90 protein-coding genes, 5 pseudogenes and 1 riboswitch (2 of these 96 cut by a window edge) are annotated in these 114,887 nt (G+C 65.1%); of the genes and pseudogenes, 56 read left to right on the top strand and 39 right to left on the bottom strand.

Annotated elements, in window-relative coordinates:
• Positions 1-11 carry the end of an XVIPCD domain-containing protein gene (locus XcodCFBP4690_RS00215; RefSeq protein WP_104539077.1) on the top strand. The gene continues 1,402 nt to the left of window position 1, outside the view, so only the last 11 of its 1,413 coding nucleotides appear in the window; its start codon lies off the left edge, out of view; it ends in the stop codon at positions 9-11.
• Positions 12-276: 265 nt separating this feature from the next.
• On the opposite strand, the gene XcodCFBP4690_RS00220 is transcribed toward XcodCFBP4690_RS00215, so the two are convergent.
• The 4 genes from XcodCFBP4690_RS00220 to XcodCFBP4690_RS00235 form a co-directional block, all read right to left on the bottom strand.
• Positions 277-789: a hypothetical protein gene (locus tag XcodCFBP4690_RS00220; RefSeq protein WP_104539078.1), complete on the bottom strand. Its 513-nt coding sequence runs from the start codon at positions 787-789 to the stop codon at positions 277-279.
• The gene (locus XcodCFBP4690_RS00225; RefSeq protein ID WP_104539079.1) at positions 786-3,698 is read right to left on the bottom strand and encodes a UvrD-helicase domain-containing protein; all 2,913 of its coding nucleotides are present in this window, start codon (positions 3,696-3,698) and stop codon (positions 786-788) included. Before XcodCFBP4690_RS00225 ends, XcodCFBP4690_RS00220 begins: the two co-directional genes overlap by 4 nt.
• 54 nt (positions 3,699-3,752) lie before the next feature.
• A complete protein-coding gene (locus XcodCFBP4690_RS00230) occupies positions 3,753-4,124 on the bottom strand; it encodes an HNH endonuclease (RefSeq protein WP_104539080.1) in 372 nt (123 codons plus the stop codon).
• A gap of 181 nt (positions 4,125-4,305) precedes the next feature.
• Positions 4,306-4,632 carry a hypothetical protein gene (locus XcodCFBP4690_RS00235; protein WP_104539081.1) on the bottom strand — a complete coding sequence of 109 codons (327 nt, stop codon included), beginning with the start codon at positions 4,630-4,632 and terminating at the stop codon, positions 4,306-4,308.
• 265 nt (positions 4,633-4,897) lie between these two features.
• Between XcodCFBP4690_RS00235 and XcodCFBP4690_RS00240 the strand changes: the two genes are divergently transcribed.
• Positions 4,898-6,490, top strand: a complete 1,593-nt coding sequence (locus XcodCFBP4690_RS00240) for a MobA/MobL family protein (protein ID WP_104539082.1) — start codon at positions 4,898-4,900, stop codon at positions 6,488-6,490.
• A gap of 52 nt (positions 6,491-6,542) precedes the next feature.
• On the opposite strand, the gene XcodCFBP4690_RS00245 is transcribed toward XcodCFBP4690_RS00240, so the two are convergent.
• Positions 6,543-6,884, bottom strand: a complete 342-nt coding sequence (locus XcodCFBP4690_RS00245) for a hypothetical protein (protein WP_104539083.1) — start codon at positions 6,882-6,884, stop codon at positions 6,543-6,545.
• A 601-nt stretch (positions 6,885-7,485) separates the two neighbouring features.
• Between XcodCFBP4690_RS00245 and XcodCFBP4690_RS00250 the strand changes: the two genes are divergently transcribed.
• The 4 genes from XcodCFBP4690_RS00250 to XcodCFBP4690_RS00265 all read left to right on the top strand — a co-directional run bounded on the left by XcodCFBP4690_RS00250 (position 7,486) and on the right by XcodCFBP4690_RS00265 (position 9,913).
• A complete protein-coding gene (locus XcodCFBP4690_RS00250) occupies positions 7,486-7,836 on the top strand; it encodes a hypothetical protein (protein ID WP_146091791.1) in 351 nt (116 codons plus the stop codon).
• A 272-nt stretch (positions 7,837-8,108) separates the two neighbouring features.
• The gene (locus XcodCFBP4690_RS00255; RefSeq protein WP_104539085.1) at positions 8,109-8,651 is read left to right on the top strand and encodes a hypothetical protein; all 543 of its coding nucleotides are present in this window, start codon (positions 8,109-8,111) and stop codon (positions 8,649-8,651) included.
• A gap of 388 nt (positions 8,652-9,039) precedes the next feature.
• A complete protein-coding gene (locus tag XcodCFBP4690_RS00260; RefSeq protein ID WP_104539086.1) occupies positions 9,040-9,432 on the top strand; it encodes a hypothetical protein in 393 nt (130 codons plus the stop codon).
• Positions 9,433-9,520: 88 nt separating this feature from the next.
• Positions 9,521-9,913, top strand: coding sequence for an H-NS histone family protein (locus XcodCFBP4690_RS00265; RefSeq protein WP_064511049.1), 393 nt, complete (start codon positions 9,521-9,523; stop codon positions 9,911-9,913).
• A 502-nt stretch (positions 9,914-10,415) separates the two neighbouring features.
• On the opposite strand, the gene glgX is transcribed toward XcodCFBP4690_RS00265, so the two are convergent.
• Positions 10,416-12,548, bottom strand: coding sequence for a glycogen debranching protein GlgX (glgX, locus tag XcodCFBP4690_RS00270; protein WP_104539087.1), 2,133 nt, complete (start codon positions 12,546-12,548; stop codon positions 10,416-10,418).
• Between the two features lie 486 nt (positions 12,549-13,034).
• Between glgX and rimK the strand changes: the two genes are divergently transcribed.
• The 4 genes from rimK to XcodCFBP4690_RS00290 all read left to right on the top strand — a co-directional run bounded on the left by rimK (position 13,035) and on the right by XcodCFBP4690_RS00290 (position 16,621).
• The gene (rimK, locus tag XcodCFBP4690_RS00275) at positions 13,035-13,922 is read left to right on the top strand and encodes a 30S ribosomal protein S6--L-glutamate ligase (RefSeq protein WP_104539088.1); all 888 of its coding nucleotides are present in this window, start codon (positions 13,035-13,037) and stop codon (positions 13,920-13,922) included.
• 208 nt (positions 13,923-14,130) lie between these two features.
• The gene (locus tag XcodCFBP4690_RS00280) at positions 14,131-14,598 is read left to right on the top strand and encodes a hypothetical protein (RefSeq protein WP_104539268.1); all 468 of its coding nucleotides are present in this window, start codon (positions 14,131-14,133) and stop codon (positions 14,596-14,598) included.
• Between the two features lie 18 nt (positions 14,599-14,616).
• Positions 14,617-15,294 (top strand): response regulator transcription factor, encoded by a 678-nt coding sequence (locus XcodCFBP4690_RS00285; RefSeq protein ID WP_003490678.1) that lies wholly within the window; start codon positions 14,617-14,619, stop codon positions 15,292-15,294.
• The gene (locus tag XcodCFBP4690_RS00290) at positions 15,287-16,621 is read left to right on the top strand and encodes a sensor histidine kinase (protein WP_167394402.1); all 1,335 of its coding nucleotides are present in this window, start codon (positions 15,287-15,289) and stop codon (positions 16,619-16,621) included. The genes XcodCFBP4690_RS00285 and XcodCFBP4690_RS00290 overlap by 8 nt, the downstream gene beginning before the upstream one ends.
• A 144-nt stretch (positions 16,622-16,765) precedes the next feature.
• On the opposite strand, the gene XcodCFBP4690_RS00295 is transcribed toward XcodCFBP4690_RS00290, so the two are convergent.
• From XcodCFBP4690_RS00295 to XcodCFBP4690_RS00315, 4 genes are all read right to left on the bottom strand, one after another.
• On the bottom strand, positions 16,766-17,257 hold the full coding sequence (locus tag XcodCFBP4690_RS00295; protein WP_104539089.1) for a GNAT family N-acetyltransferase: 492 nt from the start codon (positions 17,255-17,257) through the stop codon (positions 16,766-16,768).
• Positions 17,254-17,544, bottom strand: a complete 291-nt coding sequence (locus XcodCFBP4690_RS00300) for a type II toxin-antitoxin system TacA family antitoxin (RefSeq protein WP_104539090.1) — start codon at positions 17,542-17,544, stop codon at positions 17,254-17,256. The genes XcodCFBP4690_RS00295 and XcodCFBP4690_RS00300 overlap by 4 nt, the downstream gene beginning before the upstream one ends.
• Positions 17,545-17,573: 29 nt before the next feature.
• Positions 17,574-18,020 (bottom strand): SymE family type I addiction module toxin, encoded by a 447-nt coding sequence (locus tag XcodCFBP4690_RS00305; RefSeq protein ID WP_104539091.1) that lies wholly within the window; start codon positions 18,018-18,020, stop codon positions 17,574-17,576.
• A gap of 916 nt (positions 18,021-18,936) precedes the next feature.
• A complete protein-coding gene (locus XcodCFBP4690_RS00315) occupies positions 18,937-23,445 on the bottom strand; it encodes an RHS repeat-associated core domain-containing protein (RefSeq protein ID WP_244183542.1) in 4,509 nt (1,502 codons plus the stop codon).
• Positions 23,446-23,695: 250 nt separating this feature from the next.
• Here XcodCFBP4690_RS00315 and XcodCFBP4690_RS00320 point away from each other — a divergent pair.
• Positions 23,696-24,144: pseudogene (locus tag XcodCFBP4690_RS00320) on the top strand (transposase); the annotation flags it as partial.
• A gap of 34 nt (positions 24,145-24,178) precedes the next feature.
• On the opposite strand, the gene coaE reads toward XcodCFBP4690_RS00320, so the two are convergent.
• From coaE to XcodCFBP4690_RS00345, 5 genes are all read right to left on the bottom strand, one after another.
• The gene (gene coaE, locus XcodCFBP4690_RS00325) at positions 24,179-24,805 is read right to left on the bottom strand and encodes a dephospho-CoA kinase (RefSeq protein ID WP_104539092.1); all 627 of its coding nucleotides are present in this window, start codon (positions 24,803-24,805) and stop codon (positions 24,179-24,181) included.
• Positions 24,806-24,818: 13 nt separating this feature from the next.
• Positions 24,819-25,682, bottom strand: coding sequence for a prepilin peptidase (locus XcodCFBP4690_RS00330; protein ID WP_104539093.1), 864 nt, complete (start codon positions 25,680-25,682; stop codon positions 24,819-24,821).
• Between the two features lie 6 nt (positions 25,683-25,688).
• Positions 25,689-26,951, bottom strand: a complete 1,263-nt coding sequence (locus XcodCFBP4690_RS00335; protein WP_104539271.1) for a type II secretion system F family protein — start codon at positions 26,949-26,951, stop codon at positions 25,689-25,691.
• A 110-nt stretch (positions 26,952-27,061) separates the two neighbouring features.
• Complete coding sequence (locus XcodCFBP4690_RS00340) at positions 27,062-29,029, bottom strand: hypothetical protein (protein ID WP_208622659.1); 1,968 nt, start codon at positions 29,027-29,029, stop codon at positions 27,062-27,064.
• 61 nt (positions 29,030-29,090) lie between these two features.
• Positions 29,091-29,507, bottom strand: coding sequence for a pilin (locus XcodCFBP4690_RS00345; RefSeq protein ID WP_208622660.1), 417 nt, complete (start codon positions 29,505-29,507; stop codon positions 29,091-29,093).
• 344 nt (positions 29,508-29,851) lie between these two features.
• Between XcodCFBP4690_RS00345 and XcodCFBP4690_RS00350 the strand changes: the two genes are divergently transcribed.
• The 8 genes from XcodCFBP4690_RS00350 to XcodCFBP4690_RS00380 all read left to right on the top strand — a co-directional run bounded on the left by XcodCFBP4690_RS00350 (position 29,852) and on the right by XcodCFBP4690_RS00380 (position 34,928).
• A complete protein-coding gene (locus tag XcodCFBP4690_RS00350; RefSeq protein ID WP_104539095.1) occupies positions 29,852-30,232 on the top strand; it encodes an SMR family transporter in 381 nt (126 codons plus the stop codon).
• A 4-nt stretch (positions 30,233-30,236) separates the two neighbouring features.
• A complete protein-coding gene (locus XcodCFBP4690_RS00355; RefSeq protein WP_104539096.1) occupies positions 30,237-31,031 on the top strand; it encodes a glycosyltransferase in 795 nt (264 codons plus the stop codon).
• Positions 31,028-32,074 (top strand): glycosyltransferase family 2 protein, encoded by a 1,047-nt coding sequence (locus XcodCFBP4690_RS00360; RefSeq protein ID WP_104539097.1) that lies wholly within the window; start codon positions 31,028-31,030, stop codon positions 32,072-32,074. The genes XcodCFBP4690_RS00355 and XcodCFBP4690_RS00360 overlap by 4 nt, the downstream gene beginning before the upstream one ends.
• Positions 32,067-32,390 carry a class I SAM-dependent methyltransferase gene (locus tag XcodCFBP4690_RS00365; RefSeq protein WP_104539098.1) on the top strand — a complete coding sequence of 108 codons (324 nt, stop codon included), beginning with the start codon at positions 32,067-32,069 and terminating at the stop codon, positions 32,388-32,390. The genes XcodCFBP4690_RS00360 and XcodCFBP4690_RS00365 overlap by 8 nt, the downstream gene beginning before the upstream one ends.
• On the top strand, positions 32,359-32,664 hold the full coding sequence (locus XcodCFBP4690_RS22280) for a hypothetical protein (RefSeq protein ID WP_146091794.1): 306 nt from the start codon (positions 32,359-32,361) through the stop codon (positions 32,662-32,664). The genes XcodCFBP4690_RS00365 and XcodCFBP4690_RS22280 overlap by 32 nt, the downstream gene beginning before the upstream one ends.
• 157 nt (positions 32,665-32,821) lie before the next feature.
• Complete coding sequence (pilB, locus tag XcodCFBP4690_RS00370) at positions 32,822-34,558, top strand: type IV-A pilus assembly ATPase PilB (RefSeq protein ID WP_104539099.1); 1,737 nt, start codon at positions 32,822-32,824, stop codon at positions 34,556-34,558.
• A gap of 65 nt (positions 34,559-34,623) precedes the next feature.
• Positions 34,624-34,743, top strand: a complete 120-nt coding sequence (locus tag XcodCFBP4690_RS00375) for a hypothetical protein (RefSeq protein ID WP_029220459.1) — start codon at positions 34,624-34,626, stop codon at positions 34,741-34,743.
• Between the two features lie 65 nt (positions 34,744-34,808).
• Positions 34,809-34,928, top strand: coding sequence for a pilus assembly protein (locus tag XcodCFBP4690_RS00380; RefSeq protein ID WP_104539100.1), 120 nt, complete (start codon positions 34,809-34,811; stop codon positions 34,926-34,928).
• 408 nt (positions 34,929-35,336) lie between these two features.
• On the opposite strand, the gene XcodCFBP4690_RS00385 is transcribed toward XcodCFBP4690_RS00380, so the two are convergent.
• Complete coding sequence (locus XcodCFBP4690_RS00385; RefSeq protein WP_146091795.1) at positions 35,337-36,731, bottom strand: sigma-54-dependent transcriptional regulator; 1,395 nt, start codon at positions 36,729-36,731, stop codon at positions 35,337-35,339.
• 324 nt (positions 36,732-37,055) lie between these two features.
• Positions 37,056-38,669, bottom strand: a complete 1,614-nt coding sequence (locus XcodCFBP4690_RS00390; protein WP_104539273.1) for a sensor histidine kinase — start codon at positions 38,667-38,669, stop codon at positions 37,056-37,058.
• Between the two features lie 231 nt (positions 38,670-38,900).
• Here XcodCFBP4690_RS00390 and sucC point away from each other — a divergent pair, with 231 nt between their 5' ends.
• From sucC to XcodCFBP4690_RS00410, 4 genes are all read left to right on the top strand, one after another.
• Complete coding sequence (sucC, locus tag XcodCFBP4690_RS00395) at positions 38,901-40,070, top strand: ADP-forming succinate--CoA ligase subunit beta (RefSeq protein ID WP_104539102.1); 1,170 nt, start codon at positions 38,901-38,903, stop codon at positions 40,068-40,070.
• Between the two features lie 24 nt (positions 40,071-40,094).
• A complete protein-coding gene (gene sucD / locus XcodCFBP4690_RS00400; protein WP_104539103.1) occupies positions 40,095-40,970 on the top strand; it encodes a succinate--CoA ligase subunit alpha in 876 nt (291 codons plus the stop codon).
• A gap of 419 nt (positions 40,971-41,389) precedes the next feature.
• Positions 41,390-41,782 carry an endonuclease domain-containing protein gene (locus tag XcodCFBP4690_RS00405; RefSeq protein ID WP_167394419.1) on the top strand — a complete coding sequence of 131 codons (393 nt, stop codon included), beginning with the start codon at positions 41,390-41,392 and terminating at the stop codon, positions 41,780-41,782.
• Position 41,783: 1 nt separating this feature from the next.
• Positions 41,784-43,424 carry an NAD+ synthase gene (locus XcodCFBP4690_RS00410; protein ID WP_104539105.1) on the top strand — a complete coding sequence of 547 codons (1,641 nt, stop codon included), beginning with the start codon at positions 41,784-41,786 and terminating at the stop codon, positions 43,422-43,424.
• A gap of 18 nt (positions 43,425-43,442) precedes the next feature.
• On the opposite strand, the pseudogene XcodCFBP4690_RS00415 reads toward XcodCFBP4690_RS00410, so the two are convergent.
• Positions 43,443-44,413 (bottom strand): annotated as a pseudogene (locus XcodCFBP4690_RS00415) (hypothetical protein).
• 323 nt (positions 44,414-44,736) lie between these two features.
• Complete coding sequence (locus tag XcodCFBP4690_RS00420; protein ID WP_064511063.1) at positions 44,737-45,618, bottom strand: outer membrane protein assembly factor BamD; 882 nt, start codon at positions 45,616-45,618, stop codon at positions 44,737-44,739.
• A gap of 120 nt (positions 45,619-45,738) precedes the next feature.
• On the opposite strand from XcodCFBP4690_RS00420, the gene rluD reads away from it, so the two are divergent.
• From rluD to XcodCFBP4690_RS00440, 4 genes are read left to right on the top strand one after another with little or no spacing between them, the layout of a single operon-like run.
• On the top strand, positions 45,739-46,734 hold the full coding sequence (rluD, locus tag XcodCFBP4690_RS00425; protein ID WP_104539106.1) for a 23S rRNA pseudouridine(1911/1915/1917) synthase RluD: 996 nt from the start codon (positions 45,739-45,741) through the stop codon (positions 46,732-46,734).
• A 1-nt stretch (position 46,735) separates the two neighbouring features.
• Entirely contained in the window at positions 46,736-47,554 is an 819-nt protein-coding gene (gene pgeF / locus XcodCFBP4690_RS00430; protein WP_104539107.1) for a peptidoglycan editing factor PgeF, read from the top strand.
• Positions 47,539-48,081 (top strand): DUF4166 domain-containing protein, encoded by a 543-nt coding sequence (locus tag XcodCFBP4690_RS00435; protein WP_167394403.1) that lies wholly within the window; start codon positions 47,539-47,541, stop codon positions 48,079-48,081. Before pgeF ends, XcodCFBP4690_RS00435 begins: the two co-directional genes overlap by 16 nt.
• Complete coding sequence (locus XcodCFBP4690_RS00440) at positions 48,068-48,502, top strand: thiol-disulfide oxidoreductase DCC family protein (protein ID WP_430523606.1); 435 nt, start codon at positions 48,068-48,070, stop codon at positions 48,500-48,502. Before XcodCFBP4690_RS00435 ends, XcodCFBP4690_RS00440 begins: the two co-directional genes overlap by 14 nt.
• 360 nt (positions 48,503-48,862) lie before the next feature.
• Here XcodCFBP4690_RS00440 and XcodCFBP4690_RS00445 read toward each other — a convergent pair whose 3' ends face one another.
• The 6 genes from XcodCFBP4690_RS00445 to XcodCFBP4690_RS00470 all read right to left on the bottom strand — a co-directional run bounded on the left by XcodCFBP4690_RS00445 (position 48,863) and on the right by XcodCFBP4690_RS00470 (position 60,807).
• Positions 48,863-50,725, bottom strand: coding sequence for a methyl-accepting chemotaxis protein (locus tag XcodCFBP4690_RS00445; protein WP_104539109.1), 1,863 nt, complete (start codon positions 50,723-50,725; stop codon positions 48,863-48,865).
• Between the two features lie 517 nt (positions 50,726-51,242).
• On the bottom strand, positions 51,243-53,678 hold the full coding sequence (locus XcodCFBP4690_RS00450) for a membrane-bound PQQ-dependent dehydrogenase, glucose/quinate/shikimate family (RefSeq protein ID WP_208622661.1): 2,436 nt from the start codon (positions 53,676-53,678) through the stop codon (positions 51,243-51,245).
• Positions 53,679-54,216: 538 nt separating this feature from the next.
• On the bottom strand, positions 54,217-55,584 hold the full coding sequence (otsA, locus tag XcodCFBP4690_RS00455) for an alpha,alpha-trehalose-phosphate synthase (UDP-forming) (RefSeq protein WP_104539111.1): 1,368 nt from the start codon (positions 55,582-55,584) through the stop codon (positions 54,217-54,219).
• A complete protein-coding gene (locus tag XcodCFBP4690_RS00460; protein WP_104539112.1) occupies positions 55,581-57,359 on the bottom strand; it encodes a glycoside hydrolase family 15 protein in 1,779 nt (592 codons plus the stop codon). Before XcodCFBP4690_RS00460 ends, otsA begins: the two co-directional genes overlap by 4 nt.
• A gap of 47 nt (positions 57,360-57,406) precedes the next feature.
• Positions 57,407-58,165 carry a trehalose-phosphatase gene (gene otsB, locus XcodCFBP4690_RS00465; RefSeq protein WP_104539113.1) on the bottom strand — a complete coding sequence of 253 codons (759 nt, stop codon included), beginning with the start codon at positions 58,163-58,165 and terminating at the stop codon, positions 57,407-57,409.
• Positions 58,166-58,371: 206 nt separating this feature from the next.
• The gene (locus XcodCFBP4690_RS00470) at positions 58,372-60,807 is read right to left on the bottom strand and encodes a TonB-dependent receptor plug domain-containing protein (protein ID WP_104539114.1); all 2,436 of its coding nucleotides are present in this window, start codon (positions 60,805-60,807) and stop codon (positions 58,372-58,374) included.
• Between the two features lie 210 nt (positions 60,808-61,017).
• Between XcodCFBP4690_RS00470 and XcodCFBP4690_RS00475 the strand changes: the two genes are divergently transcribed.
• The 5 genes from XcodCFBP4690_RS00475 (at position 61,018) to XcodCFBP4690_RS00495 (ending at position 66,366) form a co-directional block, all read left to right on the top strand.
• Positions 61,018-61,491, top strand: coding sequence for a DUF3574 domain-containing protein (locus XcodCFBP4690_RS00475; RefSeq protein ID WP_167394404.1), 474 nt, complete (start codon positions 61,018-61,020; stop codon positions 61,489-61,491).
• A gap of 68 nt (positions 61,492-61,559) precedes the next feature.
• On the top strand, positions 61,560-62,387 hold the full coding sequence (locus tag XcodCFBP4690_RS00480; RefSeq protein WP_104539115.1) for an XAC2610-related protein: 828 nt from the start codon (positions 61,560-61,562) through the stop codon (positions 62,385-62,387).
• Between the two features lie 135 nt (positions 62,388-62,522).
• Positions 62,523-64,124 carry a hypothetical protein gene (locus XcodCFBP4690_RS00485; protein ID WP_104539116.1) on the top strand — a complete coding sequence of 534 codons (1,602 nt, stop codon included), beginning with the start codon at positions 62,523-62,525 and terminating at the stop codon, positions 64,122-64,124.
• Positions 64,121-65,290, top strand: a complete 1,170-nt coding sequence (locus tag XcodCFBP4690_RS00490) for a lysozyme inhibitor LprI family protein (RefSeq protein WP_104539117.1) — start codon at positions 64,121-64,123, stop codon at positions 65,288-65,290. The genes XcodCFBP4690_RS00485 and XcodCFBP4690_RS00490 overlap by 4 nt, the downstream gene beginning before the upstream one ends.
• A gap of 260 nt (positions 65,291-65,550) precedes the next feature.
• Positions 65,551-66,366 (top strand): DUF3014 domain-containing protein, encoded by an 816-nt coding sequence (locus tag XcodCFBP4690_RS00495; RefSeq protein WP_104539276.1) that lies wholly within the window; start codon positions 65,551-65,553, stop codon positions 66,364-66,366.
• Positions 66,367-66,583: 217 nt separating this feature from the next.
• Here the strand turns inward: XcodCFBP4690_RS00495 and XcodCFBP4690_RS00500 are convergent.
• Together XcodCFBP4690_RS00500 and XcodCFBP4690_RS00505 are read right to left on the bottom strand one after the other, a co-directional pair.
• Positions 66,584-67,292, bottom strand: a pseudogene (locus XcodCFBP4690_RS00500) (glutathione S-transferase).
• Between the two features lie 46 nt (positions 67,293-67,338).
• The gene (locus tag XcodCFBP4690_RS00505) at positions 67,339-67,647 is read right to left on the bottom strand and encodes a GIY-YIG nuclease family protein (protein WP_104539118.1); all 309 of its coding nucleotides are present in this window, start codon (positions 67,645-67,647) and stop codon (positions 67,339-67,341) included.
• A gap of 257 nt (positions 67,648-67,904) precedes the next feature.
• On the opposite strand from XcodCFBP4690_RS00505, the gene XcodCFBP4690_RS00510 reads away from it, so the two are divergent.
• From XcodCFBP4690_RS00510 to clpB, 7 genes are all read left to right on the top strand, one after another.
• A complete protein-coding gene (locus XcodCFBP4690_RS00510) occupies positions 67,905-70,160 on the top strand; it encodes a TonB-dependent receptor (RefSeq protein WP_244183544.1) in 2,256 nt (751 codons plus the stop codon).
• Between the two features lie 67 nt (positions 70,161-70,227).
• Positions 70,228-71,556 carry an LLM class flavin-dependent oxidoreductase gene (locus tag XcodCFBP4690_RS00515; protein WP_104539119.1) on the top strand — a complete coding sequence of 443 codons (1,329 nt, stop codon included), beginning with the start codon at positions 70,228-70,230 and terminating at the stop codon, positions 71,554-71,556.
• Positions 71,557-71,572: 16 nt separating this feature from the next.
• A complete protein-coding gene (gene mgrA, locus XcodCFBP4690_RS00520) occupies positions 71,573-72,613 on the top strand; it encodes an L-glyceraldehyde 3-phosphate reductase (RefSeq protein ID WP_104539120.1) in 1,041 nt (346 codons plus the stop codon).
• A gap of 46 nt (positions 72,614-72,659) precedes the next feature.
• The gene (locus XcodCFBP4690_RS00525; protein WP_410049744.1) at positions 72,660-73,712 is read left to right on the top strand and encodes an aliphatic sulfonate ABC transporter substrate-binding protein; all 1,053 of its coding nucleotides are present in this window, start codon (positions 72,660-72,662) and stop codon (positions 73,710-73,712) included.
• Positions 73,713-73,758: 46 nt separating this feature from the next.
• Positions 73,759-74,553, top strand: coding sequence for an aliphatic sulfonate ABC transporter permease SsuC (ssuC, locus tag XcodCFBP4690_RS00530; protein ID WP_104539279.1), 795 nt, complete (start codon positions 73,759-73,761; stop codon positions 74,551-74,553).
• Positions 74,550-75,383, top strand: a complete 834-nt coding sequence (locus tag XcodCFBP4690_RS00535) for an ATP-binding cassette domain-containing protein (RefSeq protein WP_104539121.1) — start codon at positions 74,550-74,552, stop codon at positions 75,381-75,383. Before ssuC ends, XcodCFBP4690_RS00535 begins: the two co-directional genes overlap by 4 nt.
• A 191-nt stretch (positions 75,384-75,574) precedes the next feature.
• Positions 75,575-78,160 carry an ATP-dependent chaperone ClpB gene (gene clpB / locus XcodCFBP4690_RS00540; RefSeq protein ID WP_104539122.1) on the top strand — a complete coding sequence of 862 codons (2,586 nt, stop codon included), beginning with the start codon at positions 75,575-75,577 and terminating at the stop codon, positions 78,158-78,160.
• Positions 78,161-78,384: 224 nt separating this feature from the next.
• On the opposite strand, the gene XcodCFBP4690_RS00545 is transcribed toward clpB, so the two are convergent.
• Positions 78,385-79,179: a hypothetical protein gene (locus XcodCFBP4690_RS00545; RefSeq protein ID WP_104539123.1), complete on the bottom strand. Its 795-nt coding sequence runs from the start codon at positions 79,177-79,179 to the stop codon at positions 78,385-78,387.
• 180 nt (positions 79,180-79,359) lie between these two features.
• On the opposite strand from XcodCFBP4690_RS00545, the gene XcodCFBP4690_RS00550 reads away from it, so the two are divergent.
• From XcodCFBP4690_RS00550 to XcodCFBP4690_RS00610, 13 genes and pseudogenes are all read left to right on the top strand, one after another.
• A complete protein-coding gene (locus tag XcodCFBP4690_RS00550) occupies positions 79,360-80,646 on the top strand; it encodes an O-acetylhomoserine aminocarboxypropyltransferase/cysteine synthase family protein (RefSeq protein WP_104539124.1) in 1,287 nt (428 codons plus the stop codon).
• A gap of 166 nt (positions 80,647-80,812) precedes the next feature.
• Positions 80,813-81,036: riboswitch (cobalamin riboswitch) on the top strand.
• Positions 81,037-81,152: 116 nt separating this feature from the next.
• Entirely contained in the window at positions 81,153-83,030 is a 1,878-nt protein-coding gene (btuB, locus tag XcodCFBP4690_RS00555) for a TonB-dependent vitamin B12 receptor (RefSeq protein WP_104539125.1), read from the top strand.
• Positions 83,031-83,116: 86 nt separating this feature from the next.
• Positions 83,117-83,710, top strand: coding sequence for a hypothetical protein (locus tag XcodCFBP4690_RS00560; protein ID WP_104539126.1), 594 nt, complete (start codon positions 83,117-83,119; stop codon positions 83,708-83,710).
• Positions 83,707-84,318 carry a hypothetical protein gene (locus XcodCFBP4690_RS00565; RefSeq protein WP_104539127.1) on the top strand — a complete coding sequence of 204 codons (612 nt, stop codon included), beginning with the start codon at positions 83,707-83,709 and terminating at the stop codon, positions 84,316-84,318. The genes XcodCFBP4690_RS00560 and XcodCFBP4690_RS00565 overlap by 4 nt, the downstream gene beginning before the upstream one ends.
• Positions 84,315-84,926, top strand: a complete 612-nt coding sequence (gene cobO, locus XcodCFBP4690_RS00570; protein ID WP_104539128.1) for a cob(I)yrinic acid a,c-diamide adenosyltransferase — start codon at positions 84,315-84,317, stop codon at positions 84,924-84,926. The genes XcodCFBP4690_RS00565 and cobO overlap by 4 nt, the downstream gene beginning before the upstream one ends.
• Positions 84,927-84,990: 64 nt before the next feature.
• Complete coding sequence (gene cbiB / locus XcodCFBP4690_RS00575; RefSeq protein ID WP_104539129.1) at positions 84,991-85,905, top strand: adenosylcobinamide-phosphate synthase CbiB; 915 nt, start codon at positions 84,991-84,993, stop codon at positions 85,903-85,905.
• A 102-nt stretch (positions 85,906-86,007) separates the two neighbouring features.
• Entirely contained in the window at positions 86,008-86,991 is a 984-nt protein-coding gene (gene cobD / locus XcodCFBP4690_RS00580) for a threonine-phosphate decarboxylase CobD (protein WP_104539280.1), read from the top strand.
• Positions 86,988-88,463, top strand: coding sequence for a cobyric acid synthase (locus XcodCFBP4690_RS00585; protein WP_104539130.1), 1,476 nt, complete (start codon positions 86,988-86,990; stop codon positions 88,461-88,463). The genes cobD and XcodCFBP4690_RS00585 overlap by 4 nt, the downstream gene beginning before the upstream one ends.
• Positions 88,451-88,986: pseudogene (gene cobU / locus XcodCFBP4690_RS00590) on the top strand (bifunctional adenosylcobinamide kinase/adenosylcobinamide-phosphate guanylyltransferase). Before XcodCFBP4690_RS00585 ends, cobU begins: the two are co-directional and overlap by 13 nt.
• The gene (gene cobT / locus XcodCFBP4690_RS00595; RefSeq protein WP_104539131.1) at positions 88,983-90,029 is read left to right on the top strand and encodes a nicotinate-nucleotide--dimethylbenzimidazole phosphoribosyltransferase; all 1,047 of its coding nucleotides are present in this window, start codon (positions 88,983-88,985) and stop codon (positions 90,027-90,029) included. Before cobU ends, cobT begins: the two are co-directional and overlap by 4 nt.
• Positions 90,026-90,640, top strand: coding sequence for a histidine phosphatase family protein (locus XcodCFBP4690_RS00600; RefSeq protein ID WP_104539132.1), 615 nt, complete (start codon positions 90,026-90,028; stop codon positions 90,638-90,640). The genes cobT and XcodCFBP4690_RS00600 overlap by 4 nt, the downstream gene beginning before the upstream one ends.
• On the top strand, positions 90,637-91,407 hold the full coding sequence (locus XcodCFBP4690_RS00605) for an adenosylcobinamide-GDP ribazoletransferase (RefSeq protein ID WP_104539133.1): 771 nt from the start codon (positions 90,637-90,639) through the stop codon (positions 91,405-91,407). Before XcodCFBP4690_RS00600 ends, XcodCFBP4690_RS00605 begins: the two co-directional genes overlap by 4 nt.
• A gap of 433 nt (positions 91,408-91,840) precedes the next feature.
• Positions 91,841-92,974, top strand: a complete 1,134-nt coding sequence (locus XcodCFBP4690_RS00610) for a hypothetical protein (RefSeq protein WP_104539281.1) — start codon at positions 91,841-91,843, stop codon at positions 92,972-92,974.
• 9 nt (positions 92,975-92,983) lie between these two features.
• Here XcodCFBP4690_RS00610 and XcodCFBP4690_RS00615 read toward each other — a convergent pair whose 3' ends face one another.
• The 8 genes from XcodCFBP4690_RS00615 to XcodCFBP4690_RS00650 all read right to left on the bottom strand — a co-directional run bounded on the left by XcodCFBP4690_RS00615 (position 92,984) and on the right by XcodCFBP4690_RS00650 (position 104,464).
• Positions 92,984-93,550: a hypothetical protein gene (locus XcodCFBP4690_RS00615; protein ID WP_104539134.1), complete on the bottom strand. Its 567-nt coding sequence runs from the start codon at positions 93,548-93,550 to the stop codon at positions 92,984-92,986.
• 502 nt (positions 93,551-94,052) lie between these two features.
• Positions 94,053-95,249, bottom strand: coding sequence for a type III PLP-dependent enzyme (locus tag XcodCFBP4690_RS00620; RefSeq protein WP_104539135.1), 1,197 nt, complete (start codon positions 95,247-95,249; stop codon positions 94,053-94,055).
• Positions 95,246-97,015: an IucA/IucC family protein gene (locus XcodCFBP4690_RS00625; protein ID WP_104539136.1), complete on the bottom strand. Its 1,770-nt coding sequence runs from the start codon at positions 97,013-97,015 to the stop codon at positions 95,246-95,248. Before XcodCFBP4690_RS00625 ends, XcodCFBP4690_RS00620 begins: the two co-directional genes overlap by 4 nt.
• A complete protein-coding gene (locus tag XcodCFBP4690_RS00630; RefSeq protein ID WP_104539137.1) occupies positions 96,993-98,177 on the bottom strand; it encodes an MFS transporter in 1,185 nt (394 codons plus the stop codon). Before XcodCFBP4690_RS00630 ends, XcodCFBP4690_RS00625 begins: the two co-directional genes overlap by 23 nt.
• On the bottom strand, positions 98,174-99,976 hold the full coding sequence (locus tag XcodCFBP4690_RS00635) for an IucA/IucC family protein (protein ID WP_104539138.1): 1,803 nt from the start codon (positions 99,974-99,976) through the stop codon (positions 98,174-98,176). The genes XcodCFBP4690_RS00630 and XcodCFBP4690_RS00635 overlap by 4 nt, the downstream gene beginning before the upstream one ends.
• Positions 99,973-101,199, bottom strand: coding sequence for an ATP-grasp domain-containing protein (locus tag XcodCFBP4690_RS00640; RefSeq protein ID WP_104539139.1), 1,227 nt, complete (start codon positions 101,197-101,199; stop codon positions 99,973-99,975). Before XcodCFBP4690_RS00640 ends, XcodCFBP4690_RS00635 begins: the two co-directional genes overlap by 4 nt.
• A 370-nt stretch (positions 101,200-101,569) precedes the next feature.
• Positions 101,570-103,702: a TonB-dependent receptor family protein gene (locus XcodCFBP4690_RS00645; protein ID WP_104539140.1), complete on the bottom strand. Its 2,133-nt coding sequence runs from the start codon at positions 103,700-103,702 to the stop codon at positions 101,570-101,572.
• Positions 103,703-104,464: an HpcH/HpaI aldolase family protein gene (locus XcodCFBP4690_RS00650; RefSeq protein WP_104539141.1), complete on the bottom strand. Its 762-nt coding sequence runs from the start codon at positions 104,462-104,464 to the stop codon at positions 103,703-103,705.
• A 309-nt stretch (positions 104,465-104,773) separates the two neighbouring features.
• Here XcodCFBP4690_RS00650 and XcodCFBP4690_RS00655 point away from each other — a divergent pair, with 309 nt between their 5' ends.
• From XcodCFBP4690_RS00655 to XcodCFBP4690_RS00665, 3 genes and pseudogenes are all read left to right on the top strand, one after another.
• Positions 104,774-105,352: a hypothetical protein gene (locus XcodCFBP4690_RS00655; RefSeq protein WP_104539142.1), complete on the top strand. Its 579-nt coding sequence runs from the start codon at positions 104,774-104,776 to the stop codon at positions 105,350-105,352.
• A pseudogene (locus tag XcodCFBP4690_RS00660) lies at positions 105,349-106,675 on the top strand (DUF6792 domain-containing protein). Before XcodCFBP4690_RS00655 ends, XcodCFBP4690_RS00660 begins: the two are co-directional and overlap by 4 nt.
• A gap of 30 nt (positions 106,676-106,705) precedes the next feature.
• Positions 106,706-107,275, top strand: coding sequence for a relaxation protein (locus XcodCFBP4690_RS00665; protein ID WP_104539143.1), 570 nt, complete (start codon positions 106,706-106,708; stop codon positions 107,273-107,275).
• 136 nt (positions 107,276-107,411) lie between these two features.
• Here the strand turns inward: XcodCFBP4690_RS00665 and ybaL are convergent, their stop codons facing one another.
• Complete coding sequence (ybaL, locus tag XcodCFBP4690_RS00670; protein ID WP_104539144.1) at positions 107,412-109,109, bottom strand: YbaL family putative K(+) efflux transporter; 1,698 nt, start codon at positions 109,107-109,109, stop codon at positions 107,412-107,414.
• 741 nt (positions 109,110-109,850) lie between these two features.
• Here ybaL and XcodCFBP4690_RS00675 point away from each other — a divergent pair.
• Positions 109,851-111,044, top strand: coding sequence for a cytochrome P450 (locus XcodCFBP4690_RS00675; RefSeq protein WP_104539145.1), 1,194 nt, complete (start codon positions 109,851-109,853; stop codon positions 111,042-111,044).
• A gap of 150 nt (positions 111,045-111,194) precedes the next feature.
• On the opposite strand, the gene XcodCFBP4690_RS00680 is transcribed toward XcodCFBP4690_RS00675, so the two are convergent.
• Positions 111,195-113,594 carry a TonB-dependent receptor plug domain-containing protein gene (locus tag XcodCFBP4690_RS00680; RefSeq protein ID WP_104539146.1) on the bottom strand — a complete coding sequence of 800 codons (2,400 nt, stop codon included), beginning with the start codon at positions 113,592-113,594 and terminating at the stop codon, positions 111,195-111,197.
• 332 nt (positions 113,595-113,926) lie between these two features.
• Positions 113,927-114,887, bottom strand: partial view of a TonB-dependent receptor plug domain-containing protein gene (locus XcodCFBP4690_RS00685; RefSeq protein WP_104539147.1) — the end only. Its footprint extends 1,427 nt past the window's final position; only the last 961 of its 2,388 coding nucleotides appear in the window; the start codon falls outside the window, past its right edge; its stop codon occupies positions 113,927-113,929.

Consider the following 114,887-nt stretch of genomic DNA (forward strand, 5'->3'; position numbering starts at 1 on the left):
TGACGATGTAGCCGTTGCTAGCTTCAACCTTCTTAAACAGTCAGTCCGAATGGGACTTGGTCGCTTCGCCAGTCCTTGAGCGTTAGTCGTGAATACGGCTAACTCTGTCCAGGGTGAGCAGTTCCAGGTCGTCGCGGGCATTGATCGAGGGATCGTCGTGAAACCGCGCAAGGTGCCGGGCGTCCACTTAGCGGAGGCACGCCCCAGTCAGGCGATCGCGCTAGTCGCCCGCCAACATTTCATCCCCACCGTGCTTCGCCTATGGTCGGGCATCGACTACGCCTTTCGTTTCAAGGTGCTGTTGGGATCCAGTGTCGCCCAGTAGTGCTCTCCATTCAGCCCACAAAGGGCGTCCTCAAAGGAGGCCAGAAGCAGTGGGTCGCTTGCCAGCTGAGCATGGGCCTTCGAAAAAAAGGCGTCGCGCTCTTTCCGTAGTTCGTCCACCTTCGTTGCAATAGCCAGTTGGATATCAGGGTCAGCGTGACTGCCTATGCTCTCGAAGTTCGGCAGCGGGGGACGCTCCATTGGTGTCCTGTCCGCCGTTGATGGGTCGGAGAGGATGGCCTGGGACTGGGCATACGATTTTTCATACTGTGCTCGATAAACCGGTTCCTTGGTTGCGAGCTCCTTCTCGAAGTCCACGGCTTGCCGAGCATCCTGGAGCGCCGCTTCTATCACCGCTTTTTCCGTGTAGACATGCCGAGATAGGTCGAGCGCTGCCGAATGCAACGCGTGTGTCCTGTCGATTTTCTGCGAGAGCACTTCCAGTCCATCGTTAATTTTGTTCAAGGACGACCTCGGGGACGTTTGGGCTTTTGCCGGTTTGAAGCAAGGCGTGGAGGGGTTGCCAGATGGGGTCCGGATGGCGCTGTTGAACGTGAGCCGTTCCGGGGCCGCGCCGGCATGGATGTAGTGGCGTGCTGTTTAGCGATAGTAGGCACTTCCTCCCTGCGCCACTTTGGTTTGTATTTGCATGCAGGGAAGTTGGAGCACGAGCGGAACTCTCCATATGGACCCGGGCGCAGCACCAGAACGCCTTGTTTACAAGCTGGGCAGGGCGCTTCCTTGATGGCCTGGCCGTCGGTGTCTGTAATGACCACCGCCCGGTCATCTTCCAGTTCACGGAGGAAGGTTGAGCATTGGCCCCGGGCGGTGAACATCGCCACGGTGCGCCGAGCACGGGTCAGGGCCACGTAGAACAGTCGGCGCTCTTCGCCCAGCGGGAACGTGTCTCCCTCGGGCATCGCCAGGGCCAGCACCGAATCATCGGTCCGGGTGTTGGGGAAGCTTCGCCGACGTGGGGCGCTGATCATTTCCGGAAGGATGACGTAGTCCGCTTCGCTGCCCTTGGAGCGATGTATGGTCAGGAAGGAGATGTCCACCCAGCGGTTAAACCGGTTTTGCCTTATGGGCATATACTGCCGATCGGTGTTGTAGCGGCCCAGGATGTAAATCGACAACTTGCCGTTGCGGCCCGGAGGGATCGTGCCATCGCGCACCCCCTCGGCCAATGTCACTACGAAGCGGTCGATTGCATCGGCCAACTGGTCCTTGCTCTCCACCTGGAACGCTTGCAGGACCGGCCCTTGGGCCGGGGTCGCCGAATGCACGCGCTTGGCGATCTGCCCCGGGTTCTTGGAGACAAACGCGCTGGAGACGTCGCACAGCGCCTGCGGGCAACGGAACGTTTGCTCAAGCTTGAGCACCTGTCCATGGCCAAACCACTGGCGAAAGCCGGTCATCACCGACACGTCCGCGCCGGCAAAGCGGTTGATCGACTGCCAGTCGTCGCCCACGGCGAAGAAGAAGCGTCCCTTGTCCTGGACCAATGCGCGGCACAATCGGGCCCGGGCGCGCGAGGCATCCTGGAACTCGTCGGCCATCACCAGGTCGTAGGGCGATGCCACGCGGCCGCTTTCCAGGTGGGCGGCGGCGAGGTTGAGCATGTCCTCAAAGTCGATCCCATCCTCAGCCGCCAAGGCTTGGTCCCATGCCGTCATCACCGGAACGGCGATGTCCAGGAACATCTGATGGCGCAGCTTGAAGGTGTCGGCGGGCATCGCGTCCAAACGCCTTTGCAGATCCAAAGCGCTCAAGCCGTTGCTCTTGGCGTGGCTCATGAACGTGCGAACCAGCCCAATGAGCTCGACCGATTCCATAGGCTTTTGGCCCTCCTTGGGAATCTCCCGGTCCGGGTTGGGATCGAGCACCAACCCACGGGAGGTTAGTTCACGGCGCAGGCGGTCCAAATCGTCGCCGTGGCGCAACCCGTGGCTGGTGGTCTCAAACAACGCGGTGCCTTTGTTCGCGTGGAGCTGGCGTTTCCAAATCACCCCGTCCAAGTAACCCTCGAAGTGCATTGGCGGCACGCCGTCGGCGTCGAGCGCGAAATGTTCGTGGAACAGGTCCAGGTCGGGATAGTAGAAATCGGGCTTGTATTGCCGGTGCGTTTCGTCAGCGGTGCGATGGGGATAGGGGGCCTCGTAGCGATAATCGACCCCGTTCAAGAAGAGCAGGTTGGCAATCATCACCTCTTCCATGCTCTTTACCCGCTCGCCTCGACTGGTCACCAGCGAGCCCTTGCCCAGGGCGTCCCACACCTCCGCCGCTTCCGGTGCACCAAACGACGGTAGGTCTTTGCCAAAGACAAAGCGGAATAGGTCCCATTGGTGGCGGAATGTGGGCGAACGATCCTTTAAGTCGTCCACTATCTCGGTGAGCTTTCGCACCCCACCGGCCGCGTCCGTCGCCCAATCGGGAATGTCGGGCTTTTCGCCTGTGGCCTTGCCGATAAGGCGCAATCCCAGCGCGTGGAAGGTGGAAGCCTCCACGGTCACCTCCGCCATGCCCAAGCGGTCAAACGCCAAGGCCGCGCGTTCCTTGAGCTCTTCAGCGGCCTGCTTGTTGAACGCTAGCAGGACGATTCGCTTGGGGTCCACGAATCCGCGGTGGATGGCGTAGGCGGCCTTGGCCACCATCGTAGAGGTCTTTCCCGATCCGGCCGAAGCCACCACCTGCACGCGGTTGTCGAAGCACACCACGGCCCGTGCCTGTTCCGGGGTGAGCGGTTTGCTCTCCACCCGGTCCAGCAAGTCCTTGCTGACTACCAACTCGCGTTCCACATGGGCGGCGTTGAGCGCGGCCCAGGCTGGGCGGTGGTCGTCTTCCCACGCAGCCAACGAGCGCTCGATTGCCTGGGCCGCCGGTCCCAGCCGGGCCGCCACGCCCGGCTTCTTCAAACGGGCCCGAAGGGCGCCAGGATCAACCTGAGCGCGGGCCGCCAGGACGTCGGCTTGCTGCTCGTGGGTGAACCAGCGACGTTGTTCCAGACAAGCCCGTTCTTGTTCTGCCTTACGGTCCAGCCACGTGTCGATCGTGCATAGCTCGCCCTTGAGGAACGCCACGTCCTCGCGCAGGCGCTTCTCCGTCAACGCAACGCTCAACGCCTGGACCAAGGCAGCGCCTTGGGCGTTGGGCAATCCATCGGCCTTCACTTCCCGGTTTTGCCCCGGGTGGAACGTGATGTCGGTCCAGAAGGTGCCGACGTTGACGCGGTAAGAGGCCTCGTCCTCGACCTTGACCCGGTGGGTGCGGCCCTCCGACGCCAAGGCGAGTTCCAAGCCTTCCAAGCGCAAGCGCCAATCCGATGATCCGGTTACGCGTTGGCCCACCCACGATGGGGCCCATTCCTTTGCCATTCTTTGTCCTACAAGCCCCCTGGAAACGCCAACGGAGACGGGTCACCGCGCTGGCTACCCAATGGTAATCCCCCGAGACGCCTTGGTCATTGCAACCCTTAGGCCAGGAGAATGCCACTTCCCCTTTGCGACCCTATGCTGAACCTGCACCCGGTAAACCTCCGGCGAGGGAGCCGGGGTGGGGCGCTGGTGGCGCCGCAGGTTACAGAGGCAGCAGGCAGCAACGACATTTTCAGGGATATCCAAGCCGCCGTCTTGTTGTGCTACCAGATGCTCAGCCGTGCACTGGTAAGAACGTGCAGAGCGGGGGCGCAAGCCCAGCTCGCCGGGTGAGGATAGCCACATCGGCCGGTCGCAGTAGTAGCAGCGGCCAGACTGTGCGTTGAAGGCATTGGTGCGAAGAGATTTGAGGCGCTTGTTGCTCATAGAAGGGCTCCGGAATCAAAGAAGATTCCCGTGCCTCCTAGAGGAGAACCTCGGGCACCCGGAGCCTAGAGGCTATGCGGGCACAACACCGGGGGGATGCCCCCACTGGCAAACACGTTTTAACCGACCATCGGTGCGGCTGCAACTGTTCGGCGTGCGATGGCAGAGCGGGCGCGCAGGCTCAATGCGTGCTGTGACCTTCTTCAGCGTTCGAGATTTCCATTCGCAACGCGCCGAGGGAGCGCGCTTGGTTACGGATTGCCGCGTCGCTCCGATTTCCCACGTGAGCCAAAAGCGCACCCACCAACTCGACATCCTCCAGGGATTCTGCTCCCGCAAGGAACACGAGCTCTGCCACCCGCATGCGTCGCTTGGCTTCTTCGCGGCGTCGCGTTTCCTTGTCCTTCACCGCTTGGCGCTGTTGCGCTAAAAGCTCGCGCGCTTGATGCTGAGCTAAGCGTTCCGTGGCGCGTTGGATTTGGTCTCGGTAGTGATTCGTTGCGGTCATGCGTTTCTCCTGCCTGGTGGAAATGAGTCAACCAGGAAAACGGCTTGCGTCAAGCGTTGGGCTGGTCTCGAATTTCGTCCGCCCCGAGAATCGAAAAGGCTGAAAACAGAGCTTAGAAGAAAGAAGTAAGAGCGCACCTAGGTGTCACTGCGTGACACGTGCGCAAAGGGCCCCGCCCCTTGAACCCCAAGCGCCGAGGGCGCTTGCGAAAATCCAAAGCCGAGGCATAAACCAAGCAACCCCACTGCTTCGGAGTCTCCGCCTCATGGCCATCTACCACGCCAACGTCAAGACGTTTAGTCGCGCCAAAGGACATTCGTCCATCGCTGCGGCCGCTTACCGTGCCGGCCTGCTGCTCGAGGACGCGCTCACCGGCATGCGCCACGACTACCGCCGTCGCGATGGCGTGGTCGAAACGCGCTGCATCGCCCCCGAGGACGCGCCCGACTGGGCCCTAGTCCCCGCTGAGCTCTGGCCGGCGGCAGAGGCGGCAGAGCGTCGCAAAGATTCGACGGTCGCGCGGGAATTCGAGTTTGCGTTGCCGCACGAACTCGATGACCTCCAGCGGTCCGACCTGGCCGTGGAGGTCACCCGTGCGCTCGTCGGTCGCTACGGGTTCGCGGCCCAAGCCAGCATCCACAGCCCAGGCAGCAAGGACGGCCTGAACTGGCACGTCCACGTCCTGGCGACGACCCGGCGCATGGGTCCGGACGGTCTCACGGACAAAACCAAGGAACTGGATGGCGGGCCCTCGGGACGTGTCGAAGTGCAATGGGTGCGCGAACTCATCGCCTCCACCATCAACGCGCACCTTGAGAGGGCGGCGCTTGAGATTCGGGTGGACCACCGCAGTTTGGAAGCACAGGCAAGTGACGCTCTGGCGCGTGGCGACCTGGCCGCCGCTGCCGTCTTGTCCCGCGAGCCCACCAAACACGTCGGCAAAAACGGCACGGCGCTGGCCCGGCGGGGCCAGCCGTCGGAGCGTTCGGACGAGAACCGTCGAATCGAGGAGACCAACGAGGAGACCTTCCAAAAGCTCATCGCCGTGTTTGAGCAGGAAGGGCGCGCCATGCCGGTGCCCGACGGTCACAGCCAGGCCCAGGCCGAGCGCGAAGCTCGCCGACCTTCTGATGGGCTGTCCTTGTCGCTCGGGCGCGGGGCAGGGCACATCGAGGTGTCCCGCAGCATGGCGACCCTTGCCCGTGGGTTGGGACTGATGGAGGCGGAGGCCAAGCCGTCGCGCGCGCCACGTTCGGTCTCCGAGCTCGCGGAGGAGGCCAGCGACGAATGGGGAGTGGCTGTTCAAGCGGATCCCCGCTTGGCTCAGACGCTCCAAGCAACCCTGTCCTTGATGCAGTGGATCAAGGAACGCGTGACTGCCTTCGCCGAGGAGGCCCGGCTGCGCCCGGACCTCAACGAGTTGCTCCGTCGGCTGCGGCGCTTCAAGGCAGCCGCCATGAAATTTGCCCGGCGGCTATTGGCGGTGCGCCGAGCCGAGAAGCTGCACCACATCGCCGAGAACGCGTGGCACGACTTTTCGGCGAACAATCCTGAGCCGGGGACCTCGTGGACGCAGGGAGACTGGAAGCAGCGGCGGGGGCGTCGGTTGAGCACCCTCGAAGCCCGAGCCGCAGAGCTGGCCGATGCAAGGGCTCGGGTGATCCCGGAGGAACAGGTCCTCTGCGAGAAAGAGGCGTCGGCCAGCGCGGCGCACCTGGAGGTGTGGAGCCGGGACATGCTCCAGCGCTACCCTTTGGAACTCGACATCGCGATTGAACCCGAACAGGCCCGTCCAAGCCCTGTCGTCTCCGCCCCTCCGGCGCCTGTCTACGTTCCTAGGCCGCCGCGCTTCCACTGAAACCAAAAAGCCCCGCGATGCGGGGCTCAACGTTTGCGGGCTCCTGGCCGGCTTAGTGAAGCGTTGGGCGCTTCTTGTTGCGCACTGGGTCCAGCTGAGAGTCTTTGGGCTTTCGGCCGGCTCGCCACTCCTCCACTGAAGGGAGCTCCCGAACGATGACGGCCTCCCGGGTTCGCACGGCTTGGGAGGGCTGGGGAGGGGCGTGGTCCAACGATTGAGCGGCGGCGCTCCCACCTGGTGGCTTCTTCTGGCTGTAGACGATCAGCTCGCCAGCAGAGGCCCAGGCGTTGCAGACATTGCGTTGGCGCACCAGCGGTTCGTCCGATAGGGTCTGGCTCATCAGCCCGGCGAGCAAGTAACCAGCGATCTCAAGTTGTTGGGGGTTGGTGGTCATGAAAACTCCTGCGTGTGGGGAAGTCCTCATCCAACCAACAATTCTCAGCTAAGCAAGAGCTCGCTTCTGGCCTCACTTCACAAATTTGAATACGAGGAAAAATTTCAGTTCTGGTATGCCCAATTTGATAGGTGGAGTCCCAGCGCTCTCCTGGTCAACCGGAAAATAGTGCGCTCTGCGTCGCTGGAGGAGAGGCGCCTACCTGACTGGGGGGACCGGACGGCTACCAGCCCTCCGAGCCTATCCGGTGCCCAAGCAGTCCAGGTTCGCGGGCACAGGGCCTTGATGCGCTGCCGCTCGCTTGGCTATGATCGGGTATCACGCGGGGTATCATTTTGGATCACCCCGCTCCGGGATAAGCTAGGGAAATCAATTGGTTGGCGTGGGAGGATTCTGTTCCCATCGCCCGCTCCAATGCCGCAATGGCTTTGGACTACCAAGCGCTTTGGCAACCAGCATCGGGCAGTAAGTGGGGTAGTTGGGCTGGCCGCTGCGCGCATGCGGCGCAAAAGATTGGCGTGGGAGCTAGACAGCGTCATCAAACGCGAACCTACGGGTAATTTCCGAGTAGCTGGCTCGGGTTTGCCAAGAGTCATCGGGAATGTTTGCGACTTCAAGTGATGTGATAGCGGGTCGATTGGCAGTCGTCATATGGTTTGTCGCTCTCTCTATCGGGTTGCTTGCATTGGGTGGATATTCGGCAGCGCCGGAATCAAGATTAGTCAAGAGGTGCGCGGTAGGGAGCCTGATAATCGGGCTGGTGTTCTCGTTCCTGTTGCCGCCTGCTGTCTATGTTCCCAAGTTTGTGGTGATGCTCGTCGTTTCCCTCGGAATAGTCGGTTTGGGTGTGTTGAACGGTAAGTACAGATACACGGTGTTTGGTTTGTTAGCGGCAGCTTTGGCTTACGTTGCTGTCGGGCTCCAGTACACGTTTATGAAAATGGCCAGATAGTGATGATCTTTGAAGGATCTCATTTCCCCAGCGTCGCATGTCTTTCGTTGCGTCTGAGTCGGGCTGACTTGGAGTGCTGTCTGGTGCGCGCTCCTCCCTGGACGGATGGCTTCAGGCATGGATACCCGACCACGGATGCCCTGCTTGGTTGCTGATTGCTTGAGCAGATTCGATGGTGCACAGATGTCACTGCGGCATTGATTCCGTTACCGTTCGGACTTGTCGCTCTAGCGTTTGCAGTGCACGGATGTCCGTGTGTTCCGGAGGCTGTCATGGCTGTCGCTCGCAATCGTCTGCCGTCGATCATTGTTGCCCTGGGTGCGGCCATGTTCGCCGGTCCCGTCCTTGCTGCGTGCCAGCCCGGCCCATTTGCGTTCTCGCTACCGGCGCAGCCGCTCCAGGAGCGCTTGCAGGAGCTGGCGCACGTGACAGGATGCGCGGTGGAGGTGGACCCCTCGTTGCTGGACGGTAAACGCGCGCATGCCCTGGCTGGAGACCTGAGCACCGATCAGGCGTTCATTGCGTCGGTGCGCGGCAGCGGCCTGGAGGCGGGGCTTGCGGACGATCAATGGCGCGTCAATCGGGCGCAGCAACTGTATTTTGCCGAGCGCGTCGAGACCCTGCAGGGCGCTATTGCGGATGCGCGCAAGAGCGGCGCGATTGCACCCGCCAGGGCGAAAAAGCTGACTGCGCATCTTGCGGCGGTGGCCACTGAAGTTCCCAGGCTGGTGCGCCAGCAGGGCTTCCTCAGTGCAGCCGAACGTGCGTCATATGAGCGCACCTTGAAAGAGGCGGAGCAGTCGTTGGGTCGCTGATGGTGGTTGCAGCCATACGCGCTGCTGCGGTTCCAGATGTGCGGATCTGCGGCGTTGAGCTGTCGATCAGTGGACTTCGCCCATGAGCGCAGGACAGGCCGCAGACATCGTGGTTGCAGCCGTGTCGGTGGGGAGCGCAGTTATCCGCTGCGCGTCGCAACAGGCTGCATTCGACCAGTGCATCTGAGCCCACGCGGTTTTTCCTGAGCCCGGATCGCGCGTAGGCCAGCATGCGCCAGTACGGAATGCCAATGACATCGATTGCAGTGGACTTATGTCGCGAAAATACGTGGCAAAGCTTCGTCATTTCCTTTCAGGTGGTCAGGAACCTCCTGATTGAGCCTGGCCTGGATGAGCGCCATAGTTTCCGCATCATCGAGCGGGCACCATGACGACTACTCATTCACAGCTGGTTGGTGCGCTGATCAAGGGGATGCGTCGCGCTGAGTCGGCACGTGCCGCCTCGATCGCGCACCGTGCCGGGTCCGCCGAGCAGGCCAGCATCTGCGGCACGCCGGACGATGCGGGCAAGGTGCTGGAAATGTTCAAGCTGGACGCCGAGCAGATCCGCCAGATCGGGCTGATTGGGGTGGAGGAGCTGGGCGAGGCGGTGTGCCATGCCTGGTCGATCAATGCCGGTCAGCTGGATCGGGTAGTGCAATGGTTCACCGCCCCCCGGGTGGAGTTCGTGGGCAAGCATTGCAGCGAACTGATCCGGGCCGGGCGCATCGGTCCGGTGCTGACCATGGCCCGCGAACATGCCCTGTTGCGCCATCGCTGAGCGCCAGCAGAGCCGAATCTGCCCGGGCGCTTTACGCTGGACGGCGTAGCGGCAATACTCGTTGACCCGCCCAACCTTAGTTTCGTCAATGCGCCAGGTTCCGCCAGCGTCACCCTCTGCCGCCGCCAAGGCCCAACTGCTGGAAGAGCTGCGCAAGCTCGAGCAGGAAGAAGCGCAGCTCAAATACGCCCAGACCCTGGAAGCGTTCGACCAGATCGTCGAAGCGCTCACCCAGTTCGGTAGCCGATTCAATGCGAAGCAGAAGTCCCAGATCGCCTCGCTTGCCATGACCGGCAAGACCAAGGGGCCACTGTCGTCCACCGGCGAGGTGGTTGCCAAGTACTGGCTTCCCCATTCCGGCGAGACCTGGTCCGGGCGTGGCCGCACGCCGCGAGCATTCAAGGCCTGGGAAGGCACCAGCTCCTACAAGGAATGGAAGTCCAAGCATCCGGACAAGCGTTTCCCGCTGTATCCCGGGTGAGGTCGCGTATCTGGCTGGTGTTCTGGCAGCAGATGTAGCCAGGAACGCGTGGTAGGGCGCGTCGCGCCCACGTCACGAATGCGGGCGTCGATCGGTTGCAATGAATCGCATCAAAGAGTGGGTGACTGCGGCGACGACGCGCGTTCGCGCCAGCCCTTTGATCGATAGATGTCTGTCTTCGTCGGATTGTTTCGGACAAGTTATCGGGGGCGGTTTGGTGGCGCGCTGAACTGCCGATTCGCTTGGGTGGCGACCGCTACGCACAATCGGAACTCGCTCGACCTAATCTCGCCTCGCGGACCGCCCCAACAGCGATACATACAGCGATACAGACTGACGCTGCCTCCGTCATAACCAAGCCACTGCCTGTTTTGCATCATGCGGATCGCTGCATCCCGCTTGGCAATTCCTCGTCACTACCTTTGCACCAATGGCGCGACCTGGGCGCCAAGAACACCGCCCGCCATTGAGGCGGGCGATGATAGGCAGGTCCGACAACCCGCTACTGATCGCTCTTGCACTCGAAGACCGACACGCTGCGCGGCGGTGCCAGGAATTCGCTGGCGCCGGCGGGCATCATGTCCACTTCCAAGGCTTCGTCGGTGGACAACACCAGCTTCCAGTGCACTGGCTCGTCGGTGGAGGGCAGGGTGAAGCTCACGCCCTCGTGGTAGGCATTGATGACGATCAGCAAAGTGTCATCGTTGGCCAATTCCTTGACACCTGACGTCTGCGCCTTGCCTTCCAGCAACAGCCCCACCGAGCGCGCACCCGCATCGGTCCAATGCGCATCCTCCATCTCGCTGCCACCCGGGTTGAGCCAGGTGAGGTCACGCACGCCGGCTTCCTCGTTGTACTGCCCATTGAGGAAGCGGCCGCGCGAGAGGATCGGGTAACGCTTGCGCAGCGCAGTCAGCGCCTTGACGAAGTCGGTGAGGCGGCCGTCGGTGGGATCGTTTTCCCAATCGAGCCAGGTGATCTCGTTGTCCTGGCAATAGGTATTGTTGTTGCCGCCCTGGGTCTGCGCGCGCTCGTCGCCGCTCAACAGCATCGGCGTGCCTTGCGAGAGCAGCAGCGTGGCAAGCAGGTTCTTCATCTGCCGCTCGCGGATCTGCAGGATGTCGGCGTTATCGGTCTCGCCTTCTTCGCCGTAATTGCACGAGCCATCGTTGGACGAACCGTCGCGATTGTCTTCGCCGTTGTCGATGTTGTGCTTCTCGTTGTAGCTCACCAGGTCGCGCAGGGTGAAGCCATCGTGCGCGGTGATGAAGTTGACCGAAGCCCACGGCCGACGGCCGCGGCGGTCGAACAGATCCGCAGAACCGGTGAAGCGCGTGGCGAATTCGGCCAGCTTGCCGTCCTCGCCCTTCCAGAATTCGCGCGCGTTGTCGCGGAACTTGTCGTTCCACTCCGACCAGCCCGGCGGGAAATGGCCCACCTGGTAGCCGCCCGGGCCACAATCCCAGGGTTCGGCAATCAGCTTGACTTCCGACAGCAACGGATCCTGATTGCAGGCGTCGAGGAAGCCGCCACGCTGGTCGAAGCCGCTGGGCTCGCGGCCGAGGATGGTCGCCAGGTCGAAGCGGAATCCATCGACATGCATTTCGCCAGCCCAGTAGCGCAGCGAGTCGTTGACGAACTGGATCACCCGCGAGTTGCTCAGGTTGAGCGTATTACCGGTGCCGGTGTCGTTGATGTAATAGCGCTTGTCTTCGGCCAGGCGGTAGTAGCTGGCATTGTCGATCCCCTTGAACGAAAGCGTCGGTCCCAGTTCGCTGCCTTCGGCGGTGTGGTTGTAGACCACGTCCAGGATCACTTCCAGCCCCTGCTTGTGCATGGCCTTGACCATGTCGCGGAATTCGTCGCGGTGGCCGCTGGAGAGGTAGCGCGACTTCAGCGCACAGAAGCCGATGGTGTTGTAGCCCCAGTAATTGCGCAGCCCCTTGTCGAGCAGGTGCTGGTCGTCCAGGTAGGCATGCACCGGCAGCAGTTCCACCGCGGTGATTCCCAGGTCCTTGATGTACTGCAGCACCTGCGGCTGCGCCAGGCCGGCGAAGGTGCCGCGTACGGCTTCCGGCACCTGCGGGTTGCGCATGGTGTAGCCACGCACGTGGGTTTCGTAGATGACGGTTTCGTTCCATGGCTTGAGCAGGCGCACATCGTCGCCCCAGTCGTAGGTGTCTTCGACCACCACGCACTTGGGCATGAACGGCGCACTGTCGCGCTCATCGAAACTCAGATCGCCGTCCGGATGGCCGACGGTGTAGCCGTACAGCTCGTCCGCCCAGATCAGATCGCCCTCCAGTTCGCGTGCATAAGGGTCCAGCAACAGCTTGTTGTGATTGAAGCGGTGGCCTTCGGTCGGCGCGTAGGGGCCATGCACGCGATAGCCATAGCGTTGCCCCGGCCCGACGTCGGGTAGGTAGCCATGCCAGATCTCATTGGTGTATTCGGGAAGATCGATGCGGATTTCGTTGCCCTGTTCGTCGAACAGGCACAACTCCACGCGCGTGGCATGCGCGGAAAACAGGGCAAAATTGGTGCCCTTGCCATCGAAGACGGCCCCGCGCGGGAACGGGAGTCCCTGGCGGATGCGGGAGGGGTTGGCATAGGCCGCGCTTGCTGGACGTCGCATGGAGAGTCTCGGGTGCGCCGGCATGCCGGCATTGAGGAGGCGCAAGCATCGCGGTTTCATCTGTGCAAAACGCGTTACGGCCATACCGGTGCGGCGTGAGGGTGACGAGCCGCGACGCAGCGTTGGCGCTGGCAGCTGCGCTCGCTTGTACTGGCGCGGCGGGGCAGGATGGGCATTGCATCGAAGCAGGCGCTGGCCAGCTGCGTGCCTGCTCTGACCTGGCGGACTTGAAGGACCCTTGTGTCTTGAGCGCCGCGCGGGCGCCCTGCTAGCATCGATGGTGTTGAGGCTGCGTCGCGTGTGCGCTGCGGCAATACGGGTTGACGCACTATCGCGTCTTCATCCTCGGGGCCGTCGCACACCGGTTCGATCGTCGCGCACGGGCTTGGCAGCCGCTGGCGCTCCGGCCGCCGGCAGACCTACGGACTTGGCTAACTTCGTCATCAGACTCCGACCATGTCCAGGCCGCGCCGTGTCCCTGCTGCGATGAAAATCGCCATCCTTTCCCGCAACAGCAAGCTGTATTCGACACGCAGACTGATCGAGGCCGGGCGCAAGCGCGGGCACACGGTACGCATCCTCGACCCGCTTCGCTGTTACATGCGCATCGCCGCCGACGGCTTCAGCCTGCACTACAAGGGCAAGCCGATCACCGGTTTCGATGCAGTGATTCCGCGCATCGGCGCATCGGTGACCCGCTATGCCAGCGCGGTGCTGCGCCAACTCGAATTCATGGGCACCTACACGCCCAATCCCTCCGACGCCATCCTGCGCTCGCGCGACAAGTTGCGTGCGCACCAGCTGCTGGCCGCGCAAGGCATCGACATGCCGGTCACCGTGTTCGGCGACAACCCCGACGACACCCAGGACCTGCTGTCCATGCTCGGCCCGCCGCCGCATGTGGTGAAGTTGAACGAAGGGGCGCAGGGGGCCGGAGTGATCCTGACCGAGAAGGCCAGCGCCTCGCGTGGCGTGGTCGAAGCGCTGCGCGGGCTGTACGCCAACTTCATCGTGCAGGAGTTCATCGGCGAAGCCGAGGGCGCCGACCTGCGGTGCTTCGTGGTGGGTGACCGGGTCGTGGCTGCCATGCGCCGGCAGGCCGCCGAGGGCGATTTCCGTTCCAATCTGCATCTGGGGGGGAGCGCCGCGGTGGCCGAGGCGACCAGCCAGGAGCAAGAGGTCGCGGTGCGCTCGGCACGTGCGCTGGGTCTGGCAGTGGCCGGCGTGGACCTCATTCGCTCAAGGCGCGGGCCGCTGGTGCTGGAGGTCAATTCCACACCGGGCCTGGAGGGCGTCGAAGGGGTCTGCGGTGTGGATGTGGCAGGTCACATCATCCTGCACCTGGAGCAGGCCGCCCGTCGATCGGATGGCTGAATGCTTTAGCGGAAAATTAACGAAAAAATAATCTCTGGCTCGCTAGCCTCTGCCGACCGTAGCTCCGCTCTCGGCAGTGACGGTGATCGGGATGAACGTTTGGCCCGGATGCTTCGCGGCATCCGGGCCTTTTTGTGGCGGCTTGTTGGTTACCGTGTTCAGGTCTACATTTCAGCAATCGTCGGGTATGGAAAGGAAAGGCATCATCATGAAAGGACCTCTATTGCTGCTGCTGTGCGCTGCGTTTCCCGCCCTCGCAGCCAGTAAGGCGCCCGTGGATCTGAAGGCACCGCGGCCATTTGCCGAGCAGGCCGAACAAGTACGCCGTGATCTCAGTGACGGCGACACCTATGCGGAGATCGGCGCCGACAACCGCGCCAAGGTGCTGGCTGCCTTGCAGCGCATGCAGACCGCGCTCCAGGCCAGTTCCGACCCGGCGCAACTCACGCCGGAGTCAAGCGCCGCAGTGTTCAATGACCAGGAATTGGTCAACGCCCTGTTGACCAAGGCAGGCGAAGAAAGCCGGATGGTCTGTCAACGCGTACGCGCGGTGGGGTCGCATCTTTCCACCACGCAATGCATGACGGTTGCCGAAAGGCGTCGGCTGCGAGACGGCAACAAAGACGAATTAACGCGGCTGCAGCGCCAAAACGTGGCGACGCAGCCGGGTATGTGACCCAACAACGAGGTTCCAGTGCGAATTCTAGTAATCGAAGACAACAGCGACATCGCCGCCAATCTGGGCGACTACCTCGAAGACCGCGGCCATACCGTGGATTTCGCCGCCGATGGCGTGACCGGCCTGCACCTGGCGGTGGTGCACGAGTTCGACGCCATCGTCCTGGACCTCAATCTGCCCGGCATGGACGGCATCGAAGTCTGCCGCAAGCTGCGCAACGAAGCGCGCAAGCAGACCCCGGTGCTGATGCTGACCGCACGCGACTCGCTGGACAACAAGCTGGCCGGCTTCGACTCTGGCGCTGACGACTACCTGATCAAGCCATTCGCTTTGCAGGAAGTGGAAGTGCGCCTCAACGCACTGTCGCGTCGCGGCAAGGGCGTGCACACCCGCGTGCTGGAGACCGGCGACCTGGAATACAACCTGGACACGCTGGAAGTGCGCCGCCGCGGCAAGCTGCTGCAGCTCAACCCCACCGCGCTGAAGATCCTGCAGGCGCTGATGGAAGCCTCGCCCGCCGTGGTGACGCGCCAGGAGCTGGAAACCCGCGTCTGGGGCGAAGAACTTCCGGATTCGGACTCGCTGCGCGTGCATATCCACGGCCTGCGTGCGGTGGTGGACAAGCCCTTCGACGTGCCGATGATCCAGACCCGCCACGGCATCGGCTACCGCATCGCCTCGCCCGATGCCTGAGAGTGCCGGCGGACTGCGGCCCGCCCGCAGGCGTGGCCGCTACCGGCGGCGTCTGCGTAGCCGCATCATCCTCTCGTTCGTGTTGCTGGGCTTCTGCCTGACGACATTGTTCGCCTTTGCCACCAACTGGGCGCGCTCACGCGTGGAGAACCAGCTGGTCGAAGACGTGATGAATCGCAACATCGACGCCTTCGCGCAGCGGTTCTATTCCGACCCGCTGCGCAATCCCGACCTGCCGGTGCAGCAGATGCGCGGGCGCGTGGTCAAGCGCGACAAGTTCGAAGCACTGCGCCTCGAACAACCGGAGTGGTACCAGTTCCCCGACGGCATCCACACCATCACCGGCGTGGACGAAAGCGGCAATGCCTATTCGTACAAGCTGGCGGTGCGCAAGACGCCCAGCGAGTGGTTCTTCCTCGCCTACGACATGACCCAGACGCTCAAGGGCGAGATCCAGCTCAAGCGCACGCTGATGCTGTCGGTGTTGGTCTTCAGCGGGTTTTCGCTGTTGATCGGCTGGTGGTCCGCTTCCAAGGTGATGCGCCCCGTGTCGGACCTGGCCGCGCGTCTGCGTGCCTACCGCGGCGGCACCAGCGAGCCCAAGCCGCTGGCCGCGCACTTTCCGGACGACGAGGTGGGCCAGCTGGCCGAAGCGCTGGACGATTACTCCGCACGCCTCACCGAAGTGGTACAGCGCGACCGCGAGTTCAACGCCGATGTCAGCCACGAACTGCGCACCCCGCTGGCGGTGATCCGCGGCGCCACCGAGCTGCTGCTGACCAAGCCCAATCTGGACGAGAAGATGCTGCAACGCCTGCAGCGTATCCAGCGTGCCGAACAGCAATGCAGCGACCTGATCGGCTCGCTGCTGTTGCTCTCGCGCAACGAGCGCGGGCAGGGCAGCAGCAACGTGGCCAAGGTGGCCGAACAACTGATCGACGCGCATCGTGCCCAACTCGGCGGCAAACCGCTGGAGCTGCTGCTGGAGGGCGAACGCGACCTGGTCATCGACGCGCCCGAGTCCGCCCTGTCGGTGGCGCTGGGCAACCTGATCGGCAACGCGGTCAAGTACACCCAGGACGGCCAGGTACGTGTCCGCGTGCTGGACGATGCGGTGGAAGTGATCGACTCCGGCCCCGGCCTGAGCGAGGAAGACGCCGCCAAGCTGTTCCAGCGCGGCTACCGCGGCACCCACGCCGGCCACTCGCAAGGCGGCGGCATCGGCCTGTCGATCGTTAGCCGGCTATGCGATCTATATGGGTGGCGCGTCAGCGTCAGGCCGGGGCAGGAGCGCGGGGTGATTGCGACGTTGGCGTTTCGTCGCTGAGCAATCACCCGCGCTCGCCTAGAAGCGCATGGGCGCGAGGGCTCTACCGGCGAGGCTTCACCCGCCGATTTGTAGAAGCTCTGGAATCATGCTCCCCAGCCTTCCAGGATCGTCTTCCATCTTCTACCGCGTCCCCTGACCCGATCACAGACTGGCTTTCAGGTCTTCCAGCGTAACGACCAGCAACATGGGATCCAGCGGGGACGGTTCAAAGCCGATGCGCTCGTAGAACACCTTGGCGTCTGCCGAGAGCGCATGCACCAGGAGCCCACGAATGCCGATGGTGTCGGCCGCATGCAGGATGCGCTTGCCGGCATCCCGCACCAGGGCGCGGCCAAACCCTCTGCCGTGCAGGGATTGGTCGACAGCAAGCCTGCCAAGCACCACGACGGGAATCGGATCCGGCATATTGCGGCGGAAGCGGCCAGGCGTGGCATCAACGGCGACCGCACTCGACGCCAGCGCGTAATAGGCCACCACCCGGTCGTAAGCGCAGGCAACGAAGGTCCGGGACGCGCCGGTTGCCTGGTTTTTCAGGGCGCGGCGCTTGAGCCAGTGATCCAGGCTTTCCACGCCCGATGCGAATGGTTCGAGCCGGTGATGAGTCATCAGTGGCTCCGGCGCCGATACCGTCATGCCTTCTCCCAGGGCGCGGGCGTCTGCATCGTTTTGCGTAGGCGCGCATTCGGCTGCGGGGGCATGTCCAGCCGCGCCAAAAAGGCCGCGTAGGCATCCGGGCTGGCCGCGATAAGGGTCTGGTCCAGCAAGGCTTCCTCGGCAGCCAGGCGTGCCGCGTCCAGCATGAAATCGGTACGGTTCTTCCCGCGTGCCTTGGCGGCCCGGTCGATCAGGCTGCGTTCTTCTGGCTTGATGCGGATATTCAAGGTTTCGCGCTTGCCGGGCGTCGTGTTGGGCGTGGTCATGGAGTTGGCCTCCTGCAGGTCGGTGTAGTCTAGCGCTTCCGTAATGTCGATGTCATTACCATGGTGCCAGTTCCTGGCGGGTGAACTGGCACTACTTTCACCACCAACTCGCCAGCGCGCGCGGTGATCTGCAGCTTGCAGCCAACCGTAAACCCCAGCTGCTCCAGCCACAGCCCGCGCAGGCGCACGCTGGGAATCCGCTGGCTGTATGGCCGGCCGGGTTCTGCATCGTAGAACGCATAGCCCACCGTGCAACGGGTGGGCGTGCGGGACTTACGAGGCGGCCTTGGCGGAATGTCGTCTGGGCGTCGGGCTGGCCGGTGGTCGAAATCCAGGTTTTCCACGTCGAAGGTGGGTGACGGCACCAGCCGCATGGGCTGCGTGTCCTTTACCGGCGTGGCTGCTCGCTTGGCGGAAGCGGTGCGCTTGGTATTTGATTTGGGCCGCTTGGCGGTTGGAGACTGCGCCCGGCTCATCGCCTCACCTCCGCCAGCACCACGGGGCGACGACGCCCACCAACCTGCAATATCGATGCATCTGTCATGACAACGCCTCCTTCGAAGAACAGGCACCGTCGCCGGCCGGCGACGGGATGTCGGGAGGTTAGAAACCGTGCATAGTCGGCGGGCGTATTCCTCCCGAAGGAGTGTTGTATTAGCCGCCCTCCCGACGCAGGCATCGCGTCGGCTTGCACCTGTGAACAGGCGCAAAAAACCCACCGGTTTGACGGAGGTGGGTACCGCTATGCACGGAGTTTCTACGCTCCTTGAGGTGGAGATTGCTACTGGTTGTTTGGGATGTCAACTGCGCAAAATGAGTGGAGTAGGATCAGATGAAAAGTAAGCTTTATCGTACCAGCGGTCAGGGCAAATATCCTGATCGTGCGATCCGTTGCGATGTTTATCCGCAAAAGAGCTCCTGAAGGTTCTCAAGTTCAGCTCGCTGCGCGCAACCGCGAACAGTGTGGCCGACTACGGATATGGATATGGATATGGATTTTTCTGTTCTCCGTACTATCCTTTATTTTATTTTGACTGGGTGTCGCAGCTGCTGAAATCAGCTTTAGGCCTTTCGCTCCAGTTGTGTCCAGTTACAGTGCTAAAACAGAGGTGGTAGCAACCTCCGCCTACCTTATGTCCATCCGGACTGGATTGGCAGGTGATCAGACAATCGGCAGAAGGGGTGCACTCTTTTTTGAGTAAGTTGATTTCACACTTCTCAATGTCGGAGAGTTGTCTTCTGGCAATGGCCTGGCAATTATGAAATTTTCCAAGATCGCCATAATCGCTGCCCACGCTAATTTGCGTGGGCGGTTCGATGTCACCTCGCCCACACGCTGTTGTTAGCATGGATATGCTGCCCGTAAAAAGGATAAGTAGGTACTTGAAAATGTTATTCAAAGGCAGATCCGCAGCCAAAGCATTTTTGCTGCAAGTATCTAGCGGCGCCCTCGTAGTTTTGCTGAAGGCTAAGCGAAAGTGGGCTGCCAAGTACCAAGTGCACAGCTTCATGGGCGATGACTGAGGCCATTGAGCAGCATCCTGCTCCTGAGAAGATAGCATTGCCGATGCCGATAGCATTTGGGTCCAAATTTGGATTTGCATAACCGCATGTTCCGACAGAGTTATCACGATAGATGGTGGCGAACATCACTTTGGAGATCACCTCCGCCTTCTGCGACTCGGTTATTTTGTAAGGGTTGCCCGGATCGCAATCTTCTACATTGCATCTTTGCAGCTTTGCAATCGCCTCGGCCCGGGCAAGCTCCTTGTGATTTTCGAATCTATAGCCAGGTCCTGGGGTTCCCAGCAAGCCGTTCCGATCCAGAGAGTTGATCGGATTGGCTGCTACGTAGTTATATGTGCTTGTCCCGCCTTTCAATCCAATGAGATCACTCTGCCCATACCGCCCGGTAGTAGGGTCATAGTCCCGGAAGTAGTTCTGATTCAATCCGCTAGCCGCATCAAACCGCTGCCCCGGGAAGCGCATATCCAGCACCAGCGCGGCCCCATCTCCATCAGGATCCTGATTCGGCGCGGTGTTGCCGAAGGCTTCGCCCTTCAAGCTCCATGTCCACACCGCCACATCGCGGCTTGGGTCGATCACCACGCGTGGGCTGCCCAGGTGGTCGGGTTCGATGTAGTGCAGTTTGTTGGCGTTGGCCAGCAGGCCGACCGGTAGATCGTCCAGCCAGATCGCCTGTTGTTTGGGCGCGCCGTTGCTGTCGTAGTCGCCCAGCCAATGGCCGGCTTCATCGTAGAGCGTGTAGGTGTTGGTGGTGCCGAGGAAGCGGCGCACCTGTTCGCCACGGCCGTTGTAGCGGTAGTTCATGGTCACCGCGCCGGCGCGGCGGGCCTGGGTCATGCGGCCGGTGGTGTCGTAGGTGTACTGGCGGGCGGTGCCGCCGATGGCGGTGGTGTTGCCGGTGGCATCGTATGTACGTGCCACGCCGGCCACTGCGCTCAGGCGATGGCTGTCGGTTGGGTAGGTGTAACTCTGCGTGGCGGTGCCGACCTTGGCGCTGAGTCGGTTGCCGGTAGCGTCGTAGCTGTAGCCATCGATCAGGGTGCCGGTGCGGCCGTCCTTGAGGCCGGTCAGGCGGCCCAACGGGTCGTAGCCCAAGCCGATCTCCGGCGTGGAATTACCAGCGGGCGTCAGTGCGGTGAGGTTGCCAACCGGGTCGAAGCCGAAGCCCACTTCCAGCCCGCCCGGACGGGTGTCCTGGATCGCCTGCGGGCGGTAGTCCAGATCGTAGCGGCGGGCGAGGGTGCGGCCATTGCCGTAGGTCCAGCCGGCAGCCGGGCCGAACGGGTAGTAGCTGGCATTGCCCAGCAGCACCTGCCGGCTGCCGCCGACCGGGGTCACGCCCACTTCGGTGGTCTGGCCTTGCGCGTTGCGTACGTAATCGACCACTGCACCGTCGGGATAGGTCATGCGGCGCAACTGGCCGCCGACGGTGTAGTCGTAGCGCAGCACCAGCGCCTTGCCGTTGCTGGTCTGCACCTTGCGCACCAGATCGCCGAAGCGGTTGTAGCAGTACTGGGTGATGGCGCCACCGTCCTGCATGCGGGTCAGCCGGCCGATGGAGAAGGTCTCCCCGCTGGCACAGGCGGTTTGCGTCACGTCATAGGTATAGGTGACGTTGAGGCTGGAGGTGGGGTAGGTGACCTTGGTCAGGCGATTGAGCGCGTCGTAGCCGTAAGCAGTGGTATTGCGGCGCGCATCGGTCTGGGTGGCGCGGTTGCCGGCGCTGTCGTAGGTGTAGCTGGTGACGCCGGTGTCCGGGCTGGTGAGCTTCACCAGATCGCCGAAGCCGTTGTACTCGTACTTGGTGTCCAGGCCCTTGGGGTCGGTAACCTTGATCAGGTTGTCGAGCGCGTCGTAGTCGAAGGTGGTGTTGGCCTTGATGCCGGCCACGTCCTGCAGCGTGCGCGACAGGCGATTGAGCGGGTCGTACTCGCTCTGCGTCGCAGTCGCCAGCGCATCGGTCACCTTGGTGGCGTTGCCGTTGGCGTCGTACTCGAAGTCAGTCGGATCGCCCACGGCGGTGGCCTGCGTCTTGAGCTGGCCGAGCTGGTTGTAGACGCGCGAGAGCGTGCGCTTCAACGTGCCCGAGGCATCCTTGGTGTCTTCCTTGACGCGGTTGCCGGCATTGTCCAGCGTGTAGTGGACGGTATTACCCGCGTTATCGGTGATATCGGTCAGCCGATGCGCCGCATCGTAGGTGAAGGCCGTGAACGCGCCATCGGGCTGGATGACCTGCTTGACCAGGCCGGTGGGCCAATAGTCGATGCGGGTGATGCGGTCGTCAGCCTCGCTGGACGCATCGGCACCCCGCACCTTGGTGGCGGTCAGCCAACCACGCGGGTGATAGGTGTAATCGGTGACAATGCCGTTGGCGTCCTTGATGGACAGCGGACGGCCGGCGCCGTCGTAGGCGAGGTATTCGGTGACGCGGCCGAGGGCGTTGGTGATTTTTTGCAAGTCGCCCTTGCGGTGCGGGCAGGTGCCAGCCGATGCCATGCAAGTGGCTTCATCCGCAAGGTAGTAGATGTAGCTGGTGCTATCTACGATATCCATGCGTGCGCCATCGCTGGCCAACAGCAGGCCGGACAAGGGGCAACTGCCTGCGGCGACATCGCTGTCTTCGCAGAAGCGATGGGTGGTGACGCGGGTGGGACCAGCGCTTGGATCGACCTGCGACACAGTCAGTGCCTGACCCCTGGTATTGTAGGTCCAGGTCGTCCTCGCTACCAGCACACCATTGGCATCGTAGGTGCGTCGCTCGGCGGGAACACGGAAGCTGGTATGCCAGTCTGTCTGCAGCGTGCGGCGTTTTGACAAGATGTTGTTGGCATCTTCGATCGTTTGGATTAGCAGGCCACGTGTGTCATAGGTGGTTCTTACGGATGCGCCGGAGAAATCAATGGTTTCTTTGGGGTAACCTGCCTCATCATAAGAACGTTGTTGATAATCGCCGTCAATGCATGCAGGGCATTTCGCCTGAGCCCCAATCAGCTTTGCGCGTCCGAACTGGACTTGATAGTTGTATTCTACAGTCGCGCCCGATGGACTGTGGACGACGGCCTTATTGCTGGTGCGCCTGACCGAGAACAGGTTGATGTTGCCATCACCGTGATGGCTGCTGACCGCCTGGCCTTTCTCATCATAGGACCAAGTGGCATATCGGCTGCCACTTTCGTCGATTATTCCGGTAAGTGCATTCTGGCTCAAGGCATCTTCATATCTGTATCCGATACTGCTAATCTGGTTATCGGATGCATCAATCTGGGTGACTTTTGTGAGTCGTCCGTCGCTATAACTGTATTGAGCTTTTGTTCCGTCTGCAAAGTCGGTCTCTTCCAAGCGGAGGCCGTTGACATGAAAGTTCAAGGAACGGCCCCGGCGGTCGATGGCTTTTTCAAGTGCGCCAGTGTCGTCATAGCTCAGCTGGACAACGTCTCCATCCGGGAACTCAATGCTCTCCAACCATCCAGCGGGACTATAGTTTTCCCTGCGATCCCGTGTGTCCACTAAGGCCCAGCCGATGAAGATGCCATCCTGCATACGTTCGAAGAGTTTTTCCTTTACATCGGCATCGGCCACCCAGCGCGTGCCGGACTTGCGGAAGATGTATTGATTTCCTGATGGTCGGCTTGCCCCGATTACAATTCCGTCGTCAGTGGATTCAATGAGGAGGTTGCGTTGATAAGAATGCCTCCAGTTCGGACCCATCATTATTGTTGGATTGGATGGAATATCCGTGCTGCTATAAGATCTGGAGAAATCGAGATGGCCCGATGGGTCGCGATAGTCATAGGCAATCTCATATTTGCTGCCAGTGAACATATTGATCGGGTTGCCAACCATGACCGGCCCAGTGACTTGGCACGAACTATCGCAAGAATTATTTTTGGCAGGATCAGTCGGTGGGCATGCGTCTCCAGTGCAAGGGGTGGTTGGCGAGTATCCGCGACTGAACTGTCTGTAATAGTTGCCGTCGCAGATCGGATTCGGTCCGCTATGTGTGATGTAGGCGCTCAGCACGATATGCGACGGTGAGGAAAAATAAGGTGACTTCCAGCAGATTATGCGCCGGTTACGATCTGGTAGGCTGGACCAGGCGGTGTTCACCAGTTGCTGTAGCGCAAGCTGTGCGTCTCCTTTTGTAGGGCACGTTATCCCTATATCCCACGCCCTGTAGCATTCGTCGATTGGGTTTGAAGCTGCAATTGCAGGTCGTATAAAAACGAACAACGAGAAAATCACCAGGGCGGCCGTCGCCATGCCAAAAATTTTTTCAGTGAGTTGCATTTTTTGACGATTACCGTAGGAATTTTTTGTGTTTCCAGCTTTCAGGCTGGCAAGGGCGATGCGGATGTTGATGATCGCTAGCTGCATCCATATCGTCCAGCCAGACCGCTTAGCTCAACTGTGGCAGGGCGCGTCGCGTTGTCGGATATTACTCGGGAATGCTGCGAGTAACGAAAACATAAGGCATCAGAATGGCCACAGCAGCTCCAACCATGTGGCATACCCTGCATCGCGTCCACCTCCATGGAGAATGTCTGCAGGGCGCCATTCTTTTGCCTGCGTGGGCAGCTTATCTTAAAAGCATGGCCGCTGTCGGCGAGCGTTGCCCTGTTGTGCGAATGGCCGAACGCTACAGTCCACATGCGAAAGCGGACCACTGCTGGCTACAACGGCTACAAGCGCAAGTAGGGCAGCAAGGTGCACATGCCGGTGGATACGCTCGGCCACCTGCCAGCAGTGCAGGTCACCCCAGCCAACGCGCAGGAACGCGCTCAGATGCGATCGCTGGCGCAGGAAGTTCAGCATGTCACGGGCGAAACGGTGACACTGGCATTCGTCGATCAAGGCTACACAGGCCAAGGGCCGGCCGAAGCCGCGCAGGAGGAAGGCATCGAACTGCACGTGGTAAAACTGCCGGAGGCCAAGAAAGGGTTTGTATTGCTGTCGCGCCGCTGGGTCGTGGAGCGCAGTTTCGGTTGGGTCAATCGGTTCCGACGCTTGGCCCGTGATTACGAACGCCTGCCAGAAACCCTGGCAGGACTCCACTTCGTTCTCTTCTCCATCCTATGCCACGTCTCTACTTCAAAATTCATAATACGCTCTAGCGATGCGCGGTGGCTGAGGTGTTGGCCCGGGCACGATAGTCCGCGTCCAATCTGCGCGCCGCATGCGTCAGCTGCTCCAGCATGCCCTCATTGCAGACGACATCATCGGCGATCGCCAGCCGCTGCTCGCGCGTTGCTTGCGCGGCAATCATGCGATTCGCCAGCTCGGCAGTTGTTCTGTCGCGCTGCATCAGTCGTTCGTGTTGCAAGTTGGCCGGCACGTCGACGACTAAGATTCGGTCAAGCCATGGATAGATCGCACGCCCGCCAGCATCGGCGAGCAGCGGTATTGCGACAACGGCATACGGCCACTGAGCGGCTTGCGCTGCCCGTTGAAGTTCAGTTCGGATGGCGGGGTGTGTAATGACTTCGAGCGCCCGCCGTTGCGTAGCGTCAGCGAAAATGATCTGGCGCAGCGCTTGGCGGTCCAGTGTCCCATCTGGTAACAGAATCTCGTGGCCGAACTGCTCGGTGATGGCGTCAAGTATGGGGCCAGGCGCCACCACCTGCCTTGCAACTACATCGGCATCGATGACCGGCACACCCAGTTTCTCGAACTCGGCAGCCAGGGCACTCTTACCGGAGGCAACGCCGCCGGTAAGGCCGACGATGAAGTCGCTCATCGCCGTGCCCCGATCAACGCAGTCCTGCGAAGCGCAGGTAGCCGTCCACCAGGTCGTTGCCCCAAAAGAACACTACCCAGCCAGCGATGGCTAGATACGGGCCGAACGGAATGGGGGTGGCGCGGTCACGCCCCTTGGCGACCAGCCAGATGGAACCGAGGATGGCGCCGACCAGCGAGGAGATCAGGATGATGGGCAGGATGCCTTTCAGACCGCACCAGGCGCCGAGCGCGGCCAGCAGCTTGAAATCGCCATGGCCCATGCCTTCCTTGCCGGTGAGTTGCTTGAACAACCACCACACGGTCCACAGCGAGACGTAGCCGACCGCCGCGCCCAGCAGGGCAGGCTTGGCCGGCATGTACAGGTTGTCCATCGAGCCGACCAGGCCCAGCCACATCAGCGGTAGGGTCAACTGGTCAGGCAGCAGCTTGTGGCGCAGGTCGATGCCCGACATTGCCACAAGGAAGCAGCTCAGTACGATCGCGCCGAAGCCCTGCCAGCCGAAACCGAACCGCCAAACGCTAGCCACGCACAAAAAGGCCGTGAGCAGCTCCACCAATGGATACTGGATCGAGATCGGCTTGCCGCTGTAGCGCGACTTGCCGCGCAGCATTACCCAACTCAGAACCGGGATGTTCTCCCACCACCTGAGCTTGTCGCCGGTGACCGGGTCGTGCGAGGGCTCCACCACGATTCCCGGCGGCGGCGGCTCGTAGATGTCCGGCAGCTCCAGGATCTCGCGGGCATCGCGTCGCCACTGCCACTCCATGCGCTTGGGCAAGCGCAGGATTACCACATTCAGGAAGCTGCCGATCAGCAGTCCCAGTCCGGCCGCGGCAGGGAAGCCGAGACCGGGATGCTGGTCGAGAAATGCCATTACGTCTTATCCAACCACTGCGCCGAGTTTGAAGATCGGAAGATACATGCCGATGACCATGCCGCCGACGATGGTACCGATGAAGATCATGATCATCGGCTCGAGCAAACTGCTCAATGCGTCGACCGCATTGTTGACTTCCTGTTCAAAGTACTCTGCGACCTTGAACAGCATGGCGTCGAGCGCACCGGCTTCTTCGCCGATCGCGGTCATCTGGATCACCATATGCGGAAACAGGTTGACCTGTTTCATCGAGAGGTTCACGGGGTAGCCAACGGAAACATCATCGCGCATCCGCAGCACGGCTTCCTCGTACACCTTGTTTCCGGTTGCGCCTGCAACGATACCGAGCGCTTCTACGAGGGGAACACCTGCCTTGAAGGTGACCGCAGTCGTGCGGGCAAACCGTGCAATCGAACTGTCGTGCATGATCTTGCCGATGACAGGCACCTTCAAGATCAGACGATCAAACAGGTGCTGCATCTTGGGAGAGCGCTTATAGGCCATGACTAGCCCCACAGCTGACCCAATGATGAACAGAAGAATCGGCAGCCACCAAGACACCATGAATCGAGAAAGATTCACGATCATTTGGGTAAATGCAGGTAGCTCTGCCCCAAAGCTGGAGAATACCGTTTCGAATTGTGGTACCACCCAAATCAGCAATATGGAACTGACGATCAACGCCACTGCCATCACCATTGCGGGATAAAACAGGGCCTTCTTGATCTTGCCCTTCAGTGCTTCGATATTTTCCTTGTACGTCGCCACAGTATCCAGCACCGTGTCCAGCACGCCGGCGCTTTCGCCTGCGCGCACCAGATTGCGATACAGCTCGTCAAACTGTACTGGATGTCTGCTGATCGCTTCATTGAGCGACGACCCGCCTTCAATGTCGGTACGGATTTCGCCAACCATCTTTCGCATGCGGGGGTTCTTGGAGCCCTCGCCGATGATTTCCAGGGTGCCGACCATGGGAACGCCTGACTTCATCATAGTCGCAATCTGGCGACTGAAAAATGCGATGTCCTTCGGTTTGATCGGCTTGCCGGCCGCGCCAAACAGCGGCTTGGGCTTTGTCTTAACGACAGTGGGATTGATTCCCCGGCGGCGGAGTTCGGCGCGCAGCATGTTCGCGTTGCGAGCCAACTCATCTCCCTTCATTTTTACGCCACGCTTGTCTGTTCCCTCCCAGACGAACGACGTCATCGCGTTAACGCGATTGGCCGGTTTAGTCCCCTTCTTCACAGTGCTACCCAGTGCTGACATTGCCAAGTCTCCCCACCGGCACCCCATGCCGGTACAGTGATGATGATAGCGGTTCATGCACCGGCTGGCACGGGCAAGGACGCGGCTCGAACAGCCGTTCCCTTGCCCAGTCAGTTCAATCCCTGTTGACCGTGCTCCGCCGCATAGCGATTGATTTCCTTCAACATTGCATGCAGGGCGACGCCACGCGTGGCGCCTTCCAACTCGCTCACCTTGGTATAACGTGCGCGCCGCATGACATCCCAGAATGCGCTTTTGGCGCCGTCCAGGTCGCCTGCACGGAGAAGAAGTTTTACATGAAACAACGCAATCGTCGGGTCTGGACTGTTGGGCCAGGCGATCTTGGTCTGCCGCAAGGCGTCGCGCCAGTCCCCTGCCTGTTCATGAGCTAGCGCCGCGTTGTAGCGGAGTGACCATTTTGCCTGCGAGGACTCGCGTTGACCGGTCGCCCGGGCAAGGATGTCTTCGATCGTCGCGGCGATCACTGCCGGGGTGACGCGGCCGCAGCCGTTGCGTGCGTGGACCTCCATCAAGTTCGAGATCGCATACGGCAGCACCGGATTGATGAAGGTCGTCGATTGGCGACCCGCTTGCCGGAGGAGCCCTGGATCGCTATCGTTTTTCAGATGGCAGTTCAGCACAGTGATTTCTACCTTGCCAATCGCCGCCAGGGCGGGGTCGGGGTTAGCGGCCAGCTGCTCGAAGACGCGATACGTGTCGCCGACGAGCCCTGCCTGCATGGCGGCAAAGCCAAAGGCAACGTGCGCTCTGGCCGAGTTGGGATGGGTTTCGATCGCTGCCAGGCTGATCCCCAGCGAGGTCTGCCAAACCATGACCCTGGACCAGGTCTGGATGCCGAGCACTGCGACAAATCCCACCGCCAGGGTCCAGCCTAGCATGCGGACCTTCATCCCCGACTTACCGAGGTGACGCAGCGCAGCTGCGACCAGATCGATGAGCATGAGCCACAGACCAAATTGCGGCAGGTAGTTGCGATGCTCGTAGTAGAGCTCAATCGGTACGATGCTGGCCTCGACCGAGTGCGCAGCCAGAAACCAGAACCAGCCGACGAAGGTCGCCGGCAGGCGTTTGCGTACGCACCAGGCAAACACGCTGACCAAAACCAGCCCCGCGATCGACAGCAGAGTAGATGCGGGCGTGAGCAGGCCGCTGGAGATGACTATGTCGTCGTTATAAATGCCCATCGCCGGCGAATAGGGAGCGACCAGCATACGTAGGTACTGCCAGAGCACCCGCGGTTCGGTCAGCAGCCGCTCGGTAGGCGTCATGCCCCACTCGAGCATGGCTGCTTCGAGCGGTGGCCAGTAGAAATACAGGGCGAGCGGCAGTGCCAGTAGCGGTACTGCGATGAAGGCAAGATAGAAACTCTTCAGCACCCAGGGCCAGTGGTGTGGTTCCTGGAACCAGCCGAGTTCGATCACAAGGCACAATCCGACAAGCACCACGGCGCTCTGCTTGCCCTGGATGCCGAGCAGGGTGAGCAGGGGGATGCCGACGAATAGCAGTGTAAGGGCCTTTGTCGCCGACATCTGCCCTGCCAGCATGCGCTCGCGGACGAAGGCATACAGCGCCACTCCCAGCAGGGGAAGGATGGCAGCGATTTCGCTCATACGCTGCACGACGTACAGCACGGTGCTGACATTGATAGGGTGTAGCAGCCACAAGGCGCAGATCAGCGCGGCGACTAGGTCGGCCCGGCCAGAGAGGTTACGGTCGCGGGCAAGAAGCCGGCGAAACAACGCATAGGCGATCCAGGCGCAAAACACATGGCCCAGCAGGTTGCCGACTTTGAGGGAGGTGCTGGAGTCGCCGCCGATGGCGACATTCAAGGCTAGGCTGGCCATGGCGAGCGAGCGATGGAACAGCCAGTTGCCGTTGCCGGCGGCCATGTCCCAGAGGCCTATCTGTCCCTGGTGCCAAGATTGCACCAGCATGAGATGCTGCTGGTCGTCCATCAGGAAGGGGCCATCCAATCCTGGCCAATACAGGGCAGCGGTCAACAGTGACGCGCCGAGCAGGAGGAAGATTGGATTCAGGGATCGCTGGTCCATTTGCATTGTTCTCGTCCAATAAAAAAAAGAACCCCGGTTGCCCGGGGTTCTTCGTTACGCGTACCAATTACTGCTTGGTGCCCTGGCAGGAACCCGGACGGTACTTGGGCTGCACGTCGCCGCCGCAGGTCCAGTCAACCTGGAAGGTCGAGGGGTTTACGGTGCCGGTCAGGATGATGTTGCCGGTCGCGCCGCTAACGCGGCTGGTGGCAGTGATCACGCAGCCGCTGTTGCTGACGGCGCTCACGTAGGTCGACGACTGGGTCTCAAGCACGCTGGTGGTGGGACAGTTGCCGTTGTTGGCAGCGACATACTCAGAGATGGTGGTACGGCCCGACGAAGCAGCCAGAACGACTTCCGAGACCTTGGCCTTCTTGGTGTAGTCGGAGTAGGCCGGCAGCGCGATGGCGGCCAGGATGGCGATGATGGCGATCACGATCATCAGTTCGATCAGGGTGAAGCCCTGCTGCATATTCTTTTTCATTGGTTCGGCCTTGACTTGGAATGGATTGGGACTGGATGAGAGCACTTCGGTGACCCTTGCCCTGAGTTGGCAGGGATCGGGCCGTGGCTGTGCGTGACCACCACGGATTGATCAAAGCAAAGGACGTGCCAACTTCGGCAACTTGCCGTTTAACAAGCGCTCAGGCGGGCTCTTCCGGAACTGCAGCTCTGGGCGGCGACCAAATGGGTCAGAGGGTGACCAAATTTGTCACTCTTTCTGGCCCGTTTGCGCAAGTGGTGCGGTGGGTTCGCAGCACTTATGCTGTTTGACGACACGCAAGCGCGCGATGCACGGTAAGGCCACCTCCCGACAACGGCAATGTGATGATACGTGAATTACCTCTAATCTTTTTTGTGACGTGTTCGACCATTGGGAGTCAGCTGCTGGTAAAGCATGGATTGACCCAAATCGCTGCGCGGACGCCAGCGCCTACGGGACGCGACTGGTTATTGGCTGCGGTGCTGTCGCCCAGTGTGATCACTGCGGTGGCGGTGCAGGGCATCGGGTTTCTGGTCTGGATGCTGGTGGTTCGCCACGTCAAGCTGGGTGTTGCGTTTGCGATTTCCGGCGCCTTCTTTTATCTACTTTTAGCCCTGCTTAGCTGGTTGCTCTACGGGGAGCGATTGACGCCGTGGCAATGGGTTGGGTTGGTGTTGATCTCCACCGGGGTTGCGCTGGTCTCACTCACCGCACAGGCAGGCTGAGGGGATGCTCGTCACTGTCGACCACGCGTTCGTAGTGCCCGCATACGGCGATTCGCCTTATCTGGACGCGTGTCTGCGCTCGCTGGCAGCGCAGTCTTCACCATCGCCAATCTGGATCAGCACGTCCACTCCCAGCCCGCAAATTGCGGGACTGGCGGCGCGCTACGGCGCCAGGTTGGTGGTGCATACCGATGCGCCGCGGGGCATCGGTCACGACTGGAATCTGGCGCTGGGGACGGCGTCTGCGCGCTGGGTCACGTTGGCGCATCAGGACGATGTCTATCTGCCCGACTTCGCAGGTCAAACCAAGGCGGCCATCGCGCAAGAGCCTGGCGCCGTGTTGGTCATGACCGGTTACGGCGAACTGGCGGGCGAGCAGCGGCGCGTAATGACGCCCATGTTGGCGGTCAAGTGGGTCTTGCAGGAGATGGGTTTTCTGGGGGCATCCGCAATTCGCTCAAGGGCTTCGAAGCGGCGGCTGTTGATGTTCGGGTGCGCGGTGCCATGCCCGTCGGTGACCGTTCGCAAGGACGCCGGCTGGGGCCTTTTCCGGGAAGATCTTAGGTTGAACCTGGATTGGGACGCGTGGACGCGCGCAGCCGATCAGCAAGGGGCGTTCGTGCGTGTGCGCAAGGTATCCATGCTGCATCGTGTGCATGCCGCAAGTACCACCAGCGACGGGGTGCTGTCGGGCATGCGAGCCACGGAGGATCTGATGATGTTCCAGCGCTTTTGGCCGCGTGTGGTTGCCGCGTTGTTGGCGCGCGTCTATCGTCTCTCCTACAGCGCCGGGGGATGACGATGCAGGCTGCAGTGCAGTACGCCACGAATGCGTGGCCAAGGACCGACGAGGCCAGGTTCGAGGTGCGCCTGGCGGTTGTGATTCCCTGCTACCGGGTAAGGAGCAAGGTGCTTGATGTGCTGGCTTCCATTCCCGCGCAGGTCGAACGCATCTACGTGGTCGACGATCATTGCCCCGACGCCAGCGGCACCTGTGTGGAGGAGCGCTGCGCGGATCCACGGGTGGTGGTGTGTCGCAATCCCTCCAACCTGGGCGTCGGGGGGGCCACGATCGCTGGCTATCGGTCCGCGGTTGCCGATGGCATGGAGATCATCGTAAAGATGGATGGCGATGGTCAGATGGATCCGGATGCGTTACCGGAGCTGATCGGGCCGATCGTCCGAGGCGAAGCCGATTACACCAAAGGCAACCGCTTCTATGACCTGGCGCAGATCGGCCGGATGCCCAAGATGCGGATTATTGGGAATGCCGCATTGTCGTTTCTGACCAAGCTGTCTTCCGGATACTGGGACATCTTCGATCCGACCAATGGCTACACAGCCGTTCACGCGAGCGTGGTGGCACGCATGCCGCTGGACAAGATCAGCCGCCGGTACTTTTTTGAAAGCGACATGCTGTTTCGCTTGAATACCATACGGGCGGTGGTGGTCGATGTGCCGATGGACGCACGGTATGGCGACGAAGTCAGCAACCTGAGTGTGCGCAAGATCGTCTTGGATTTCGCCATCCAACATCTACGCAACTTTGGAAAGCGGATCTTCTACAACTATTTCCTGCGCGACCTGTCCCTGGCATCGTTGGAGCTGGTTGCAGGTGTGCTGTTCCTGTTCTCCGGTGCGACGACCGGCGTGTTCTTCTGGCTGCAATCGGCGCAAACCGGGTATTTCAGTTCTGCAGGTAGCGTGATGCTTGCAGCGCTGCAGGTGATCGTGGGGATTCAGCTCATCCTGGGTTTCCTCGCCTACGATATCGCTGCCGTGCCCGCTCGGACTCTTCACCTGTTGGTCAATAGAAAACCGGGTGAAGGTTGGCGTGGCTGACTTCGATGAGCGCTACACCAGCTATCAGACAGATCGCGCACCGCTGAGGAAGCTGGCGCGCAAGTTCTATCTGCGCAGTGCGCAATCGTTGTTGCGCGGCCCGACGTTGGATTTCGGCTGCGGCGTGGGGGAGTTACTTGGACGGTTGCCCGAGGGGTCCAGGGGGCTTGAGTACAACGTTTCCACTGTTGCTTACTGTCGTAGCCTGGGGCTCGCGGTAGATCACTACGACGGATTCGCCGACGACTGGCAGCTGAGCGTGATCCCTGATTCGATTCGGTTCGATGGTGGTCAGTCATGTCCTCGAGCATCTTGAGGCACCGGCAGCGATTTTCAGCAAATTGGCTCGGGCCGCTCGTCGCTTGGGCGTACAACGACTGCTTGTGATCGTGCCGGGTAAGGCGGGTTTTCGCAGCGATCCCACACATCTTACCTTCATTGACGCCGAGTTCCTTTCGCGCTCAGAGTTGTTGGCCGAAACAGGTTTCAGACTGGAAAGATCACGCTATTTTCCACTCGATCAACGCTGGCTGGGCGATTGGTTCACGCATCATGAAATGCAGGCACTCTATCTAGTAAGTGGCCTTTGAAGCGCGGCCGCTTCGCTGCAGAGTTGATCCAACATGCTAGTCATGAAGTCATGAAGTCATGAAGTGCCGGAATGCAAGCGACCAGGCTGGTCAGGCAGGCATGCGCCGCTGCTACTGCCGCGATACCATAAGTGCTAAGAAATCGGGGTAGGGATCTATGAATAGCGTCGTCACGGCTAACTTGGTTGGTATCACCGGAATTGCCCGGCGTCTTGTGCAGGATGGCGCCCTAGAGGAAGCCACTGCGCGGACGGCGATGGAACAGGCGGCTGCTGCCAAGGTGCCGCTGCCGCAGTGGTTTGCCGAGAAGAGGCTGGTGTCGGCGTCTCAGTTGGCGGCAGCCAACGCCGTGGAATTCGGTATGCCGCTGATGGATGTGTCGGCGTTCGACGCTAGCCAGAATGCGGTCAAGCTAGTCAGTGAAGAGTTGCTCCAGAAGTACCAGGTGCTGCCGCTGTTCAAGCGCGGCAACCGGTTGTTCGTGGGGGTGAGCAACCCGACCCAGACGCGGGCGCTGGATGACATCAAATTTCATACCAACCTGGTGGTTGAGCCGATCCTGGTCGACGAGGACCAAATCCGGCGTACCCTGGAACAATGGCAGGCCAGTAACGCCTCGCTAGGCGCGTCGCTCGGTAACGACGACGAGGATGTGGGGGATCTGGATGTATCGGCCGGGGACGAGGACATGGGCGCCGGCGGGGATTCCGGGGTCGATGCCAAGGGTGACGACACGCCGGTGGTGAAGTTCGTCAACAAGGTGCTGGTGGATGCGATCAGGCGGGGAGCCTCCGACATCCACTTCGAGCCATATGAAGACGACTACCGGGTGCGCTTGCGCATCGATGGACTGCTGAAGAACGTGGCGAAGGCGCCGGTGAAGCTGAACCAGCGCATCGCGGCACGTCTGAAGGTGATGTCGCAGCTGGATATCGCCGAGAAGCGGGTGCCGCAGGACGGACGCATCAAGCTCAACCTGTCCAAGACCAAGCAGATCGACTTCCGTGTCAGTACCTTGCCGACGCTGTTCGGCGAGAAGGTGGTGCTGCGTATTCTGGATGGCAGTGCTGCCAAGCTGGGTATCGACAAGCTTGGCTATGAGGCGGACCAGCAGAAGTTGTTTCTGGAGGCGATCCACAAGCCCTACGGGATGGTGCTGGTGACCGGGCCGACTGGCTCGGGCAAGACGGTGTCGCTATACACGGCGCTGGGTATCCTCAACGACGAGACGCGCAATATCTCCACGGCTGAGGATCCAGTCGAAATCCGCTTACCCGGCGTCAACCAGGTGCAGCAGAACAACAAGCGCGGCATGACCTTCGCTGCGGCCTTGCGTTCGTTTCTGCGCCAGGACCCGGACATCATCATGGTCGGCGAAATCCGCGACCTGGAGACCGCTGAGATCGCGATCAAGGCGGCGCAGACCGGCCACATGGTGTTGTCGACACTGCACACCAATGACGCCCCGCAAACCATCGCGCGTTTGATGAACATGGGCATTGCGCCTTACAACATCACTTCGTCGGTGACCCTGGTCATCGCGCAGCGTCTGGCGCGGCGGTTGTGTAACCACTGCAAGCGCAAGTCGACGCTGCCTGAAAATGCGTTGCTGGCCGAGGGTTTTACGCCTGAGCAGATCGCCGCGGGAATCGAGCTGTACGAGGCGGTGGGTTGCGACGAGTGCACCGAAGGCTACAAGGGGCGTACCGGTATCTATCAGGTAATGCCGATGACCGACGAGATCGGTGCGATCGTGCTGGAAGGCGGCAATGCGATGCAGATCGCGGAAGCGGCGCAGAAGATCGGCATCCGCGATTTGCGTCAGTCGGCGTTGATGAAGGCTGCGCATGGGGTGACCAGTCTGGCGGAGATCAATCGGGTGACCAAAGACTAGGCGCCCTCATCCGCCCTTCGGGCACCTTCTCCCGCAGGCGGGAGAAGGACGAAGGCGGCAACGCGATGCAGATCGCCGAGGCGGCGCAGAAGATCGGCATCCGCGATTTGCGTCAATCGGCGTTGATGAAGGCTGCGCATGGGGTGACCAGTCTGGCCGAGATCAATCGGGTGACCAAGGACTAGGCGCCCTCATCCGCCCTTCGGGCACCTTCTCCCGCAGGCGCGAGAAGGACGAAGGCGGCAACGCGATGCAGATCGCCGAGGCGGCGCAGAAGATCGGCATCCGCGATTTGCGGCAGTTGGCGTTGATGAAGGCTGCGCATGGGGTGACCAGCCTGGCGGAGATCAATCGGGTGACCAAGGACTAGGCGCCCTCATCCGCCCTTCGGGCACCTTCTCCCGCAGGCGGGAGAAGGGAGTTTGTCGAGGTTGTCTTGCGGGTCGGTAATGCGTCGATACGCGCTCGGGTGCGGTTGGCGCGGGTGCGGCAGGACTTGGGGCGACGAACAAGAGGATTGCACAGCGGACGGGCGAACGCGGTCTGTGCTTGGTTCATCATCGCCCTATGATCCATAGGCTATAAATTCTGCATCCTCTGCGGACAAACGTCGGACGCCTCGGCTCTCACCCGAAAGACTTCAAAACGAGCACCTCCAGACGACAGGCACAGGTCCCGTGGAGGTTTCGGAGCATCTCAAGACGACAGGCACAGGTCCCGTGGGGATTTCGGGCCAAAGACGGCAGGCGTAGGTCATGTGCAGGTGCCCAGCAGCCCGCTACTCCATCCCCAGCTTCTTGAGCTTGTAGCGCAGCGCGCGGAACGTGATGCCCAATTGGGCGGCAGTCTTGGTCTTGTTCCAGCGGTTTTCCTCCAGCGCTTTCTGGATCGCGGCACGCTCCAGTTGTTCGATGTAGGAGGGTAGGGCGGCCGAGGCAGGGTCGATATCGACCACGGCTTCGCGTGGCTCGACTGCGGCGGCGCCGGGGCTGGCTGCCAGGCGGTGGCCGCCGTGGGCGGGCAGGCGCAGGTCGCTGGCGCTGATCTGGTCGTCCTCGGCCAGGGCCAGGGCGCGTTCGAGGATGTTTTCCAGCTCGCGGACGTTGCCGGGGAAGCCGTACTGGTCCAGCGCATCGAGTGCGGAGGGCGTGAGCAGGGGGATCGTGCGGCCGTGGCTATGCGCCAGCCGCGCGATGATGGCGGCGGCCAGCTGCGGCAGGTCGCCGCCGCGTTCGCGTAGCGGCGGCACGCGCAGTTCGATCACGTTGATGCGGTAGTACAGATCGTGCCGAAAGCGCCCATCGGAAACTAGGTCGCCCAGGTCCTTGTGGGTGGCCGACAGGATGCGCACGTCCACCAGGGTTTCGCCGGAGGCGCCGACCGGGCGCACCGATTTTTCCTGGATCGCACGCAGCAGCTTGACCTGCATCTGCAGCGGCAGTTCGGCCACTTCGTCCAGGAACAAGGTGCCGCCATGCGCGGCCTGGAATAGGCCGGGCTTGTCGGCATGGGCGCCGGTGAAGCTGCCCTTCTTGTGGCCGAAGAACTCGCTTTCCATCAGTTCGGCAGGAATCGCGCCGCAGTTGACCGGCACGAAAGGGCCGGCGGCACGTGCGCCCTGTTCGTGGATGGTACGCGCGACCAGCTCCTTGCCCACGCCCGATTCGCCGACGATGTAGACCGGTGCCTGGCTGCGCGCCACCTTGCCGATGGTGGCGCGCAGGCCTTCCATCGCCGTCGAATCGCCGAGCAGGCGGCTGGCCTGCTCCGGCGGCGGCGCTGGCGGCGCGGGGCGGTCGCGGTTGTTCAATTCCAGCGCATGCTTGACCAGGCCACGCAGCACGCCGATGTCCACCGGTTTGCTGACGAAGTCGAAGGCGCCGGCCTTCAGGGCTTCCACTGCCAGGTCCATGCTGCCGAAGGCGGTGATCATCGCCACCGGTGTCTGCGGGTACTGCTTGGCGATCTCGGTGACCAGTTCGATGCCGTTGCCATCGGGCAGGCGCATGTCGGTCAGGCAGAGATCGTAGGGATTGCTGGCCAGCAGCTCGCGCGCTTCGGCCAGGTTGGCGGCGGTGCTGATGCGCAGGCCCATGCGGCCCAGGGTGAGAACAAGCAACTCGCGGATATCACGCTCGTCATCGACAACCAGGGCGCTTTTGGGTTCGTTCATGCTGCGCACGATAGCCCAGCGTGATGACTGTCGACAATTGCTGCCTGGGTTGGAGGCCAACCGTTCACCCACAGCGCGCGTGCATCGATACGGCGTTTCACCTGGCAGCAAGGGCGGGTGGCGGCTGGCGAAAAGGCGATGCCGAGCTGCTGCGCGCCGGAGCGCATCCGCCTGCGCCAGCCTTGCATGTTCGAACCGGGCGCGATGGGCAAGCTGCGTGTTCTGCGGCGTCTGCGAGTTCGGCTACCGCGACCTGCTGCGTTCGATCGGCGCGTGCGGTCGATCTGATTGGCCACCTGCCAGACCCCGCCAGCGGCCACGCACCTACTTGCCAAGCAAGCCGTTTGGCCCCTGCAGCGAGATCCGGAAACACGCGCCGCCGCCGGGAACCGACACGTACTCCAGTTGTGCCTGGTTGGCGCGGCAGAGCTCCTGGGCGATGTACAGGCCGAGCCCGGTGCCGTGCTCGGAGGTGGTGTAGAAGGGGCGGAACAGCTGCGCGGCAACCGTGTCCGGGATGCCGGGGCCGCGGTCGATCACATCGATGACGGCCATGCGGTCCTGCCGCTTGACCCGCAGCTTCACCCGCGCCGGCTCGTCCATCACCCGGCCGTACTTCAGCGCATTGTGGACCAGTGCGGTAAGGATCTGGTGCAGGTGTTTTGGGTCGACCAGGGCATTGACGGCGCTGCCCTGGATGCTAGCCTCCAGGATGTCGGTCTCCATCGACAGGGTTTGCCGATACTCGACCACGAAGCGGCGTACAAAGGCGGCCAGGTCCAGGTTTTCGGGATTGGCGCGCTCGCGGCGGGCCAGCCCGAGCACGCTTTCGACGATGCCGTTGGTGCGCTGGCACTGCTGGTTGATGATCTGCAGCAGGCGGCGGTCGGCATCGCCGATGTCCGGCGATTCTTCCAGCAACTGCGAGGCGTAGCTGATCGCGGCCAGCGGGTTGCGGATTTCATGCGCCAGGCTGGCCGAGAAACGGCCCATGGCCGACAAGGTCAGCGATTCGGCGCGGCGCGACACCACCGTGGCGTCGTCCAGGAACACTAGTACCAGGTCGCTGTCGGCCAGCAGGCGCACGAAACGGGGCTGCACCTCCGGGCGGTCGGCGCCCAGTTGCAGCGGGACTTCTTCCTGGCGCCAGCCGCTGCGCCAGCGCTGCAGCCGGCGCGCCAGCTCCGGGGTGAGCGCCACCAGCGACAGGTCCACCGGCGTATTGCGCTGGTCGCCATCGCCCAGCAGGGCCACGGCCGCCTCGTTGGCCAGCGAGATGCGGTTGTGGGCATCCACCACCAGCACGCCGGTACGCATGCGCCGGATGATCAGCTCGTTGATCTCGTAGAGGTTGGCGACCTGCGCGCCGCGCTCTTCGGCCAGGACCTGGTTGCGCCGCGCGCGCGCGGCGATCTGTTCGCAGATGAAGGCCACCGCGACGTAGCTGGTGACGAACATCGCCAGCTCCGCCACCGGCCGATTGGCGCCGCCGCCTTCCAGCAGGGTCCACAGGTACTCCAGCACGATGGCGGCGCTGGCCAGTAGCGCGATGCTCATGCCGTAGCGCAGCCGCAACAGGGTTGCGGCGGCGGCCACGTTGAACAGCAGCATCATCGCGATGCCGGCGCTGGCGCCAGGCAGGGCGTGCGTGGCCAGGGTTGCGGCCAGGATGTCGGCGACCACGGCGCATAGCACGGTGGCGGTGAGCCGGCGCTCGCTGCGCCCCCAGAACAGCAAGGGGATGGCCATGCACAGGTAGCCGATCGCCACTGCCGCCGCCAGGCGCGGGTAGCGTGGCTCGGGAATGGCATCGGACAAGGGGCTGAACACCAGGGCGGCGATCAGGCCCGCCACCAGCACCCGGTACAGCGAAAAGAAGTACAGCTCGCGCTGCGGCGCGGACTGGACCCGGGCGATGAGCGATGCGATGGATGTCAAGCCGATTTCCCGCCGGGACAAGCCGCGAGTATAGGCAGGTGCGGGGGATGGGCAGTGCGTGGGCACATCGTCCGGCGATGCGCAAGCGTGGCGATGGGGTGACCCATTCCGGCCAATTTTGCGCCGCAGGGCGTGGTCGGCCACAATAGGCGGCCCGTTCGCGTCCTGAGACGTGCCGCCCCGGCGGTCTGCGTTGCACGCAGCGGTCGTTTCCTTTTCCCACGGTGACGCATGAATTTCCACGAATACCAGTCAAAACAGCTGCTTGCCGAGTACGGCATCCCCGTTCCGGCCGGCAAGGTCGCGGCGACCCCGGACGAAGCGGTTGAAGTCGCCAATTCTCTGGGCCAGGGCCCCTGGATGGTGAAAGCGCAGATCCACGCGGGCGGCCGCGGCAAGGCTGGCGGCGTCAAGTTCTGCAAGACCACCGACGACGTGAAGGCCGCAGCGGCCAAGATGCTCGGCACCAAGATGTCGACCTACCAGACCGCCGGCGTCGAGCTGCCGGTCAACCTGGTGCTGGTGACCACCGCCGGCGAGATCGTCAAGGAGCTGTACCTGTCGATCCTGGTCGACCGCGGCACCAAGACCATCACCTACATCGCTTCGTCCGAAGGCGGCGTGGAGATCGAGCAGGTCGCGGCCGAAACGCCGGAGCTGATCCACTCGCTCAACGTCGATTTCGTCGAAGGCGTGCAGGGCTACCACGGCCGCGATTTCGGCTTCAAGCTGGGCCTCAATGCCAAGCAGGCCGGCCAGTTCGCCAGCATCATGGTGAACCTGTACCGCCTGTTCAACGAAAAGGACCTGGCGCTGGTTGAAATCAACCCGCTGGCGATCCTGGACGACGGCAACCTGTATGCGCTGGACGGCAAGTTCGACAGCGACGACAACGCCGCGTTCCGGCAGAAGCAGCTGGTCGCCATGCGCGACAAGACACAGGAAGACGAGACCGAAGTGACCGCCTCGGAGCTGGACATCAACTACGTCACCATGGACGGCAACATCGGCTGCATGGTCAACGGCGCCGGCCTGGCCATGGCCACCATGGACGTGATCAAGCTCAATGGCGGCGAGCCGGCGAACTTCCTGGACGTGGGCGGCGGTGCGAACAAGCAGCGCGTCATCGAGGCGTTCAAGCTGATCCTGTCCTCGGACAAGGTCGAAGGCATCTTCGTCAACATCTTCGGCGGCATCGTCCGCTGCGACATGATTGCCGAAGGCATCATTGCCGCGGTCAAGGAAGTGGGCGTCAAGGTTCCGGTCGTGGTGCGCCTGGAAGGCACCAATGTGGAAGAAGGCAAGCAGCTGCTGCGCGATAGCGGCATGGCCATCATCCCGGCCGACAACATCAACGACGGTGCCAAGAAGGTCGTCGAAGCTGTCAAGAACGCCGCCTGATTCACGACACCGAAGGAACTATCCATGTCCGTTTTGATTAACAAGAACACCAAGGTGATCGTGCAGGGCTTCACCGGCCAGCAGGGCACCTTCCACGCCACCCAGATGGTCGAATACGGCACCCAGGTCGTCGGCGGCGTGACCCCCGGCAAGGGCGGCACCACCCATATCGACCTGCCGGTGTTCAACACCGTGGCCGACGCCGTGAAGGCCACCGGCGCCGATGCGTCGGTGATCTACGTGCCGCCGCCGTACGCGGCCGACGCGATCCTGGAAGCGGCTGCGGCCGGCATCAAGGTCATCGTCTGCATCACCGAAGGCATCCCGGTGCTGGACATGCTGCGCGTCAAGAACGTGCTGACCCGTTCGCATCCGGACACCGTGCTGATCGGGCCGAACTGCCCCGGCGTGATCACCCCGGGCGAGTGCAAGATCGGCATCATGCCGGGCCACATCCACAAGCCGGGCAAGATCGGCATCGTGTCGCGTTCGGGCACGCTGACCTATGAAGCGGTCAAGCAGACCACCGAAGTGGGCCTGGGCCAGAGCACCTGCATCGGCATCGGTGGCGACCCGATCAATGGCCTGAACTTCGTCGACTGCCTCAAGCTGTTCAACGAAGACCCGCAGACCGAAGGCATCATCATGGTCGGCGAGATCGGCGGCGACGCCGAGGAAGCCGGTGCCGAGTACATCAAGAACCACGTCAAGAAGCCGGTCGTGGGCTTCATCGCCGGTGCCTCGGCTCCGGCCGGCAAGCGCATGGGCCACGCCGGTGCGATCGCATCGGGCGGCAAGGGCACCGCCGAAGGCAAGTTCGCGGCGATGGAAGCGGCCGGCGTCAAGACTGTCCGTTCGCCGGGCGATCTGGGTGCGGCGATTGCTGCGCTGGTGAAGTAAGTACGCCGCACGTGCAAGCGTGTGGGTTTCAGAGGCCGCCTTCGGGCGGCCTTTTTTGTGGGCGTTTGAGAGCATTCCCTCATCCGCCCTTCGGGCACCTTCTCCCGCAGGCGGGAGAAGGGAGCAACGGCAATATCGAGAGCAATAGCAGCAACGGCAGGAGCAACTGCTGAGATCCTGTTTCCTAGGAATGCCAGGTTGGTCATGGCCTGCTTGATCGAGCGATTGCGCCACGTTCGTGCAACTACCGCTGCCCAAGCCCTCGCCGGCTGCGACATCTCCTCTCCCGCGTGCGGGAGAGGGGTAGGGGTGAGGGCGCCTTCCACACGGCGAACTCCGACGTCAAAGCGCCATCAACCCCGATAGTGCCACCCGGGCGGTACGAGCCAACCTTGACCATCCTCCTGCCGGGAATGTCCATGCGCCCTGCCGCCAAGACCGGATTCGCCAAGCATCTGCGTAGCGAGATGACCGCAGCCGAGCGCGCGCTCTGGTGCCGGTTGCGAGATCGACGCCTGCTCGGCTTCAAGTTCCGGCGTCAGTTTCCCATCGGGCCTTATATCGTCGATTTCGTCTGCCTCGCCCGGGCGTTGATCGTCGAAATCGACGGTAGCCAGCACCTGCTGCCCGACGCGGACGCCACGCGCAATGCCTTCCTGCACGGCGAGGGCTTCCAGGTGCTGCGCTTCTGGAATAATGCGGTTCTGGCCAGCGGCGAGGACGTCTGCGAGATGATCGCGCGAGGTCTGCTTGCGGCTCGTTCCTCCCTTCCCGCTTCCGTGCTTCGGAAAACACACGCACAAGGCCGCTGACATGTCCCAGACCCTCCGCATCGCCATGGCCCAGTTCGACTTCCCAGTCGGCGCGGTGGCCCAGAACACTGATCGCATCATCGACTTCATCGCAGCCGCACGCGACGAGTTCGATGCGGACATCGTGCTGTTTCCCGAGCTGGCGATCAGCGGCTATCCGCCGGAAGACCTGTTGCTGCGCCCGGGTTTTCTGGCCCATTGCGAGCAGGCGCTGGCGCGGATCGCGAGCGCCACGCGCGGCATCGTCGCCGTGGTCGGTTGGCCGCAGAGCGCCGGCAGCGTGGTGTACAACGCCGCCAGCGTGCTGCGCGATGGCCGGATCGAGGCGACCTATCGCAAGCGCGAGCTGCCCAACTACGCCGTATTCGACGAACGCCGCTATTTCGACGTGGATCCGGATGGCGACGACTGCGTGGTCACGGTCAAGGGCGTGCAGGTAGGGGTGGTGATCTGCGAGGACCTGTGGTTTGCCGAGCCGCTGGCGAAAACCGTGCAGGCCGGTGCCGAGCTGGTGCTGGTGCCCAACGCCTCGCCGTACGAGCGCGGCAAGCACGCGCAGCGCGATGCGCTGCTGGCCGAGCGCACCCGCGAGAGTGGGGCGGCGATTGCCTATCTCAATGTGGTCGGTGGCCAGGACGCGCTGGTGTTCGATGGCGCCTCGGTGGTGGCCGACGGCAACGGCACCGTGCACCCGGCCGCTGCCGCGTTCGTGGACCAGTGGCTGGTGGTGGACTATGCCGCCGACGAGCGCAGTTTCACCCCGGTGGTCTGGGTGGACGATGGCGACGAAAGCATGGATGCGCTGGCCTGGCGCGCGGTGGTGCGGGGCCTGCAGGACTATTGCCGCAAGAATGGTTTCGGCAAGGTTTGGCTGGGCTTGTCCGGCGGTATCGATTCGGCATTGGTGTTGGCGATGGCCGTGGATGCATTGGGCGCCGACAACGTTACCGCGGTGCGGCTGCCCTCGCGCTACACCGCGAACCTGTCCAATGATCTGGCCGATGAGCAGTGCCGCGCGCTGGGCGTGAAGCTGGAAACCGTTGCGATCGCGCCGGTGTTCGAGGGGCTGCTCGCCGCACTGGGGCCGATGTTCGAAGGCACCCAGCCGGACATCACCGAAGAGAACCTGCAGTCGCGCAGCCGCGGGGTGATCCTGATGGCGCTGTCCAATAAGTTCGGCGGGCTGTTGCTGACCACCGGCAACAAGAGCGAATACGCGGTGGGCTACGCGACCATCTATGGCGACATGTGCGGTGGCTATGCGCCGCTCAAGGATCTGTACAAGACCGAAGTGTTCGGCCTGGCCAAATGGCGCAACACGGTGGGTGGCGCGCCGGTGATCCCGCCGGCGGTGATCTCGCGGCCGCCGTCGGCAGAGCTGCGCGACAACCAGACCGACCAGGATTCGCTGCCGCCCTACGATGTGCTCGACGGCATCCTGTACCGCTACGTCGATCAGGAGCAGTCGCGCGACGACATCGTGGCTGCCGGGTATGCGGCCGACACGGTGGAGCATGTGTTGCGGCTGGTGCGCATCAACGAATGGAAGCGCCACCAGGCCGCGCCGGGGCCGAAGGTGTCGCGGCGTGCGTTCGGGCGTGAACGTCGCTATCCGATCACCAACGGCTATTTCGGGCAGTAGCCGGATCGGCGATTCCGCTCAGTCCTCCGGCGCATCGGCTGCCGCTGCGGCGGCAGGTGGCTGGGCGAAGCGGGTGAGCAGGTCCAGCGTCGGCTTGGGCCGTGTCAGGTCGTACATCAGGCCGAAGTGGCCTTCGACACCAGCGATGGTGGTCTGGTCCAGCAGCTCGTAGACGTTCACCTCGGCCACCACGTCGGTATAGCGGTCGCGCACGGTGCGTAACAGCTGGGCCAGGCTGTCGTAACAGCCGCGGTCGCCTTCTGCGCCGCCGCTGACATTGCCGGTGTAGACCTCGGCGCAGTTGAGCTCGTTGAAGACACCGGCGTGTTGTAGGTCTGCGCGGCTGCGCGCAGCTGGCCTAGATACAGCTCTGTCCAGTAGCCGGCGTCGTGATGGAAGGCGTAGTAATGGAAGCTGATGTGGTCGAAGGCAAAGCCGGCCGCCCTGGCCTTGGCCAGGAACCAGAGTGAGCCGTTGCGATTGCCGGGGCAGCGCGCGGTTGCGCTGTGATCGTCGCTGTTGCAGGCGGTGATGTTGATGGTGAAGCGCAACCCGGCACCCAGCTCGTTGGATGCCTGCCGCATGCCCTGGTACATCGTGGTCATCGCCGCAATCCTGGCATCGGCCTCGGCACGCACCAGATCCTGCTCGTTGCCGATCTCCCAGACCTTGATGTCGGCGGCATAGCGGCGCGCCAACCGATGGCCGATCTCGCGCGACATCGGGTAGACCATCGGGCGCAAGGTGATGCCATACCTGCGTGCGAGCGGAACCAGTGCATCGAGGGTGGCGTAGTCGCGCGGATCCACGTCGAAGCGGTAACTGCGCAGGTTGCGCGCGGCCAGCAGCTTGAAGCGGGCCTCTGCCTGCGTCATGGCATAAGCGGGCCGGTTGTCGTGGGCATTGACGCCGTAGACGATGGGGGCGGCATGGGTGGTCGCCGCCGATAGCAGCAGGCTGAGCGCAAACAGGATCCGGTGAGCAGACATGCAGCCTCCTTGGCGCGAGCCGGCAGGATGTCGAAGCGTCTTCGAGTCAGCAGTATAGGAAGCCTTGCCACGCCGTTCGGTGACCTGGTACCGGGTCCGGGACATGCGCCATGGAGCCGGCGCGGGATGCGATGCCCGCCTGAACCACGCCGCGCGACCGCGCGCACCCGGTGCGCGTACATGCCTCATCAGCCCAGAGCACATGGCGCCTGCCACGCGGAGCGGTCCTATCGATCAGGTGCCTGCATTGCACCGCCTGCCGGCACTGCAGCAATAAAAAAGGGGCCTTGCGGCCCCTTTTGGTGACATCGACGGCCGATGGCTCAATCGCGATTCATCTGTGCGTTGCGCTGCCCGGTGGCGGCGGACTTTTCGCCGGCAAACGGGTTGAGCTTACGGATGGCCCAGGGGTACTTCGGCCAGTTGCCGCTCAGCCACGGGTGCTGGGGGCTGTTGAGTTCGAGCACGCGGCGCGCGTCGGCGGCCAGGGTCTTGTTTCCCAGATGCGTGTAGGCCTCGGCCAGCACCGCCACCGCGTCGTACTGGTAGGCGCTCTGCGGATAGGTTTCCAGCAAGTAGTTGGCGCGGCCGGCCGCCGACACCCAGGCATTGCGGCGCAGGTAGTACAGCGCGTTGTCCAGCTCGTGCTGGGCAAAGATGTCGCGCAGCTCGATCATCCGCTTGCGCGCATCGGCGGCGTAGCGGCTGTTCGGGTAGCGGTCGGTGACGGTGTTGAAGTCGTTGTAGGCCTGCTGCGGCGACGACAGGTCGCGGCGGCTCGGGTCCAGCGACCACACCCGGCGCAGGAACACCGTGTCGCGGTTGCTGTTGGCCAGCCCGCGCAGGTAGTACAGGTAGGCGATGTTGCGATGGGTCGGGTAGGTGCGGATGAAGCGGTCGACGCTGGACACGGTGTCGTCGTGCTTGCCGGCCTTGTACTGCGCGTAGGCGCTTTCGATCATCGCCTGTTCGGTGTACGGGCCGTACGGGTACTGGGCCTGCAGGCGCTTGAAGCTGGCTTCGGCGCCGGCCCAGTTGCCTTTCTCCATCAGCTCATGGGCCTTGCCGTAGAGTTGCTCGACCGGCATGCCCTCGTCGGGATTCTTGTCCTTGGCGCCGCGGTGGCAGCCGGTGACGACGAACGCCATGACCAGCATGAGGGCAATCAGGCGCGCAGGCGCGGAAAACGTGGACCGTCGGATCATGGGTCTGGGCAGGACGCATCAGGAAAACGAAAGGGCGATGATAGCCTAGTGGCCTGTCCGGCGACTGACTCCTGCCGCCCGGACCCTCAAATTCCCGTTTTTGCCCGAGTACCCGTGTCCATGTCCGACCCTTCTGCCGACCCCGCCGACCCGTCCATCCGTCAGGCCATCGTGCCCGACAGCGCCGCGGGGCGGCGTTTCGACGCGGTGCTGGCCGAACTGTTCCCCGAATTCTCGCGCTCGCGGCTGGCCGAATGGATCAAGTCCGGCGACGCGCTGCTGGACGGCGACATGGCGCGTCCGCGCGACACGGTGCGCGGCGGCGAGAGCGTACAGCTGCAGGTGGTGCTGGAAACCCAGACCCATGCCGCGCCGCAGGACATCCCGCTGAACGTGTTGTACGAAGACGAGCAGGTGCTGGTGATCGACAAGCCGGCCGGCCTGGTGGTGCACCCAGGCGCTGGCAATCCAGACGGCACCCTGGTCAACGCGCTGCTGTTCCGCGACCCGGCGCTGTCGGCAGTGCCGCGCGCCGGCGTGGTGCATCGCCTGGACAAGGACACCAGCGGCGTGATGGTGGTGGCGCGCACCGTGCAGGCGCAGACCGCGCTGGTGGAGCAACTGTCCGCGCGCGACGTGCATCGCCAGTATCTGGCGGTGGTGGTCGGGGCGCTGGTGTCCGGCGGCACCGCCAATGCGCCGATCGATCGCCACCCGCGCGATCGCCTGAAGATGGCGGTGCGCGACGATGGCCGCGATGCGGTCACCCATTACCGCCTGCGCGAGCGTTTCCGCGCGCATACCGCGCTGGAATGCCGGCTGGAAACCGGGCGCACCCACCAGATCCGCGTGCACATGGCGCACCTGAAATCGCCCATCGTCGGCGACCCGCTGTATGGCGGCGCACTCAAGTTGCCCAAGGGCGCCACCGACACGCTGGTGCATGAGCTGCGCACCTTCAAGCGCCAGGCGCTGCACGCCGAGACGCTGGAATTCCTGCATCCGGTCAGTGGCGAGCCGGTGCGTGCCAGCGCGCCGGTGCCGGCCGATCTGCAGCGGCTGATGACCGCGCTGCGCGAGGACAGCGCACGCGCGGCCGAACTGGCGCGCCGCTGAGGTGAGTGTGGCCGCTCCATTCATCCTGCTGGCGGACTGGCCGGCGCCGCCGCGGATCCGGGCGCTGACCACGCTGCGGCATGGCCTGGGCGTGTCGCAGGCACCGTTCGACACACTCAATCTCGGTAACCGCAGCAGCCCGGAGGGCGATACGCCGGAACGGGTGGAGCGTAACCGCGCGTTGCTGGTGCAGGCGCTGGACTTGCCCGGCCCGCCGCAGTGGTTGCGGCAGGTGCATGGGGTGGATGTCGTGCGGCTGGAGGCGCTGTCGGCAGGCGCCGGCGCACGGGTGGACGCTGCGGGCGATGGTTTACCGGGCTCCTCGTATGAGCCCACCGCCGACGCCGCCGTGACCGACGTGCCGGGGCGGGTGCTGGCCATCCTCACCGCCGATTGCCTGCCGGTCGTGCTCGCTGCGGTCGATGGCAGCGAGATCGCGGCCGCACATGCCGGTTGGCGCGGTCTGGCCGATGGCGTGCTGGAGCGCAGCGTGGCGGCGATGCAGACACCGGCGCCGCAGCTGATGGCCTGGCTGGGCCCGGCCGCAGGGCCGCAGGCCTATGAGATCGGCCAGGACGTCTTCGACGCCTTCGTCGACGAGGACGCACAGGCGCAGCACGCATTCGTCGCCACGCGAGCGGGGCATTGGCGCGTGGATCTGTACGCATTGGCGCGGCTGCGCCTGCAGCGTGCCGGTCTGCGGCCCGATGCGATCCACGGTGGCGGCCTGTGCACCATTTCCGACCCGGCGCGCTTTTTCTCGCATCGCCGCGACCGCCGTAGCGGACGCATGGCCACGCTGGCATGGATCGCGCCCTGAGCACGCCGTTGTTCGCGCAGGTGCTGGGGCAACAGGCATTCGCGCAATTGCCGGCGCCGGTGCGCGCGCTGCATTCGGTACAGCAGCGGCAGACCTTTGCCGGGCAGGCGCAGATCCGGCGCGGTCGACATATGCTGGTGCCCCTGCTGGCGCTGCTGAGCCGATTGCCGCGCAGCGGCGCTGTGTCGGTAGAAGTGGAGTTCCTGGTCGATGCGCAGGGCGAGCGCTGGCACCGGCGCTTTGCCGGTCTGCCGATGTATTCGCGGCTGTGGCGCGAGGGAGCGGCCTTGCGCGAACACCTGGGCGCGGTACGGTTCGAGTTTGCGTTGCGTGCCGATGCCCAGTCCCTCTATTGGCAGGCCACTCGCGTGTGGGCGTTCGGCTGGATTCCACTGCCCGCGCGCTGGTTCGAACAGGTGCGTTGCCGCGAGCATGCCGATGCCGGCCGCTACGGGTTTCTGGTCGACGTGCACTTGCCGCTGGTGGGGCCGTTCATTCGCTACGAGGGATGGCTTGAGCCACGCTGACATGTCCACTGCGCAGATGCGCACCGCGCCGGCCACCATCGTGTTCGATGGGGTGTGCCTGCTGTGCAATGGCTGGGTCCAGTTCCTGCTGCGCCACGATCGACGCGGGCGTTACCGCTTTGCCGCGATGCAGGGCCAGGCCGGGCGCGCGCTGTTGCAGCAGCATGGGCTGGACCCGGACGATCCGTTGTCGTTCCTGCTGGTGGACCACAGCGGCGCATGGACCGACAGCGATGCCATCGTGCGTGTACTGGCGCGCCTGGGCGGCCTGTGGCGGCTGGCGACAGTGTTGCGCGTGATACCGCGTGGTTTGCGCGATATCGGGTATCGCCTGATCGCACGCAATCGCTATCGCTGGTTCGGCCGCAGCGACCACTGCATGCTGCCCACACCCGAGCAACACGCGCGGTTTCTGGACTGACGTACGGCGGCGTGGATGGGGGCAGTTTCTGTCCTGATGCCAGGACGGCGCGATCGGGCACGCCGATACGCTGTTCGCAGGTGCGCGCCCAAGCGCGATGCGTGTTACCGGGAAAGCCTAATCGCGCCCGTGGGCGCTCCCGACGCGGGCGCGGGTATTGCGACGGCTGCGTAGGTGTCGCTGGAGCATGTAGCGAATCCGACACGCATTGACCACGTCGTGGGTTGCCGGCCGCGCAAGGCGGCAATTGCCCAGCGCGATCGGGCGCACCGATGCGCTGTTCGCAGGAGCGCGCCTGGCATTACCGGGAAAGCCAGTCGCGCCCCGGTGCGCCCCTACAAATCGCGCGATTTCCCGGGCCTACGCTGCGTTGTGGAAGCTGGCGCGCACGACAGTGGAGGGGCGGGCGTCGGATTGCAGGCGGAAGATCGACACCGCATCGGCCAGTTCCACCGCCTGTTCTTCCAGGCTGCGTGCGGCGGCGGTGGCTTCTTCCACCAGCGCGGCATTGCGCTGGGTGACTTCGTCCAACTGCGCCACGGTGCGGTTGACCTGTTCGATGCCGCTGGATTGCTCGGCGCTGGCGGAGGTGATCTCGCTCATGATGTCGGTGACATGCTTCACCGAGCCGACGATCTCGCGCATGGTCGCGCCGGCGCGGTGCACCAGGCCTGAGCCCAGTTCCACCTTGTCGGTGGAGTCGGCGATCAGCGTCTTGATCTCCTTGGCCGCATCGGCCGAACGACGCGCCAGTGCGCGCACTTCCGAGGCCACCACCGCAAAGCCGCGGCCCTGTTCGCCGGCGCGCGCCGCTTCCACTGCGGCGTTGAGCGCCAGGATGTTGGTCTGGAACGCGATGCCGTCGATGACGCCGATGATCTCGCCGATCTTGCGCGAGGAGGTGCTGATCTGGCCCATGGTGGCAACCACATCGTCCATCACCTGGCCGCCGTTCTGGGCGACTTCGCCGGTGCCGACCACCAGGCGGTTGGCCTGCAGCGCGCTTTCTGCGTTCTGTTTCACGGTGGAGGTGAGTTCCTCCATGGAGCTGGCGGTTTCTTCGAGGTTGGCCGCCTGTTGTTCGGTGCGCTCGGACAGGTCGGTGTTGCCGGCGGCGATTTCCACCGCGGCCTGGCGAATGGTGTCCGATGCGGCCTGGATGCCGCCGATGATTTCGGTGAGGCGGGCCACGGTCTGGTTGGTGTCCTCGCGCAGTCGCGCGAAGATGCCGTGCGCATCGCCGTCCACGCGCTGGGTGAGGTCGCCTTCGGCCAGCGCGCCGATCACCCGCGCCAGTGCGGCCAGATGGGTTTCCACCGAGTCGTAGATGCGGTTGATGCCCTGCGCCAGCGACAGCAGCACGCCGTCCATGCCTTCGAGCTGCATGCGGCGGCTGAAATCGCCGGCCGAGGCGGCGTCGATGATCTGGATCAGCGCCTGCTCGGCGTTGACCTGGGCGGTGACATCCACCCACTGTGCAATGGTGCCCAGCTTGGTGCCGTCGGCGGCGATGATCGGGCTGTAGACGAAGTCGATCTGGCGGCCGAAGAACGGCGCGCGCACCGCCTTGGAAGCGTTCAAGGCGCGCATGCGGTCGATCGCGGCCTGGCTGTCGGGATAGATGTCGCCGATGCTGCCGCCGACGAAGCCTTCGGCGTGGAAGCCGGGGCGGAAGCTCTGCACGTCCGGCTCGATCAGCTTGAGCATCGCCAGCAGCTTGCGGTTGGCGAACAGCACCTGGCCGTCGTCGTCGGCGATGCGGATCATGGTGTCCAGATCGTCGAGCGCCTTGATCACGAACTGGCCGTGGCGCAGGCCCTGTTCCATCACATCGAGGCGGATGGCGAGCTTGTCCTGGGTGTCCTGCAACGCGTGCAGCAGCGGTGCGAGTTCGCCGGCCGCGGTGCGCAGGTCCAGGCGCTGGAAGCGGCCTTGGCCGATCGCGGTGACCGCAGACAGCGCCTGCTGCAGCTGTGCGCTGCTGCGCCGACGCGTCCACCAGCAGAGGCCGGCGCTGGCTGCGCCCAGCACCAGCAGCGCGGGAAATAAGCTGGCCAAGGCGCCGGCGACACCGCCGGGCATCCGCGTGGCGGCATAGACCGCCAGCAAAGCCAGCAGCCCGATCTGTGCGGCGGCGGGCAGCCACGCCGTCCAGGCGCTACGCGCAACGTTTGCGCCCGGCGATGGGCGGGAAACGGGGGCGGCATCGTGTGAAGGCGACATAGGCTGAGTCCAACTGGTGTTCTGGAAGGGAGATCGGCGAGCGGCAGGAGGTGGGCTGCAATGGGGTATCGGCGGCCGAGGCCGAATCATGATGGTGTGAATGCACCGTTTGTCGGAACGTGACGGAGACGCAGGTAAAAAAGCGATGTAGTTGATTTGGAAGCGGTTTCAGTAGGCGCCGTGAGGTGTCGGCCGCGCCTGCAGTCATCCAACAGCCGCAGTCGAATGTGAATTCCATGTGATGAAAGGCGGCGCATGGCCGCCATGCAGATCAAGCCGCAGAGCATCGATCTGCTCCTGGCAGCGGGCGGCATGGTCATCCAGGCAGCGGCCATGACGGTGCTCGGGCCTGCTTGCGCCAGCAGCGCGTTGCGCGGGGTGCGGCTCGCTGGGCGTTGGTGGCGGTGCTGCCGGTCTGCCATGCCTCGCTCAGCAATCCCCTGTGCTGCAGGCACAAAAAAACCGGCCGTCTCGCGACGACCGGTTTGATCGATCACTCTACAGCCAGGCGGCTGGATTATTTCGCCGGCGTCGCCTGTGCATCGTCCGGCAACGTCCATGCGATCACGCTGTCGCCCGACTTGGTTTCCATGCGGTCGTGTCCACCCACCGCGGCCACGATGTATTGCTTGCCGTCGATGGTGTAGCTCATCGGTGCGGCCTGCGGACCGGCCGGCACGCGGGTTTCCCAGACCTGCTTGCCGGTGCGGGTGTCGAAGCCGCGCATGAAGTCGTCCAGGGTCGCGCCGATGAAGGTCACGCCGCCGGCGGTGGCCAGCGAGCCGCTGTTATTGGGCGTACCGATCTCGAACTTGGTCTTGGACGGGATGCCCATCGGGCCCTGGTCGTAGCCGGTCCCCAGCGGACGGCGCCACAGCACCTGCTGGGTGCGCAGATCCACGCCGGCGATATAGCCCCACGGCGGGGCCACGCACGGGGTGTTGAGCGGCGACATCCACGGCTCCTTGCGGGCGCCGTAGGCCAGACCCTTCTGCGCCATGTAGCCAGGGGTCTTGCTCTTGCCGTCGAACACCGACACCACGCCCAGCTCGTTCATCTTTTCGCGGGTATAGACCTGCAAGGTGTACGGCAGGCGATTGCTGTTCATCACCATGATGCCGCGCTGCAGATCCACCGAGACGCCGCCCCAGTTGACGCCGCCATGGTTGCCGGTGAACGCCAGCGAGCCCTGCAGGGTGGGGGGAGTGAACATGCCTTCGTAACGCAACTGCTTGAACTGGATACGGCAGGCCAGTTGGTCGAACGGGGTCATGCCCCAGGCATCGGATTCGACGATGGTTTCGACGTCGTGGCTGGGCGCGCCCACGGTGTTGGGCATGCCCGGCGAGACCGGCTGGGTGGCGGCGGTCCAGTCGCCATGATCGGTGCCCTGCGGCACCGGGATCTGCTTGACCGGCATCAGCGGCGCGCCGGTGGCACGGTCGAGCACGAACACCTGGCCGGACTTGGTGGCCTGGATCACGGCAGGACGGGTACCGCCGCCGGCCACCGGCCAATCGACCAGGTTCGGCTGCGGGCCGATGTCGTAGTCCCACAGATCGTGGTTGACGGTGCGGAAGTGCCAGCGTTCCTTGCCGGTGGCCGCGTCCACGGCCACCAGCGAGGCGGTGTACTCCTCGTCCTGCGGGGTGCGGCCCTTGCCGAAGAAGTCGCCGGAGGCATTGCCGGTGGGCAGGTAGACCAGGCCCAGCTCATCGTCGGCGGCCATCAGCGACCACACGTTCGGGGTGGAGCGGGTATAGGTCTGCCCGGCCGGGGGTTCGGCGGTGATCGCCGGGTTGCCCAGGTCCCAGGCCCAGCGCAGCTGGCCGGTGAGGGCATCGAAGCCACGCACCACGCCGGACGGCGCATCGCCTTCCTGGCCGTCGCGCACCTGGCCGGTGGGCTGGATCACCACGCCGCGCATCACCACCGGCGGCGAGGTCGGGCCGACGAAGCCCGGCTTGGTGTTGCCGGTGCCGGCATTGAGGTCCACGTAGCCGTTGTTGCCGAAGCTGGTGCACAGCTTGCCGGTCTGCGCATCCAGCGCGCCCAGGCGGCCATCGACCATTGGCCAGAAGATCCGCGTCGGGCACTCGGCGGTGCCTTGCGGTGCCTGGTAGTACGACACGCCACGGCAGGTGGTGGCGGCCACGCCGGCCACTGCCTTGGGGTTGGTCTGCGGGTCGAAGCGCCAGCGCTCCTTGCCGTTGGCCGCTTCCACCGCGATCACCTTCTGGGTGGGCGTGCAGATGTACAGCAGGTCGCCGACCTTGAGCGGGGTGTTCTGGAAGGCGTAGCCCAGCTTGGAGCCGGCCGGCTTCAGGTCGCCGGTGTGGAATTCCCAGGCGATCTTCAGGTTCTTCACGTTGTCCGGGGTGATCTGCGCGCCCGGAGTGTAGTGATTGGACAGGTTGGAGCCGGCATAGGCGGTCCAGTTGCTGGCGTCGTGGTTGGCGGCCACGTTGCCGTCCGGGCTGGGCACGGTGGCGCGGCTGAAGGCGGCGGGGTTGTCAGCCTGCCTGGACGCATCGGCCAGTTCGACATTGCGTGGCACGAACAACGGCCACAGGATCAGTGCTGCGCCCAGCACCGGCAGCACGCCGGTGACCACCACATAGCCTGCGCCGGACAGCGGCTGCATGCGCCGACGCGCCACGCCCCAGAAGGGCAGCAGGACCAGACCCAGCACCGAGATCCAGGCCAGACGCGGGACCAGGCCCCAGCCATCCAGGCCCACTTCCCACAGTGCCCAGGCAATGGTGGCGGCCAGCGTGGCGCCGAACAGCCACAGGCCCGCGCGCTTGCCCGCCGCCAGCAGCACGCCCGCCAGCAGCAGCGCGATACCTGCCAGCAGGTAGTACCAGGAACCACCGACGGCCACCAGGCGCCCGCCTTCGTAGGCGAGCACCGCACCGAGCACGGCGATCACCACTGCATAGGCCACCAGCAACCAGGCGCCTAGCCCACGTTTTGAGGATTGATCAGTCATTTTGAGATGTCAGGAAGGACTTGGGCCGCAGCGGGCGACAAGTCGTGGAGGGAGAAAGGTCGCTCGGTGGCAAAGACTGCCGGCAACCTGGACATGAACGCGCAGCCCCTCCCAGGGTCCTTCAGCGCTAATCATCACGACATTTTAGACCCTTGCTCCTGTCGCGTCCGTGATGGAGTGGGAACCAGCGTTCCAACCTGTGAGCATGGAACGTTGAAATTGCTCAAATTCACAGGAAATGTGAGTCTGCGGTGGATGCCCGTGGGTTCGGGCGACATTCGCATGTGGCGGCGAATGCATGATTCTGGGGTAGCTCTATTTCGCTATTGACTCAAACGATGAAGCGGGAATTTTGGGATTTGAAAATTGGGATCTGTAGACGCTGAGATCTTTCATGCTTACGTGCACACGTACCCTCATCCGCCCTTCGGGCACCTTCTCCCGGCGGGAGAAGGATGCATTGCCCGATCGCGGTGCGTCTGGGCGCGCCGAGCCTGGCTCAGACCTCGGCCAGTGCCTGCAGGTAGCGTTGGCGCCAGTGACCGATGTTGTTCTTGCGCAAGTGGTCCATCATCCCGTGCCAGCGCTCGATGCGGCTTGCCAGCGGCATGCTCGCCGCGGTTGCGATCGCATCGGCCACGCCGTCCAGATCGTGCGGGTTGACCAGCAGCGCTTCCTTCATTTCGTCGGCCGCGCCGGCCAGCAGCGACAACACCAGAACGCCCGGATTTTCCGGGTCCTGCGCAGCGACGAATTCCTTGGCCACCAGGTTCATGCCATCGCGCAGCGGCGTCACCAGGCCCACCGATGCGGCGCGGTAGAAGCCGGTCAACGTGGCGTGGCTGAAGTTCTGGTTGACGTAGCGCAGCGGCGTCCAGTCCGGCTCGGCATGCCCGCCGTTGATATGGCCGGCGATCTGCTCCAGCTGACCGCGCAACTGGCGGTATTCGGTGACATCGCCGCGCGAGACCGGCGCGATCTGCAGATACGTGAGGCTGCCGGATTGATCCGGATAGCGCTCCAGGTAGCGCTCGAAACCCAGGAAGCGTTCTGGCAGGCCCTTGGAGTAATCCAGCCGATCCACACCGATGGCGAGCTGGCGCCCGCGCAGGCTCTCGCGCAGGTCGCGTACCGATTGCTTGCCGACCGAGGCCTTGGCCTGGTTGGCGATCAGGTCGGTATCGATGCCGATGGGAAACGCCGCCGCAGTGAAGCGACGCCCGCCCGGGCCTTCGACCAGATCGCCGTCCAGCACGCGCCCGCCGCCGAACAGGCGCACGTAGGCCTTGAAGCGCTCGGCATCGCGCTGGGTCTGGAAGCCGACCAGGTCGTAGGCATAGAAGGTGCTGAACAGGCGCGCGTGATCTGGCATCGCCTGCACCAGATCCGCCGATGGCATCGGAACATGCAGGAAAAAGCCCATCTTGCAGCCCACACCCAGCTCGCGCAGCATCGCCCCGAGCGGGATCATGTGGTAGTCGTGGATCCACAAGGTGTCGCTGTCTTTCAGAAGCGGTGCGAGCTTTTCGGCGAACAGCCGGTTGACGCGCATGTAGCCTTCGCGGGTGGCGCGGTCGTAATCGACCAGGTCCAGCCGGAAGTGCAGCAGCGGCCACAGCGTGCGGTTGGCGAAGCCGTTGTAGTACGAATCGATGTCGCGCTTGTTGAGGTCCATGGTGACGAAGGTGATGTCGCCTTCGCTCTGCTCGTGCATGCCGCCGCTGTCGCCGCGCACGGTCTTGCCGCTCCAGCCGAACCACATGCCGCCACGCTCCTTGAGCGCGGCCAGCAACCCCACCGCCAGGCCGCCGGCCCGGGTTTCGCCCGGGACCGCGACGCGATTGGATACCACCACCAAACGACTCATGACGCCTCCTGCCAGCTCCGCGACAAGCGCATCGCTGCGATGATCAAACCGACGTGCGAATAGGTCTGCGGGAAATTTCCCCAGGCTTCGCCGTCTTCGAACGATAGGTCTTCGGACAGCAAGCCCAGGTGATTGCGGCGCGAGAGAATACGCTCGAACAATTCACGCGCCTCGTCCTTGCGGCCGATCGCCGCCAGCGCATCGATGTACCAGAACGTGCAGATGGTGAAGCTGGTTTCCGGCTCGCCGAAGTCGTCCGGTGCGATGTAGCGGTAGAGCGCATCGCCATGCTTGAGCACGCGGCCCACCGCTTCGACCGTGCGCACGAAGCGGCTGTCGTCGTTGGCGACGATGCCGATATCGGCCAGCAACAACAGTGAGGCATCCAGGCGATGGCCGCCGAGCGTGTCGGTGAAATGGCCGTGCTCTTCGCTCCAGGCCTCGCCCAGGACGCGCTCGCGGATGCTGTCGGCGCGCTGGCGCCAGTACGCGCTGCGTTCGGGCAAGACCAGGCGGTCGGCGATCTTGCACAAGCGGTCGCAGGCCGCCCAGCACATCGCCGCGGTGTAGGTATGCACCTCGGCGCGGCCGCGGAACTCCCACAGGCCGGCATCGGGCACGTTGTGCAGCGCGTAGGCGCGCTCGCCCAGCGGCTCCAGGCGGCGGAAGGTATCCGCATCGCCCTGATCCTTCAGGCGCAGGTCGAAGAACAGCTGCGTGGAGGCCAGTACCACGCTGCCGTAGACATCGTGCTGCTGCTGGATCCAGGCCAGGTTGCCGCGGCGTACCGGGCCCATGCCGCGATACCCGGCCATGGTGTCGACTTCGTGTTCTTCCAGTTGCGATTCGAAGCCGATGCCGTACAGCGGCTGCATGGTGCCGTCGGTGGTGGCGATGTTGAAGATGTAGCCGATGAACTGCTCCATCGTGCGGGTGGCGCCCAGGCGATTGAGCGCGCGTACCACGAAGGCGGCATCGCGCAGCCAGCAATAGCGGTAATCCCAGTTGCGCGGGGTGTTGGGCGCTTCCGGAATCGAGGTGGTCATTGCGGCGATGATGGCGCCGCTGTCTTCGTACTGGCATAGCTTGAGCGTGATCGCGCTGCGGATCACCGCCTCCTGCCAGTCCAGCGGAATGGACAGATAGCGCACCCATTCGCGCCAGTATTCTTCGGTGCGTTCCTGCGCTTCCTGCACATAGCCGGTGAGCGAGCGGGTCAGCGATTCATCCACGCCCAGCACCAGGCTGACCGGGTGGCTGAGCACGAACGGCAATCCGTCGCGCACGAAGCGCACCGGCACGTCGGTGGTCAGGCGCAGGGTGAATTCCGGCAGCACCCAGCGGATATGGTTGCTGCCCCAGGTGGTCTCGGGCGTGCGGCCACCCCAGTCGGCCAGCGGGCGCGCGCGCACGATGATGCGCGGGTTGCCGGCCAGGGGGCGGATCTGGCGGATGATGCTCACCGGCCGATAGAAGCGGCCGTTATTGCGCCAGCGCGGTGCGAAATCGATCACCTCGATTTCGCCACCCTTGCTGTCGCGCAGCACCGTGCGCAGCACCGCGGTATTGGGCAGATAGTGCTGCTCGCTGCTTTCGAAATCCTCCAGTTCCACGGCGAAATCGCCGCCCTCGGTCTTGGGCGACAGCAGCGTGCAGAAGGCCGGGTCGCCGTCGAAGGCGGGCAGGCAACTCCACACCACGCGTGCCTGCCGATCCACCAATGCGCCGAAGCTGCAATTGCCGATGACGCCCAGGTCCAGGTTTGGCTCGGTCATGAAGTCCCAACACTCCTAATGCAATGACAAGGGAAAAAGGCGGACGCTCAGGCGCCGTGCGCGTTCTGCTGCAGCCACGCGTGGACGGCGGCGGTGCCCGGCACGCGATAGCGCGCACTGGTCTGGGCACGGTCGCCGACCAGCACGCTCCAGCCGCCGAGCCGGTTGGCCGCCTCGAAGCCGAATTCGTCGGTGAGGTCGTCGCCCACGAACACCGGTGTGCGACCGGCGAAGGCGCCTTGCTGCATCAGTTGTTCCACCGCCAGGCCCTTGTTGCTGCCTTCGGGCACGAACTCCACGACATGATCGCCCGGCTGCAGGCGATAACCGGGGAGCTGGGCGATCTCATCCTGCGCGAAGGCGAGCACGTCGGGCCCGGCCAGCGGCTGCGCGCGCCAGTGCAGTGCCACGCTGACGCCCTTGTCTTCGACCAGCACGCCGGGATGCCGGTGGGTGAGCGCAGCGGCGCGTCGATGCAGGCCGTGCAGCCACTCGGACGTGTCCTGCGGCATCGCCGCGCGCGCCGCGGTGTCGCTGCGCAGCTCGTGGCCGTGCAGGCCGGCGGCGGGGAGGATCAGGGGATGGAACAGGGCATCGAGCTGCGCCAGCGGCCGCCCGCTGACCAGGGCGATGGCGCCATCCAGGCGCACGCTGAGGCGGCCGATGGCCGTACGCACCTCAGGCAGGAGCCGCACCGCTTCAGGGCTGTCGGCAAAATCGATCAGGGTGCCGTCCACGTCCAGGAACAATGCGCAGGCATCGTCCAGCAATGGCGGCGACGGGAGGGGGGGATGCACGTCTGCCATCGCGGCAGTGTGCGCAAGGCGGTGTGAGATTCAGGTTATGGAACGGCGGGGATTACCCTTCTCCTTTCGGGAGAAGGTGCCCCGCAGGGGCGGATGAGGGTACGGGCGAAGCCTGTTGGAGTTTGGCTGCACGAGGGCTTCGCCCCGTACCCTCACCCCAACCCCTCTCCCTGAGGGAGAGGGGCTTTAAACCATTTCGCTCTAGCTCAAAACGTATACCGCACCCGCCCATACCAGTACGCGCCGTTGCTGCCGATCGGCGACAGCACGTCGTACGGCAGGTTGCCGAAGTAGGCGATGTCGTCGATGGAGCGGTCAGAATAATTGTCCAGGATGTTTTGCCCGCCGATGGCCAGCGTCCACTGCGTGCCCAGGTGGTATTCGGCTTCCAGGTCCAGCTGCCATTCGGCGCCGTAGGTCTGGCGCGGTACGAAGCCGCCGCCGAAGTCGAACACGCGGGTGGCGCTGCCGTAGCGGTTCACGCGGGTCTGCAGGTTCCAGCGTTGGTTGCTCCAGTTGGCGGCAAGCGCGGCGCGGGTGCGCGGCGCGGCATCGGTGAGCGTATTGCTTTCTTCCACGCCGAACAGCACATAGTCCGGGTTCAACGCCAGCAGCTGCGCCGGGGTGGCGATGATGTTTTCCAGCTCGGTCTTGGCGTAGCTGTAGGTGCCGGTCAGCAGCAGGTCGCCGCCGAAGGCGTACTGGCGCCAGTTGGCCACCAGCTCGGCGCCGCGCGTGCGGGTGTCGGCGGCGTTGAGGAAGTAGCTGGCGCTCTGCACGCCGGTCACGCCGAAGTTCTGCTGCACGAAGCTGGTCAATGCATCGCCGGTGATGTCTTCGGACAGCGCGATGCGGTCGTCGATGTCGATCTGGAAGAAATCCAGCGACAGGTCGAAGTGGTCGCCCAGCTGGCTGGTGAAGCCCAGGCTGTAATTGAGCGATTTTTCCGGCTTCAGGTCGGTGGCGCCCAGCGCACGGGCGATCGGGTTGTTGACCGACAGCAGGCGGCCCTGGGTCAGCCGGCCGGCGGCGTCGTAGCCGGTGGAGGTGGCTTCGTAACCGATCTGGCTGAGCGAGGGCGCACGCACGTTGTTGGAGATGGCGCCACGCAGCGCGAACGCCGGGGCGAACGCGTAGCGCGCGGCCAGCTTGCCGGTCCACTGGCTGCCGAAGTCCTGGTAATGCTCGTAGCGGCCGGCCAGGTCGGTGGAGAGCTTGTCGCCGAACTGGCTGGAGACATTGGCATAGGCGCTGGCCACGTTGCGCGACAGGTCGGCCTCGTCCTGCGGGGTGAGGCCGCCGCCGGCCTGCGAGCCGGTGGGGCGGTCGGTGAACGGGCCAGCCGCGTAGCTGGCCGGATCGCCGGCGTGGGTGCGGTACTGCTCGCGGCGGAATTCGGCACCGGTGCCGAAGGTGTGGGTGGCGCCGGCCGCATCGAACACGCGGGTCAGGTCGACATTGCCCACGGTCTGCGCGAAGGCGAAATCGCCGGTCTTGAAGCGCGTGGTGCTGGTCGGCCCCAGCGAGGCGTTGAGCGAATTGCGCAGCCGGTAGGTGAAGTCGTTGCGACCGTAGTTGATGCTGGCATCGTAATCCCAGCTACCCCATTGCCCGCGCGCGCCGGCCACCGCCTGCAGATCGCGGTTCTCGCCTTCGGAAATCGGCCGGTAGCCGTTGGGATAGAGCTCGCGCCAGTTGGCGCTGCTGTCCGGGTAACGGAAGTAGTTGGCGCCCTCGGTGTCGCGCTGGTTGTAGGTGGCGAAGGCGTAGAACTCGCCGCTGTCGCTGAAGGGCACCTTGGTGTTGAGCCAGGCGTTCAATCCCTTGGTGGCGCCATCGCCGAGCACGTAATTGCGCCGGCCGGCCAGCGCCAGATTGGCCGGGGTCTGCTCCTCGAACGGCGGAATTTGGTCCAAGCCGGCACGATTGGTGGCCTCGCGATTCTTCAGCTCCAGGCCCACCTTGAAGAAGCCGCCGTCATCGCCCAGCAGCGAGCCAACCTTGGCGCTGGCGTAGCTGGTCTGGCCATCGGTGACGCGGCGGCCGATCGGTTCAACATCGGTGTGGTAGGCGCCGAAGCTGGCTTCCAGTTCGCCGCGCTCGGGGTTGTCGTCCAGGATCAAGTTGATGACGCCGGCGATCGCATCCGAACCGTATTGCGCGCCGGCACCGTCGCGCAGCACTTCGATGCGCTTGATGGCGTTGATCGGGATGGAGTTGAAATCCACCGGCGTGGTGCCCTTGCCGATCTTGCTGTCGGTATTGACCAGCGCCGAGGTGTGGCGGCGCTTGCCGTTGACCAGCACCAGCACCTGGTCGGGCGAGAGCCCGCGTAGCTGGGCGGCGCGGATATGGTCGGCGCCGCCAGAGTTGGACTGGCGCGGGAAGTTGAACGAGGGCAGCAGGGCCTGCAGCGCGCTGCCCAGCTCGCCATTGACCACGCCGGCCTTGCGGATGTCTTCGGCGGTGAGCACGTCCACCGGCACGGTCGATTCCAGCACGGTGCGATCGCTGGCACGGGTGCCGGTGACGATCACGGTGTCCAGGGTGGTGGCGCCGGTATCGGCTTGCTGGGCCTGCGCGCTGGCGCTCAACACCGTGGCCACGGCCAGGCCGATCACCGAAAGGGTGGGGCGGGTCATGCTGTTTCTCCTGCACTGCGACTGCGAGGCGCCACTCGCTCGGCATCCGGCCGGGCTGGGCGCTGGGGGGCGGATTGTCCACATTCATCCGGATGGAGAGATATTATCGCGTTGTTCAGGCCTGTGCGAGATGCCACAGTGCGCGCATGGCGGCATCAGCTGATGCCCGGGCCGCATGAGCCTGCCCCCCAAACTGTTGTGGAGAAGTCGATGAAGTCGTTGCCGTCCTGCCTGTTTGCCGCCGTGCTGGCCCTGAGCGCCTGCGCGACCACGCCCGCCGGCGCCCCGGCCTCGACCACCGCCAGCCTGCAGGGCGATGCGGCGCGGCCGGCCGCGGCGCACGGCTGGGTGCGCAGCGAGCTGTACTTCGGCGTAGGCGAGGAAACCGGCCCGGCCGACCGCCCGCAGACCCGCACCATCGGCGAGGCGCAGTGGCGCGCATTCCTGGACAAGGAAGTGACCCCGCGCTTCCCGGACGGGCTGACCGTGTTCGATGCCTACGGCCAGTGGCTGTTCCGCGGCGCCAAGGAGCCGAACCGGCTGGGCACCAAGGTGCTGGTGATCCTGCACGAGGACACCCCGCAGCGGCGCAACGACATCGAGGCGATCCGGCTGGCCTGGAAACAGGCCACCGGGCACCAGTCGGTGCTGTGGTCGCGGCAGCCGGTGGAGGTGTCGTTCTGAGCCTGTCGATACGTGTGCGAACTTTGCACTGGCTGGATGTGCCGAGGTGTCTTGGCGCTGCGCTGCCCATGACCTTGGGTGCGGCGCTCGGCATGCAGGGGAATGCCGCGGCGGCGGCAGACGGCCCCGTGCACGTGGCGATCGACGCGAACACGCACGCAATCGCCAACCTGGTCGGCGCGCGCCTGCATGTGGTGCTTTCGCCCGGTGGCAGCGAGCAATGGCTGGACGCGGATGTGGACGATGGTGAGGGCGGGGGACGTGTCCGCAGTGACGATTACAACTTCGATGGGCATCGCGATCTGGCGGTGACCGCGATGCTGGGCCAGGTCAATGAAGCGACGCTCGTGTTCCTGTTCGACCCGACGCAACGGCGCTTCCAGCCATTGACCGCGCCTGCGCGCCCGGCAGTGCAATGCGAGGGCTTCTGGAATCTGACCCCGGAGCTGCAACAGCGCAGCCTGAGCAGTTCCTGTCGCAGCGGCCCGATGTGGTACGCCGATGTCTATCGCTACGGCCCCGATGGGCGCTTGTATGTGTACACGACCCAGCAGCGCATCGAGTCGCCCGCCATCCAGGAGCTGCTGGGCCCGGGTAGCGAGGATGGCATGCCGTTCTCCGTGTGGCCGCGCTTCGATGCGCACGGTGCGGTGATCGACACGGCCATCGGGCAGAGCCTGGACGCGCCCAGGCCGGCCACGTTCCAGGTGCAGGTGCCGCGGCTACCGTTGTATGCCACGGCCACGGCGGCCACCACGCGGCGTTATGTAATCGAGGGCGATCGCCTGCAGGCGCTGGACGTGAGCGCGGACCAGTCGCGGGTGCGGGTGCGTTATCGCAGTGCCAGCCACGCGGTGATCGAGGGCTGGATCCGCGCCGACGAGGCGATGCGGTAAGGCAACGCTGGCCGGTCGCTGCGGCAGGCGCCCGGCGCCAGCGTGGCCGCGGCGGCATGCCCCGATTCACCGCGGCGCTGTCGCGGCCGGGAGGCAGCGGCTACCATCGGCCGACCCCCACGCTCCCTGGCTCTCATGTCGGTTCCCTCTTCGCGTCCTGCGGCAGCGCCGCGCTGGTTCGTCGCCGGCGACCTCAATGGCTTCTTCGGCCTGGTGGTCGACAATCTCTCCATCCTGGGCTTCATTGCGATGGCACTGGTGGGCATCTTCCAGTTTCCCGTCGAGGTGGTGTTCGGGCGCATGTTCCCCGGTACCGCGTTCGGGGTGCTGGTGGGCAACCTGCTCTACACCTTGATGGCGCGGCGGCTGGCCGCACGCACAGGGCGCGATGACGTCACCGCCATGCCGCTGGGGCTGGATGCGCCCACCAGCATCGGCATGGCGCTGCTGGTGCTGGGCCCGGCGTTTGCCGGCTTCAAGGCACAGGGGCTGGACCCGCAGGCGGCGGCGATCGCCACCTGGAAGCTCGGCATGGCCGCACTGGTGGTGATGGGCCTGCTCAAGCTGGTGCTCTCGTTCGTGGGCGAGGCGGTGACCCGCGCGCTGCCGCGTGCGGCGCTGCTCGGCTCGATCGCCGGCATCGCGCTGGTGCTGATGGGCCTGTTGCCGTTGCTGGAAACGCTGCGCTCGCCGGTGGCGGGCTTCGTCACGTTGGGCCTGCTGCTGTACGTGCTGCTGGCCAAGGGCCGCTTGCCGACCAAGCTGCCGGGCGTGTTGGTGGCCTTCGTGATCGGCACCGCGCTGTATTACGGGCTTGGCCTGGCCGGGCTGGGCGCGCCGGGCTTCACCGTGCCGGCGTGGACGGCGCCGCAGATCGTCCTGCCGCTGCCGAACCTGGGCTTCATCGATGGATTGCCGGCCACGGTGGCCTATCTGCCGTTGCTGCTGCCGTTCGGCCTGTTGATGGTGGTGGGCGGCATCAACGTCAGCGAAAGCGCGCGCGCGGCCGGCGACGATTACCGCACCCGCGACATCCTGCTGGTGGAAGCCTTCGCCACATTGGTGGCCGGGGTCTGCGGCGGCGTGGCACAGACCACGCCCTACATCGGACAGCCCGCGTACAAGCACATGGGCGCGCGCTCGGGCTACACATTGCTGACGGGGCTGTTCGTCGGCATCGGCGGCATGCTGGGCATCATCAGCGGGCTGGTGCAGTGGCTGCCGCTGGCGGTGCTGGCGCCGATCATCGTCTACGTGTCCATCGACATCACCACCCAGGCGTTCCAGGCAACGCCCCGGCAGCATGCCGGTGCGATGGTGCTGGGGTTCCTGCCATCGGTGGCGTACCTGCTGACCATCAAAGCGCCGGGCTGGATGGCGCAGGATCAACTGGTGGCGCTGACCACGCAGGTGGACGGCCATGGCCTGCCGGAACTGGCGGTGATCTTCGCGCTGGGCAACGGCTTCATCATCACCGCGATGCTGTGGATCGCCACGGTGGCGGCAATGATCGATGGCCGCCTGCGAAGCGGCGCGGTATTCCTGCTGGTCGCCGCCGGGTTGACCCTGTTCGGGCTGATCCACTCGGTGGACCCGCGCGGCGGCATCTATCTGCCCTGGTCGCTGCAGGGGCTGGCGCGGGTGATCAGCTGGCAGTTCGTCGGCGCCTACATCGCGCTGGCAGTGACCTTGTTGCTGCTGTCGCTGCTGCCGGCACGCAAGCAGGCTGTGCAATGACGCGCCAATCATGCGCGCTGCAATGGTTGCTTGGCGCTGCGTTGGCACTGGGTGCCAGCGGCGCGTGGGCAGCGTCGTTCGACTGCAAACGGGCGAGCGCACCGGTGGAAAAACGCCTGTGTGCGGTGCCGGCGCTCGGCCTGCTGGACGAGCAGCTGGACGAGCGTTACCAGGAGCTGGTGCAGACCACGCCGCGCATCGCAGTGGCCGGCGTGCGCGAGCAGCAACGCGCCTGGCTGCGGCAGCGCAATGCCTGTGCGCAGGACGCCAAGTCGGACGCCTGCCTGCAGCGCAGCCTCACCACCAGGACCGATGTGCTGACCAAGGCCCTCGCTGCCCAGCAACAGGCGCTGGGCCGCATCATTGCGCGCATTCCCGCCGAGCCTGCCGACGCGGCGCGCCAACTGCAGGCGTACGACGCTCCACTGGCCTCGGCGTGGCTGGCATATCTGCATCGGTTCGTGCCGGCCGCCGGCGTGGATGCCACGCTGGCGACCGCGCGCTTCGAGAGCGCGCGCAAGGCCTTGCGCAAGGCCGACGATTTTGCCGCTTCGGTTTTGGACGATACCGGGTCAGGCCCTGATGCGCAGGATCCGGAGAAGGTGCTCACGCTGTTGCGCATGTGGATCGAGCGCGATGGCAGTGGCAACCGGCCCTACGTGCATTGCTTCGTCTTCGCGGCGGTGGGTGAGCCGGCGTACGTGGCATTCGGGCCGTTGTACGGCTCCACGCGCGACTCGTTCGCCCCGGTCTGCGAGGCGCCGGGCGGGTTGTTTGCGTTGCCCAGCTGGAAGCAGCTGGACGATGGCTTCGATTCCCTGATCGAAGCCCTGAGCAAGGACGCCGGCACCATCCGCTATGCCAGCTACGCCGAGTGGAGCGTGATTGCGTTGCGCGCATCGGTGTCGCCGCTGCTGTATCTGCAACCGGCCTTGCGCAAGCGCTACGGAGATGACCCGGACAAGGCGATTGCCGCCTGGAGTGGCGAAGACAGCGAGTGGCCGGCCGCAGATCGCAAGGCGGTGCGCGCGCTGTTGCCGAAGGTGCGTGCAGATACCGCCGCCTGGCTGGTGCGCGAGAAGCGCTTGCCGGAAAAACAGGCCCAGCAGGCGGCGGCTGCCATCGTGGCGGCATGGGTGAATGCGCGGCTGAATTTCGCCGGTTGAAGGTACGGCGCATGGCGCGTAGTGCTTCGCAACGTACGCCATTGCTTCGGATTGAGCGGTAGAACGTGTGTTGAAGGCTTGCCCTAGGGCGCGCGCGTTCGGAGGGAGCGCCCCTGCGGAATTGGCGAGACGTTTTCGGCGCTCGTGCGCATCGCGTCGCCATGCACGCGTCGATGAATGCGCTGCGGCGGCAGATCGATGGAACCCTTGCAACATCTGATGGTCATACCCTGGATGTTGTCGATGCAAGGAGTTCCATGATGCAAACCAAGCCGTCGCGCTGGCCGTGGCTATTGGCCGTACCATTGATTGCCGGCGCCGCCTGGTGGTTGTTCAGCGGGCCACGCCAGACATCGGGTGCGCTGCCTGCACCCATCAGCCAGACCGCCAGCGCGGTCGCCGCTGCGGTCACTCCATCGCCTGCCACTCCCGCCGCGCCGCGGCATCCGGTGCAGGCGCCATCGGCCGATGCCGCCGATGCGGCAATTCCCGCACTGGCGCAGAGCGATGACGCCGCATGGCAGGCGCTGCTGGATCTGGTGCCCGACGATGCGGCGCTGTCGCTCGTGTTGCGGCCACACATGATCGAACGTGTGGTGGTGATGATCGACAACCTCACCCAGCCCAGCATCAGCCGCCGCGCCTCGGTGCTGCAGCCGGTCTCGGGCGAACTGCTGGTGACCACCGCTTCCGATCGCATGGTCATCGATCACGCCAATGCCAGCCGCTACACGCCGTACGTCGCCGCATTCGCCGGCGTGGATGCGCAGGCACTGGTGCGCAGCTATGTGCGCTTCTATCCGTTGTTTCAGCAGGCCTACGCCAACCTGGGCGCACCGGACCGTTATTTCAACGACCGCGTGGTCGACGTGATCGACCACCTGTTGCGCACACCGGACCCGGCGCAGCCGGTTGCGGTGGTGCGCGACGAGCGTGGCCGCTATCGCTTCGTGGACCCGGCGCTGGAAGGATTGTCGGTCGGGCAGAAGGCCATCGTACGATTGGGTCCGGAGCAAGCGCGTGCGGTGAAAGCGCAACTGCAGCGCATTCGTGCGGCCTTGTTGCAGACGCGTTGATCCCATGTCCGGGCGTGGACCGGACCTGCGCAACCGTGGTCATGCAGTCGCGTCGGTGGTGGTGCGTGGCATCGGCCGTTGCGTCTGTTGGCACGCACAGCCCGCCGGATCATCCAGGGCCATGCGATTGGCGTGAGCGCCAGTTACTAGGCTTCGCACCGTCAGCCATTCCGGCAGGCGGTGCACCGGCCAACATTGCCGAGTGCAGTTCCAAGACCTACGCAGCATCAAGCTCCGGATAGTGGCGGAAGATGCCGTTGGTGTTGAACGCCACGCGCCGTTCGGAGGCGAGGTAGGCGGCAATGCGTGGGCGCGTTGCTACGCGCTGCTGCACGGTGCGCAGACCCGGGATGTCCTTCGCCAAGGTCGCCATCCGCTGCGGGAACATGTAGTCCAGCCCGCTGAGCAGTTGAAACAGCGACAGATCCACGTACGAGTGCACGCCCAATGCGGATGTCCCGCCGGCCCGCTGTACCACCTGTTCGAAATAGCCGAGGAACTTGGGCAGGCGATTGTCGCGCAGATCCCCGGCACGCTTGGCGGCTTCGGCCTTCTGGTCTTCGTAATACAGGCCGGTGGCGATCGGATGATGGGTGTCGTGTACCTCGGCCACCAGGTCGGCGATGGTCATCTGCAATTGAAGCGCCTGCAGGCGCTGCGCGTCGTCGTCGGGGACCAGCTGCAGCGCCGGACCCAGAAAATGCAGGATCGCTGCCACTTGCGCCACGACGACATCGCCTGCCCGCAGAAAGGGCGGGGCGAACGGCTGCGCGCCCGGCTGCTTGCCTTCCAAGAAGGGGGGGCATGACCTCGTCGCCCTCCACGCGCGCCACGTCGGTATAGGCGGCGCCGGCATCTTCCAAAGCCAGGCGGACGAATTCGCCGCGGCCCTGCAGGCCGGTCCAGTAATAGAGCTGGTAATGCATGCGCTGCTCCGCGGTTGCATGGCATTGCAGCGTAGGAAAGGCGTGGCTAGCCGGGCGTGATCGAGGTGTCAGCAGGCTGTGACCCGGCGATGCCCTGCGGCTGCGTCAACAGCCAATCCAGCTTGCGTGCGCGTGGCTGCCGCTTGAGCGCGCACTCGGCACGCGAGGCGCTGGCACGATCCGGATACCGGTGGCTGGCCAGCAATTGCAACGGCGGATTGGCGCGCGTGTAACGCGCACCGGTGCCACGCACATGCGCCTGGAAGCGCCGCTCCAGGTCGTTGGTGATCCCGGCGTAATAGCTGCCATTGCGACACAGCAGCAGATAGAGATACCAGGGCTTGGGTGCATCCATCGGCGCATTATCGCCGGTCGGTGGCAGACGCGCAGCGATCGCGGCAGTGCTGGCCCGGCGGCACCTGCAATCCACCCCGCACTGCCTGGGGAATAAGCACCCAAACATTGGTTATTTGACGCTCGCAGCGCTGGCAAACAGCATGCCGGAGCGCCATGCATGGTCGAGATGGCTTCGCCGCAGCGGGCCATGCCCGGATGCTGCAGCAGCGTGCGCTCGAGCATCCAACCCCCATCGCCGCAAGACAGAGGACCTACATGCCCGTGCACCACCGGCTCCCTGCAAGGAGCGCTTCTGCATCGAGGTTGTTCGCAAGGCCGCAGTTGCTGGCGTGGAGCCTGGCCCTGGCATGTACACCGGCTCTTGCGGACGACGTGGGCGAAGCCGCTGCCGCGCCGGAGGGTGCAGCACAGACCCTGGGTGCAGTGAAGGTGACCGCCACACGCCGCGAAACCACCTTGCAGCAGGTACCGGTAGCGGTCTCGGTGGTCCAGGGCCAGACCCTGGAGCGCGAGAACCGCAACAGCGTGGCCGACCTGCCGGCCCTGGTGCCCAGCCTGACGTTCCGCACCGGTGCTTCCAACAAGGACACCTCGCTGTTCCTGCGTGGCGTGGGCACCATCTCCACCTCGCCGGGCGTGGAGCCCAGCGTGGCCACGGTGATCGATGGCGTGGTGCTGGGCCGCCCCGGCCAGGCCACCCTGGATCTGCTGGATGTCGAACGCATCGAAGTCCTGCGCGGGCCGCAGGGCACCCTGTTCGGCAAGAACGCATCGGCCGGCGTGCTCAGTATCGTCAGCAAACCGGCGCCGGAGGCATTGGGTGGCTACGTCGATTACGCGCACTTCGGTGGCGGCGGCGAAGACCGCGTCCGCGCCAGCGTCGGCGGCGCGTTGGTGCCGGAGGTACTGAAGGCGAACGTGTCCGCGTTGTGGGCCGACTACGGCGGCAATGTGCGCAACGTGGCCGATGGACAGACCGTCAACGGCTACCGGCGCGCCGGTGCGCGGCTGCGGCTGGATCTGACCCCGACGCCCGACTTCAGCGCCACCCTGCTCGCTGACTATTTGCGCGCGCATGGCGATGCGCCCAGCGGCGTGGTGGTGGCCAGTACGCGCGCCGACTTCGCCGCCGCGCTCGCGCCGGTGCGTGCCGGTGCCGACAACCGGCAGATCAATAGCGATTACCGCACGTTCCTGGACGACACCAACAAGGGCGCCTCGCTGCAGCTGGGCCAGCACATCGGCGAGGTGCTGCTGACCTCGATCAGCGCATGGCGGCAATGGGACAACACCCAGTTCCAGGATGGCGACCGCACCGCCCAGCGCAGCGCCGCGTTTCCGTCCTCGCACGACCGTGGCGACCTGGGCTATACGCAGTATTCGCAGGAGCTGCGTGTGCAGACTCCGCGCGATCGCGCGGTGGAGGCCGTGGCCGGCCTGTACTACCTGCATGCGCGCAACGACGAAACCTATCGCCGCACCGTGACGACGCCGACCGTCAGCAATGTGGGCGTGGCCGATTACGCAACGCGGGCAGCCACCTATGCGGCGTTCGGCGAGGCGACCTGGCATTGGCGGCCGGACCTGCGCGCCTTGCTCGGCGCGCGTGTCACCCGCGATACGCTGGATTACCGCCACCAGCGCGTGTCCAGCTCCGCCACCGCGGTCACCGGCATCCAGCCGGCTACCGCAAGCAGTGGCAGCACCGCCGAAGATGGCGTGTCCGGACGTGCCGGCCTGCAGTACGACATCGATGCGCGCACCACCGGCTATCTCACCTATTCGCGCGGCTACAAGGGCCCGGCCTACAACGTGTTCTTCAACATGCAGCCGCGCGACACGCCGGCGTTGAAGCCGGAAACCTCCAACGCCTGGGAGCTGGGCCTGAAGGCGCGTGCGCTGGACGACCGGCTCAGCGCGAACCTAGCGCTGTTCCATACCGACTACGCCAATTACCAGGCCAATTTCTTCGACACCGTGGCCGGGCAGGTGGTGACGCGGCTGATCAATGCCGGGCAGGTCCGCACGCAGGGTCTGGAGCTGGATCTGGAGTATCGGCCCACCGAGCGGCTCAGTCTGGCCTCGTCGCTGGCCTACACGCAGGCCCGCATCCAGCGCTTCGCCTGCCCGGCAGCGGCGGCGGCCAACTGCAATGTCGATGGCCGGCCGCTGCCGTTCTCGCCGGACTGGAAGGGCAACCTGCGCGCGGCCTACCGCGTGCCGCTGCGCGGCAGCCTGGCGTTGGAGGTGAACGGTGATGTGAGCTGGCAGGACAGTGTGCAGTACGACCTCAGTCAGACCCCCCAGACCATCCAGGGCCCATATGCGATCTGGAACGCCAGTGTCGCGCTGGCCGACGACGCGCATGGCTGGCGGGTGGCGCTGCTGGGCCGCAATCTGGGCGATCGGTCTTATGCGCCGCTATTGGCCAATGCCACCGGCAATGTCTACCGGCTGGTGCCGCGCGATGACCAGCGCTATGTCGGCCTGCAATTGCACAAGGATTTTTGAGGATGCGTTGGATGCAGTGGCAACCAGTGTTCGATCAAAGCAGGCAGTCAACCTGCGGTGAGTGGCGATGAGCGCGCCGCGTCAGCTGTCGCTGGGGGCCTTCCTGATGGCGACCGGCCACCACGTGGCGGCATGGCGTCACTCGCAGGTGAGCGCTGACACGCTGGATTTTGCGCAGTACCGCGAGATGGTGCGCATCGCCGAGGCGGCCAAGTTCGATGCGGTGTTCGTCGCCGACAGCCTGGCCGCCGCTGGCGGGCCGATCGCGCCGCGCATGGCGCGTTCCAGCCTGTTCGAGCCGCTGACCCTGCTCAGCGCCCTGGCCGTGGCGAGCGAACGTATCGGGCTGATCGCCACCATGACCACCAGCTACAACGAGCCGTATCACGTGGCGCGCAAGTTCGCCTCGCTGGATCATCTGTCCGGCGGGCGTGCCGGCTGGAACCTGGTCACCTCCGATGCCGCCGACGAAGCGCTGAACTTCAATCGCGACGCGCACTACGTGCATGCCGAGCGCTATGCGCGGGCGCGCGAATTCCAGCAGGTGGTGGCCGGGCTGTGGGACAGCTGGGACGACGATGCCTTCATCGCCGACAAGGCGGCCGGCCTGCATCACGACCCGGCGCGTGCGCACGTGCTCGACCACCGCGGCGCGCATTTCCAGGTGCGTGGACCGCTGAACATCGCGCGTGCTCCGCAGGGGCACCCGGTGCTGGTGCAGGCCGGCTCGTCCGAGCCTGGGCGCGCACTGGCGGCAGAGACCGCCGAGGTGGTGTTCACCGCGCAATCCTCGCTGGCCAAGGCGCAGGCGTTCTATGCCGACATCAAGGGGCGGCTGGAGCAGTTCGGCCGGCCGCGCGATGCCTTGAAGGTGCTGCCCGGCGTGTTCATCGTGGTGGGGCAGAGCCAGGCCGAAGCGCAGGAAAAATTCGAGCAGTTCCAGCAGCTGGTGGAGCCGGAAGTGGGCATCGCGCTGCTCTCGCGCATGCTGGGCAACTTCGATCTGTCCGGCTACCCGCCCGATGGCCCGCTGCCGGAGCTGCCGCTGACCGAGACCGGGCAGCGCAGCCGCCAGCAGCTGTTCACCGAACTGGCAGGGCAGGAACAGTTGAGCATTGCCCAGCTCGGGCGGCGCATCGCCGGCGGGCGCGGGCACTACAGCCTGATCGGCACGCCCACCCGGATCGCCGACGAGCTGCAGGCCTGGTTCGAGCAGGACGCAGCCGATGGCTTCAACGTGCTGGTGCCGCACCTGCCGGCGGGGCTGGCCGACGTGGCCACGCACGTGGTGCCGGAATTGCAGCGGCGCGGGTTGTTCCGGCGTGAGTACCAGGGGCGCACCTTGCGCGATCATCTGGGGCTGCAACGCCCCGTCAATCGCTTCAGCGCACGCTGACTTACCGGACACTGTCATGAGCTATCTCGCACATCCCGACCGTTACGACCGTATCGCCTACCGCCGTGTCGGCCGTAGCGGCCTGGTGCTGCCCGCATTGTCGCTGGGCCTGTGGCACAACTTCGGCGACAGCACGCCGATCGATACCCAGCGTGCGTTGTTGCGCACCGCATTCGACCTGGGCATCACCCACTTCGACCTGGCCAACAACTACGGTCCGCCCTACGGCAGCGCGGAACGCAACTTTGGCCGCCTGCTGCGCGAGGATTTCAAGCCGTATCGCGACGAGTTGATCATCTCCACCAAGGCCGGCTGGGACATGTGGCCGGGCCCGTACGGGCAGGGCGGCAGCTCGCGCAAATACCTGCTGTCCAGCCTGGACCAGAGCCTGCAGCGGTTGGGCGTGGACTATGTGGACATCTTCTATTCGCACCGCTTCGATGCGGACACGCCGCTGGAAGAAACCGCAGGCGCGCTGGCAAGTGCGGTGCAGCAGGGCAAGGCCCTGTACGTGGGCGTGTCATCGTATTCGTCGGCGCGCACGCGCGAGATCGCTGCGCTGCTGGGTGAGTGGAAGGTGCCGCTGCTGATCCATCAGCCCGCCTACAACCTGTTCAACCGCTGGCCGGAGCAGGACCTGCTGGACACCACCGCCGACCTCGGCGCCGGCGTGATCGCCTTTACGCCGCTGGCGCAGGGCCTGCTCACCGGCAAGTACCTGCAGGGCGTGCCGGCCGATGCGCGGGTCAACCGCCCAGGCGGTCAGTCGCTGCGCCCGGAGCATCTGTCCGAAGACAACCTGCAGCGTGCGCGCGGCCTGGACGGCATCGCGCGCCAGCGCGGGCAGAGCCTGGCCCAGCTGGCGTTGGCCTGGGTGTTGCGCGATGCGCGCGTGAGCTCGGCGCTGCTGGGTGCCAGCCGCCCGGAGCAGCTGGTGGAGAACGTGGCGGCGCTGCAGAACCTGCATTTCAGCCCGGAAGAGTTGGCCGAGATCGATCGCCACGCGGTCGAGGGCGGTATCAACCTCTGGGAAAAACCGTCCACCGATTGGCGATAAGGAGGGGGCGATGCGCGATGGGTTTCCAGCAGCGAGCATGCACGCCATGACGATGTTTCCCACCCACGAGTCCAGGCGTTCGGGGGCGGCGAATGCTGCCGTGCGTGCCGGACTGGCACGCGTCGGGGCCGTGGTGTTTGCCAGGCGCATCACAGCGCTGGTGTTGCTGTGCCTGGCGTGGATGCAGGCCGCTGCAGCCGCCGAGCCGGCGCAATTGCGCATCGGCTACCAGAAGGCGGTGTCCAGCCTGGTGTTGGCCAAACAGCATCGGCTGCTGGAGCAGCGCTTTCCGCGCACCAGGATCAGCTGGGTGGAATTTCCTGCCGGCCCGCAGCTGCTGGAAGCCTTGAACGTGGGCAGCATCGATCTGGGCGGTGCCGGCGATATCCCGCCGCTGTTCGCCCAGGCGGCCGGCGCGGATCTGTTGTACGTGGGCTGGGTGCCGCCCACGCCCAAGGCCGAGACGATTCTGGTGCCGGCCAGGAGCACGCTGCGGCGCGTGGCCGACCTCAAGGGCAAGCGCGTGGCTTTCCAGAAGGGCTCGAGTGCGCACAACCTGCTGCTGCGGCTGTTGGCCAGGTCCGGGCTGAGCATGCGCGACATCACCCCGTTGTACCTGTCGCCGGCCAATGCGCGCGCCGCGTTCGCGGCCGGGCAGGTGGACGCCTGGGCGATCTGGGACCCGTGGTATTCGGCCTTGACGCTGGATGGCAGTGCGCGCCTGCTCGCCAATGGCGAGGGGCTGGGGCTGACCGGCGGTTTCTTCCTGTCGTCGCGGCGTTATGCGACGGCGTGGGGGCCGTTCGTGCAGCAGGTGATGGGCACGCTCAACCAGGCCGATGGCCTGCTGGAGCGCGACCGTGCTGGCAGCATCAAGACACTGGCGCAGGTCAGCGGGCTGTCGCCGGCGGTGGTGGAGCGCACGCTGGCGCATCGCCCGCCGGCCAGCGTGCAGCCGCTGAGCGCGCAGGTGATCAAGGCGCAGCAGGCCACCGCCGATCTGTTCTTCGCACAGCGCCTGTTGCCCAAACGCGTGCTGGTGGCACCGGCGGTGTGGCGTGCGCCCGCCAGCGTTGCCGCACAGGCCGCAGCAAAGTGATGCGCGCGCTGACTTGGACACGGTGCTGCAGCCGGCCGGTGCGCGCATGAGCACGCCGCTGCGCCAGTGGAGCGGCCGGCTGGTGCCGTGGCTGTTGCCGTTGGCGGTGCTGACCGCCTGGCAGATCGCCGCGTCCACCGGCTGGCTGCCCGAGCGCATTCTCCCGGCACCCGATGCGGTGCTGCGCGCGGCAGCCACGCTGGTGCAAAGCGGCGAGCTGTGGCAGCACCTGGCCATCAGCAGCTGGCGCGCGGCGCTGGGGCTGGCCATCGGCGGTGGCATCGGGCTGGCGCTGGGCCTGCTGACCGGCGTGTCGCCGGTGGCCGAGCGGCTGCTCGACAGCAGCCTGCAGATGCTGCGCAACGTGCCGCATCTGGCGCTGATTCCGCTGGTGATCCTGTGGTTCGGCATCGACGAGGGCGCCAAGCTGTTCCTGGTGGCGCTGGGCACCTTCTTCCCGATCTACCTCAATACCTATCACGGCATCCGCAGCGTGGACCCGGCACTGATCGAGATGGCGCGCAACTACGGCCTGCGCGGGCCGCAGTTGTTCGTCGACGTGCTGTTGCCCGGCGCGCTGCCGTCGATCCTGGTGGGGCTGCGCTTCGCATTGGGGCTGATGTGGCTGACCCTGATCGTGGCCGAAACCATTTCGGCCAGCTCCGGCATCGGCTACCTGGCGATGAACGCACGCGAGTTCCTGCAGACCGACATCGTGGTGGTGGCGATCGTGCTGTATGCGCTGCTTGGCAAGCTGGCCGACCTGGCCGCGCGCGGACTGGAAGCCTGGTGGCTGGGTTGGCATCCAGCACAGCAACGGCGTGCGGAGCTGCGCCGATGAGCGCGGTCGACACCGGCCTGCCGCTGCGCTTGCGCGGCATTGGCAAGCGCTATGGCGACAGGGAGGTCTTGCGCGGCATCGACCTGGAGATCGCGCCGGGCGCCTGCGTGGCAGTGGTCGGACGCAGTGGCTGTGGCAAGAGCACCTTGCTGCGGGTGATCGCCGGACTTGAGGCGGCCGATACCGGCGGCGTCGACAGCGCTGATGCAGCGCTGGCGGCGCAACGCGATGCAGTGCGGCTGATGTTCCAGGATGCTCGGCTGCTGCCGTGGAAGCGCGTGATCGACAACGTGGCGCTCGGGCTGGGCCGCGCCGGGCGTGCGCAGGCGCAGGACGCGCTGGATGCCGTGGGCCTGGGCGCGCGTGCAGGCGATTGGCCGGCGGCGCTGTCGGGCGGCCAACGGCAGCGGGTGGCGCTGGCGCGTGCGCTGGTGCATCGGCCGCGGCTGTTGCTGCTGGACGAGCCGCTGGGCGCGCTGGATGCGCTCACCCGCATCGAGATGCAGCAACTGATCGTGCAGCTATGGCAGCAGTACGGTTTTACCGTGGTGCTGGTGACCCATGACGTGGCCGAGGCCTGCGCGCTGGCCGACCGCATCGTGGTGATCGAGCATGGCCAGATCGGCCTGGATCTGGCGGTGCCGGTGGCGCACCCGCGCACCCCGGGCATGCCGGCACTGGCGGCACTCCAGGCGCAGGTGCTGTCGCGTCTGCTGGCCGGCGGGGCGGTGGAGGCAGCGGTGCTTGCCGGCGAGGCCGATGCCGGCCAGGACGCTGCCAGCCGCACCGCTTCGATGCGGGCAGGAGCGCCGCTGCGGCGGATCGGGTAGCGCCCGGGCGCTGCGACCCCGGCACGGTGCCGCCCGCACCGTGCCGCCTGGGCTGCATCACGCCCGGCCTGGTGCGGGAACGCCGAGCGCTGGCGCGACCTTCGTGTCGCAGCACACCTTGAAACGCCGCCTGGCAACCGCATCTGCTCGGTATCGCCGGACATGCCGGCCACCCGTTCAGAGGAATCCCCATGCGGATGGACAAACTCACCTCGCGGTTCCAGCAGGCCTTGGCCGACGCACAGTCGCTGGCCGTGGGACGCGACCACAACATCATCGAACCGGTCCACGTACTCACCGCGCTGCTCGACCAGAGCGGCGGCAGCACGCGCCCCTTGCTGTCGCAGGCCGGCGTCAACGTGCCGCTGCTGCGCGAGCGCCTGGGCGAGGCGCTGGAAACCTTGCCCAAGGTGTCCGGGCAGGAAGGCAATCTGTCGATCGGCAACGATCTCAACCGCCTGCTCAACCAGACCGACAAACTCGCCCAGCAGCACGGCGATGCCTTCATCGCCAGCGAGTGGTTCGTGCTGGCCGCCGCCGACGATGCCAGCCCGCTAGGCGTGGCGCTGCGTGCGGCCGGTGGCGACAAGAAGAAGATCGAAGCGGCCATCGACAAGCTGCGCGGCGGCGAGACCGTGCAGTCGGAAAACGCCGAAGAACAGCGTCAGGCGCTGGAGAAGTACACCATCGACCTGACCGCGCGCGCCGAAAGCGGCAAGCTCGATCCGGTGATCGGCCGCGATGAGGAAATCCGCCGCACCATCCAGGTCCTGCAGCGGCGCACCAAGAACAACCCGGTGCTGATCGGCGAGCCCGGCGTGGGCAAGACCGCCATTGTCGAAGGCCTGGCCCAGCGCATCATCAACGGCGAAGTGCCTGAAGGCCTGCGCGGCAAGCGCGTGCTGTCGCTGGACATGGGCGCGCTGATCGCAGGCGCCAAATTCCGCGGCGAATTCGAAGAACGCCTCAAAGCGGTGCTCAGCGACCTGTCCAAGAACGAAGGCCAGATCATCCTGTTCATCGACGAGCTGCACACCATGGTCGGCGCGGGCAAGGCCGATGGCGCGATGGATGCCGGCAACATGCTCAAGCCGGCGCTGGCGCGCGGCGAGCTGCGTTGCATCGGCGCCACCACGCTGGACGAATATCGCAAGTACATCGAAAAGGATGCCGCGCTGGAGCGCCGCTTCCAAAAGGTGTTCGTGGGCGAGCCGACGGTGGAGGACACCATCGCCATCCTGCGTGGCCTGAAAGAGCGTTACGCGGTGCATCACGGCGTGGAGATCACCGACCCGGCCATCGTTGCCGCCGCCACGCTATCCAACCGCTACATCACCGACCGTCAGCTGCCGGACAAGGCCATCGACCTGATGGACGAAGCCGCCTCGCGCATCCGCATGGAGATCGACTCCAAGCCCGAGGAGCTCGACCGCCTGGAGCGCCGCCTGATCCAGCTCAAGATCCAGCGCGAAATGCTCAAGAAGGAAAAGGACGAGGCCTCGCGGCAGCGCCTGGCCGACCTGGAAAGCGACATCGACAAGCTCGAACGCGAGTTTTCCGATCTCAACGAGGTGTGGAAGTCGGAGAAGGCCGCGCTGCAGGGCACCACCAAGATCAAGGAGCAGATCGAGCACGCCAAGCTGGAGCTGGAAGCCGCGCAGCGGCGGCAGGACTACGCCAAGATGAGCGAGATCCAGTACGGCGTATTGCCGCAACTGGAAAAGCAGATGCTGCTGGCCAACGAAGTGGAGCACCACGACTTCAAGCTGGTGCAGGACCGCGTGACCGCCGAGGAGATTGCCGAGGTGGTGTCGCGCTGGACCGGCATTCCGGTCAACAAGATGCTCGAAGGCGAGCGCGACAAATTGCTGCGCATGGAAGACGAATTGCATCACCGCGTGGTCGGCCAGAACGAGGCGATCAAGGTGGTGTCCGATGCAGTACGTCGTTCGCGCGCCGGTCTGTCCGACCCCAATCGTCCCAGCGGCTCGTTCCTGTTCCTGGGTCCTACCGGCGTGGGCAAGACCGAGCTGTGCAAGGCGCTGGCGGAGTTTCTGTTCGACAGCACCGAGGCGATGATCCGCATCGACATGAGCGAATTCATGGAGAAGCACTCGGTGGCGCGGTTGATCGGTGCGCCTCCGGGCTATGTGGGTTATGAGGAGGGCGGTTATCTCACCGAGGCGGTGCGTCGTCGTCCGTATTCGCTGATCCTGCTGGACGAGGTGGAAAAGGCGCATGCCGATGTGTTCAACATCCTGTTGCAGGTGCTCGACGATGGCCGCCTCACCGATGGCCAGGGGCGTACCGTGGACTTCCGCAACACCGTCATCGTGATGACCTCCAACCTGGGCTCGCACCAGATCCAGGAGCTGTCCGGCGACGGCAGCGCCGAGGCCTATACGCAGATGAAGGCGGCAGTGATGGGCGTGGTGCAGGCGCATTTCCGCCCGGAGTTCATCAACCGCCTGGACGACATCGTGGTGTTCCATCCGCTGGACAAGGCGCAGATCAAGTCGATTGCGCGCATCCAGCTGCAGGGCCTGGAAAAGCGCCTGGCCGAACGCGGCCTCAAGCTGGACCTGGACGACGCCGCGCTGGAGCTGCTGGGCAATGTCGGCTTCGACCCGGTGTACGGCGCGCGCCCGCTCAAGCGCGCGATCCAGGCGCAGGTGGAAAACCCGCTGGCCCAGCAGATCCTGTCGGGCCAGTACGCCAGCGGCGAGACCGTGCGCGTGCGTGCGCAGGGTGGGCATCTGGAGTTCGGCAAGGGGTGATCGACGCTCTGGCACCACCGATCGGGCGCGGCTTGCGCGGCCGATCGGTGCCTGCCTTTCCACAGATCTGCTGCAGGTTGGACGTGGAGCAGCATGCTCCGATGATCGGGTTGAATGCGGGTGGCCTGCGATGCGCCGGCTGTCGGCCCTGCAGCGGTAGGCAAGGGTCGGAGGCGCCGATCAGTCGCCCGGCCATCGGTCTCGCCGGCTGAGGTCCAGGCCGGTCAGTCCCAGGTCGCGAGGGAGATGCTCGCCACACAGGATGTCCCGGGACTGGCGCGCTGGTCGACGAAACGGCCCTGGAGTGTTGCGTCGACGACGGTTTTTTCGTTGCCCCGTCGGAAGGAGATGCCAACGCCGTCATCGAAGATGGCCAGTTCTTCGTCGGGAGCCTGCAGCCCGGTGTATTCCCCGACGAATCCGGCACGCGTCATCCGTTGGATCAACTCGCTCAGCCGCAGAGGACAGTGCTGTCCCATATCGCGTTGCATAGAATCATGCTTGTCGGATGCATCGCTGTCGCCTGTCCCGTCCACGGTAGTGAACAACGAAAACGAGAGGCCCCCCGGCCTGTACGTCACTTCGATCCGCTGTTGGTATGGCGTGCCTGCTTCCTGGGTGAAGGCGGTGAACACTTGGCCGATTGGCTGCTGCGGCGAGGGATTCCATGGTTCGGCGCGTGCGGGCGGCAACAGCCCTTGCACGAAATCGACGCCGAAGGCCGTACACAGGTGTGTGAGTTTGAGGGCGGTCCGATTTCCTGCTGTCACCTCTGACAGGAGGCCGAGATAACGCTCGGTCTGTTCGCGGATGGAGACAGCATCGAACACACTGCTCGGGTCGGCCTTGCGAACCCGCTGCCGGCCGCAATCGCCAGGCTGCGACCACTGCAGCAGCGCATCATTCTCAGCTGGCGGCGCAGCGTGCGCGCCTGGCGCGGTGAGCAGGGCGACTACCGTTAACGCAACCGCCAGATGGCTTCGCATCGCTTCACGTCCTTTGAGCGTCTGCACGATCATACGCAGTGGTTGTGGCGTTGGCGACTGACCGCGCCGCGAGCGGCAGGCGGATGTTGGCGAGCGTGGGCGGGGCGGGTCTGCTGGTCACGAGGTCACGAGGTCATGAGGTCATGACGTGCTGTCATGAATTGAAGGCCGCTGGCCGGGTATTTTGTTGCGTCGTCCCCAGCGAGCCGTGCCATGACCGATCCGCAGTGGAAACCTGAAACCATCGCCGTGCATGGGGGCTATCGCCCCGACCCGACTACGCGCGCGGTGGCGGTGCCGATCTACCAGACCGTGGCCTATGCCTTCGACGACACCCAGCATGGTGCGGACCTGTTCGACCTGAAGGTGCAGGGCAATATCTACAGCCGCATCATGAACCCCACCAACGACGTGCTGGAGCAGCGTGTCGCTGCGCTGGAAGGCGGCATCGGGGCGCTGGCGCTGGCATCGGGGCAGGCGGCGGTGACCTATGCGATCCAGACCATTGCCGAGGCGGGCGACAATATCGTCTCGTCCAGTGCGCTATATGGCGGCACCTACAATCTGTTCGCGCATACGCTGCCGCAGTTCGGCATCAGTACGCGGTTTGCCGACTACCGCGATCCGCAAGCGTTCGCCGGCCTGATCGACGAGCGCACCAAGGCGGTGTTCGTCGAGTCGATCGGCAACCCGCGCGGCAATATCACCGACATCCAGGCCGTGGCCGCGGTAGCGCATGCGCACGGCGTGCCGCTGATCGTGGACAACACCGTGGCCACGCCGTCGCTATTGCGGCCGATCGACTTCGGTGCCGACATCGTGGTGCATTCGTTGACCAAGTACCTGGGCGGGCATGGCAACAGCATCGGCGGCGCGATCGTGGACAGCGGGCGGTTTCCGTGGGCCGCGCACAAGACGCGCTTTGCGCGCCTCAACGAGCCGGATGTGAGCTACCACGGCGTGGTCTATACCGAGGCCCTGGGCGAGGCTGCCTATATCGGCCGCGCGCGGGTGGTGCCGCTGCGCAATACCGGTGCGGCGCTGTCGCCGTTCAATGCGTTCCTGATCCTGCAAGGCATCGAGACCTTGCCGCTGCGCATGGAGCGCATCAATGCCAATACCCTGGCGATTGCCCGGTACCTGCAGCAGCATGCGCGCGTGGCCTGGGTCAATTACGCGGCGCTGCCCGATCACCCCGAGCACGCGCTGGCGCAGAAGTACCTGGGCGGCCATGGCTCGGGCGTGCTGACCTTCGGCTTGCCCGGTGGGCGCGCGGCAGGCGCCCGATTCCTGGATGCGCTGCAGCTGTTCACGCGGCTGGTCAATATCGGCGATGCCAAGTCGCTGGCGACGCACCCGGCGTCCACCACCCATCGGCAGCTGGGGCCGGCCGAGCTGGAACATGCCGGCGTCAGCGAGGACACCGTGCGCCTGTCGATCGGCATCGAGCATATCGACGATCTGCTGGCGGATCTGGAGCAGGCGCTGCAGGGGGCGTGAGATGCACATAAGGCTTCGCTCGCACCCTCATCCGGCGCTGCGCGCCATCTTCTCCCCATGACGGGGGGACAATGTCCCGATGGGAGAAGGAAACCATCGTTGACCATCCCGGCGCGTGGCGACGCGCCTGGCTTGTCCGGTGGTCGCAGACCGTGGAGGCGCCTGCTACCATGCGCGGCCCTGAGGTGACTGCCGGCTGGCCGGTGGTTTAAACGGGAATCCGGTGCGCGCATCGCCTTGGCGGGCGCAAGTCCGGAGCTGCCCCCGCAACGGTGGGCGAGACAAGGGTCTGCACGTAACGCCACTGTGCTGTGCATGGGAAGGCGCAGGCCCGGGAAGCGACCGCTTCCGCTCGCGAGCCCGGAGACCGGCCTGAAGGGATTGACCCGGCACGCGGTGGGCGTGGCCCTGTGCATCTGGTGCCCGCGCGCCGGACGCCTGGCCCGTTGCTGCCTGCCACCCCATCGCCCCCGCGCGGGTAGGCGCGGTTCCAGGAGCAGCAGTCGATGTCCGTTTCTTCCGTTTTGCCGCGTCGCGCCGTGCTGGCGGCGGGTCTGTCGTTGTGCGTGGCCTCGCTGGCCCAGGCCGAGGCCGCCATCGATCTGGACGAAGTGGTGGTGACCGCCTCGCGCACCGCACAGACCCAGGACCAGACGCTGGCGCCGGTCACCGTGATCGACCGCGCGCAGATCGAGCGCCGCCAGGTCAATTCGTTGCAGGACCTGCTGCGCGGCGAAGCCGGCGTGTCGCTGGCCAACAACGGTGGCCCGGGCAAGGCGACCTCGTTGTTCCTGCGCGGCACCGAGTCGGACCATCTGGTGGTGCTGATCGACGGCGTGCGTATCGGTTCGGCCACCGCCGGTGGCGCGGCGCTGCAGGACCTGCCGATCGAGCAGATCGAACGGATCGAAATCGTGCGCGGGCCGTTTTCCAGCCTGTATGGCTCCGAGGCATTGGGCGGGGTGATCCAGATCTTTACCCGTCGCCCGCAAGGCAGTTTCGTGCCCACGCTCAGCGTGGCGGCCGGTAGCGACAATGCGCGCCGTTACGGGGCCGGTGTCGCCGGGCGCAGCCAGGGCGACCTGAGCGAGGCCGGCGGCTGGTATTCGGTCAACGCCGTGCATGACGAAACCGATGGCATCAATGCGTACCTGGATACCAGCTCCAGCGCCTACGATCCGGACCGCGATGACTATCGCAACGATTCGTTGAGCATGCAGGGCGGCTGGCGCTTCAACCGGCAGTGGGATGCCGATGTGCATGCGTTGCGCACGCAGAGCCGCAACGAATACGACGGCTCGGCCTTCGGCGGCAACCTGGGCAAGGGCGTGCAGCAGGCCGTGGGCGGGCGCGTGCGCTATGCGCCCAGCGACGCGCTCAAATTCACCGCCAGCCTGGGGAGCAGCGCCGACCTGAGCGATAGCTATTACGACGGCGCGTACCTGTCCACCTACGACACGCGCCGCAAGCAGGGCGCGTTGCAGGCCGACATCACCACCGCGCCCGGTCTGCTCACGGTTGGCTTCGACTGGCAGCGCGATGCCATCGCCAGCAGCGACAGCTACGATGCCGACAGTCGGATCGACCGCGCGGCCTTTGCGCAGTGGCAACAGCGCTTCGGCAGCCAATCGCTGCAGGCCAGCCTGCGGCGCAACGACAACAGCCAGTTCGGCGGCAAGACCACCGGCAGCCTGCTGTGGGGTTGGGATTTCGCCGATCATCTGCGCCTGACCGCCAGCTACGGCACTGCGTTCAAGGCGCCTACCTTCAACGAGCTGTACTACCCCGATTTCGGCAATCCGCTGCTGGGGCCGGAAACCTCCAAGAGCGCCGAGTTGGGCCTGCGTGGCAGCTACGACTGGGGCGTGTGGACGCTCAGCGCGTTTCAGACCCACATCGACGATCTGATTGCCTACGATGCGGGGCTGGTGGATGCCACCCATCCGTTCGGGCAGCCGAACAACATCGACAAGGCGCGCATCCGCGGTGTGGAAGCCGGCTACGACACCGAGCTGGCCGGCTGGACCCTGCGCAGCGCGCTGACCTGGCTACAGCCGCAGGCCGATGGCGAGGTCGATCGTTGCAACTGGTTGCCGCGCCGCGCACGCCAGAGCGGGCGGATCGATGCCGACCGCAGCTTCGGCGCGTTCGGCGTGGGCGCGAGCCTGTTCGGCTCGGGCAGGCGCTACGACGACCTGGCCAATACCGAGCGACTGGCCGGCTACGGCTTGCTGGATCTGCGCGTGAGCTATGCGGTGAACGCGGACTGGAAGGTGCAGTTCACCGCCAACAACGTGTTCGACCGCCAGTACGAAACCGCGCGCTGGTACGCACAGCCGGGACGCAACTACCTGCTGACCTTCCGCTACCAACCGGCGCAGTGAGACGGGGCAAACCCTGCGGTTGATCGAGGTAGACAGGCGGCCGGTGTGGACCGGTCGCCCTGCTTGCCACTCTTCGAGGAACATCGATGACCCCACTGTCCCGTCCTGCCCAGCGCAACCTGCTCATCGCCCTGATGCTGGCGATGACGGCCACCCGCTTCCATCACGTGGGCGATTGGCTGCATCTGCCCGATGCCTCGATGGCGGTGTTCTTCCTTGGCGGCCTGGCGCTGCGCCGGCACGCGGCGTTCGCGCTGTTGCTGGTGCTGGCGGTGCTGATCGACTGGGCCGCGGTCTCGCTGGCCGGCGTCAGCGACTTCTGCATCACCGCCGCCTACGCCGAGTTGCCGCTGGCCTATGCCGTGCTGTGGTACGCCGGCCGTGCGTTCCAGGCGCGCCTTGCACCTGCGGCGATGTCGTTGTGCGCGGCCTGGGCGTTGGGGGTCGCGGCTGCAGCGGTGTCGTTCCTGATCTCCAATGGCGCGTTCTATTGGCTGGGCGGGCGCTATCCCGACCCGCACTGGGCGCAGTACCTGCAGCGTGCGTGGCAGTGGGGCCCGGTGTTCGTGCGTAGCACTGCGCTGTATCTGGCGGTGGCGCTGGCCGTTGCGGGGTGTGTGCTGCGCTGGCGCACCAGCCGCGATGCCGCCGATTCGACCACCGCGCTGGAGCTGTCATGACCGTCGCTTCGCATCAGGCCGCGCCCGCGCGAACGGCCCTGCACGGCGGGGCCGCATGGGCCTGTGGCAGCGCACTGGCGCTGCTGATGGTCTGCACCCGCGGCCAGCATTTGGCCAGCGTGGACGTGTTGCCGAGCGCCTCGTGGGCGGTGTTCTTCCTGGCCGGTGCATTGCTGCGCCCGGTGTGGATGCTGCCGCTGCTGTTCGGGCTGGCCTCGGCACTGGATCTGATCGGCCTGGCCTCCGGCAGCATCGACGACTGGTGCCTGTCGCCAGCGTACTGGGCGCTGGCGCTTGCCTATGCCGCGTTGTGGCTGGGCGGGCGGTGGTCTGCCGTGCGGTTTCAACGCGATGCATGGGCAGGCCTGCCACGTGTGCTTGGCGCGCTGTTGCTCAGCGGTAGCGCGGCCTACCTGCTGTCCAAGGGTGGCTTTTATTTCCTTTCCGGCCGCTATCCGCAGGCCACGCTTGGCGGCTTCCTGGCCCGCGTGCCGGTGTACTACCCACGCGCGCTCGGCACCCTGGCCGGCTACGTGGGTGTCACTTTCGCATTGCTTGCCGCAGGGCGCAGCCTTGCCGCACGTCCACTGATGGGAGAGCGCGCATGACCACCCCAGAACACGACGACGCGCATTATCGGCAACGCGCGCAACGCAAGAAGGAACTGGTGGACCGGCGCATCGCGCGCGCGGTGATCGACCGCGGCGTGTTGCTGGTCAATACCGGCAACGGCAAGGGCAAGAGTTCGTCCGGCTTCGGCATGCTGGCGCGCTCGCTCGGGCACGGCTTGCACTGCGGCGTGGTGCAGTTCATCAAGGGCACGTTCTCCACTGGCGAAGAGGCATTCTTTCGCCGTTTTCCCGACCTGCTCGACTACCACGTGATGGGCGAGGGCTTCACCTGGGAAACCCAGGACCGCAACGTGGATATCGCCGCCGCGCAGGCGGCCTGGCAGCTGGCACGCGGCATGCTCGCCGATGCACGCTACGACTTCGTACTGCTGGACGAACTCAATATCGCCCTGGTGAAGGACTATGTTGCGTTGGACCAGGTGCTGGCCGCAGTAGCCGCGCGTCCGCCCGGCCAGCATGTGGTGATCACCGGACGCGGAGCGCCCGCCGGCCTGATCGAAGTGGCCGACACCGTCACCGAGATGCGGCTGGTCAAACATGCCTTCAACGCCGGCATCAAGGCGCAGCTCGGCATCGAGCTGTAGGCATGGGCGCGCGCGGCTTGCCCGGCGGTGGGCTGAGGTGTGGCATCACGCTGTGCCGCGCCCGATGCTGCTGATGACGGCCACCGCAGCAGTGCTGCTGGATCTGCTGCTGGGCGAGCCGCGGCGGGCGCATCCACTGGTGCTGTTCGGGCGGTGGGCGCAGCGCATCGAGCAACGCCTGCACCGTGACCACCGCAGCGCCGGCGTGCTGGCGTGGTGCGTGACGGTGCTGCCGTGGACGCTACTGGCCGCAGGGCTGCAGGCACTGCTGTGGTGGTGGTCGGCCTGGGCGGCAGCGGGGTTTGCCGCCGTGATGCTGTATCTGGCACTGGGATTGCGCAGCCTGGGCGAACACGCGCAACCGGTGATCGCTGCGTTGCAGGCCGACGACCTGCCGGCAGCGCGCGCGGCAGTGGCCCGCATCGTCAGTCGCGATACCGCCGCGCTGGATGCCACGCAGGTGGCCGCGGCCGCCACCGAATCGGTGTTGGAAAACGGTAGCGACGCCGTATTCGCCGCGTTGTTCTGGGGCGTGGTGCTGGGTGCGCCGGGCGCGGTGTTGTACCGGCTGTCCAATACGCTGGATGCGATGTGGGGCTATCACACGCCGCGCTATGTCAGCTTCGGCTGGGCGGCGGCACGGATCGACGATGTGCTCAACTGGTTGCCGGCACGCCTGACCGCGGCCACCTACGCCGCGCTCGGCGCAACGCACGTGGGCCTGCGCTGCGCCTGGCGCCAGGGCCGCGGCTGGAAAAGCCCGAATGCCGGGCCGGTGATGGCCGCCGGTGCCGGCGCGCTGCGCGTGCGCCTGGGTGGCCCGGCGCCGTATCACGGCCAGTGGCAGCCACGTCCCGGCTTGGGCGAGGGCGCTCCGGCCAGTGCCGACAGCGTGCGCCGCGCGCTGTTGCTGGTGCGCGCAGGCGTGCTGCTCTGGTTGCTGCTCGGCGCCTTGCTGATGGCGATGGTGATGCAATGATCGCAGCCGATGCCGACCGCCGCACCGGCTGTGCACTGCGCGGCTGTGCAGTACACGATTGCGACCGGCCGCGGCGCCATGTCTTTTCCTTCGGAGCACCGCATGCTTGAACACGGAGGCCGGTTGCGCCGCGCCGCGCAGACCTACGGAATTCCGCTGGCGCAGTGGCTGGATTTGTCCACCGGGGTGAGCCCGTTTGCCTGGCCGGTGCCGGCGCTTCCGCAGCCGGTGTGGCAGCGCCTGCCCGAAGACGACGACGGCCTGGCCGCGACCGCGGCGGCGTACTACGGCGCGCCGCAGGTGCTGCCGGTGGCCGGCTCGCAGGCGGCGATCCAGGCGCTGCCGCTGCTGCGTGGTCGCGGCCGCGTGGGCGTGCTCGCGCCGGGCTATGCCGAACATGCGCATGCCTGGCGGCGCGCCGGCCACAGCGTGGTGCCGCTGCCGGCAGCGGCCTTGCTGCAGGCGGCGGAGACCTTCGATGTGGTGGTGCTGATCCATCCGAATAATCCCTGCGCGGACCGCTTCGATCGCGAGGTTCTGTTGCAGCTGCATGCGCGGATGGCGGCGCGGGGCGGCTGGCTGGTGATCGACGAGGCCTTCATGGATGCGACCCCGCAGGCGAGCGTGTGCGCGCACACGCAGCAGCCGGGCCTGGTGGTGCTGCGCTCGGTGGGCAAGTTCTTCGGCATGGCCGGCGCGCGGGCCGGCTTCGTGTGCGCGCATCCGCCGCTGCTGGATGCCTTGCGCGAACAGCTGGGGCCATGGTCCGTGAGCGGGCCCACCCGCTGGGCCGTGCAGCAGGCCCTGGCCGATACCGGCTGGCACGTGCAGGCACGCGCGCACCTGCACGCCGCATCGCAGCGGCTGGCGCTGTTGCTGCGTCGCCACTGCATCGTGCCCTCGGCCGGCACCGCGTTCTTCCAGTGGTGCGAACGCGCCGATGCGCAGGCCCTGCACGTGGCGCTGGCACAGCGTGGCATCCTCACCCGGCTGTTCGAGATGCCGGCCAGCCTGCGCTTCGGCCTGCCGCCCGATGCGGCCGGCGAGGCGCGCCTGGACGCGGCACTGCGCGAGCTGCTGGCATGAGCGCGCGCGTGCTGATGGTGCAGGGTTGCACCTCCGACGCCGGCAAGAGCACCCTGGTGGCTGCACTGTGCCGTTGGCTGCACCGCCAGGGCGTGGCGGTGGCGCCGTTCAAGCCGCAGAACATGGCGCTCAATTCGGCGGTCACCGTCGATGGCGGCGAGATCGGCCGTGCGCAGGCCGTGCAGGCACAGGCCTGCGGGCTGGAGCCGCACACCGACTTCAACCCGGTGCTGCTCAAGCCCAACAGCGACACCGGTGCACAGGTGATCGTGCACGGGCGGGCGGTGGCCACGCTGGATGCGGTGGGCTATCACGCCTACAAGTCCACCGCGCTCAGCGCCGTGCTGGCCTCGCACGCCCGCCTGGCCGAGCGCTTCGAGGTGGTATTGGTGGAAGGCGCCGGCAGCCCGGCTGAGATCAACCTGCGCGCCAACGACATCGCCAACATGGGCTATGCCGAGGCGGTGGATTGCCCGGTCCTGCTGATCGCCGACATCGACCGCGGCGGCGTGTTCGCGCATCTGGTCGGCACCCTGGCATTGCTGTCGGACAGCGAGCGCGCGCGCGTGGCGGGGTTTGTCATCAATCGTTTTCGTGGCGACCTGGCACTGTTGCAACCCGGTCTGGACTGGCTGGAACGCGAAACCGGCAAACCCGTGCTGGGTGTGTTGCCATATCTGCATGGGTTGCAGCTGGAGGCCGAAGACGCGTTGCCGCGGCACGCCGTGCACAAACCGGATGCGCCATTGCGCGTGGTGGTGCCGGTGCTGCCGCGGATCAGCAGCCACACTGATGTCGATGCCTTGCTGGCGCATCCACAGGTCGATGTGCAGCTGGTCGGCCCGGGGCAGCTGCCGCCGCCTTGCGATCTGATCGTGCTGCCGGGAAGCAAGTCCACCCGCCACGATCTGGACTGGTTGCGCGCGCAGGGCTGGGAGAGCGCCATTGCGCGCCACCTGCGCTACGGCGGCAAGGTGCTCGGCATCTGTGGCGGCCTGCAGATGCTGGGCGAGCAGATCCACGACCCCGACGGCATCGAAGGCCCGCCCGGCAGCAGTGCAGGGCTGGGCTGGCTGGCGCTGGACACGCAGCTGCATCCGCACAAGCAGCTGCATCGCGTGCAGGGGCGCTTGCTGCTGGGCGATGCGCGTGCGCACGGCTACGAGATCCATTGCGGCATCAGCACCGGCGCGGCACTGACGCGTCCGCTGCTGCGGCTGGACGATGGCCGCAACGATGGAGCCATGTCCGAGGACGGCCAGGTGCTGGGCACGTATCTGCACGGCATCTTCGACCACCCGCAGGCACTGCATGCATTGCTCGCATGGGCCGGCCTGGCGCAGGCGCTGCCGGTGGATCTTGCCGCGCTGCGCGAGGCCACGCTCGAGCGCCTGGCCGATGCGGTGCAGACACATCTGGATACCGCCGCACTGACGCGGCTCACCTGCAGGGACCCGTCATGCGGCAGTTGATCCTGGGAGGCGCCCGCTCCGGCAAGAGCGCACTGGCCGAAGGCTTCGCCGCCAGCGCTCTCGCCGCCGGCACCGCTGCCGAGGTGGCCTATGTCGCCACCGCGCAGGCCTTCGATGCGGAAATGCAGCAGCGCATCGCGCATCACCGTAGCCGGCGTCCGCCGCAGTGGCAGTGCGTGGAAGAACCCATCGCCCTGGCGGCCACCCTGCAGGCGCTGGCGGCGCCGCAGCGCTGCGTGCTGGTGGATTGCCTGACCCTGTGGCTGAGCAACCTGCTGGGTCACCCGGATGCGGATACCTTCGCGCGCGAGCGCGCGGCGTTGCTGGCCACGCTGCCGCAGCTGCCGGGGCAGATCGTGCTGGTCAGCAACGAGGTGGGGCAGGGCATCGTGCCGCTGGGCGAACTTACGCGGCGTTTGTCGACGAGGCCGGCTGGCTGCACCAGGCATTGGCGCTACAGTGCGAGCGGGTGGTGTTGGTGGTGGCGGGCTTGCCGATGGTGTTGAAGGGAGAGGTGCGATGAGCAGCGACTGGATCTTTGCGCCCTGCGCGGTGCCGGATGCGCGCGTGCGTGCAGCTGCGCTGGCACGGCAGGAACAACTGACCAAGCCGCACGGTGCGCTGGGCCGGCTCGAGCAACTGGCGGTGCAGCTGGCGGCCTGGCAACGCAACGAGCATCCGCTGATGCAGCGGATCTGGATCGCGGTGTATGCCGCCGACCACGGTGTGGCGGCCGAAGGCGTGTCTGCGTTTCCGCAGGCGGTGACCGGTGAGATGGTGCGCAACTTCGCCCGTGGCGGTGCCGCGATTTCGGTGCTGGCGCGCGAACTGGGGGCACGGCTGGAGGTGGTGAACCTGGGCGTGGTCAACGACCCGGGCGAGCTGCCGCGTGTGCGCCGTGCCTGGATCGCGCCTTCCAGCGCCAATATCTGCGAACAACCGGCCATGACGCCCGGCCAGCTGCGCGACGCGCTTGCCGCGGGTGCCCAGAGCATTGCGCAGGCAAGCAGCTGCGATACGCAGCTGTTCGTGGGCGGCGAGATGGGCATCGGCAACACCACCGCTGCGGCCGCGCTGGGCTGCGCGCTGTTGTCGCAGTTTCCGCAATCGATGGCCGGCGCCGGTACCGGGCTGGATGCCGAAGGCATCGCACACAAGGCCACCGTGATCACTCGCGCGCTGGCGCTGCATGCCGATGCCGCCACCCCGCTGGAGCGCCTGCGCCGGCTCGGCGGTTTCGAGATTGCCGCCCTGGTGGGCGCCTACATCGCCGCTGCGCAGGCCGGCATCCCAGTGCTGGTGGATGGCTTCATCACCACCGCCGCGGCACTGGTGGCCACCCATCTCAACCCTGGCGTGCGGCAGTGGCTGCTGTTCGGGCATCGCTCGCAGGAGCGCGGCCACGCGGCGTTGCTGCGCGCGCTGGATGCCGAGCCGCTGCTGCAGCTGGACCTGCGCCTGGGCGAAGCCAGCGGCGCGGCGGTGGCGATCCCGCTGCTGCGCAGCGCCTGCGCCCTGCACAACGGCATGGCCACCTTTGCCGAAGCCGGAGTCTCCGACGCATGAGCGCGCAGATCACCTTGCTGCGGCACGGCGATACCGGCCAGCGCAGCTATCGTGGCCAGCTCGACGACCCGCTCACCGAGCTGGGTTGGCAGCAATTGCGCGCAGCCACCGCCGATGGCAGCTGGGACGTGGTGGTGGCCTCCACGTTGCAGCGCTGTGCAGCGTTTGCCGCCGAACTTGCCGGCGCGCGCGGCTTGCCGTTGCAGCTGGACCCGCGGCTGCGCGAATACCACTTCGGCCGCTGGCAGGGTGTGCCGGTGGCCGATATCGATCGCGACGAAGGGCAAGCGCTGGGCCGCTTCTGGGCCGACCCGCTGCGCTACCCGCCGCCGCAGGCCGAACCGTTTACCGACTTCTGCGCGCGCCTGTCGGCCGCGCTCGACGCCATCGTCGCCCGCTACCCGGCACGGCGCGTGCTGGTGGTCACCCACGGCGGCGCCATTCGCGCCTTGCGTTGCCTGGTCGCCGGTAGTGGTTTCGGCCGGATGACCGAACTGGCGGTGCCGCATGCATCGCTGCATCCGCTGGCCTGGCCGCCAACCGACGCGGCTGGCGCCCCGAGCCCGCCGCTCTCGTCCACGGCATCGCCACCGGCGCACGGCACCGAATGATCGACGGGCTGCTGGCGGCGATCGGGTTCCTGACCCGCATCCCGGTGCCCGCCCGGGTGTTCACGCGCGCAGGCGCGCAGGCGCGCTCGCTGTGCTGGTACCCGCTTGTGGGTGTGTTGCTCGGTGGGGTGGTGTGCGGGTTGGCCTGGTGCCTGCGCGAAGTTGCGCCGTTGCTGGGCGCAGCGTTGCTGTTGAGCGCCTGGGTGTGGCTGACAGGCGCCTTGCACCTGGATGGCCTGGCCGACACGACCGATGCCTGGGTCGGGGGCCTGGGCGAACGCGCACGCACGCTGGCGATCATGAAGGACCCCACCAGCGGCCCAATGGCGGTGACCGCGGTGGTGCTGGTGTTGCTGCTCAAATGCGCCGCATTGGCCAGCCTGCTGGCGCAGGCGCAGGCGCAGGCGCAGGCGCCGGCGCCGGCGCCGGCGCCGGCCACGCTATGGCTGGCGCCGCTGCTGGCACGCAGCGCGCTGGTTGCCGCGTTCCTGAGTACGCCGTACGTGCGCGCCGGCGGGCTTGGCAGCGCGCTGGTGGGCGCACCGCGTGCCGGCCTGTGGCTGGCGCTGATCGCCGCCGCGGCGGTGTGCATGGTGGCCGGGCTGGCGACCGCCTTGCTGTGCGGCGGCATCACCGCAGTGGTGTTCGCGCTCTGGCGCCGCGCCTGCCTGCAGCGCCTGGGCGGCATGACCGGCGACACCTGTGGCGCCCTGGTGGAACTGACCGAAACCGCGGTGCTGGTGACGCTGGCGCTGTGGTCGGGTTGAGCAGGCAGGTGCTGTAGCGCAGTCAATCGTCCTCCCGACTGATGGACCCCGGCCCGCGCATCGTTTGCGCCTGCGCAGCGGCCGTGGGCGCTGCGGCCATCGGCATCCGTCAGCGTGTGTTGCCTGCTGCGTTTTCCGGCGCAGGTGCAACACAGGCGTCGCTCGTGGCTTCCCGGCACTTGGAGAAGTCCCGCGCTTGGTCTACAAGCCTAACGGGGGCGTTCTGCAACAAGGCTTAGCATTTCCGACGTCGCTGCAGCACAATCGACCTGGAAGCGCCTGTTTCCGACAGGCGCTTTAAAAAATCGCGTACTCAAATTTTGAGAACGTCTTGATCTCAGTAGTATACGTGCGCGGTAGAACGCGAGTTGATATAACGGGTAAGGAAGCGCTCATGACACGACAAATCACAAAACTCGTAATCGGCGCGGGCATAATGGCCATCGCAACGCAAGTCGGGGCCAGCGAGTTTCTGATCGATATGCAAGGTGCAGCCGGAAATCGCGTCAATGTCTACGCCAATGACGCGACGATCGACCACACACCGATCAATGATGTCATGGATCCTGGCCTAAGCCGGATCCGTCAGATTGATTTGACAATGGTCTATGAAGCGGTCGACCAGCCCCTATGGCTGGAATATCAACTCCAGTTCAAATGCCCCAAGCCGAGTCGTCGCGGCCGTGGCGCGCCCAAGCGCAAGGCTGATTCAACCGGCATATTGGAAATGCCGGATTCCGTAGAATTCCGGGTGGCCAGCGGCGCAAAGGCCATGAAACAGGATCCGGCGATCATTGATCTCCAGCCCACCGATTGGCAAAGTACTACCAGCTTCACGATGCGACAGGCATGGAATGTAGCCTGCAACAGTGACAGCATTATCGGCGCCAAAGAAGCTGCGTCGGTCAATCGTGTGGTTCAGGCCGACACATTGCGACCGAAACTGGCAGCCATCGGTTTGAATGGACTGGAACTGGTTCCCGATGGACTGTCAATGAGTTCGCTTGCCGACTTTACCTGGGAAAAGTTGTGGTCCGATGTGCCGAAGCCCGCGATCAATAGCGGCCGCAAACTGACGCCAGCGGAATCGGCAGCGCTCACGGCAAAATTGGCCCAAATGCAGCAACAAGTAACCGAAGCACAGGGGATGGTGCAGGGCAACCTGGCGGCAATGAAGGCCGATATGGACTTTACTCAGATCGCCGCTGAATACCGTGGGAAAAGGCGTTTATCGCGTAGTGAATCGCTCCTGGTCCAGGTGTGGCTGGGTAAGACTGAGCAAGAGGTCGTCGCCGCGAACGGCAACCCAGCTGTCCGTCAGGCCGGGATCGCGCGGACGCTCTCTTATGGGCAGGCCTTTGACAATCGCGTCATGTGGCAGAATCTCGTGACCGGCGCGACTTACGATGGCGGCGGTTATAAAAGTTGCAACGTCCGCTATGTGTTGATCCCGGACAGCGCCGGGATGCTAAGGGTTGCCGATGTGAATATCTTCGTTGAGTCAAGTGGCGACACAAGAGGGATGGGGCGCGCCTGCACCGACATCTTGAACGTGCCAAACGGCTGAAATCACGGTCTATTTTCGAGCCGCGCTCATGCAAGCCGAAAGCTGGCGATACGCCAGCTGCAACTGGACAACTTTTGACCGGAACACCTCTTTCCCCTGAAGCTGGATGGCGAATTCATTACTGTCCGGCTTTTCCTGCACCGATTTCTGAACGTCGATGGTCAGCAACAACGCCCCACTGCTCTGGCCAGGCATGCTCACATGGGCGGCCTGAACATTCTGAGCAGGGTAGTTGGTAGATGACAACGTGATCGGAGCGATCTCGGGCTTTGTCACCGGTGGGATTGCCTCGCTGATGAACCAAAGACTGCCACGACTCTTTCGCGCCATCCCAGCGTCGGCGGGACCGCGAAGCGACAACGTGGAATCTGGCGTGATGAAATTAACCGAGCAGTGGTAACCGGTGTTGATGGGTTCGCGTACCAGCACCCAATTGCCCTCAATCCCTTTGTAGAAGGATTCGCTGAACATCGGCTTGTTCGGATCCGCGCCCCCGAGCAACTCAGGGGCGATTTGAGCAGCGCAGGGGCTAGTCCATGCCATAGTGACTACTAAGCCGATCAGCCAATTCTTCATCTGAAATCGTTCTCCATTCGTTGGTCCTTGACATACGGTTTCGTGCAATTCTTGTCGCGACCCCATGCAAGCGGCTACGGGCCATAGCTTAGCCTTCCAGGATTGCAGTGGGAGTTCTACCCCGTTTGCACGGACACTGACAAGAAGTCGATTCGGGGCATGAGGAGTATTCATGTCAAAGCCTAGGAAGTTCAGTGCCGAGTTCGAGCGCGGTGCAGTTGAGCAACGGTTCCAAGCGTGCAGCTTCCAGCATCCGGTGCCATTCCTGCGCTTGGCAGGCGTGAGCGACAGCCGGGCCAAATCTTCCGGGAGCAGCTCGCGACCTTCCGGGAGTGATCAGGCGATCACCGAGGAAATAGAACCGGCCCGAGCGTCGGTCAGATCCATACGATGGTGCGGGTCGAACTCAATTTCGAGTGACCTCAGGAAATTGCGGCAACAGCACATCTGTCTGTGAGCCTGCTGACGCAGGCCTGAGCGTTGTTCGTCCGCAACCGGTAAGTCAATGCCCCTCCTTTAGAAACACCGTCTGCGGCGGCGGGTGCATCAGGAACTGCTGGTGCGAAATATTCCACGCATAGGCGCCGGCCAGCGGAAAAGCCAGGCAGTCGCCGGGTGCGAGCGCGGCCACCGGTTGCTGGCGCGCCAGCACGTCCTTGGGCGTGCACAGCTGGCCGACCAGGGTGACCGGCGTGTCGCTGATCACCGGGTCGCGTGCGCCGCGCAACACGCGGAAAGGGTGATCGTGGGCTTGCGCGGCCGGGGTGCGGAAATGGTGGGTGCCGCCACGGGCGATCGCGAACCACTGGCCGTGGCTGCGCTTGATATCCAGCACCTCCATCAGGTACCAGCCGCAGCTGGCGCTGACATAGCGACCCGGCTCCAGGCGCAGGCGCAGGTCGGTACCGTGCTCGCGCAGCAGCGCGGGCAATCCTGCACAAAAACCGGCCCAGTCGAACGAGGCGGACGGTGCCAGATAGTCAACGCCGAACCCGCCGCCGGCGTTCACCCGCAACGGCCCGAGCGCATAGGTCTGCCGCCAGTGCTGCACGGTGCGCAGATAGGCGCCGATCAGGTGCAGCTGCGCACCGGCATTGCGCTGGTGCGACATCAGGTGGAAATGAAAACCCTCCAGGTGCAGCGACGGGCTGGCGTGCAGCAACTGCATGGCCGCGTCCAGATCTTCTGGATCCACGCCGAATGGCGAAGGCTGCCCACCCATCATCAGCCGCGTGCTCTGCGCGCCGGGTAAGGCGATATTCATGCGCAGGAACACCGGCACGCAGCGGCCGGCCTGCGCAGCGATGGCGGCCAGGCGCTGCAGTTCGCCGATGCTTTCCACATGCACGCTGCAGTCGGGCAGGGTGGCGGCCTGGGCCAGCTCGCTGTCCAGTTTGCCCGGCCCGCCGAACAGCAATGGCGCCTGCGGTTGCTGCGCATGCAGCCAGGCCAGTTCGCCGCCGGAGGCGGCTTCGAAGCCATCCACGTGCGGGGCGAGCGTGCGCAGGATGGGCGCCTCCGCATTGGCCTTGGCCGCGTAGAACAGCTCGCACTGCGCCGGCAGTTGCGCGCGCATCCAGGCCGCATGCCCGTCCAGGGCGGACAGGTCGTAGACATAGGCGCACAGCGGGCCGTCGCTGTCGGCGCGCAGCTGCGGCAGCGCGTGCATCAACGCCGCACTATCGATGCGCAGGCTCATGCGGCCACCTGTCGCGCACTGGCGAGCGCGGCGATCGGATTGGGCAGTGCGGTGTAATCGGCCTGACGATCGGCACGTTGCAGCAGGCGCGTGCCGAGATTGTTCTTGCCCGGCAGCGGCGCGCCATCGATCAGCCCCTGCAGCGCGGGTTGCGCACCATGGCGCTGCTGCCAGCGCGCGGCAAGCGCGCCCACGCACTGCCACAAACGCGCTTCGAGCACGGCGTCGCCTTCGGTGAGATGAAAGATCGCCTCGGCCAGATTGTTGACCAGTGCGCAATAGGCCACCCGGTTCCAGCCCTGTTCCGGCGTGTAGTACAGCGACTGCCGTGCGCGTTCGCCCACCCCGTGCAGGCGTGTTTCCGGCCAGTGGTGGGCGAGTAGCTTGGTGCCTTCCAGATCGCGGATCCACACCCGGGTGGGCCAGCCGTCGGCAAATCCGATCACGGTGTTCTGCAGGTGCGGTTCCAACGCAATGCCGTGCTGGAACAACGCGCTCCACACGCCATCCAGCAACAGCCCGGCATAGGCGCGGAACCACAGCACGGTGCAAGTGTGGCGATCCATCCGTGCGCTGGTCAGCGCCTGCAGGCGTGCGGCACAGACGCTGTTGCCCTGCGCATCGCAGGTGAACAGGGCCGCGGCCACCTGCGGCTGCCAGCGCGTGCGCTGCGCGGCGGGAATGGCCTTGCGGTACAGGATGCCGAAACTCTCCGACAACGCGCGTGCCGCCAGCGGGTCGGCGTCGTGCAGGGCGCGATCCACCTGCGCCACCTCCAGCGAGGTGGCTGCCGGTTCCAGCATCACATCGAAGCCCGGCACCTGCGCCGCCAGCGTGCGCCAGCTCGGCGCCAGCAGTTCGGTCAGGGCGACTGCGCTTTCCAGCTCGTACCAGGCGTTCTTGCGTACGCAGTTGGTCAGTCGCACATGCACCGAACATTTGAGGAAATAGTCCAGTTGCGGGTGATACAGCGTGCGCACCGAGGAGGTGGGCCATAGCATCTCGCCGCAAGGCCCCACCGGCTCGATCAGGCCACGTGCTTGCAGCGTGCGCAGCAGCGGATCGTCGAGCAGGCGTTGCGCTTCCCACGGGTGGCAGGGGTAGAGCGCGTCGCTGCCGCTGATTTGCCGCAGGCTGGCGCGCACATCGGTGCCCTGTGTGCGCAACAAGCGCGGGTCGATACGGAACCAGAACAGCTGGAAGGCCGCGCGTGCTTCCGGTGCGCAGGCCAGTACCTGGTCGAGCGCGACGCCTTCGCGGCTCTTGGGCGTGGGATGCAGGGCATGGCCCCACAGCAGCGATTGTTCGGCATCGATCATCGCCTCGCCGGTGGGTGCGCTGGCCTGTGCTTGGCGCAGTACCGCGGCGGTGACCGCCACGCTGTTGGCGCTCTGCGCGAGCAGCTCCGGGTTGACCGCCTGCGTGCTGCCCAGCGATTGCAGCAGGCAACGCGCCAGCGCTGGCGCATCCAGGCTATGCCAGGGCTGGCCGGCGGCCTTGAGGAAAGGCGTGGACGCGAAGCGGCAACGCCCCAGGCGGTCGGCGTAGGCGATGCGCACGCACAGCACGCCGGTCTCGCCCAGGTCGATACGCAGCCAGCGCTGCTCGGCCACGCGTGGACCGGGGCGATCCAGCCCGCGGTAATCGAAATCGGCGGCGCGTTGCGGGATGGCGAACTCGCGCAGGTAGCAGTTCAGCCAGCAGGTGCAGGCCTGTGCGTCGGCCATGCTGGCGTACCAGGGGTCATTGATCGTGTGCGGGGACATCGGCAGGTCTCCTCGAAGGAAAGCGCACCAGGACGGTGAGCGCAGCAGCGGCCGCCGCCAACGCAGCGGCGAGAAAAGGGGCGGCAGTCCCTGCGGCCTGGGTCAGCGCACCCGCGGCCGCGCCGGCGAGCACGCCGGCCCACTTGCCGCAGGCGTCGAAACGGCCGAACAGGCGCCCGGCGCCGTGGCCGCTGGCCAGCAGCGCCAGGCTGCGATTGAGCCCGCGCAGGCCGGCCAGCATGCCGACGCCGAACAGCAGACGCGCGCCGGCCAACGCAATGGGATCGCGCAGCACCGCCTGCCACACGCAGGCCAGCGCGAACATCGCCAGGCCGGGCACCAGCCACAGCTCGCCATCGCCGCGCCGCCACCACGGCAGCACCACCAGGTAGACCAGATGCGGCAGGCTGTAGAGCAGGCCGGCCACGGCATCGTGTCCTGCGCCGCGCGCCAGTGCGTACGGAATGAAATACGGAAACGTCACCACCATCGCGAAGCAGAACAGAAACTGCGCGAGCAGCAGCGCAGGCCAGAGCGCCGGAGTCGTCGGTGCCGCATGCGCGGGTGTCGTACTGGCCGCCGCCGCAGTGGCAGCGGCACCCGGACGCACGTGCGGTCGGTCGGCCGGCAACCGCCAGGTCAGCGCGAACGCGACCAGCGGCAGCAGTGCGAGCGCGCGATACAGCGACTGCGCCGGACCCAGCGCCAGCGCCAGCCCGAGCAACGCCGGGGCGCTGACCATCGCCAGCCGCGCCGAATACTGCGTCCAATCCAATGCACGCGCCAGCGGACCGGCCTGCGGTTGGCTGGCCAGGTAGGCATTGGCCGCCGCCAGCGAGCCGCCACAGGCGCCCTGCACGACCAGGCCGATCACCAGCCAGGGCAGCGACGGCGCAAAGCCGGCGATCGCAAAACCCAGCGCCAGCCCCAGCTGCGCGCGCAGCAACGAGCGCTTGCGCCCGTAGCGATCGGCCAGCCGCCCCCAGCTGCTGGCGGTCAGTGCCGTGCACAGCGTCGGCAGCACGTACAGCACGCCGCTCCAGCCCACCGCCGCGCCTGGCGCCAGGTCGGCCAGCACCTGCGGCAGGAATAGCGGCATGCCCAGCGCGGTGAAGGCCGCCAGGTAGTGCGCCGCCAGCACCGGGCCCAGCACGCGCTTCATCGCTGCCCTCCGGCCTGCCGACGCGGCGATGGTTGCGCAGCGGCGAACGCGGTGCCGAATGGATTGGGCGCGCTGTCGCCGTAGAACTTGTTGATGTCGGCCGCGCCGGTGAGCTGCTTGCTGAGCAGGCTGCCGGCACTGAGCAGATACTTCACCGGCAGCCGTGGCGCGCCCAGCAGGCGATACGCGGGCGCGGTGTCGATGCCCTCGGCGTCCAGCTGCGCCAGGGTCTGCAGCAGTTGTCGCTGCAGCTGCGCAAGCAATGGCGCGTGCAGAGACGGCTGCCATTCGGCCAGGCCTTCCAGTACCGCCTGCAGATCCAGTTGCAGCACGATGGTGCAGAACATCTGCGCTAGCGCCTGCGCATCGTCCACGGCGATACGCGCATCGTGCAGTGGGCCCAGCGCGGCGATCTCCGGCAGTTGTGCGCGCAGCTGCGGCATGGCGATGCGTGCGGCGTCGTTGTCCTTCATCAGCAGTCGGGTGGGCCGGCCGGGGGCATACACGAGCACGCTGTTCTGTTGATTGGCCTCCAGCGCGATGCCGTAGCGCAGCCACAGCCGCAGATGCACCGCAAGCAACAGCTCGGTGTAGTCGCGCCACCAGGCGTGCACGTCGCCTTGCGCAAACCGCTCGGCCAGGTGGATCGCCATCGGCCGGCCACCGGGCAGCAGCGCACACAGCGCGGCCACCGGTACCAGCGTGCTGTCTTCCAGTGGCGGATAACGCCGCAGCAGATAGGCCAGATGCCGGGCCTGCCCGACGTGCCCGCCGTGCGATTCGTCCACGAAGACGCAACGCCCGCGCAGGGCCGCATCGCGCGCGTCGATCAGGCGCAGGGCGCGTTCCAGCCAGTGCCCGTCGTACAACGTGGAAGGCTTGATCAGACGCAGGTTCAACGCGCCCAGCGTCCGCATCGGGATCGGCAGTTTGAGGTGCAGCTGCGGGTGCTGCAGCGGCACCAGCGTGCGCACCGACAGTCCGGGGCGCACGTCCAGCCAGGGCAGGGGCGCACGCACCGCGCCGGGAGGCAGCTCGAAGCCGGGTTGCTCCAGCCGCTCCCACACCAGCGGATGCACCGGCCACAGCCCATGCGTGGCCGCAAGCGCGGGCGGCAACCCCACCTCGCCGAATGCCGGCCACAGCTCGGCCGGCGGCGAACTGGTGCAGCTTAGCTGCGCCTGCGGCAGCGCCAGCCAGCGCAGCGCGAAGCTGGGCGCGAACTCCGGCGCGTAGTCGCGCAGTTCGGAGGGCTCCAGGCCGGCCTTGGCGCGTGCGGTGGGATAGAACGGATGGTCGCGATAGCTCGCCAACTGGTCGCAGCGATACGCGCGCTCGGCGGCATCGGCGTACTGCAGGGCAGCGTTCAATGCCGGTGCCTGCGCGTGGTACGCCTGCCGCGCCAGTCCGCGATGCGCAGCGGCGCAGTCGGCCTCGTCGGCGTAGGCGCGATGCAAGCGCTGAGTCTCCGCATCCAGCCCGGCGCCCAGGCGTTGCAGCCAGGCGTGGCTGCCCTGTTCGAGCAGTGCGCCTGCGGCGGTCTGCACGATCCAGCGATCGTCGCAGGCGCTGATGTCCTGCAGGACCCCGTGGCGATGGATCGGCAGCCACAACGTGGCGTCGGGCAGATGTGCGATCTTCCACCAGCCATCGCCCGGCACGGCGCCGCGCCACGCTGCGAGGAGGTGCGCCTCCGGCGTGGCCGGCGCACCCCGGCTGACGATGGCGCGCAGGTCTTCGCGCAGGCAGGCATCGATGATGCGGATGGCGATGTAACGCTGGTCGGCGGCCAGGCTCATGCGCGTGCTCCTGCGCGGTCGATACGCCATTGCAGGCCGGCTTCGGCCTGCACCACCGCTTGCTGCAGCGCCTGCGCATCGCTGGCCAGCGCGCTGAGCACGCCCAGGTAGTCCTTGTTGGAGTGGCTCAGCTGGATACGCTCGCCCGGTGCGCGCATGCGTCGGTACTGCACGTCGCAATGCGCATCGTGATGCCGGCGGTCTTCACTGGCGGCGACCAGCTCGCCGTCGTGGTCGGCCACGTAGTAGCGCAGCAGGGCGTGCGCGCGCGCGCTGCGCAGCTGCGGCAGCGGCTGGCCCAGGTGCGGCGCCAGCGCGGCAGCGAACCACTGCTGGCCGAACATGGCATCGAGCAGGAATTCGCGGCGGTCGCCGATGCTGCGGTAGTTGATCTCCACCAGCACCGGGCCATCGGCGGTGAGGATGAATTCGCTGTGGCAGAGCCCGAAGTTCACGCCGAAGCTGCGCAATTGCTGCACTGCCTGCGCGATCGCCGGCGTGTCCACGTCGCCATCCCAGTGCGCCTCGCATTCGACAAAGTGCGGTGGCGGCGACAGCCGCACCTTGAACCCGCCGATGGGTTGCATGCTGTGCCCATCGCCCAGCGTCTCCAGGGTGAACAACGGCCCGACCAACATGCCTTCCAGCAACACGCTGCGCTGCGGGTGACGCTGCCAGATCTCGTCCAGGTAGCGCTGCAGTTGCACGGCATCGGCGCAGTGGCGCACGTCCAGGCTGGCCACGCCTTCGCGCGGCTTGGCCACCACCGGCCAGGGGATCTGCGCAGGCGGTGCGGCACCGGGCGCCAGCGTGCAGAACCATGGGCAGGGCAATCCGCGCGCGCGCAGGCGCTGCCGCATCGCGGCCTTGTTCTTGGCGGCGTAGCACACCTGCCAGTCCTTGCCGGGCAGCCCCAGGCCGGCTGCCACCAGCGCGGTGCTGGTCTGCAGGTGATCGCTGTTGCTGAAGACGGCGCGCGGGCGTACCTCGGCGTCGTGCAGCACGTCCAGCACGCCGAGCGGGTTGAACACATCGCATTCGATCACCCGCTGCGGCGCATGCGCGGGATGGTCGCGAAAGTAGGCCAGGTGATCGAGCCGGTGGTCGGTCAGCAACCAGACCGGGATGCCTTGCGCGTGTGCGGCCGGCAGGAAACCGTCGGTGATGGCCGGGTGGCAGACATGGGTGAGGATCACCAGGGGGGCGTCGTTTACAGCGTTCATGGCAGCTCTCGTTCGACAGGGCGGTAGGGGAAAACCGGAACTGGACGGGCTGCCTGGCGCCGCGTGCGGCGTTGGGTGGCCTGCGATGCAGCGATCGCAATGCCGCGTACTGCGGCGATGAAGCGTGCCTCGTGCACGCGGTCTGTTTCCACGGCGATCGCAAACCGATCGCCGTTGCCGTCAGGCGCGACCGATGCCTCTGTCCATCGGTCGTGTACTGCCTCTGCCTGGACGCTGCAGAGTTGTTCTCACTGGATAACGCAGATGTGGGCCATGCCGGCGACGGTCAATTGCAGTGGCCGGCAAGGACCGGGCGTGCGGCGGTCGTCATCGGCCGCTTCGCAAGGCCTTGCTGTTGCGTTGCTGCGCGCTAGAACGTGTACTCCAGCCCTGCGGTGACCGTGCGGCCAGGCGCGGCCTGGCGACCCCACGGGCTGGTATCCACGCCGCGGAACCAGTACTGCCGATCGAACAGGTTGTTGATCGCCAACGATGCGCTGAATTTCTGCCCATCGCGTTCGAACAGCGTATGGCTCACCTGCGTGTTCCAGACCATATAGGCGGGCAGCTGGCCAACCGAGGCGATGGCGTTCTCCTGCACGGTGTTGGCGGCATCGCTGTAGGCCTTGCTGAAGTAATAGCCCGATAGCGCGACCGTGGTATGACCGAGCGCGTAGTTGCCGCCCAGGGTGATCTGGTTACGCGAGGTGAACGGCACCCGGAAGCCGCGGAATGCGCCCGATTCCTGGCTGGCATCCAGATACGCATACCCGGCGTTGAGGGTGAGCGCGCGCAGGTTTTCCGGGCTCCACTGCAGTTCTAATTCGCCGCCCTGGTGGCGGGTCTTGCCCAGGTTGCGGAACACGCGGGTGGTGTTGTCCAGCTGGATCTGCTGATCGAAGTCGATCAGGTAGGCGCCGACATGGATACGGGTGCGGTCGTTGGGCTGGTAGCGCGTGCCGGCTTCGTAATTCCAGGCCAGCTCGGCATCCAGGTTGTTGCCGAAGATGATCTGGGTGACCTGTGGCGCGCGCAGCGAGCGCTGCCCGTCGGCATAGAAGAACCACTGTTCATTGGCCTGGAAGCCCACCGTCAGCCCCGGCAGCACGTCGCGGGTCTGGTTGAGCGTGCGCACCCCGGTGGCACGGTTGAAATAGCGCGAATCCAGGCGCTCGTAGCGCAGCCCGGGGGTGATGGTCAGGCGCTCATCTGGAAGCGTGATCGCGTTGCTGACATAGGCTGCCAGTGCACGGTCTTCGAACTGCCAGTCGCGCACTGTGGTGAACAGGCCATCGCGCAGGCGCAGGTTGCCGACCAGGAAATCGATGTCCTCGCGTACCGCGCGCACGCCGGCGGTCCATTGCTGGCGCACACCGCCGGCCGTGCCCATGTTCCAGCTCAGCCGCGGCTCGCTGCCGACCACGCGGAAGTCGCGCGGGGCGGTCTGGCGCAGTTGCGGCGGCAGGTCCGAGCGCCAGGTTTCGGTGGCGGCCTGGCGCATGCCGATGATGAAATTGCGGCTGCTGCGCGCGCTGAAGTTGGTCCAAGACAACCGAACATCCTTCAGCGGCCCCCAGTCTCCGAACAACTGCTCATACCCCAACGACGCTCTCGTGGTACGGCCATTGAAACTGTCCAGCGGTCGCGTGGACTGGCGCGGGTCGCGCCGGTAGTCGGCCGGGCTCAGTGCGCCGGCCAGATCCATGTCCACCAGATAGCGCTGCACGCTGGCCTTGATCAACTTGCTGTCGTCCAGCCACCACTCCGCGCGCACGCGCAGGTTGCTGATGTCGGTATCGCTGTGCGCGCGCCAGTACTCGCCCCAGGTGCGATTGGCATCGACCTGCATGCCGAGGTTGTCAGTCAGGTAACCGCCGCTGCTGAGCGCGCTGTCCTGCAGGAACTGGCCCTGGCCGCCGGCGGTGACCTTGTGCGCCAGCGTGGTGCTCCACGCGCTGGGGATGTCTTTGCTGACCAGGTTGATCACTCCGCCCACGTTATTGGGCCCGTATTGCACGGCAGCGCCGCCGCGCACGATGTCGATGCGATCGATCTGGTTCAGCCCCACCGGAAACAACGACAGGCTGGTCTGCCCGTACGGCGCCAGCGCAAGCGGGATACCATCTTCCAGCACCTGCACGCGGCCGCTGCGGCTCTCGTACAGGCCGCGCAACATGATCTGCGGCAGCGCGCCGGTGCCGGTTTCGTCGAAGATCTTGATGCCCGGCACGCGTTGCAGCGCATCGTCGAGCGAGCGGTTGCCGCCGTTGCGCAATTGGGCGCGATCGATCACCTGGCGGCTGCCGGCATAGCGCTGCACGTCATCGGGTTTGGAGCGCCCGAGCAGGCTGCCCTGCACCTGGATCGCGTCCAGCGCACGGATGGGAGTCTGGCCTTCGGCGTCGTCGGTCGCCTGCGCGTCGGCGGCCACCGCCTGCAGCGACAGGCTCAGGCTGGCCGCCACGATGGCAAGTGTCAGGGCGTGGAAACGGAAGGTCGACATCTACGGCGTGCTCCTGCAGGCGGGTAGGGAAGCGGGTGCGTCGAACGTGGCCAGATGGCCGCGTAGCGCGCGTTGGATCAGGGCGCGGTCTTCACCGGCCAGCAGCCAGCGCAGATCCGGCTGCTGCAGCCAATGCGCGCGTTGCGCATCGGTGCGGGGATTGGGGCAGAACGGCACATCGGCGGCGCGACACTGCGCATGCAGTTGCAGCAGCAATTCCCACACCTGCGCGTGCGTGGGCTGCGGGCCCACGCCCAGGTCCAGTGCCAGATCCAGCGCGCCTTCCATCACCAGCGCCACGCCCGGCACGGCCACGATCTCCGGCAGCGCGGCAATGCCGGCGGCGCTTTCGATCATCGGCACGATGCGGATGTCGCGGTTGGCTTGCGCGATGTACGTGTCCAGATCGACGTTGCCGAAGCCGGTCACGCGGCCGCCGGTGATGCCGCGCCGGCCCAGCGGCGGAAAGCGTGCGGCAGCTACGGCCCGTGCCATCTGCGCGGCCGATTCGGCGCGAGGCAGCACGATGCCGCGTGCGCCGGCATCCAGCACGCGGCCGATCAGTTTTTCGTCCGCTTCCGGCACCCGCACCCACGCCTCGCAGCCGGACAGCTCACAGGCGCGGATGGCGTGTTCGAGCTCATCGGGGGCACGCAGTACATGCTCCAGATCCAGCACCACGAACGCATAGCCCAGACGGCCCAGCAACTCGCACAGCTGCACGCTGGGCAACGCATTGAGAAGGCCGACTGCACATGCCATGGAAGAGGCCGCCAGGGAAACGGGCGCTCATCCTGCGCTTGATGGGAATGATTATCAAGTGTGTCTTTAGGGAACTTTCGGTAACCAGGGAACCTGTCACTCCCTTGGCAGGGGCGGAATTGTCGAGGGATGTTCTCGATCCGGGGGATCCATCGCGCGTAATGAAGCTTGTTGCCGCTTAAAAAACGACGTAGTTTTTATAAAGACAAGGCAGCTCTTGCCCATTCCCTCATGAAGCGCACATCAGCCGCACTGCTATGCGTGTCGTTAGCGACCTTCCTGTGCGCTTGCGGCGCGAAGGAGACGGCCATGCAGTCCAGGGACGTGCAAACCCGCGACGCTGAAGGCGACCCGATCTATCGGAAGAACCCGCACCCCAAGCAGGCCTATCGGATCACCATGACCATCGAGAATGCGCCAGGACCGTTTGAGGCAGTGTCAGGTACGGCTTTTTATGACATGACAAATCGCGATGAATGTGCGCCGTTTGATCATTCACTGGGAATGTCGACAAAGCCCAAGGAAGATGCAATCCCTATCGCTTTCCAAAAAATCAACGACGCCACTTATGTCGCGATCGTCTATGTCGACGGCATGGTTGATGCTGACTATTACGGAAAAGGTATATGTCGCTGGGATTTTGGGGGGCTGGGTGCTTCGCTAAAGGCAACGGGTGAAAAGGCGGAGACAGATTTCATGCCTAGCCTGGAAAAAAAATATTTCATTGACGGCAAAGCGAAAACTACGTTTTTTTGGTCAGGTGGATATCCTAGGAGTAAAGTAGGTGGCTATCCAGATACTGGCGAAGAGTATGCTGAAAAGTATGCGAAGCCGAATCGAAGCAGCTTGTTTCGGGTAACGTTTAATGCGCGGAAGGTGGTTCCATGAGCTTAACCAGCCAGCAGTACGCCGCGCTAACGCGCGATGCTTATGACGAGCCAAGAGAAACCGGGAAGAGAAGCGCTATTGTGGACATCGGTGGCTTGCCTTACCGGCGGCTAGAATATGTGGATAAGCCATCGGGCTATCAAGGCGTGATTTACGAGAGGGCTGACACGGGTGAAGTAGTGGTTGTTCACCGAGGAAGCGAGTTTGATCGCCAGCCAGTGCAAGATGGCGCATTGGCCGATGGAGGTATGGTGGTGGCGCGTCATAACGCACAGGTTGCCGACGCCATCGACTTTACTCGACGTGCATTGGATTATGCAGAGCAAAAGCACATCAAGACCGGCCAACCAGCCCCCCAAGTGACCGTTGCAGGTCATTCCCTGGGTGGCGATCTGGCGCAGGTCACCGCGCACCATTTCGGTTTGAGAGGGCAAACCTTCGATGCTTATGGTGCAAATAGTCTTGATCGGCGAATTCCAGAGGGCGGCGAGGCAGTGATCAATCACGTCATGGCCGGCGATGCGGTCAGCGCCGCCAGCCGACATTACGGGCGGGTCGAGATCTACGCTACGCCCCAAGAGATCGCCACGCTGAAGAGCGCTGATTACACCAACGATAATAGGGTGCTGGATGCCCGTGATCCGTTGTCCGCTGCAATCAAGCTGGGCGAGTCGCATCGCATGCACAACTTCCTTCCAGTCGACGGCAGTGGCAAGCCGGATCGTTCCGTGTTGGAAGACCCCGCAGCACGGCAGCTTGCGCAGCAGCACGCGCCGATGATTGAGAAGTATCGCGATGACGTGGAAACGCTGCGGGCGGGGGTGACGCTGTATTCGCGCGGAATTCCCGGTCTGGCCCGCGATGGGATCGATCACCTGCGTGGTCCGTTGGAGCCGGGGGCCGGGCGTCGGGAAATGGATGCGCCAAGTTGGCAGCAGCAGATGCAGCAACTTCGGCAGGAGCGCGAGCGCAGCCATGCGCCGCAGGAGTGGCAGGTGCCGCTCAAACAGGATGCGCACGATGTGCGTGGGGCGTCGCCGACATACGGCGGCAGGTCGCCGACCTTGCAGGACGACCCGAGTGCTTTTCTCGACCGCATGTTGGCCGCCGCACAGAACGGCGACCGTGATCGGTTCCGTCAAATGACACAGGTCCTGGCCAACGAACCGCCTGGCCGCGCCTGGCCGCGCCTTGCGCGCCGATGCCGTCGAGACGGTGAACCAGCAGGAACAGCAGGCGGCGCAACAAGCGATGCAGGCGCAGCGGCAGCAGGCCGAACTGCAACAGCAGGAAACCATGCGTGCCGGCGCGCGCAGCCTGTAGGCGTCATCACCACGAAGCCAGGACGCATTGATGAACGCACAAGACCCGATGGCGCTGGTCAGCAAGACCGCTTCCCTGATGGAACAGTTCGAGCGCCGATGCGCCGAATTGGAGCAACTGCAACGCCGCCTTGCGCAGCAGTTGGAGCAGGTGGCCCAGTCGTTGCCCAATGTGGTCACCCGTTCGGCCGAGCAGACGCTGCAGCGCGTGCCCGACACCTTGATTCGAAGCATCCAGCAGGGACTGGATCAACCCGTCGCCGGCTTCGAGAAGCGGCTGCAGCAAGCCGGTGGCTTGATCGGCCAAGGCGCGCAGTCTTTGTCCGATCAACTCAAGCGCATCGAACGCGGGCAGCGCCTGCTGCTATGGAAAGGCGCGGCGGTTGTCCTGGGGAGCCTGCTGCTGTTGCTGGGCGGTGGTGGATGGTTGTTGACTCAGTATCGCCAGGATATTCGCGACAATCAGTTGCGCGCCGACCTGTTGCGCGCCTACAACGCCGCCGACGTGACGTTGTGTGGCGGGCAGTTATGCGCCAATGTGGAAACCAGGGGGGTGGCCTTTGGTGACCGTCGTCAGTATCGGCTCGTCAAGCCACGTTGAGGGCGGCGGCAACCTGGCATGCATCGCCCATGGCAATCCGGGGCCGCTGCAATCCGGAGGATCGCGTCCTGAAAGGCGCACGCCGGCATGCGCGCGCCTTGTCAACGGGTGGTGGCGTTGTGGACGGTAGCCCGCATCACGACGCCGGCACGCGCAACGCCCGATACGGTGGGGTGGACATCACCATCTCTGCCAGCGAATAGGCCAGCTCGCGTTCGGCCAGCACGGCGCCGTCTGCGCCGTGGTCGAGCAGATGCTTCACTTCCGCATCGCTGTGCGCGCGCGCCAGCAGGGTCAGCGATGGGTTGATCGCACGCAGCTTGGCCAGCGCTTCGCCCGCTTCCAGCGGCTGCGGGATCGCCAGGATCGCGATCTTGGCATGCTCCGGGCGTGCCTCGGCCAGCACCCGGTCGGCGGCGGCGCTGCCACGGATGCCGGGAATGCCGGCCGCATGCGCCTTGGCCACGTGCTCGCCGTTGTCGTCGATCACCAGCACCGGCACGCTGCGGCTGCGCAGCAGTTGCGCCAGCGCGCTGCCCACGCGGCCATAGCCGATCACGATGGCATGGCCCTCGGCCGGCAGTGGCGGGCCGGGCGGCAACTCCGGCTCCACTGCAGCCGGCGCGTCCTGGATCTGCCGGGCCTGCCAGCGATCCAGCCACGAGAATAGGAACGGGTTGGCCACGATCGACAACAGCGCGCCGGCCAGGATCAGGTCGCGCCCGGTCTCGGGCAGGATCGCCAGCTGCACGCCCAGCCCGGCCAGGATGAAGGAGAACTCGCCGATCTGCGCCAGGCTGGTGGAAATGGTCAGCGCGGTGCCGGTGGGGTGGCCGAAGGCGCGCACGATCAGGAACGCCGCCAACGACTTGCCCACGGTGATGGTCAGGAAGGTCGCCAGCACCTGCCAGGGATGGGCGATCAGGATCATCGGGTCGAACAACATGCCCACCGACACGAAGAACAGCACCGCGAACGCATCGCGCAGCGGCAACGAGTCGCTGGCGGCCTTGTGGCTGAGCTCGGACTCCTTGAGCAGCATTCCGGCGAAGAACGCGCCCAGCGCGAACGACACGCCGAACAACTTGGCCGAGACGAAGGCCACCCCCAGCGCGATACCGAGCACGGCCAGGGTGAACAGTTCGCGCGAGCCGGTGGCCGCCACCTTTTCCAGCGACCATGGAATCACCCGCCGGCCGATCACCAGCATCGCCGCGACGAATGCCACCATCTTGAGCAAGGTCACGCCCAGCGCGGCCAGCAGCGAGGGCGATTGCCCATCGTGCGCCGTCGCCGGCGCAGCGCTACCGAGCACATCCGCCAGCGCCGGCAACAACACCAACGCCAGCACCATCACCAGGTCTTCGACGATCAGCCAACCCACCGCGATGCGCCCGCGCTGCGTGTCGAGCAGGCGGCGTTCTTCCAGTGCGCGCAACAGCACCACGGTGCTGGCCACCGACAGCGCCAGGCCGAAGACCAGTCCGTGGATCAGCGGCCAGCCCATGCTCCAGGCCAGCGCCCAGCCGAGCAGGGTGGCCACCACGATCTGCGCCAGCGCACCGGGCACCGCGATCCACTTCACTTCCATCAGGTCTTCGAGCGAGAAGTGCAGGCCCACCCCGAACATCAGCAGCATCACACCCAGCTCGGACAGCTGGTTGGCCATGGTCTGGTCGGCCACGAAGCCCGGCGTAAACGGCCCGACGCACACGCCGGCCAGCAGGTAGCCGACCAGCGGCGAGAGCTTCACCTTCTGTGCGAGCGTGCCGAGGATGAAGGCGACCGCGAGGCCGACGGCGATGATGTCGATGAGGCTGGTGTCGTGATGCATTCCAATCCGTTGTGAGCGTGTCCGGAAGAACGATGAGGGCGTGTCCAGCCAACGGCACTGCGCCGGGCGTCGCCTGCGGGCATTGCGTGAATCGTCGCTGGGGGCCGGCGCGAGGGAACAGGACCGCATGGTCCGGTTGGCCGGACGCCCATAGTACACAGCGCATGATTAACGCGATGCGACATGCGACGCAGCCTGCATGGCGAGCGTGGTTGCAGCGCGTCGCTGGAGTGCGGTCAAGGACGCAGCTGCGGTCGCAGCGAGCATCACCCACGCGCCGGAGTGCACACGCGCCGGCATCGACCACGCACGTGCAGCGCTGTGTCGCAGGGCTGCGCAACGTCACCAGGCGCAGATCGGGTCTCCAGGCGAAAACACATGTGCATGAGCGAGCGCACGCAATTGCTGCGCGCATGTCGCCCGTGGTCGCTGCGGCGAAGATGTCAGCCTGTGCAATGGCCGCGGCCGCTTCTGGGGCGAGTGGTGGCGTGCAGCTCTCCGGGCCACGGTGTCTGCCATCGCAACGTGCCTGCGCGATGCCCTCCATCCATGCCTTCGATGACGCCATCGCGCCGACGCGATCGGTCCATTCAAGTTTGACGACAGGGCTTCGCGCCTGGGCAGGGCGCGTGCGAGGCGAGGTCCGACAATGCCGGCCTTGCATTGCGCAAGCGATCCGCACACTTCCCAAGCCAACGCCGTGTCGCGCGTCGCCGCGACCAGGCCCTACGAGCCCAGGCCATGCACCTCAGCGATCTTGCAACACCGCAGTTCCGCCAGGATCCGTATCCCACCTATGCGCGCCTGCGCGCCGAAGGACCCTTGGTGGAAGTGGCCGAACGCCGCCTGATGACCGGCCATTACCGCGTGGTCGACAGCCTGCTCAGCGACCGGCGCGTCGGCCGCGATTATCTGGAAAGCATTCGTCTTCGCCACGGCGAGGACGCGCCGGAGATGCCGCTGTTCCAGGGCCTGAGCCGCATGTTCCTGATGGCCAACCCGCCCGCGCACACGCGCCAGCGTGGAGTGATGACGCAGGCCTTCACTGCACGGCACATGGAATCCATGCGCCAGGTGGCCAGCGAGACCGCCGCCGAGCTGATCGCCACATTCCGTGCCGATGGCCACTGCAATCTGCTGCGTGACTTCGCGTTTCCGCTGCCGATCAGCATCATCTGCCGCATGCTGGACATCGATCCTGCCGACGCCGCCATGTTGGGCGATGCAACCAGCGCGCTGGCAAAGGCCTTCGACCCGACCTTGATCCGCGAGGAGTTCGAGGCCACCACGGCGGCCTACCTGCAGCTGGAACGCTACTTCCACGAGGTCATCGAACAGCGGCGCAGCAGCGAAGGCGACGACCTGATCTGCCGCTTCATCCGCGCAGAAAGCGAGGGGCACCGCCTGAGCACGGACGAAATCGTCTCCAACGTGATCCTGCTGTTCTTTGCCGGCCACGAAACCACCTCCAACATGATCTGCAATGCGCTGATCGCCCTGCATAGGCATCCCGCGCAACTTGCGATGCTCAGGGCCGATCCGGCATTGCTTCCCAATGCGGTGCTCGAATGCATGCGCTACGACAGTTCGGTGCAGATGGTCACGCGCTCGGTGTTGCAGGAGTTCGAGATCGAGGGCGTGCCGCTGCGGGAAGGCACGCTGGTGTACCTGATTCTCGGCGCCGCCAATCACGATGCCCTGCAGTTCACCGACCCGCATCTGCTGGATCTGCGGCGGCAGCAGGGGCGTGCGATGTCCTTTGGTGGAGGCATCCACCACTGCCTGGGCAACCGGCTTGCGTTGATCGAGATGGAGGCCGCGCTGGCGGCGTTGTTCGAGCACCTGCCAGGCCTGCGCCTGGAACAGCTCGATGCATTGACCTGGAACGATCGATCCAATCTGCGAGGCGTGGATGCCTTGCCAGTCTCCTGGTAATGCAGCTCCGCCGCACGGCCTGCCCCGCGCGTGCGTGCGCGCCGGTGGCCGAAACGGGAACGGGTAGGCACCGCCGGTACTGTGGCGATGCTCACGCCCGCGCTGCGCCGACCGATTGCAGTTGATCGGCGCAGGCAGCCAACTCCCCGATCAGAACCGGTAGGTCACCCGGCCATACCAGTAGCGGCCATTGAAGCCGAACGGCGACAGCGACGAGTACTGCAGGCCGCCGGCGCGATCGTCGTAGGCGGTGGTCAGCTGCGCCTTGGTCGGGTACTGGTTGGTGAGGTTGTCCGCGCCCACGGTGAAGGTGAAGGCGTTCCAGGTCTGGCTCGCGGCCAGATTCAGCAGCCAGCGTGCGTCGTAGGTCTGGTCCTGGCTGCCGTCGGCCGGGTCGCTGATGCGCTTGATCGCGCCGTAGCGGGTGGCATTGAAGTTCAGCGCGAATCCGCCGATCGACCAATCCGCGCCGGCCATGTACTTGGTGCGCGGCGTGGCATCGGTGAGCAGGCCCTGGCTGGCGCGGCCGAAGTTGGGGTTGGACAACTCCAGGATGCTGGTCTTGTTGTAGTTGGCGCTGGCGCTCAGGTTGAGCCTGCCGTAGCTGCCCAGGTCGGCCTGGTAGCTGTTGATCCAGTCCACGCCGCGGGTGCGGCTGGTGGCGCCGTTGACGAAGAACTGCACCGCCGCCACCTGGCCGATTGGCTGCGCTAGCTGCAGTTGGTCCGAATACAGGATCTGGTCCCAGATGCGGATCTGGTACACGTCCAGGCTTGAGGTGAAGTTGGCGGTGGGCTGCCACACGCCGCCCAGGCTGTAGTTGGTGGACTTTTCCGGGCTCAACGGACGCGCGCCCAAGGCGACGGCCACCGGATCGGAGGTGCGATAGGTGCCAACCTGCACCAGCTCGCCGTCCTGGATCAGGGTCACCACCGAGGCATAGTTCTGCTGCGCCAGCGAGGGCGCGCGGAAGCCGTTGGAGAGGGTGGCGCGCAGCGCGAACGTGTCGGTGAAGGCATAGCGCGCCGACAGTTTGCCCGAGCGCGTGGAGCCGGCATCGCTGTAGTTCTCGAAGCGGCCGGCAATGCCGCCGGAGAGCTTGTCGGTCAGATCCGCTTCCAGGTTCGCGTACACCGCATTGCTGTGGCGGCCGAATCGGCCGGCCACCGACGGCTCCAGACCGGAGAACACCTGTGCGCCGCCAGGGTAGGGCGCGCCGGTATCGGGGTTGATGGTGCTGGGGTCGAAAAAGTAAGAGTCCGGCGAGCCGGCGGTGATCTCGTAGCGGTCCTGGCGATGCTCCGCACCGAAGGCGACATTGACCGGGTAGGCCAGCCCCCAGTCGAAGGACTTGTTGATGTCCAGGTTGACCACACCCTGCTCGGTCTCGAAGCCGCCGGCGTTGAAGCGGGTCGGCGAGCTGCCGGTGGTCCAGTACAGATTGGTGTTGATGCTGTCGAGGATATTGAAGCTCATGTCGTTCTTGCCATAGGTGGCCGACACGTCCCAGTTCCATTCGCCCGCGGTGGTGCCTTTCAGCCCCAGCACCGCCGAGCGGTCGTTGACCGGGTTGTAGATCTGCGGCAGGAAGCCGTTCGGATATACCGCCTGCACGTTGCGGCTGGTGTTATCAAAGGCGCGGTAATAACCGTTGGAGGTGACCTCGCGCCGGCTCGCGCTGACATGGCCGTAGAGCTCCACGTTCGGCGAGAAGTCGTAGCCGAAGGCAGCCAGCCCCTGGTAGAAGGTCGAATCCGGATCGCCGTGGCGCTGGTAGGGCACGCCGCTGGGATTGGCCGCACCGGCGATGGTGGTGGCGCGGTTGGTGTTCTCGCTGCGGTTAGTGTCCATGGTGTTCTGGTAGTTCCAGGACAGCCGCACCCAGCCTGGGGCCGCATCGCCACCGCTGCCGCCGAACGGCAGCCCGATCGAGCCGTCGATGCCGTTCTGCGCGCCATCGCCCTTGTCCATGAGCCCGCCGTTGATCGACACGCTGTTGCTGCCCGCATCGGCGCCGTGCTTGAGCACGATGTTGACCACGCCGGCGATGGCATCGGAGCCGTACTGCGCCGAGGCGCCGTCGCGCAGCACTTCGATGCGCGCAATCGCCGACATCGGCAGCGAGTTCAGATCCGCCGGCGCCGAGCCGCGGCCCACGTAGGGGTTGTAGTTGATCAACGAAGAGGTGTGATAGCGCTTGCCGTCCACCAGCACCAGTACCGCATCCGGCGACAGGCCGCGCAAGGTGGCCGGGCGCGCGGCATCGTTGCCGTCGGAAATCGCCGGGCGCGGGAAGTTCAGCGACGGCAGCAGCTTGCCCAGCGCGGTGGCGATGTCGGTGGCGCCGGTGGCTTGCAGCGATTGCTCGGTGATGATGTCGATCGGCGATTCGGATTCGGCCACGGTGCGGTCGCTGACGCGCGTACCGGTGACGATCAGGGTGTCCAGGGTCTTCTGCGGCTGGGTCGATTGCGACTGCGCACTGGCAGCGAAGGAGCAGACGGTCAGTGCGACTGAAATCGCCAGCGAGAGTGCGTTGGAGGTGTGCATGGGAATCAAGGCTCAAAGGGGACGATGGACGCAGCGACGAGGCACGGTGAATGCCGGGGGAATGCAACTGCGTAGGGGTAATCGGTCATGCCTGCGCACCGATGCTTCCGGGGTGCGGAAGCGGCGTGCGCGAAGATGACAGCAATCGGCAAGGCGCGGTGTGGCGCCTTGCGCAGTTTGCTGAGCGCATCCTTGCCGGGAACGGTGCAAGCGCGCCTCGGTCCGGCATGACGCACGGGTGTGCGATCCGCCAGGAACGTGACCTCGCCAGGGCGTACTGAAGCGTTGCGGCAACACACAGGCGCCGGTCGTTACCGACCGGCGCATGCGATCTACCACTTGTAGTTCACGTTGGCATACACCAGCGCGCCATTGAATCCGAACGGCGAGGCGCTGCTGTAAGGCAGGTAGTTGCGCGTGCCCAGGCCGGCCTGCTGGCGATCCGGATATTCGTTGAGCACGTTGTCGCCGCCGACGGTGAAGTTCCACGCGCCCAGCTTGTAGGACGCGGCCAGATCCAGCGTCCACTTGGCCGCGTAGGTCTGGTCGCTGCCGGCATTGGTGCCGAAGGTGGTGAACTCGCCCCAGCGCGTGGCGGTGCCGGTAAACGACCAGTTACCCGGTGACCAGGTTCCGCCCAGGAAGAACTTGTCGCGTGGCGTGCCTTCAGTGATACGGCCCAGTTCTGCACGGCCGATGCGCACTGCACCCGGGTCGATGGCTTCCAGTGCAGCCGGGTTGGCGGCGATGCGCTCGACTTCGGTCTTGTTGTAGTTGTAGCCGGTGGTCAGCTCCGCGCTGCCGCCGTCCAGGGCCCAGCGATAGGTGCCGACCGCATCCACGCCCTGGGTCTTGGTGTCTACCGCGTTGGTGAAATAGCGCCCACCACCGATACCCGGGAAGCCGTTGGCCTGCAGATAATTGCGCGCCGCGGTGGACGTGAGATTCTCCGACAGCACGATGCGGTCATCGATATCGATACGGTAGGCGTCGACGGTGATATACAGGTTGTCCACCGGCTGCAGCACCACGCCCAGGCCGTAGTTCTTGGACTCTTCGGCCTTGAGCGGTTCGGCGCCGAGCGCAACGGCCGCCGGGTTGTCGGTGCGGAAGGTGCCGATCTCGAACGGAATCGCGGTCACCGTGCCGTTGGGCTGCGCCACGTTGAGGAACTGGGTGGCGATCGACTGGAAGTTCTGCTGCTGCAGCGATGGCGCACGGAAGCCGGTGGAAGCGGTGGCTCGCAGCGCCACCTTGTCGGTGAAGGCATAGCGCAGCGACAGCTTGCCGGTG

Source organism: Xanthomonas codiaei, assembly GCF_002939785.1.
GTDB lineage: Bacteria > Pseudomonadota > Gammaproteobacteria > Xanthomonadales > Xanthomonadaceae > Xanthomonas > Xanthomonas codiaei.

Excerpts from the sequence above, each read along its gene's own strand:
- XcodCFBP4690_RS00225 (WP_104539079.1), bottom strand. The coding sequence starts at position 3,698 with ATGGCAAAGGAATGGGCCCCATCGTGGGTGGGCCAACGCGTAACCGGA.
- XcodCFBP4690_RS00230 (WP_104539080.1), bottom strand. The coding sequence starts at position 4,124 with ATGAGCAACAAGCGCCTCAAATCTCTTCGCACCAATGCCTTCAACGCA.
- XcodCFBP4690_RS00235 (WP_104539081.1), bottom strand. The coding sequence starts at position 4,632 with ATGACCGCAACGAATCACTACCGAGACCAAATCCAACGCGCCACGGAA.
- XcodCFBP4690_RS00240 (WP_104539082.1), top strand. The coding sequence starts at position 4,898 with ATGGCCATCTACCACGCCAACGTCAAGACGTTTAGTCGCGCCAAAGGA.
- XcodCFBP4690_RS00245 (WP_104539083.1), bottom strand. The coding sequence starts at position 6,884 with ATGACCACCAACCCCCAACAACTTGAGATCGCTGGTTACTTGCTCGCC.
- XcodCFBP4690_RS00250 (WP_146091791.1), top strand. The coding sequence starts at position 7,486 with ATGTTTGCGACTTCAAGTGATGTGATAGCGGGTCGATTGGCAGTCGTC.
- XcodCFBP4690_RS00255 (WP_104539085.1), top strand. The coding sequence starts at position 8,109 with ATGGCTGTCGCTCGCAATCGTCTGCCGTCGATCATTGTTGCCCTGGGT.
- XcodCFBP4690_RS00260 (WP_104539086.1), top strand. The coding sequence starts at position 9,040 with ATGACGACTACTCATTCACAGCTGGTTGGTGCGCTGATCAAGGGGATG.
- XcodCFBP4690_RS00265 (WP_064511049.1), top strand. The coding sequence starts at position 9,521 with ATGCGCCAGGTTCCGCCAGCGTCACCCTCTGCCGCCGCCAAGGCCCAA.
- glgX (WP_104539087.1), bottom strand. The coding sequence starts at position 12,548 with ATGCGACGTCCAGCAAGCGCGGCCTATGCCAACCCCTCCCGCATCCGC.
- rimK (WP_104539088.1), top strand. The coding sequence starts at position 13,035 with ATGAAAATCGCCATCCTTTCCCGCAACAGCAAGCTGTATTCGACACGC.
- XcodCFBP4690_RS00280 (WP_104539268.1), top strand. The coding sequence starts at position 14,131 with ATGAAAGGACCTCTATTGCTGCTGCTGTGCGCTGCGTTTCCCGCCCTC.
- XcodCFBP4690_RS00290 (WP_167394402.1), top strand. The coding sequence starts at position 15,287 with ATGCCTGAGAGTGCCGGCGGACTGCGGCCCGCCCGCAGGCGTGGCCGC.
- XcodCFBP4690_RS00295 (WP_104539089.1), bottom strand. The coding sequence starts at position 17,257 with ATGACGGTATCGGCGCCGGAGCCACTGATGACTCATCACCGGCTCGAA.
- XcodCFBP4690_RS00300 (WP_104539090.1), bottom strand. The coding sequence starts at position 17,544 with ATGACCACGCCCAACACGACGCCCGGCAAGCGCGAAACCTTGAATATC.
- XcodCFBP4690_RS00305 (WP_104539091.1), bottom strand. The coding sequence starts at position 18,020 with ATGAGCCGGGCGCAGTCTCCAACCGCCAAGCGGCCCAAATCAAATACC.
- XcodCFBP4690_RS00315 (WP_244183542.1), bottom strand. The coding sequence starts at position 23,445 with ATGCAGCTAGCGATCATCAACATCCGCATCGCCCTTGCCAGCCTGAAA.
- coaE (WP_104539092.1), bottom strand. The coding sequence starts at position 24,805 with ATGAGCGACTTCATCGTCGGCCTTACCGGCGGCGTTGCCTCCGGTAAG.
- XcodCFBP4690_RS00330 (WP_104539093.1), bottom strand. The coding sequence starts at position 25,682 with ATGGCATTTCTCGACCAGCATCCCGGTCTCGGCTTCCCTGCCGCGGCC.
- XcodCFBP4690_RS00335 (WP_104539271.1), bottom strand. The coding sequence starts at position 26,951 with ATGTCAGCACTGGGTAGCACTGTGAAGAAGGGGACTAAACCGGCCAAT.
- XcodCFBP4690_RS00340 (WP_208622659.1), bottom strand. The coding sequence starts at position 29,029 with ATGCAAATGGACCAGCGATCCCTGAATCCAATCTTCCTCCTGCTCGGC.
- XcodCFBP4690_RS00345 (WP_208622660.1), bottom strand. The coding sequence starts at position 29,507 with ATGAAAAAGAATATGCAGCAGGGCTTCACCCTGATCGAACTGATGATC.
- XcodCFBP4690_RS00350 (WP_104539095.1), top strand. The coding sequence starts at position 29,852 with ATGATACGTGAATTACCTCTAATCTTTTTTGTGACGTGTTCGACCATT.
- XcodCFBP4690_RS00355 (WP_104539096.1), top strand. The coding sequence starts at position 30,237 with ATGCTCGTCACTGTCGACCACGCGTTCGTAGTGCCCGCATACGGCGAT.
- XcodCFBP4690_RS00360 (WP_104539097.1), top strand. The coding sequence starts at position 31,028 with ATGACGATGCAGGCTGCAGTGCAGTACGCCACGAATGCGTGGCCAAGG.
- XcodCFBP4690_RS22280 (WP_146091794.1), top strand. The coding sequence starts at position 32,359 with ATGGTGGTCAGTCATGTCCTCGAGCATCTTGAGGCACCGGCAGCGATT.
- pilB (WP_104539099.1), top strand. The coding sequence starts at position 32,822 with ATGAATAGCGTCGTCACGGCTAACTTGGTTGGTATCACCGGAATTGCC.
- XcodCFBP4690_RS00375 (WP_029220459.1), top strand. The coding sequence starts at position 34,624 with ATGCAGATCGCCGAGGCGGCGCAGAAGATCGGCATCCGCGATTTGCGT.
- XcodCFBP4690_RS00380 (WP_104539100.1), top strand. The coding sequence starts at position 34,809 with ATGCAGATCGCCGAGGCGGCGCAGAAGATCGGCATCCGCGATTTGCGG.
- XcodCFBP4690_RS00385 (WP_146091795.1), bottom strand. The coding sequence starts at position 36,731 with ATGAACGAACCCAAAAGCGCCCTGGTTGTCGATGACGAGCGTGATATC.
- sucC (WP_104539102.1), top strand. The coding sequence starts at position 38,901 with ATGAATTTCCACGAATACCAGTCAAAACAGCTGCTTGCCGAGTACGGC.
- sucD (WP_104539103.1), top strand. The coding sequence starts at position 40,095 with ATGTCCGTTTTGATTAACAAGAACACCAAGGTGATCGTGCAGGGCTTC.
- XcodCFBP4690_RS00405 (WP_167394419.1), top strand. The coding sequence starts at position 41,390 with ATGCGCCCTGCCGCCAAGACCGGATTCGCCAAGCATCTGCGTAGCGAG.
- XcodCFBP4690_RS00410 (WP_104539105.1), top strand. The coding sequence starts at position 41,784 with ATGTCCCAGACCCTCCGCATCGCCATGGCCCAGTTCGACTTCCCAGTC.
- XcodCFBP4690_RS00420 (WP_064511063.1), bottom strand. The coding sequence starts at position 45,618 with ATGATCCGACGGTCCACGTTTTCCGCGCCTGCGCGCCTGATTGCCCTC.
- rluD (WP_104539106.1), top strand. The coding sequence starts at position 45,739 with ATGTCCGACCCTTCTGCCGACCCCGCCGACCCGTCCATCCGTCAGGCC.
- XcodCFBP4690_RS00435 (WP_167394403.1), top strand. The coding sequence starts at position 47,539 with ATGGATCGCGCCCTGAGCACGCCGTTGTTCGCGCAGGTGCTGGGGCAA.
- XcodCFBP4690_RS00445 (WP_104539109.1), bottom strand. The coding sequence starts at position 50,725 with ATGTCGCCTTCACACGATGCCGCCCCCGTTTCCCGCCCATCGCCGGGC.
- otsA (WP_104539111.1), bottom strand. The coding sequence starts at position 55,584 with ATGAGTCGTTTGGTGGTGGTATCCAATCGCGTCGCGGTCCCGGGCGAA.
- XcodCFBP4690_RS00460 (WP_104539112.1), bottom strand. The coding sequence starts at position 57,359 with ATGACCGAGCCAAACCTGGACCTGGGCGTCATCGGCAATTGCAGCTTC.
- otsB (WP_104539113.1), bottom strand. The coding sequence starts at position 58,165 with ATGGCAGACGTGCATCCCCCCCTCCCGTCGCCGCCATTGCTGGACGAT.
- XcodCFBP4690_RS00470 (WP_104539114.1), bottom strand. The coding sequence starts at position 60,807 with ATGACCCGCCCCACCCTTTCGGTGATCGGCCTGGCCGTGGCCACGGTG.
- XcodCFBP4690_RS00475 (WP_167394404.1), top strand. The coding sequence starts at position 61,018 with ATGAAGTCGTTGCCGTCCTGCCTGTTTGCCGCCGTGCTGGCCCTGAGC.
- XcodCFBP4690_RS00480 (WP_104539115.1), top strand. The coding sequence starts at position 61,560 with ATGACCTTGGGTGCGGCGCTCGGCATGCAGGGGAATGCCGCGGCGGCG.
- XcodCFBP4690_RS00485 (WP_104539116.1), top strand. The coding sequence starts at position 62,523 with ATGTCGGTTCCCTCTTCGCGTCCTGCGGCAGCGCCGCGCTGGTTCGTC.
- XcodCFBP4690_RS00490 (WP_104539117.1), top strand. The coding sequence starts at position 64,121 with ATGACGCGCCAATCATGCGCGCTGCAATGGTTGCTTGGCGCTGCGTTG.
- XcodCFBP4690_RS00495 (WP_104539276.1), top strand. The coding sequence starts at position 65,551 with ATGCAAACCAAGCCGTCGCGCTGGCCGTGGCTATTGGCCGTACCATTG.
- XcodCFBP4690_RS00505 (WP_104539118.1), bottom strand. The coding sequence starts at position 67,647 with ATGGATGCACCCAAGCCCTGGTATCTCTATCTGCTGCTGTGTCGCAAT.
- XcodCFBP4690_RS00510 (WP_244183544.1), top strand. The coding sequence starts at position 67,905 with ATGCCCGTGCACCACCGGCTCCCTGCAAGGAGCGCTTCTGCATCGAGG.
- XcodCFBP4690_RS00515 (WP_104539119.1), top strand. The coding sequence starts at position 70,228 with ATGAGCGCGCCGCGTCAGCTGTCGCTGGGGGCCTTCCTGATGGCGACC.
- mgrA (WP_104539120.1), top strand. The coding sequence starts at position 71,573 with ATGAGCTATCTCGCACATCCCGACCGTTACGACCGTATCGCCTACCGC.
- XcodCFBP4690_RS00525 (WP_410049744.1), top strand. The coding sequence starts at position 72,660 with ATGACGATGTTTCCCACCCACGAGTCCAGGCGTTCGGGGGCGGCGAAT.
- ssuC (WP_104539279.1), top strand. The coding sequence starts at position 73,759 with ATGAGCACGCCGCTGCGCCAGTGGAGCGGCCGGCTGGTGCCGTGGCTG.
- XcodCFBP4690_RS00535 (WP_104539121.1), top strand. The coding sequence starts at position 74,550 with ATGAGCGCGGTCGACACCGGCCTGCCGCTGCGCTTGCGCGGCATTGGC.
- clpB (WP_104539122.1), top strand. The coding sequence starts at position 75,575 with ATGCGGATGGACAAACTCACCTCGCGGTTCCAGCAGGCCTTGGCCGAC.
- XcodCFBP4690_RS00545 (WP_104539123.1), bottom strand. The coding sequence starts at position 79,179 with ATGATCGTGCAGACGCTCAAAGGACGTGAAGCGATGCGAAGCCATCTG.
- XcodCFBP4690_RS00550 (WP_104539124.1), top strand. The coding sequence starts at position 79,360 with ATGACCGATCCGCAGTGGAAACCTGAAACCATCGCCGTGCATGGGGGC.
- btuB (WP_104539125.1), top strand. The coding sequence starts at position 81,153 with ATGTCCGTTTCTTCCGTTTTGCCGCGTCGCGCCGTGCTGGCGGCGGGT.
- XcodCFBP4690_RS00560 (WP_104539126.1), top strand. The coding sequence starts at position 83,117 with ATGACCCCACTGTCCCGTCCTGCCCAGCGCAACCTGCTCATCGCCCTG.
- XcodCFBP4690_RS00565 (WP_104539127.1), top strand. The coding sequence starts at position 83,707 with ATGACCGTCGCTTCGCATCAGGCCGCGCCCGCGCGAACGGCCCTGCAC.
- cobO (WP_104539128.1), top strand. The coding sequence starts at position 84,315 with ATGACCACCCCAGAACACGACGACGCGCATTATCGGCAACGCGCGCAA.
- cbiB (WP_104539129.1), top strand. The coding sequence starts at position 84,991 with ATGCTGCTGATGACGGCCACCGCAGCAGTGCTGCTGGATCTGCTGCTG.
- cobD (WP_104539280.1), top strand. The coding sequence starts at position 86,008 with ATGCTTGAACACGGAGGCCGGTTGCGCCGCGCCGCGCAGACCTACGGA.
- XcodCFBP4690_RS00585 (WP_104539130.1), top strand. The coding sequence starts at position 86,988 with ATGAGCGCGCGCGTGCTGATGGTGCAGGGTTGCACCTCCGACGCCGGC.
- cobT (WP_104539131.1), top strand. The coding sequence starts at position 88,983 with ATGAGCAGCGACTGGATCTTTGCGCCCTGCGCGGTGCCGGATGCGCGC.
- XcodCFBP4690_RS00600 (WP_104539132.1), top strand. The coding sequence starts at position 90,026 with ATGAGCGCGCAGATCACCTTGCTGCGGCACGGCGATACCGGCCAGCGC.
- XcodCFBP4690_RS00605 (WP_104539133.1), top strand. The coding sequence starts at position 90,637 with ATGATCGACGGGCTGCTGGCGGCGATCGGGTTCCTGACCCGCATCCCG.
- XcodCFBP4690_RS00615 (WP_104539134.1), bottom strand. The coding sequence starts at position 93,550 with ATGAAGAATTGGCTGATCGGCTTAGTAGTCACTATGGCATGGACTAGC.
- XcodCFBP4690_RS00620 (WP_104539135.1), bottom strand. The coding sequence starts at position 95,249 with ATGAGCCTGCGCATCGATAGTGCGGCGTTGATGCACGCGCTGCCGCAG.
- XcodCFBP4690_RS00625 (WP_104539136.1), bottom strand. The coding sequence starts at position 97,015 with ATGTCCCCGCACACGATCAATGACCCCTGGTACGCCAGCATGGCCGAC.
- XcodCFBP4690_RS00630 (WP_104539137.1), bottom strand. The coding sequence starts at position 98,177 with ATGAAGCGCGTGCTGGGCCCGGTGCTGGCGGCGCACTACCTGGCGGCC.
- XcodCFBP4690_RS00635 (WP_104539138.1), bottom strand. The coding sequence starts at position 99,976 with ATGAGCCTGGCCGCCGACCAGCGTTACATCGCCATCCGCATCATCGAT.
- XcodCFBP4690_RS00640 (WP_104539139.1), bottom strand. The coding sequence starts at position 101,199 with ATGAACGCTGTAAACGACGCCCCCCTGGTGATCCTCACCCATGTCTGC.
- XcodCFBP4690_RS00645 (WP_104539140.1), bottom strand. The coding sequence starts at position 103,702 with ATGTCGACCTTCCGTTTCCACGCCCTGACACTTGCCATCGTGGCGGCC.
- XcodCFBP4690_RS00650 (WP_104539141.1), bottom strand. The coding sequence starts at position 104,464 with ATGGCATGTGCAGTCGGCCTTCTCAATGCGTTGCCCAGCGTGCAGCTG.
- XcodCFBP4690_RS00655 (WP_104539142.1), top strand. The coding sequence starts at position 104,774 with ATGCAGTCCAGGGACGTGCAAACCCGCGACGCTGAAGGCGACCCGATC.
- XcodCFBP4690_RS00665 (WP_104539143.1), top strand. The coding sequence starts at position 106,706 with ATGAACGCACAAGACCCGATGGCGCTGGTCAGCAAGACCGCTTCCCTG.
- ybaL (WP_104539144.1), bottom strand. The coding sequence starts at position 109,109 with ATGCATCACGACACCAGCCTCATCGACATCATCGCCGTCGGCCTCGCG.
- XcodCFBP4690_RS00675 (WP_104539145.1), top strand. The coding sequence starts at position 109,851 with ATGCACCTCAGCGATCTTGCAACACCGCAGTTCCGCCAGGATCCGTAT.
- XcodCFBP4690_RS00680 (WP_104539146.1), bottom strand. The coding sequence starts at position 113,594 with ATGCACACCTCCAACGCACTCTCGCTGGCGATTTCAGTCGCACTGACC.